The organism is Pseudomonas sp. ESBL9, from assembly GCF_036668715.1.
Classification (GTDB): domain Bacteria; phylum Pseudomonadota; class Gammaproteobacteria; order Pseudomonadales; family Pseudomonadaceae; genus Aquipseudomonas; species Aquipseudomonas lundensis.
On record NZ_JAZEVV010000006.1, the window covers coordinates 114,342 to 229,684 of the forward strand.

Here is a 115,343-nt window from a genome sequence, read left to right on the forward strand (position 1 = left end):
AAGGGTTGCAGTTCGGCCCAGGCTTTCTGTGCGTGCAGGTAATCGGCCCGTGCGGTGTCGAGTGTTTCCTTGCCCTGGCAATAGGCCAATGCACTGACGGCCAGTTGACGGTCGGCGTCTACCCAGCGGCTGTAGGTGGGCAGGATTACCTGTTTGGCGATCGCAGCCGAGGTAACCGCTTGCGGGTCCTGGGGGGCGCACGCGCCCAGGGCTAGCGCGGCAAGGCTGGTGAACAACAACTTGGGTCGAAACATGTCGGGGTCCCCGATCGTGTAGGCGTTTAAAGAGAATTCAGGAACGCCAGCAACGCAGCGCGCTGCTCGGCATTGAACTGTAAAACGTTCTGGCGCGCCGGCTCGGCTTCGCCGCCATGCCACAGCACGGCTTCGAGCAGATTGCGGGCGCGACCGTCATGCAAAAACTGGGTATGGCCGCTAACGTTTTGGGTCAAGCCGATCCCCCACAGCGGCGGCGTACGCCACTCGCGACCACTGGCGGTAAACTCGGTCCGGTGGTCGGCCAGGCCCTCGCCCATGTCGTGGAGCAGCAAGTCGCTGTAGGGGTGAATCACCTGATTGGCCAGTTCGGGCTCGGCGGCGTCGGGTGCGGTGGTAAAGGTGGACGTATGGCACGCCACGCACCCGGCCTTGTAGAACAGGTTTTTCCCGGCCAGTACCTCGGGCGCCCCGACATCACGGCGTGCCGGCACGGCGAGGTTGCGGGTATAGAACTCCACGAGGCGCAAAATGTTGTCGCTGACTTCGGGTTCGCCGTCCGCGCCGTTGCCATTGGGCGCTTCAAGGCATGCCGTTTGGGCTTGGGTGCAATCATCGAAGGGTCTCAAAGACGTGGTGAGCCCCATATCACCAGAAAAGGCGTGAACATTTTGTTGATTGAGGTTCGGTTGACCGGCTTTCCAGCCAAATCGGCCCAACACCGTTTTTTGTTGCGCGTCATCCCAGACCCAATTGGGGCGCCCGGACACCCCGCCTGCGTTGTCGTCTTTGGCGTTGGCCAGGATCGCGGCTTCGGGGATGGCTTCGAGCAGCCCGAGGCCGATCATGGGCGGGGCAATGCGTGCCGAAAAACGGGTGTCCGGGTGCATCGGGCCATAGCCCAACTGGGTGATCTGCAAGGCTGGTTTGCGCAGCTCGACTTCGGTGCCGTCCTTGAACCGGACGGAAACCGGCTCGTAGTCGACGCGCACTTTGCCTTCCGGGACGACGCCGGGCACCGACATGTCCTGCAACTGGCCGCCATAGGTAGGCTCGGGAACAATACCGGCTTGCTCGATCAGGGTGGCAAACGTCGGGTCATCCGGGATCGACAGGCGTACCAGCATCGACACCGAGTTTTTCGCAGTGGGAGCGGGCGGATGGCCGCGACCGTCCTTGATATGGCAGTTCTGGCAGGCATTGGTATTGAACAGCGGGCCGAGGCCGTCGCGCGCGGTGGTGGTCGAGGGCGCGATCACCCATGGGCTGCGGAAGAAGCTGTTACCGACACTGAAATCCAGACGCCGGCTGGGTGCCAGATTGGCAGACGGCAAAGAAAAGGCGTTCTGGTCGGTTTTGCGCACCGTGGTGGCTCCCCCGGAGCGGGCTTCGCCAGGCTCGGGTTTGGTAAAGCGCGGGGCATCGTCACAACCGCCCAGGCCCAAGGCCACGAGCAGCAGCGACAGGCGAAGAGGCAACGAAGGCATCAGCGTCCAGTTCTACGAGCAAAATCGAGGGCACAAAGTCTAGCAGGGAAGGAGAATTGAAATAAGAGGAATTAGCGTTTGGTTTGACTTACGGCAGTCAAGGCGTCTCATCACGTGAAAAGGCGACCCGCAGGTCGCCTTTTGTCATGCGCACAGACGCAGCGAATCAGAAATCGTGATCGGCGTTGTCCGGGTTCAGGTCGCTGATGCCCAGCTTGCCGGCGGCCTGTTCGATGGCGCCGGTCTGCTTGACCAGTGCGGCGATGGCATCACGCACCACCTGATTGCCCGATTCGTTACCTGCGGCGATCAGTTGGTCGTAGTGCTCGCCCTTGGCAGCGCGATCCACCATGACCTGAATCTTGGCTTCGGTGTCGGCCAGGTCGGATTTCAGCGTCGCGTCAGCCGCCGGGTCAACCACCACCACCAGCGAGGACAGGCTAGGGCCGGTCATCTTGGTGCCGTCGGCACGCAGGTACTCACCCAGGTAGACGTTACGGATGCCTTTGGCGTCGTAGAAGTGCGAGTAGTGGGTGTTGTCGCTGAAGCAGTCTTGCTCGTCTTCAGGGGAGTTGGCTTCCAGCGACACTTTCATGCGCTCGCCCGCCAGTTCGCCCAACGACAGGCTGCCCATGCCGAACAGCATTTTGCGCAGACCGTTCTGTACCGGCTCGGCTTCCAGCGAGGCGCGGTAGTTGTCCGGCACGTTGGGCGCCCAGTTGCCGACCATTTCGTCCAGGTCGTTGACCAGCAGTTGGGTCACGGCTTTGAGGTACGCGCGACGACGGTCGTTGTGGCCGCCGGTGGCGCCTTGGCCTTCCAGGTAGTCAGAGGCCGGACGGTTGCCCGCGCCAGGGCCGGTGCCGTTCAGGTCCTGGCCCCACAGCAGGAATTCAATGGCGTGGTAGCCGGTGGCCACGTTGGCTTCCGAGCCGCCCAGTTCATTCAGGCTGGCCAGGACTTCAGGGGTGATTTCGGTGACGTCGACTTTGTCTTCGCCCACCTGGATCTGGGTATTGGCGATGATGTTGGCGTTGGCGCCCGGGTTGCCCAGTGCGTGAGCGTAGCTGGCGTCAACGTAGTCGATCAGGCCTTCGTCCAGAGGCCAGGCGTTCACCTGACCTTCCCAGTCGTCAATGATGGTGTTGCCGAAGCGGAATACTTCGCTCTGCAGGTACGGCACACGCGCTTCAACCCAGGCGGCCTTGGCGGCTTTCAGGGTGTCGTCATTGGGGGTGGCGAGGAAGGCATCGATGGCGGTTTGCAGTTTTTTCGCGGTGCTTTGCGCGTCGCTGTACACGGCGTGAACCATGTCGGCGTAATGGGCTACCACGGCTTTGGCGGCGGCTTCGTCGATTTTCACCGCGCTGATGTCAGCCGCCGGCGTTGCCTGAGTCGTTGCGGCGGCAGGGGCTGGAGCTGCTGTGTTTTTTTCTTGGTCTTTGTCGCCACAACCGGCGAGTGAAATAGCAATGGCCAGCAAACTGGCGGAGGCCAGAGGCAAACGAATCATGGCGAACATCCTGCTTCGAGAGGTGGGACACGTGTGCGAGTGCACAAAACGATGGCGACATGATGCGAAAGATTTGCATTTTGTGTAAAGGGTTAGCGTTGTAAATATTTCCTATTTACGTCCCTCTCACCCGGATACACCGCAAACCTTGAAACACGGATTTACATAATGGCGGCATTGTTGCGCTGGCCCTGCTTCAGAAAAACGCTCAACTCGCGCGCTGGCAACGGTTTGCTGTACAGGTAACCCTGGCCTTCGTGGCAGCCCTCGTTGATGACATACGTTTCCTGCTCAAGGGTTTCGACACCTTCGGCAATCACCTGCATGCCCAGGCTTCTGCCGAGCTGAATGATGGCCCGCACGATGGTGGCATCGTCGTCGTCGTCGATCAGGTCTTGCACAAAGCTCTTGTCGATCTTGATCTTGTCCAGCGGCAGGCTCTTGAGGTAGCTGAGCGATGAATACCCGGTACCGAAGTCATCAATGGCGATCAGGGCACCGGAGCGGCGCAGGCTGAGCAGGTGTTGCGCGGCCGTGCTGATGTCTTCCATCAGGCCGGTTTCAGTGACTTCCAGTTCAAGGCTGCGGGGTGGCAAACGGTAGATTTGCAACAGGTTGTTGACCATTCGCGGCAAGTCCGCGTGGTGCAATTGCACGGTCGACAGATTGACCGCCATGCGCAGTTCGGTGAAACCCTGATCGTGCCATTCGCGCAATTGGCGGCAGGACTGATCCAGTACCCATTCCCCGATAGCAATAATGCTGCCGTTTTGCTCGGCCAGCGGGATAAACAAATCAGGCGGCACCATGCCGTGAACGGGATGCTGCCAACGCAAGAGCGCCTCGACACCCACCACCTCATGGTCGCTGTAGCGGATCTGCGGCTGGTACACCATGTACAACTGATTGCTCAGCAGGGCGTCGCGCAAGTCTTTTTCCAGCTCACGCCGACGGCGCATCTCGGTGTCGACACTGGCGATGTAGAACTGATAACGGCTGCGCGAGCGTGACTTGGCCAAGGTCATGGTCTGTTCGGCTTTTTGCAGCAGTTTTTCGCTGGTGTCACCGTCTTCCGGGAACAGGGTAATGCCGACGGTGGCCCTCAGCCGGATGGATTGTTCGGCCAGCAGGAACGGGGTTTCCAGGTCGTCGAGAATGCACTGCGCCAACTCCGCGACCTGATAAGGCTGATCGATATCGGCCTGCACCAGCGCAAACTGATCACCCCCCAGGCGGGCAAGTGCCCCCAGCCGACCGCTGTGCGAGCGCAGGCGGTCAGCCACGGCTATCAGCAGTTGGTCGCCGGTTTGATAACCGTGCTGTTCGTTGATGCTTTTGAAATCGTCCAGCCCCACGCACAACACCCCCACCCGGCGCTGCAAGCGACCGGCATCGAACAGGATCTTGGCGAGCTGGGTTTGCAATTGCTGGCGATTGGGCAACCCGGTCAGAAAGTCGTACTGGGCCATGCGCAGCAGAGTGTTTTCAGCCTCATGGCGCAGGTGGGTATTGCGCTCGATGGAGGTCAGTAACTGGTTGGCCGTGTTGATCCAGATGCCCAGTTCGTTTTTTTCGTGGCCCCTTAGCAAAGGCAGCAAATGCTGGCTGGGGCGGTCCGGGTTGATGGTGCTCAGGTGCTCGATCATGCGTGACAGGGGCTTGGTCAGCAGCCAGTGGTAGATCAGGTACAGCACCAGCCCCATCAACAAGGCGCGCAAGACGCCTGAGATGAAAATAATCCCCGAATTGATCAAAAAACCGTCGCCATAGTTGGCGGTATCAAGGGTGATGGTCAGGTCGCCGTAGTACTCGCTATAAGGCCCGCGGCCCACCAGCGGGGTGACGAATGTCCGTTCCTTGTCCAGAAATACATCCGTCAGCCAGCGACTGGTGGCTTCTCGCAATGGCCTGGATTTTTCAGCCAGCGTGGTTTCTTTGGGATGGCCGATGGAGGCCTGACGCACCGCATCGTCCTGAAACAGGCCTTCGATGACCTGCATCGCCATCTCTCGGTCCAGGCTGTAGACGGCCTGAGTGGAGGGATCGCGGAACATGTCGAGAATACGCTCGGCGTCGCTGTTGATCGACTGCCGGGTCTTGTAGGCGTCGAACACAATCTGCGCGCAGCTCAACACCACCCCGACGATCAGTGCCGACAGCAGCACGATCCGGAGCAACTTGACTGACAAGCTGTTTTTGAGTTCCAGCTTCAAAGAGCGCTTCCTTGTTTCTGGCGGATGATATCAAGTAGCCATGACTGTGGGTAATCCCTCGCGGACACTCTTCGCCTTTAAAACTTTAATACGGTAACGCTGTGCACACTGTGTCGGTCTGGCCTGTGCTGAACTTGAGCACCAAGCGAAGAAAATTTCTGTGGTGTGAGTCTAGCTCGCGTGAGCTTCGGGGCCAGCGACGTCGCAACTTTCGCGTGGCCAAAAAAAACCCGGCAATGCCGGGTTTTTTGTCTGGCGCCGTACTTAAGCGGTGAAGGTTTTGCCTTCGAACTGCTCAGCCACGAATGTCCAGTTAACGAGGTTCCAGAACGCTTCAACATACTTTGGACGTACGTTGCGGTAGTCGATGTAGTAAGCGTGTTCCCAAACGTCGCAGGTCAGCAGCGGGGTGTCGCCGCTGGTCAGCGGGTTGCCGGCGCCGATGGTGCTGGCCAGGGCCAGGGAACCGTCTGCTTTTTTCACCAGCCAGCCCCAGCCGGAACCGAAGGTGCCGATGGAGGTTTTGCTGAATTCTTCTTTGAACTTGTCGAACGAGCCGAACGAAGCGTTGATCGCGTCAGCCAGTGCGCCGGTTGGCTGGCCGCCACCGTTTGGCGTCATGCAGTTCCAGTAGAACGTGTGGTTCCACACTTGAGCTGCGTTGTTGAAGATGCCGCCCGAAGAGGTCTTGACGATCTCTTCCAGGGTTTTACCTTCGAATTCTGTACCTGGTACCAGGTTGTTCAGGTTCACGACGTAGGTGTTGTGGTGCTTGTCGTGGTGATATTCCAGGGTTTCTTTGGAGATGTGCGGCTGCAGGGCATCGTGTGCGTACGGCAGTGGCGGCAATTCGAAAGCCATGGTGATTCTCCTAATCAGGTCAGTTGCGATGAGCGCAAGGCCGATCACGGGCGGCCAAACACGCGCCGATGAGTTTTTACTCTTTGCGGCGCAGGGGCAAGATCATAGCACCGGGGTGGCGGCTTAACCACGCAACAACTGTGTGGAATAGAGGTTCCAGCGCGATTGATGGAAAAAGTCGATGCGTTTCGTCTGGCAAGTATTTCCCGGTATTTCATCACCCGGCGACGATCAATTGCACCGCCACGGTGTACATCATCACCGCCACCAGCAAATCGAGCAGGCGCCAGGTGCCGGGACGTGCGAGCCACGGCGCCAGCCATGCAGCGCCGAGGGCCAGGGTGAAGAACCACAGCAGCGAAGCGCTGGCGGCCCCGATCACATAAGCACCCGGCACACTTTGTTGCGCGCCCAGCGAACCGATCAGCAGCACGGTATCGAGGTAGACGTGGGGGTTGAGCAGCGTAACCGCCAGTGCGCTGAGCATCACGGCTTTTAGCGAACGGGCGGTCTGGCCTGCCGATTGTTCAAGGCTTGAGTTGGCGAATGCACGGCGCAAGGCCTGCGTGCCGTACCACAGCAAAAACACCGCGCCCCCCCAGCGGGCAACGCTGAGCAGCACCGGGTTCTGCGCCAGGATCGTGGCCAGCCCAAACACCCCGGCCGCTACCAGCAGGGCATCACAGACCACACAAAAGGCGGCCACCGGCAAGTGGTGTTCACGGCGCAGGCTTTGCGCCAGCACGAATGCATTTTGGGTGCCGATGGCCATAATCAGGCCGAACGCGACCAACAGACCGTTCAGGTAGCTTTGCCACATAAGAAGTACTCGTTGAACTACAGCGGGAGGAGAGGTGTGCTGCTGGCTATTCTCGGGGTGTTAGCGGTATAAGAAAAACCAATATTGCTGATCGCTCATTAGGAAAACTGATGTTCGACTATAAATTACTCTCCGCCCTGGCGGCCGTGGTGGAACAAGCGGGATTTGAGCGTGCGGCGCAGGTGCTCGGGCTGTCACAATCGGCGATTTCGCAACGCATCAAGTTGCTGGAGGCGCGCATCGGCCAGCCTGTGCTGGTGCGTGCCACACCGCCCAGCCCGACCGAGATCGGCCGCCGCTTGTTGAACCATGTGCAACAGGTGCGTTTACTGGAGCGCGATCTGCAAAGCGCAGTGCCTGCACTGGACGACGAGGGGCTGCCGGAACGTCTGCGCATCGCCTTGAATGCCGACAGCCTGGCGACCTGGTGGGCACCGGCCGTGGGGGATTTTTGCGCGGAGCACCATCTGCTGCTGGACTTGGTGGTAGAGGATCAGACCGTGGGCCTCAAACGCATGCGCGCCGGTGAAGTGGCCGCCTGTTTATGTGCCAGCGAACGGCCGGTGGCGGGGGCGCGCAGCGTGTTGCTGGGCGCCATGCGCTACCGGGCGCTGGCCAGCCCGGCATTCATTGCCCGGCACTTTGCCAGCGGTGTGAGCGCGGCATTATTGCCCAAGGCCCCGGCGCTGGTGTTTGGCCCGGACGATTTCCTGCAACATCGCTACCTGGCTTCGCTGGGAGTGGACGGTGTTTTTGAACACCACTTGTGCCCGTCTTCCGAAGGTTTTATCCGCCTGACCGAAGCAGGGCTGGGTTGGGGACTGGTGCCTGAATTGCAGGTACGCGAGCAACTTGAAAACGCAACACTGGTGGAGCTTGTGCCAGATAAACCCATCGACGTGCCACTGTACTGGCATCATTGGCGTAACGGTGGACAACTGCTGGGGCAACTGACCGAGCATTTATCGCGGTCAGCGTCACGCTGGTTAGTGCCTTTGGCCTGACATCAGACGTTTAAACAGCAGGCAGCACGCATAGAGTATTTGGAGCGATTGATGAAGATTCTGGTCACCGGCGCAAGCGGTTTCATTGGCGGACGCTTTGCGCGTTTTGCCCTGGAGCAGGGCTTTGACGTACGGGTCAGCGGGCGTCGTGCCGACGGTGTTGAACACCTTGTACGACGCGGGGCTGAGTTTATCCCGGGTGATTTGACCGATGGCTTGCTGGTGCGTGACCTGTGCGTCGATATCGACGCCGTGGTGCATTGCGCGGGCGCTGTCAGTGCCTGGGCGCGCGCGCAAGAGTTACAGCGCGACAATGTGCTGGTCACGGAAAACGTGGTCGAAGCCTGTTTGAAACAGCGGGTGCGCCGCTTGGTGCACCTGTCCTCTGGGTCGCTGTATTTTGACGGCCGTTCACACGTGGGCCTGACAGAAGAACAGGTGCCCAAGCGCTTTAGCCACACGTATGCCGCGACCAAACACCTGGCCGAGCAAAAAGTCTTTGGTGCGCAGGAGTTCGGACTGGAAGTGATTGCCCTGCGCGCGCGCATGGTCACCGGCGCTGGCGACATGAGCCTGTTCCCGCGTCTGCTGCAACAACAGCGTAAAGGGCGTCTGGCGATCATAGGCAACGGCCTGAACAAAGTTGACTTCACCAGCGTGCAAAACCTCAACGAAGCGTTGCTCAGTGGTTTGTTGGCCACCGGCTCGGCCTTGGGCAAGGCCTACAACATCAGTAACGGCACGCCGATACCCTTCTGGGACGTGGTCAATTACGTGATGCGGCAAATGAACGTGGCTCAGGTCACGCGTTATCGGGGCTACGCCTCGGCCTACAGCATGAGTGCGCTCAGTGAAGTGGCCTGTACACTGTGGCCCGGTCAGCCCGAGCCAACTCGCACGCGCCTGCGCACCCAGGAAATGAGCAAAGACTTCACCCTCGACATCAGCCGCGCCCGGCATTATCTGGACTACGACCCCAAAGTCTCGCTATGGGCGGCGCTCGATGAATTCTGCGGCTGGTGGAAAGCCCAGGAATCGCCTTACCGTTAACCCCCGTAATACCGATGAGCCTGACGAAGGTTCAAGGACGATCAGGGTGCGAGTCCGAGGTTTATACTCGCGCCATACAGCTTTCACTCAGGTTTTAAATAAGGTTTGCCATGCGTAACGATGCCCGCGACGACTTCGATGATGTCCCGACCCTACGAGCCACGGTCGATGACCATGATGAACAGCCCCTAGGCGCAGCAGCCCGCGAGCGCACCACGGTGTATTCGCGCGCCACGCCTGTGATCAAGGTCAAAGCACCCACCACCGGCCCGTTATGGGCCTTGCTCGGCGCCGTGCTGCTGGCGTTTGCCGGGTTGGCGTGGTGGAGCTTCCAGCAGCTGTCGATGATGGAACAGCAACTGGTGGCGACCCAGGAAAGTTTCGCCCGCATCAGCGAAGAAGCGGCAGGCCGGTTACAGGCTATTTCCGGCAAGGTGGTGGCCAGCGAGTCCACGATCAACAGCGGCAGCGAAGCCTTGAAGTTGCAGATCAAGCAACTGGAAGAAAAACTCCTTGAGCAACACCAGCAACAGCAAGGCGCGGTGGCCGGTCAGCAAGGTGAGTTGGACAAGCGCTTCGAGCAAATCAACGCGGCCCTGGTGGCCCAGGTCTCGGCGCAGCAGGCGAGCAACACCCAGTTAAGTACTGAGGTGAAAGCGTTGGGTACGGAACTGGCGACCCTCAAAGCCAGCGTGGCCGAGCAGGGCAAACTGGACGCGCAGCTCAAAAGCGTGAGCGCCGACGTGGCCACGCTGAAAAAGCAGGGCAATCCGGCCGCCGCCCTCCAGCGTCTGGAGCAGGATTTACTGGTGCTTAAAAGTGAACTGGAAACCCGCCCCGCAGCCGCCCCGGCCCAAGGCAGCACCGCGGAGTTTGACCTGTTCCGCGGGCAGGTAACGCGCAACATCAACACGTTGCAAAGTCAGATCCAGAACCTGCAAAAGCAGATCAGCGCCAAATAATCCAAAGGCTGGCGGTGCTACGTGGCCTTGTCTTCACGCCCGCGTAGCACCTGATTAGGCATTGCCAGCGCCGCGCCGAGCCCCAGCAACGACAACGCGGCGCTGATGCTCAGCAGGTGGCGGAAGGTGATTTGCAGCTCGGCCCGCAGGTTATCCAGTGCCGGGCCTTGCACCGCGTTCAGGCCATCGAGCAGCACATTCCCCGTACTGCCTTCACCCAGCAATGGGCGCCCCATGACCGGGGTGCTCAGCGAGTCGTGCAGTAACGCCAACAGCAGCGCCGACATCAAGGCCACGCCCACGGCGCCCCCCAGCGAACGAAACAGGTTGGTGGTGCTGGTGGCCACGTCGATATCGCGTTGCGCCACCGAATTTTGCGCGCCCACCAATGACGTGGGAAATTGCATGCCCGAAGCGATTCCGCTCAACAGCATGAACGCCCCGCTCAAGAATTCCGCGCCCGGCGGGCTGTAGGCCATGCCCAAAATGGCGAGCGGCATCAGCGCGGCGCCGCCCAGAATCATCGGCTTGTAATACCCGGTCACCGACGTCATGCGCCCGGCCACATACGCGCCGATGGGCAAGCCCATTGCCAGCGGCAACAAGTGCAGGGCCGCGCTGTCTGCCCCGGCACCGGTGATGCTTTGGTAACGCAATGGCATCAACACCACCAGCGAGATGGCCTGAAAGCTGGTGAAAAATACCGTGCACCAGCACAACACGGCATTGCGATTGGCAAACAAGTGCATCGGCAGCAGTGGCTCGCGCGCCCGATGCTCGTGCCACACAAACAGCAGCAGGGCGAACACTGCCGCGCCCAGCAGCATCAGCACCTGATCGCTGCGCCAGCTGTGGCCCTGACCGATAAAGGTGATGCCCAGCAGCAGCGAGGTCAGGCCGACGATCATCAAGACCGTGCCCAGGTAATCAATGATCGGCGTGCGCTGCGCAATCGGCAGGCCCACCAGCGTGCGACTGGCAATCCACCATGACACCAGCCCCAGCGGCAGGTTGATCCAAAACACCCAGCGCCACGACAGGTATTGCGTCATGAAACCGCCCAACACGGGCCCGGCGACACTGGCCAACGCGTACATGCCGCTGAAGTAGCCCTGATAACGGCCGCGTTCGCGCGGTGGCACGATGTCGCCGATGATCGCCTGACTCACCGAGATCATGCCGCCAGCGCCAATGCCCTGAATGATCCGCGCCAGCACCAGTTGCTCCATGTTTTGCGCCACCCCGCAAAACAACGACGCCAGGGTGAACAGGCCCATGCCAAACAGCATCAAGCGGCGCCTGCCGTACAAATCACCGAGCTTGCCGTAAATCGGCACGGCCACGGTCATGGCCACCATGTAGCCGGAAATCACCCACGCCAGTTGGCTGACATCCTTGAACTGTGCCGAGATGGCAGGCATGGAGACGGCAACGATGGTTTGATCCAGCGCACCCAGGAAAATGGCCAGCATCAAGGCCACGAGGATACTGCGAATGGCGGGTTTGGACGGGGCGGATTGATTCAGGCTGGTCATCAGTACACCTGTAGGCGCAAAGGCACAGGCGCGGTGGCCTGTGGCGGAATGCCGCCCAGTGTACTGGATAGCTCGCTAACGAACAGGCGTAAAAAAAGGCGCAGTCGTCACTCCATCAACGGCTGCACCGATTGTTTATCTCAACGCGCTGAATGCGGCATTCAACGAATTGCAATGCTCGCCCTGGCAACTGGCGGTAAATCGAGGGGAGAGGCGCGTTTGCTCGGCGCGGTAACACGCGCTGGCAAACAGTACAGCGGCAGCAAACACAACAAACGCGGTCATGCATCTGGTTTTTGTTTTCGTGGTCATGGCAGTCATCTCCTGATACCTAGACGTCACACTTTTGAGGCTAGTTCAGACCCTCGGACTTGCCACGCCAGTTGTACGACTGCTCCTGTAAGCCTTCATCCCTCAAATGGACTAGGCCTTACAAACCTTTGTCCCACGCAGGCTCCGGGGTGAAGCGTTGCGCCAGAAAGTCCAGCATGCTGCGCAACGCGGCGGGCATGTGTTTGCGCGAGGCGTAGACCGCATAAATATTCATGACCCGGGGTTCGGCGTCAGGCAACAAACGCACCAGGTCCCCGCGCTGCACATGCCCCCCGGCCTGGTAGCTGGGCAGGAGAGAAACCCCCGCGCCAGACAGCGTGGCGCTGAGCAGCGTGCTGGCTTCGTTGGCGCTGATATTGCCCTGCACCGGCACCGACAGTTCTTCGCCCTCACAGGTGAAATGCCACAGGCTTTTGCCGAAATAGGAGTGGGTCAGGCAGTTGTGCTGGCTCAAGTCATCCACTTGCTGAGGGGCCGGGTGCTCGCGCAGATACGCGGGCGAGGCACACAGCACCGAGCGACAAACGGTCAGTTGGCGTGCAATCAGGCTGGGGTCAAGCTCCCGGCTGGTGCGAATAGCAAGGTCAATGCGTTCATCCACCAAATTCACCGTGCGGTCGAGCATTTGCAGGTCAATGGTCACGCCGGGGTTGAGGCGCACATAGTCGGTCACGGCTGCTGCCAGTTGCGATTGCCCGAATGACGTACTGACGCTGATGCGCAGCAGGCCCCGTGGCGTATCCCCGGCCGAGCCCACGGCGGCCTGCATGTCCTCGGACAGCTCCAGCATCTGCCGACAACGCGGCAGCGTTTCATTGCCGGCGGCAGTCAGGCTCAGTTTGCGCGTGGTGCGATGCAGCAGCCGCGCGCCCACCCACGCTTCAAGCTCGGCCAGGTAGCGCGACACCACCGGCCGCGACAGGTCCAGATGATCGGCCGCCGCTGACTGGCTGCCGAGATCGACGACGGTGACGAATACCCGCATTGCATTAAGACGGTCCATGATCTGCCCGATTTCTGAAACAAACTATGTCGCAGCATCGCATTTTTTAACGCTGATCGGGCGACTAAGCTGTGTTCATCGCCACTCACGGCCTTTTGATTCAGGACACCGCCCATGACCGTATTTTCAACCTTGCGTCGTTTGTTCCTCGGTGCCGTTGCGCTGGGCTTTGCCGCACAGGCTGGCGCCGCGCCCGCGCCCCTCACGCTGGACGTGTACAACCCCGGCGCTGCGGCGATTTTCCCGGTGTCGTCGGTGCTGGTGAGCGGTGACAAGGACGCCATTCTGATCGATGCCCAATTTGGCAAAGCTCAGGCCCAACACGTCGTGGACAAGATCCGCGCCAGCGGTAAGCACCTGACCACCATCTACATCAGCCACGGCGACCCGGATTACTACTTCGGCCTGCAAACCCTGACCGACGCGTTCCCCGACGCCCAGGTGCTGGCCTCCGCGCCGACGGTTGAGCACATCACTAAGACCAAGGACGCCAAGCTGGCATTCTGGGGCCCGCAAATGGGCGTGGATGTTCCGAGCACACTGATTGTGCCGCACGTGCTCAAAGGCAACAGCTTGCAACTCGAAGGCCGCGATCTGGAAGTGATCGGGCTCAACGGCAAACAGCCGGACCGCAGTTTTGTGTGGATTCCTTCGCTCAAAGCCGTGGTGGGCGGGGTGGTCGTGGCCGATAACATTCACGTGTGGATGGCCGACACGCAAACGCCTCAGTCACACAAGCAATGGTTGTCTACGCTCAAGCGCATCGACAGCCTGCAACCCGAAGTGGTGGTGCCCGGGCATTACGTGGGTGAGAACGACCGCTCAGTCAGCGCGGTGCACTTTACCCGCGATTACATCAAGGCGTTCGATGAAGAAACCCTCAAGGCCAAGGATTCGTCCGAGCTGATTGCCGCGATGAAAAAACGCTACCCGGATCTGGGCGAAGCCTCTTCGCTGGAACTGAGCGCCAAAGTGGCCAAAGGCGAAATGAAGTGGTGATTCAAGCGTTTAGTGAAAACTGTCTATTCAACAGGAGACCCTCATGAGCACGATTGCAATTATCGGTGCCACCGGACGTGCAGGCAGCCAACTGCTGGAAGAAGCCCTGCGCCGCGGTCATAGCGTGATCGCCATTGCGCGTCATGCCTCAAAAATCGGCCACCGTGAGCACGTGGTCACCAAGGACGTGGACGTCCACGATGCCCAGGCACTGCAAGAGGCCGTGGCAGGCAGCGACGTGGTGTTGAGTGCCGCGCATTTCTCGACGTTGCCCGTGGAAGCCATTATCGAACCGGTGAAAAAAGCAGGAGTGAAACGCTTGCTGTTTGTCGGCGGCGCCGGTTCGTTGTTGCTGCCCGATGGCACCAAAGTCATCGACAGCGAGGGTTTCCCGGACGAGTACAAACCAGAAGCTACAGCGGGTGGGCAGTACCTGGAGACATTGCGCAAAAAACAGGACCTGGACTGGACCTTCCTGTCGCCATCGGCCGAATTTGTCGAAGGCGAGCGCACCGGTAAGTTCCGTTTGGGCAAGGACCACCTGCTGTTCGGCGCCGACGGCAACAGCTGGATCACCTTCGCTGACTTCGCCATCGCTCTGCTGGATGAAGTCGAGCACCCGGCGCATTCACGCCAGCGCTTTACCGTCGGCTACTGATCCTGAACCCTGGCCAGGCCCCGCGCAGCAGTCGCCGGGCCTATAAACCCATCCGCAGGCGCGCCAGGTCCCGCACCGGAGGTGCGCCAAACTGGCGGCTGTACTCACGGCTGAACTGCGACGGGCTTTCGTACCCCACCCGATACCCTGCCGCCGACGCATCTAGCCCTTCGCTGAGCATCAGGCGTCGCGCCTCGTTGAGGCGCAGTTGTTTCTGGTATTGCAGCGGGCTCATGGCGGTCATGGCCTTGAAACGATGGTGCAGGGTCGACACGCTCAGGTTGGCTTCGCGGGCCAAGTCATCAATGCGCAACGGTTGTTGGAAATGACCGTTGAGCCACGAGATCGCACGACTCACACGGTGGGTTTGACTGTTCTCGGTCGCAATTTCATACAGCCGGTAGCCCAAGGGGCTGCGCAGCAAGCGGTACAAAATCTCGCGTCGAATCAGTGGGGCGAGCATGGCGATGTCCCGTGGCGTGTCCAACAGGCGGGTCAGGCGCAGAAGGGCATCGAGCATGACCTGATCGATGGGTTCGACATACACCCCGCGCCCCGCAGGCCGCGACGGTACGCCAATCGGTCCGGCTTCGCTGATCAGGGTGGTGATGTCCATCGGATCAATATCCAGGCGCAACGCCAGTACCGGGTGTTGCGGGGAGATTTCCACCACCCGGCCACTGATCGGCATCGATACCGACACCACCAGATAATTAAGCGGATCGTAGGCGAAGTACTCATCGGCCAGGCGCACTTCCTTGCGGCCCTGGGCGAGGATGCACAGCGCCGGTTGCGGCAAGCTGGGGGAAAAGTCGCTGGATTGGCTGTAACGCGACATGAACAGCGCGTCGACCCCGGTGGCGCAGGTGCCGTCTTCGTGGGTGTGGCGATAAATGAGGTCGGCCAGTTCGATGCGTTTTTCTTCCAGCGCGGCATCAAGTTCGGTCATGGGCGGTTGTAGCGTTGACATGGGAGGCGCGTCCTCATGGGTGCGACGAAGTCTTCATAGCTTAGGTTTGTGCAAGCCCGAGGGGTAGCCGATTTCTGCCGCAGCCTTGCCTGATCCTGTCAGGGTGCCTGCGAGGAACGATCAAATTCGCGTCGTACCGGCGCCTGCTTGCTTGAAATCGCGCTTTTTGGGGACCGTGGGGCGGCTGGTGGCGTGGTGGGTCGTTGCGAGACGGTATGCAGGATTGTGCAAGGGAAGGGCAGGAATCGACTAACGGCTGTGCGCGGCTGCACCTTACGCTTTGAACCTCCCCTCACGCCCCCAAGATTTGTGGAGGTCTTCATGCCCCAGTCCACTGTTGCCATTCATACGACCCGGGTCCTTGCCCGCGCCGGCTGTTCGGGCCAGGTCGAGGCCTGCCTGAGCCCACTGATTGAACCGACGTTACAGATGCAAGGCTGCCTGCACTTCGTGTTGCAGCAATCGCGCAATGAGCCACTGCTGTGGCATGTCGTGGGGTATTGGCAGGATCAGGCGTCGATGCTGGCGTACTTTGAGTCCCCGCTGATGCAGGTCTACAGCGTGCTCATGCACAGCCACGTGGTCGATCATCTGGATTTTCAGAGCGACTGCGACGCGGCCGTTAGCGGCTTGCAGAAACGCGCCGGGTAAGCGGGTAGAATGCCGCCTTTTCACAGGCCGGAATCAGAACCATGGCGCGCAAAGAATTCGAGAAGTTTGAAGCGGTATCGGCAGTCGTCCCTGTAAAACCTGGGACTTACCACGCAGCGATTGCCGTCAAAGCGTTGTATGAAGGCGGAGCACCGCGTTTTCACACGATCTTGCCGGAGCAGACCTTTGCCACAGCGACAGCGGCCGATGCTGCTGCCGAGCAACAACTGGCCGCCCTGCAAGGCGTCAATGCAGACGCCGAGCTGGTCTGGTAATCAGGTTGGGCGGTGCATTTTGAACAGGGCTTCGGGCCCTAACTGGAAGTAATCCGCCGGGCCGCCACCGCGCAAAATCGGTTCGGCGGCCGCCGTGTCGTACACCCCGTCTTTAAGCAGGTGTTTGGCGATATGCACCGCCACCACCTCGCCGAGAATCAGCCAGCTCGGCACTAACTGCTGGTCGGCGCGTTGCAGTTGCACGATCTGCGTCACTTTGCATTCAAACGACACTGGCGTCTGCGCCACGCGCGGCACACTCACCACCCTCGAAGGTGCGGTGGTCAGGCCTGCCAATTCAAACTCATTGACCTCGGGGCCGACCATGGCACAGCTCTGATTCATGGCTTCAGCCAGCGGGCGCGTGGCCAGGTTCCAGACGAACTCGCCGGTTTGCTCAATGTTGTTGAGGCTGTCTTTGCGCCCCACGCTGCAAAACCCAATGATCGGCGGAATGTAATTGAACGCATTGAAAAAGCTGTAAGGCGCCAGGTTGAGGTGGCCTTGGGCATCCTGCGATGAAATCCAGCCGATCGGACGCGGCCCGACAATGGCATTGAACGGATCGTGGGGCAGGCCATGGCCTTGGGAAGGTTCGTAGAAATGGATATCGTCAGGCATCACAAGCATCCGCAAACGGCTGATTTAGAAGGGCCCTATAGTGCAAGGCATTGCCCTGAAAGACAAAGTTTGTCTCCTGGTTCTGCAATCCCTGTCGCAGCCTGAGCCTGCGTTCGCCCAGCCCTGAAACGTTGTTGCGCGTCAATACACTCACCCGCCCATCGCTCACAGCCTTGCCGCCGAACGCAGCCTTGCGAGGCTCGTCAGCGGCGGGAGTGGGCATGTGGTCAATTAGCTGAAACGTGCGCCTTGTGTGCGGTCGTAGCCATTTTCGGCAAATGTGGCGGAGTGAGTGCGGTCGTAGCCATCTTCGGCGAATGTGGCGGAATGCGTGTGGTCGAAGCCATCTTCAGCAAACGTGGCCGAGTGAGTGCGGTCATAGCCATCCGCGGCAAAGGTGGCCGACCCGGTGCGGCTGTAGCCGTCTTCAGCAAAGCTCGAAGAATGGGTGCGGTCATAACCGTCTGCTGCAAACGCATTCAAAGCCAGTACAGAGAGGGCGGTGGCGAGGATCATTCGGGTTTTCATGGTCGTGCTCCTTGTTGCGTGTTGGGGATGTTGTGTCTCGATGGGTTCAGATTACGCCGATCAAATAGATTAAAAAGCGCAAAAAATGGCGCTTAAATATCGTTTTATTCGATATATAGAGGCAAGCCTCTCTATAGGCCGCAGGCAACATCTGGGCGATTAACCCTGAAGGCTTCGGTCATCGGAATAGCGCTGAATGTGAAGCAGAGTGTGCAGGAGGCGAATTAACTGACAATTAATTCAGGTAATTCTTGCGGGGTAGGCGGGCTCGACTGACTCGCCGTCTTTGCGACGGGCACTCCGGGCGACAGTCAGGGAAAAAGCGAGGCGGGATGATGCCTGGAAAACCGACAACCGGCCGCCGGTGGCCGAGTTGTCGTGATCTGCCCCCCCCCGTGCAGGCGCTCACGGGCGCCTGCACGGGGTAATAGCGCTTAGTCGGTCTCGATGCGCGAGTGTTTACGGGTGTCTTTCATGGTGGCGTAAACGAACAGCGAGCAAGCGATACAGGCGGTTACGTACCAGTAATAGCCGGTTTCCATGCCCGCACTTTTGAACCACAGCGCGATGTATTCAGCGGTGCCGCCAAAGATCGACACGGTCAGTGCGTACGGCAGGCCGACGCCCAGTGCACGAATTTCAGTCGGGAACAGTTCGGCTTTGACCACGGCGTTGATCGAGGTGTAGCCACTGACGATGATCAGCGCTGCCATGATCAGGAAGAACGCGCCCCACCACGTGGTGATGGTGTGCAGCGTGGTCAGGATCGGCACGGTAAACAGGGTGCCCAGCACGCCGAAGGCAATCAGGATCGGACGCCGCCCGACCTTATCCGACAGCCCGCCCACCAGCGGTTGCAGGCACATGAACAGGAACAGCGTCGCGGCCGAAATGGTGGTGGAATCGGAGATGCTCATGCCCACCGTGTTCACCAGGTATTTCTGCATGTACGTGGTGTAGGTGTAGAACGCCAGCGTGCCGCCCATGGTCAGGCCGACCACGGTCATCAGCTCTTTGGGATGACGCAGCAAAGTGCGCATGGCGCTTTCTTTTGGCTTGACCTTGACCTTGTTGAACGACTCGGTCTCTTCCATGCCGCGACGCAAAAACAGCGCCACCACCGCGCACAAGGCGCCGATCACGAACGGGATGCGCCAGCCCCAGCTGTACAGCTGCTCTTCGGTGAGGGTCTGTTGCAGCACGATCAACACGCCGAGCGCGATGAGCTGGCCCGAGATCAGGGTCACGTACTGGAAGCTGGAGAAGAAGCCGCGACGCTCCTTGGTGGCCATTTCGCTGAGGTAGGTGGCCGAGGTGCCGTATTCGCCACCCACGGACAACCCTTGCAGCAAGCGGGCGAACACCAACAGGATCGGCGCGCCGACGCCGATGGTTTCATAGCCCGGCGACAGGGCGATGATCAGCGAGCCGAAACACATCAGCAGCACCGAGGCCATCAACGCAGCTTTACGGCCTTTGCGGTCAGCGTACAGGCCCATCAGCCAGCCGCCGATGGGGCGCATCAGGAAGCCCACGGCGAAAATCGCGGCGGTGTTGAGCAATTGAGCCGTGGTGTCGCCCTTCGGGAAAAAGGCCTTGGCGAAATACAGCGAGAAAGCGGCGTAGACGTACCAGTCGTACCACTCGACCATGTTGCCGACGGAACCGCTGAAAATGGATTTGATACGGCTGGAGGTGGTCTTTTCTTTCGGGGTCGCAGGGACCGACCCGGCAGGCAGGGTGCTGGAGTTATCCATTAACTGGATCCTTCTTTTTTTGGTTTTGTTATAGCGCGTTAAAACGCGTGCTTACCGGGACATAGCAGGAGTTGTGCCAAGACGTAAATGCCCGGTTTACAAGGTCGTAACTTAAGAGGGTGAGCGGAATCTCGCTCAAACCCCTTAAGTGATAAGCGGAAATCCGCCTATCACTGCGGGCTGGGGCGCTGGCGGTGGGGTCGGCAGGTGTCGCGTTCTAGTCAGTGTTCAAGAACGTTTCGCGCACCAGCCCGTGACGCTGCATTTTTTCGTTCAGGGTGCGGCGTGGCAGTTGCAGCTCGGCCATCACCGCTTTGATATCGCCTTTGTGGCGGCTCAGGGCGGCGCGCAGGCATTGCGCTTCAAAGGCTTCCTGCTGGGCCACCAAGGACTGACCGATGTCGGGGTCATCCCATTGCGGTTCGCCCAGCCCCAATACCCGTCGTTCCGCCACGTTGGCCAGCTCGCGCACGTTCCCCGGCCAGTCGTGGCTCAGCAGGTGGGTTAACTGCGCGCCACTGAGTGGCTGCACACTGCGGCCCAGACGCTCGCCAGCGCTGTGGGAAAAGAACTCGTACAACAGCGGGATGTCCTCACGGCGTTCGCGCAACGGAGGCAGGCGCAACTCGGCCACCGTCAGGCGATAGGCCAAATCCTCGCGAAAGCGCCCGGCGCGGGCTTCGTCCAGCAGGTCAGGTTTGGTGGCGGCGATGATGCGCAAATCCACCGCGATGCTGAAGTTGGAACCCAGGCGTTCCAGTTTTTGCTCTTGCAGCACCCGCAGCAATTTGGCTTGTTGGGCCAGCGGCATGCTTTCGATTTCATCCAGGAACAGGGTGCCGCCGTCGGCGTATTCCAGCTTGCCGATGCGTTTGCCCTGAGCACCGGTAAAGGCACCGCTTTCGTGGCCAAACAACTCGGCTTCAAACAGGTGTTCGGGGATGGCGGCACAGTTGAGCGCCACGAAGGGCTGGTCGGCACGCGGCCCGAAATCATGCAGGCAGCGCGCCACCAGCTCTTTACCGCTACCGGTTTCTCCACGGATCAGTACGTTGACCGGCAACGGTGCCAAGTCGATCACCTGCCGGCGCAACGTCTGCAAGCTGCGCGATACACCCAGCAACCGGCCGTCGAGCTGTTCACGCACATCGACCTGTTCATGCAGGCGGCGGTTTTCCAGGACCAGCCTACGTTTCTCCAGCGCGCGGCGCAGGCTGCTGAGCAGGGCCTCGGGGCTGAAGGGTTTTTCCAGGAAGTCATAAGCGCCTTCGCGCATGGCCTCCACCGCCATGGGCACATCGCCATGCCCGGTCAGCAGGATCACCGGCAAGTCCGGGTCCAGTTGTTGCAAACGGGTCAGCAGGGCCAGACCGCCCATGCCGGGCATGCGCACGTCACTTACAATCACCCCGGCAAAATGCGCGGGCAGGTGGCTGAGGCAGTCTTCGGCGCAACTGTACAGCTGCACGTCAAAGCCGCTGAGGCTCAGCCATTGCTCAACGGCGGTTCGAATGCTGGCCTCGTCATCGACCACGATTACCGAATCAAGCATGTTTCAAGCGTCCTGTGCGATGGGCAGCGTCAATGTGAACAGTGCGCCATCGGCGTGGTTACAGGCAGTCAGGCGACCGCCGAGTTCATGAACGATTGCATACGACACCGCCAGCCCCAAGCCCAAACCGTCGCCCACCGGTTTGGTGGTGAAAAAGGGGTCGAAGACCTTGCCCAAGTGTTCGTCACTGATGCCGCCACCGCTGTCGCTGACGGTCAAATGCCAAAGCTGCTGATCGGCTTCGATGCAAATTTCCAACTGCTTGCGCGGTGTGTCGTGCATGGCGTCCAGGGCATTGCGCAGCAGGTTGATCATGACCTGCTCCAGACGAATCGCATCGCCGCGCACCCAGGCCGGGCGCACCAGCCGGGTGTGCAGCTCAACCCCTTCTTCCTTGAGCCGCGGCTCCACCAACTGTAAGGCTTGGTCCACCACACTGGCCAGATCCAGGCGCTCGCGCAGGCCGCTGGGGCTTTGCCGGGCGTAGGTTTTCAGATGCCCGGTGAGTGCCGCCATGCGCGTCAACATATGTTCCAGCGGCGTAAGGGCTTTATAGGCGTCTTCGATGCGACCGTGGTCAAGCAACAGGCGCAGGGTGGCCAGTTGCATGCGCTGGGCGGTGAGCGGCTGATTGATTTCGTGGGCCAGCGCCGCCGACATCTGCCCCAGTGCCGCGAGTTTGGCCGATTGCACCAGGCCATCTTGCGCGGTGCGCAGGTCACGGGTGCGGGCTTCGACCAGTTGTTCAAGTTCTTCACGGTTGCGTTGGCGCATGCGGCCAATGCGCCAGCGTTGAAACAAAAACAGCCCCAGAAACACCAGCGTCAGCCATAAACCAACGGCTGCCAGCGCGGCATTGCGACCGTCTTCACTGGCGGTGGGCGGTTTGCGCAGCAAGTGCAGGGTCCAGCCTTCGGCTTTGAGTGGCAACGACCCCCACAAATAATCCGTCGGGCCGTCCGGGCCATCCACCTGGGTCAGGAAGCTCTGGTCATCAAACACGCGCAGGGTGCGAGTCGGCATCAGGGTCAACGGCTGTTTGTCGTATTGGCGGGTCACCGTGATGTTGTCGCGGTCGCTGTCATTGAGCGGGCGCAGGTGGCGATAGCGCCAGCCGGGTTGATTGGCGATAAACACGATATCGCGCGCATCGCTGACCAGCAGGGTGTCGCTGCCCTGGCTCCATTCGCGCTCCAGCTCCGGGAACTCAAGCTTGACCACAATGGCGCCCAGAAAGCGCCCGGCGCTATCGTGGACGGCGCTGGACAAAAAGTAGCCCGGGATCCCGCTGGTCACGCCCACGGCATAAAACCGCCCGGTGCCCTGACTGCGGGTCTGGCTGAAATATGGGCGAAACCCGTAGTTATGGCCCACGTAACTGTTGGAGGTGTTCCAGTTACTGGCGGCCACGGCCAGCCCGGTGCTGTCGAGCAGCTCCAGCGTGGACGATTGCGCGGCCCCGTTGATGCGCTCCAGTTTGCGATTGAGCTGGGCCTGAACCTCGGGGGTGACGTGCCCGGCCAGCGCAGCGATCAGTTCCGGGTCTTGTGCCAGCACGGCGGGCAGGGCGCGGTAGCGTTCGATCAGCGTGTGCAGCGAATTGGCATACAGGCTCAGTTGCTCGGGCCCGCGCCGGGCGCTTTCTTCCAGCGCATGGTGCTTGGCCTGTTGCATGGCCCAGCCGCCAGCAATCACAGCCCCGACCAAAATCAACACGGTGTACAGCGTCAAACGCAGATAGCGGGACGTCACGGGCATAGTGGCAATACGCTCGATTATGGGGCGCAAACCATAGCATGCGGGGCTGTCGGGCCAATAACGGCGTTTGCGCCAAGCGCTATAAAGCATGACGCAGATCTATGTCATGGGCTGGTGAAGCGTTTGCGCACATCAAGGGAGCGGCCAGGCGTACGCTCCGGGCGGGGTTTTGACCGGTATAGCTATCTACCGCTTGGCGCGGTTGGTTCCTGTTTAGGGTGTTGCCTTTAGCCTCAGGAACATGGCCCATGACCGATTTTTCTCTCAACCACCCAGATCGTGCGCCCGTGCTGTTATCAGCCAGGCAATGGGCGCAGCACGACGCTTTCACGTTTATGACCGCCAACATGAAGGCTAACTTTTCGGGTTTTGATGATGCCCTGATAAAAAAATACGTCGATTTACAGCGCCAGGCACTGGCAAGCGTGCAAGCCCTTGAGAACGAAAGCCTGCGCTTTCGAGAAACCTTTAAAACCACTCACCTGTCGTTACTCAAGCGCGAGCTGAAAGACCTGACCGGGGATGATATTGACCCTGAACGCGCCTGGCTCTACACCCGTTATCGTGAATTCAAGGAGCAGCGCACACCGCTGGATGTACTGAGCGGATGGATCAATCCAGAACCTGTCGCTGCGGGGCAAACAGTTAGAGCCGACCGTGCGCTGGATGAGTCCAAGTACGTTGACCACGTGTATTCCATCAGCCTGTGGGACGCTGCGTGTGCGAACTTCGGTTTCACCACTGACTCGATCTTCCTCAAGCCTTTCAGTTTTGTGGAGGCGAGCTTTATCCGATATGGGCAGACGAACAAGGCGGTGGATGTCAGGGCGTTCATTTCTATCGTTCGACGTCTGGATTTTGGGACCTCCCTTTCGCGCAGTCTCTTGCAGGCCATGGCCCCTGATGGCCCCTTGAAAACCATGATTTCGGCCTCCGCCAAGGCTTGTTTTGCATTTGACCTGTTGGAGGCTTATCGAAACTCGGCGGTCAGCGGTGTCACCCAAGCGGGGTATGAGCAGGTTCTCAAGGCTTTTAATGGCGAGGGCAAATACCACGCGCACTCGCTGACGATGGCCCGTTCTGTTCACCCAATCGCCGATCACATACCGATCCCTCTGTTGTTCCTGCATTTTCCGGGTTCGCAGGGCGGGTACACCTACTGCCCGAACAGGCCGGGAAGTGCGCTTCAGTATCACGCGCAAGTCCAGGACTACGCTGATCATTTTCGTGCGCAGCTCAAGCAGTCTCATCGCGATGGCCAGTTAGGATGGTTTGCTTCGCAATTACCCTTGTCGCGGCTTCGTCACTTTCAAAACGTGCTTAACGGTCAACCCCGACCGCGCGGTCTGAGCTGGATGGCAGGTGTGTTGTATGACGGTTTTCATGCCGCGTTTCCCGAGTCGTCTCTGGACAATATGACCATTTATGAAGAGCCAGCGCCGTACAAAGATCCTTCCTTGACCGACATGCTGAGCCTTTACCCCGAGTACCGCTTCAATTCAGACCTGAGTCTGTTGGCCACAACCCGTTCCGAAAGCGATTGGCAGGCGTTGAAGGAAGCGATGCTGGCCATCGGGCAAGAAATCTTGAGCTTGCTGACGACGCCGGTGCCTGGAGGGGTGACAGGCCTGATCCGGGTGATGCAGTTCGCAGTCTTCGGTTCCTTGGGTTATGGCATTGCCAAAGGCTTTTTGGAGGCCAGCAAAGGTGTGACCAATGAGTTCGCCGCTGCATTGGCCGATACGGCCGATATGCTGCTCAGCGGTTGGTTGATCGGCGTAGGCAGCAAGATTCATCGTGCGCGCATGAGTACGCTCTGGAATCAACTGGGGCGTCCGCGCAAGGTCGTGTTTGCCGATGGCAAGACCCATTTGTGGCGGCCAGGTCTGAATCAGTATTCGCAGCTCGATGCCAGCACGCTCGACAGTTTGACGCCCACCGTGCAAGGCATTTATGAAATCAATGACGCGTTATACGCCAAGGTCTACGACGGCGAAGTGCATCGCGCTGTCGAAATCATGTACGACGTCCAGAGCAAGCACTATGTCATGAACACCCAGAGTGCTACTGCCTATCGGCCTGTGGTGAAGTTTGATGTGGCGTATCAGGTGTGGCGACTGGCGCTGGATGATATCGACCACTTGAGTGACCCGCAGTTGGTACAACGCATGCTGCCTTTCGATGCCTCACGCGTGGCACTGAACGACATCGCGTTGATGTTGCGCATTACAGCGACAACACGCGGGCAACTGGAACATACGTGGCAGGGGCATCCCATACCGGGGGCGCTGGCTGACGGGGTTCGGCGGTTGCGGGTAGAGCAGATGATCAAGCAGATCATTGCTGACGTACCCTTGCGTGGAGAAATGCCCGCCAATGCCGATTCCGCTGTGTTCGCCTTGCTCACGCAGTTGCCCAACTGGCCCGCCGATACCGTACTGGATGTCTACGACCAGTCTGCAGTGAAGGTGGAGTCATACGGGAAGGATCCCCAACCTGGAGTGGATCAACGACCGATTGAAATCAAACGGCTGGACTATGGCCGCTATGTCGCCAGGGACGATGTGACCCAAGGCGCTGCGGGCGTTGAGCAGTTGTTTACCTTGATTGTCGATCAGCTACCCGAGTCGTCCGTGCTGGGGCGTGAAGGACGACCCGCAGCGAGCAAGACGAGCCGAATTGCCTCGATTCGCGAGCAAATTGCAGGGTTGGCAAAAACCGACAGCACGCTGTTGTTTCAGGCCTTAACGGCCCTGGAAGGCCGTCAACGGGTTGACGCGCTGGCCAATCGCAGCCCGGCCCGCAAGTTCCTCCCGTTGGTGTATCCGCCCTTGTCCGCCACCACAACGCCCTTGATTGCCAAGTTGCATGCACTCAACCCGCCGTTATCCGTCGAGTGCCTGGAGCAATTGCTGGTGGAATTTCCTTTCACGGCCCATCAGGTATCGCAAGCACTGGAACATGACCGTCAACCCATTGCTTTTTCGCAGGCGGCCGATCGCCTGAACATTCAGTTGCGCATTGATCTCACGCTGGATGGCATCTATCACACGCGCAGTTTCAGCCCCGATACCGATCAGTGGACACGTGAGTTTGCCCGAGGGTTGCTGAGCGAGAAGCTGGATCGTGCGCTGGTCGTCACTGAATATGCTGATCCCCTCAACATAACGCCTTATGTCCCCAGCGGCCCTGACGACAGTGCTGTGGTGTTACGTCATTACGGAAACGGCATTTATCAGGCTTACGATTTCCGTACCGATATCGTGGTGCCGGTTGCGCGTTCCGCTGACAGCTTTTATCTGGCGATTGGCTCGATCCTGCAAATCCATGAGCGTATTCCCTTGGGCATGCAGACGGCGACCGATGCCGCGGGCCTGCGTAAAACCTTGGGGGACATGATGTCGGCCATGCGTCAGCCCAATGGCGAGGTCAGGCTCTGGGAAAACGCCCCCGGCCAATTCGTCCAGGACGTTCGTCTGCCGCAGGGTGCGATGCCGGATGAGTTGGGCTTGTATGAATTGAACGGGGGAAAATACGTGCCACTGCACGGCGCCGTTTTCCAGGTTGAATGGGTGAGGGACCGTCACCAGTGGCGCTTGAAACACCCCCGCAACGTCGGTGTCGATGGGCCGGCTCTGGAGCATAACCATGAGGGGGCGTGGCGGCTCACCACCGAAAACCCATTGGAGTGGGACAGCCTTACCTTGCTGCGTCGACTGCGAACGGTGCCTGTTTCGTTTGACGATGAGGCAGGCAAACAGGTCATGCAGATCAGCCAGACGGACGCCGCTGTGTTACGTCAGGTGCACCTGAATAACCGGCCTGCACCTGCCGTGCTAATGGACACCTGGAAGCGTTTTAATATCGAAGCTGAAATCAAGCAATTTGTGAATTCCATGCAGGAACACTATGCCTTGCGTACAGCCCGTGCGGACATTCAGTTACTGCTGTTGCAAAGCTTGCCGGGCTGGCCTCGCGATAAGGTGCTGCGCGTGGTGGATACGCAGGGCAATACCCTTGCCGAGTACGGTGCCAATTTAAGCCGTGAGGTGCCCAGGGTCCGAATCTCCCGTGAAGACGCCAGCAATGGCAGCCTGTTGCGCGCGCTGCTCATGCGCCTGGACAGGGACGATACAGTGGCGCTTTTAGGCCACTATGACCCGGTCATTGAGCAACGCATGCTGAGCCTGGGCAAACGGATCGCCGCGCATGCGTTGGGCCGTAAGGCGGACCTGTTCAAGTCGCTCTATGAAAAAGAAGAATTGAGCAGTGACCCGTATGTTCAATTGATTAAAAAACAACCGGTCAAGCTGCCGGTCAGCGTCATAAAAAGCCTCTTGCGCCACACGACAAGTCACGAAAAAGCCCACTATCTAGACCATCAGCTCATTCCTCCCCGCGTGTCTGAACAGATCCCCTGGTCAGCTCGGGAAGTGCGCCTGGCACGTGCCTACGAAGGGTTGTTTCTGGATGCGGTAGCCACACCGGACAGCGAAAAGCTTACGTTACATATGCTGCAGGCCTTGCCAGGCTGGCCGGCACAGGTGGCGATCGAGGTGCGAAGCAATACCTTAGAGGGCGATGTGCTCGACAGTATCGGCAGCGCCCAGGCAGGCGCTCGCCGTTTACTGGTTAAGTATGAGCATCAATACCTCGCCTACGAGAGCGATGGCCAGGCGCTCAATACCCTGCCTGAAACGGGTAACAACCTGCTGTCTTCAATCTTGCACCTGTTGACCGAGGACGAACGCAATGCCCTGGGTATTCAGGATGTCGAGGACAGCCGAACGCTGGCGGCGAAAATCAGTGAACGGGCGTTTGCGGATCGGGCGAGGATTAAAAGGCTGTTGGGGCTCGACAGCGATAAACCCTGGCGCGTACCACCGATGGCGCTGGATGTGTCGATCACGGCCTACCCGTTGTTTACGCGACGTGGAGGGGGCATCCATTCAAACACCCTTATCGCGAAGGCTGTCAGGCTGTATCCGAGCCTGACAGCGGATGAGATCAACGTGTTTTTGAATACCTTGGCAAGCAATGAAGCGAGCCGGCTGATTGAGCTCGACAGGCTGCGGGTCGAGTACGAAACCATGAAGCGGCAGTTGGACGTGTGGACACACCTGTTATTTCGCTCCGTGTCTGAGGGGTATGTGTTGCCGGTTTCACGAGATGCTCGGCGCCAGATTGCTCAACGAATATTGAGCGCATGGCGCAAAGAAACCCCCAGGATTTACGCCCATGACGGTCATTTTATTGGCCATAAACTGGATTTATCGGACTTGGTGGCCGGGGATCTTCCTGCGTTGGTGGGTGATTTCAGCCACATAGGATCGTTGGTGATGGACAACATGTCGCTGTACAGCGGTTCGTCTGAGTTCCTGAACTGTTTTACCAACCTGCGCTGGCTCTCGATGGCCAACAACTTGCTGCCCGTCATCCCCGCTTCGGTCTTGAGAATGACAGGCTTGACGCGCCTTGTTTTAAACAATAATCACATCGTTCTTACGACGGAAACTGTGCAACGGCTGCGCAACCTCAGGCTGCTGAAACTACTCAATCTCAAATATAACCTGCTGGGGCTTGCGCCCGATGTCACCCTGATGACAGACCTTCGAGGGCTCTACCTTAGGCATTCAATGATTTCTACCTGGCCCGTTGGCTTACTCGGGCTGACTCATATCGAGCGTGCCGACCTGAGCAACAATTACATAACAACCATCCCGCAGGCGGTGTTCGAGGGGCCCGATGACAGCCCTGTCAATCGCAATGTGGTGCTGCATGACAACCCGTTGAGTGCCGAGAGCCTGAATCGGCTGAGCGCTTATCAGCAGCGCACAGGCCTGAATATGGGGGTATACGTTCAGCGTGAACATCTCGCATTGCCTGAGCCCGCAGTGCGTGAGCTGGAGGCCTGGCTCAGCGAAGACTTATCGGAAAGTGAAATAGCGAACAGAACCGCGCAATGGGATTTGCTCAAGCGTGAAGGGCAGGTGGCTGAAGAGTTTCTCGGGCTGCTCAACGACATGACCAGCGCCAAGGACTACACAGGGGAGGTCACCCAACGCGCGCTCAAGGAACGTGTCTGGGCGTTGATCACACAGATGCTTGAATCAACGGATGTAAGGACGGGAATTTTTCATGAAATTAACCACGTCCGTACGTGCGCGGATGGGGTCATGCTCATCTTCGATAACCTTGAAGTGTTTACGCTTGTGCACAAAGCGCATCAGTTCGACTCGCAAACGCAAACGGCTGCTTACTTGCTGACACTGGCTAAAAGCATGTTTCGCCTGCGCCAAGTCGATCAGGCCGCCAATGAGGATATTGCCGAACGCTACCGGGCGGGCGGGCAACCGGATGATGCGCAGATACAGCTGTTTTACCGCATTAATCTTGCTCAGGACCTCAAACTGCCCATACAAACCCGAAGCATGCACTTTACTGTGATTGCTGCGGTGACTCACGCACAGCTTAATCAGCTTAAAACTCGCGTCTTGAACATGGACGATACGCCTGAGTTGCAGTACTCCATCACCTCAGAAAAATTTTGGCGTGATTTTTTGCAGCGCGTCTATGCGGATCGTTTTCAGGCCATCGAAGATGAATTTAAAACCACCTACGACTCGCTGGCCGAGCAGAGTGAAACGTTGGGCGCAACCGAATACGAAAGGTTGGGGCAGGAGGCCGTGACCCATAAGGATCAGGCGATCGAAGCCTTGTATGAGGCGCTGACCCGGCAAGAGCAAGCGGCGACCGCCGGGGTTGAGGTTAACCTCTTCTAAGCGGTTGCAAGGTTGTCTGCACGCTGTCTTTCAGGCCCTGAAGCGTGTGCATCAGGGCCTTTTTGAGCAGGGGATTGACGCCTGAGACCGCTGCGGTGACTGCGGTGTGGTGCCTTCGCTCCGTTAGCCATGGATAAATAACTACCGCATTTGCCGGATTGTTCCTGTTTAGGGTGTTTTTTTCCCTTCACTGGATGACTTGACATGACCCTCTCTTCAGATGGACCGCAGCGCCCACCGGCCCTGCTAACGGCCAAGCTGATTGCCCAGCAGGAGGCGCTGGCCTTTATGGCGGCCAACATGCGTGCCCGATTTGCCGACTTCGACAATGACCTGATCAAGCGCTACATCGACTTGCAGCGCGCGGCCCAGAGCAGCATGAAAGAAGCCGAAACAGAAACCACACGGTTCAGGGAAGCCTTCAAAGCCACGCACTTGACCCGGCTCAAGCAGGAGCTGGAAGCCTTGACGGGGGAGGACGTTGATCCTGAGCAAACCCGTATTTACACCCGTTATCTTGAGTTCAAGGAAGGCCGTACACCGCTGGATCTGTTGAGCGAGTGGTTCAACCCAAGGGCCAATGGCGAAGAAAAGCCGGTCAGGCTGCGACGGGCGCTGGATGAGTCAAAAACCGTCGAACACGTGCGCTCCATGACGTTGTGGGAGGCTGCATGCGCCAATTTTGGCTTCAGCACCGACTCTATCTTCCTCAAACCGTTCAGTTTCGTTGAAGCCAGCTTCATTCACTATGGCCCGGCCAGTAAAGCGATGGATGTGCGGGGGTTTATCGCCATCGTTCGAAGGCTGGACATGGGGGGCGCACTGGCCCAGGACCTGGTTCAGGCGACGGCCCCTGACGGCATCCTGAACAAGCTGATTGGTAAAGCCACCCGAGCCAGCTTTGAGTTTGACCTGCTGGAGGCGTATCGCAACGCCGCCGTCAGTGGCATCAAACGCCAGGACTACCAACGCTTGCTCAAGGTGTTCAATGACCCCCATGCGTGCAATGTGCGCCCGGTGTCGGTCTATCGTTCGGCGCGTGCGATATTTGACGATCCCATGGAGACGTCGCTGGTTGTCCTTGAATTCGAGGATGTAAAAGGGGTGTACAGCTACTTTCCGAACCGGCCCGGCGGCGCGCTGTTGTATCACCCGCCACGCACGAGCTTCACAGAGCATTTCAGGCGGCAATTGAAACGCTCCCATCGCGAGCAGAACCTGGGCTGGTTCGCCGCTCAATTATCCCTGCCTGCCCTGAGCCAATTTCAGCAGTTGCTCAGTGATGAGCCGCGCCCACCGGGTTTGAGCTGGCTGGCCGGGAAGCTGTATGACGGCTTCCATCTGGCGTTTCCGGAGCCGACACTCGACTCCCTGAAGTTTAGGGTGGAGCCGGTTGGCTATCCGCGTCGAAAGCTGGTCGATGTGTTGAGCAGGCGCCAGATCAAACGTTACAAAACCAACCTCTCACTGATGGCGTCTTCGCGTTCTGCCGCAGACTGGCAAGCGCTCAAGGACGCCATGCTGGCCATTGGCAATGAACTACTGAGCCTGCTGATGACCCCGGTTCCTGGCGGCGTGACGGGGCTCACCCGGGTGATGCAAATCGTGGTGTTCGGTTCGCTTGGCTATAGCTTTGCCAAAGGCGTCATCGGGGCCAGCCGCGGGGAGCCCGATGAGTTTGCCAGTGCCTTGGCCGACACGGCTGATCTGCTGCTCACCGGATGGTTGATCGGGGTGGGCGGGCGGGTGCATGACAAACGGATGAATGCATTGTGGAGCCGGTTAAGGGAACCGCGAAAAGTCACCCTCGGGGATGCAAGCTCAGCGCTGTGGCGACCAGACCTGAACCAGTACTCCCTTGTGGAGGCCAGCACACTGGACAGCCTGACGCCTGACATTCAGGGCCTTTATGACATCAACAACAAACTCTACGTCAAGGTGTACGACGGGGATGCCGTACGCGCTGGCGAGGTGGTCTACGACCCGAAAGACAAGCGCTACGTCCTCAACTCCCCGGATCCGCACGCGTATCGCCCGCCCGTGAAGTTCGATCCTGCCAAGCAGATGTGGCATGTGGTGCTGGACGATGTCAGCAACCTGAGTGATGGGCAATTGTTGCAACGCATGTTGCCCTTTGATTCGAAGCGAGTCGCCATCAAGGACATCGAGTTGATGTTGCGCACCACCGCCACCCCGCGTGCGCAACTGGAACAGGTCTGGCAGGGGGGGCCATTGCCGGGGCCATTGGCCGACGGGGTTCGTCGGTTGAGGGTGGAACAACACATCACCCGGATCATTGATGACCTGCCTTTGCGCGGTGAGATGCCGGCCAATGCCGATCAGGCCGTGTTCGCCTTGCTCACCCAGTTACCGCACTGGCCTGCCGATACCGTCCTGAATGTGTTTGATCGCCAGGGTGTGCGGATCGAATCTTATGGGCCCGATCCACGACCGGGCGTCGAGCCGCACAGCATTGACATTAAACGGCTGGACACCGGCCGCTACGTGGCCAGAGAGGATGTGACGCAAGGTCCCGCCAGCGTCGAGCAACTGTTTACGCTAATTGTGGATCAACTGCCTGAAGGCTCTGTGCTGGGGCGTGACGACAATCAGACGGCCAGTAAAACCAGCCGCATTGCCACGCTGCGTGAACAAATCGCCCAACTGGCCCAAACCGAACGGGCGCTGTTGTTTCAGGCCCTGACGGTGCTGGAGGGGCATCAGCGCTCTGACCCGGTGGCCAGCCGCAACCCGGCCCGCAAGTTCTTGCCGCGGGTGTATCCACCGTTTTCCAGCCGAACGTCGGCTTTGATCGCCAAACTGCATGCGCTGAACTCGTCGTTGTCGGTGGCGTGCCTCGAACAATTGCTGGCGCAGCACCCGTTCAGTGGGAATCAGGCCCGTGATGCGTTGCAGCACAATCGTCAGCCGATTCCGTTTTCTGAAGCAGCGGATCGCCTGAAAATCCAGCTACGTATCGATCAGGCGCTCGATGGCATTTATTACACCCGGGCCTATAACCCGGACATTGACCAGTGGACACGCGAGTTTGCCAAAGGCCTGCTGAGTGACAAGTTGGACCGTTACCTGGCGATTACCGAGCATGACGCCCCGTACCTAGTGCGCACCGGGCCCGACGACAATGCTGTAGAACTGCGGCATTACGGCAACGGCATTTACAAGGCCTACGACGTTAAAAACAGCAGCGTCATTCCGGTCCCCGAGACCAGTGACAGTTTTTATCTGGCGATTGTCTCGGTGCTACAACCCCGCGAGCGCACGCTTCTGGGCATGCAGCACCCGACCGACAGCCAGGGGTTTCGCACCGCATTGGGTGATGCCATGTCGGCCATGCGCCAGCCGAGCGGGGAGGTTCGGCTCTGGGACAACTCGGCGAGCCAATACAGGCAGAACCTGCGTCTTCCCCGCGACCTTAAACCCGATGAATTGGGGCTTTACCACCTCAACGGCAAACAATACGTGCCGTTGTACGGTTGGGTGTTTCAAGTGGAATACGACAAAGTCACCGCCCACTGGCGACTCAAGCACCCCTCCAGCGTGGGGGTCGATGCGCCAGTGCTGGAGCACAACTATGAAGGTGCATGGCGCGTCAGCACTGAAAACCCCTTGCAGTGGCAGGGTCTTACCCTGCTGCGCCGACTGCGCGCGACGTCCTTTTCGTTTGAAGATTCAGTGGGCAAGCAGATCATGCAAGTCAGCCATACCGATGAAGGTACCCTGCGCCATGTGCACGTGAACAACCGTGCGGCTCCCCCCCTGCTGATGGACACCTGGAAACGCTTTGATATCGAGGCAGAGATTCACCGCTTTGTGAATGCCATGCAGGAGCACTACTCCCTGCGTACGGCCCGCGCCGACATCCAGTTGCTGTTGCTGCAAAGTCTGCCGGGGTGGCCCCGCGATAAAGTGCTGCAAGTGGTGGACGAGCAGGGCAATACCTTGGCCGAATACGGGGCTGACTTGAGCAGTGCAACTCCCAGGGTCAAGTTGTCACGAGAGGACGCCAGCAATGGCAGCTTGTTACGTGCCGTGCTCATGCGTCTGGATAAGGCCGATACGCTGCAACTGTTGGGCGACTACGAGCCGGTGATTGAACTGCGCATGCTGGCACTTGGCAAAAAGCTGGGCGAGCACGCCCTTGCGCGCATGCCGGACGTGTTCAAGTCGCTTTACGAAAAAGAAGAGAAAAGCGCCAACCCGCACGTGCAACTGATCCAGAAAGATCCGACTCAGCTGCCTTTGAGTGTGATCCGTACTCTGCTACAGCGCGCCACGGCGCATGAAAAGTCCGAGTATCTGGACAAGGGCGACATTGCGCCTCGACTGGCAGAACAAATGCGCCTTACCGCCAGAGAAGTACGCCTGACCCGCGCCTATGAAGGGTTGTACCTGAAGGCCACGGCCACCCCTGACAGTGAAAAACTCATGTTGCATCTGTTGCAGGCCTTGCCGGGCTGGCCGGCGCAGGTGGCGATTGAAGTGCGCAGTCAGACGCCGGACGGGCCTGTGCTCGACAGTATCGGTACAGCCGAACCGGGCCATTACCGGCGGTTGGTCAAGCAGGAGCATCAGTACCTGGCGTATTCGAGCGATGGCTCGGCCCTGAATACACTGCCCGAAGCGGGCAATAACTTGCTGTCGTCCATCTTGCATGTGCTCAGTGAAGATGAACGCGCGGCCATCGGCCTGCAGGGCGTGGAGGATAGCCAGACCCTGGGGGCGAAAATCAGCGACCTGGCCTTGGCCCACCGGACGAATATCCGCACCTTGCTGGGGCTGGAGACCGAAAAGCCCTGGATCGAACCGGTAATCAGGATGGATACCTCGATTATTGCTTACCCCTTGTACCCGCCAACGGGGGCGGGGGCGCACCCCAATGACCTGATACGCAAAGCCGTTCTCCTGTACCCGAGCCTGACGGGCGAGCAGATCAACCATTGGCTCAATCGCCTGGGCAATGACGAAGCCTCCCGTTACAGAGCCGTGGAGCAGCGGCGGGTGGAGTTTGAAAGCCACAAACAACAGTTGGAGGCATGGGCGGCCCGGGACGTGGTGTCGGCCGGCTCCGATCAAGCAGCGCCTAATCCCGCTAGGCACGAGGCTGTGCAGCGGATGTTGAGTGCCTGGCGTACAGAAACCGAGGCCCTGTATTCACCCGACGGCCAGTTCATCGGGTACACCTTGGACCTGTCCAATCTGGCTGTTGGAGACCTACCGGCGCTCACCTCGAATTTCAGTCACATCGGATCATTGGTTATGGAGGGTATGGGGCTGTATAACGACCCCAGCCATTTCCTGAGCCGTTTCACGGGCTTGCGCCACCTTGCGATCACTAACAATCGGCTGGCAGCCGTACCGCAGCACGTCTCCCAAATGACGGGGCTGACACGCCTCGACTTGAGCGGTAATCGTATCGTGCTCACGCCTGAAAGTGCTCAAGGCTTGAGCGCATTGACGTCACTGCGCGTATTGAACCTCAACTTCAACCTCATCGGTTCTGACAGGTGGCGTCAGGGAGCGTCTGCCGTGCCCGATGTCACCCACATGACAGAACTGCGAGAGCTGCATTTACGTGGCAACCAGCTCCTGCAATGGCCATCCGGGCTGGTTGGCCTGACGCACCTCGAAACGGTGCGCATGGACTTCAATCATCTGTTCAACATTCCACAGGCCATTTTGGAGCTGCCTGCCGACAGCACGGTGGCGCGCAGTATCCGCTTGTCTGGCAATCCACTACTTCCTGAGGTTATGGAGCAACTGGAGGTGTATCACCAGCGCACGGGGTGGAGTTTTGGCATCATCCTGCCCGACAGGACGGTGCCGGAGCATGACCATAAACGGCTGGTGGCCATGTGGTTCCCGCCGGGCCTGGCAAGAGGCGAGAAAGCCCGCAGAACCCGTCAATGGGATTTGCTCAGGCGAGAGGGACGGGTGGCGGAAGACTTTTTCCGGGTCCTCCGGGACATGACCGGTTCCAGGGAGTACGAAACGTCGTCCACCCGCCAGCCGCTTCAGGAACGGGTGTGGGAGTTGATTGACCTGATGCTGGAATCCACCGTGCTGCGCCAGACGGTCTTTCATGAGATCAATTTTGTGGCGACCTGCGCTGACGGTGTCATGGTGATATTCGGCAACCTTGAAGTGACTGCGCAGGTGCATAAAATCGAGCGCATGAGCACTGAGCAAACCATCGCCGCGGACTTGTTGACGTTCGCAAAAAGCCTGTTCAGGCTGCGTCAGGTGGATGACATTGCGAACAGGGACATCCGGGAGCGCTATCAGGCTGGCACCCATCCCGACGACGCTGAAATTCAGCTGTATTACCGGGTTTATCTGGCCGAAGAGCTGGGTCTGCCCCTTAAAACCCGCAGCATGCAGCATGAACAAATAGCCGGGGTTACCCCGCAGAAGCTTAACGATGCCAAGGCCCACGTGTTGAGTCTGGACAGAAGCCCGGCGCTGCACTACTCGATCACCCGTGAAAAGTTCTGGCGCCGGTTCCTCAAGCGCAAATACGAGGCGCGCTTCAAGGCGGTCAGGGAGGATTACGATAAAAAGCGCGAGCAACTCGCCAGCCACAGCGAAACCCTGGAGGAAGCCCTCTATATCCAGCAGGGGGAGGAAGCGGCTGCCAGCCACAAACAGGCCAGAGAGGCGCTGTTTGATGAGCTGACCCGTTTTGAGCAAGCAGCGGCGGGCCTTGCAGGATAAACCGGGGCGGTGCAGGCAACCTGGCGTTGCCCAATGATGAAGTGAGCCCTGAAGCGATGGCTTCAGGGCTTTTTATCAGGCTGCGATGGCCACCAGGCTCAAGAGCTGCCCTTCATGCACGGCAAACTGCCCTTCGATTTCCTTGCCGTGGTGCCACTCGGTCGACAGGTCGGTAAGCAGACGCAGGCGCACGTGGCCGTCTTTCGACCAGCTCAGCACTTCGGCGTGTTCAAAGTAGAAGCGTTGGCCTACGAGGGGGAACAACGCCTTGAACAGGCTCTCCTTGATTGAAAAGGTCAGGGTGACGACCAGCGCCACATCCTCAGGGCAGCCATCGGCCATGCGCGATTGCTCAGCCGGCGTGAGGATTTCTTTGACCAGACGCCGGGCGCGCTCGTCGCTGAGGAGGTTTTCGAGGTCGATGCCCAGCCCTTGCCACTCACTTTTGAGCGCTACCACGGCGCCCGCCCGGCCGTTGCTGTGGGTGATGGCACCCGCGATGTGGGCGGGCCATACGGGGGCACGGTCTTCACCGATGGCGGGCGTGGCGCAGGTGCCATCCAGGTGCAGCAAGGCGGCGCGCGCGCACAGGCGTCCGGCCAGAAATTCGGCTTGGCGTTTGGCCACTGAGCGTTGAATACTGGCGGGCATTTCGATTGCGCTGCGGGCAAAGTCGTCAGCCAGCAAGTGCGCAGGCGTGAAGTCGGTACTGCGCCAGACGCTGCCCGGCAGCGGTTGAGGCAAAGGCCAGTCGGCACGCAACGGGGTACAGCAGGCGGGCAAGGCAGGGAATCGAGTCATGCCGCGCATTTTGCCGGGTCCGCGCCGCGCTGGGTAGTCGCTTGCGGCGGTTGGGCTATCGTTCAGAGTGCGTTCAGGGCCGTAACGTTACAGTGGCCACGTGTTTTACGCCTATGGAGGCGCGATCAGGCTTGGGAGAGCGCGATGAAACTGCTGGTGGTAGAAGACGAGGCGCTGTTGCGCCATCACTTGCAAACCCGCCTCAGGGAAGGGGGGCATGTGGTCGAGGCCGTGGCCAATGCTGAAGAAGCGCTGTACCAGGCCGGGCAGTTCAACTACGACCTGGCGATGATTGACTTGGGCCTGCCCGGGCTTGGCGGGCTTGAGCTCATTGGTGAGTTGCGCCAGCGTGGCAAGACGTTCCCGATCCTGATTCTGACCGCGCGCGGCAACTGGCAAGACAAGGTCGAAGGGCTGGCAGCGGGCGCTGACGACTATGTGGTCAAGCCGTTCCAGTTCGAAGAACTTGAAGCGCGTTTGAATGCCTTGTTGCGCCGCTCCAGCGGTTTTACCCAGCCCACCATTGTGGCTGGCGAACTGGTGCTCGACATCAATCGCAAGCAGGCGGTGCTGGAGGGTGAGCCGCTGGCGCTGACGGCCTATGAATACCGGATTCTGGAATACCTGATGCGTCATCACCAGCAGGTGGTGGCCAAGGACCGACTGATGGAACAGCTGTACCCGGATGACGAGGAACGTGATCCGAATGTGATCGAGGTGCTGGTCGGGCGCTTGCGACGCAAGTTGGAGGGGGCAAACGGCTTTAAGCCAATCGATACGGTGCGCGGCATGGGGTATTTGTTTACTGAGCGCTGCCGATGATTCGTTCGCTGCGCGTTCGACTGATGCTTGCGGCCACCTTGCTGGCCGTGCTGTTCATGCTGGCGCTGTTACCGGCCATGCAAGGGGCATTCAGTCTGGCGCTCAAGGGCGCCATCGAGCAGCGTTTGGCATCGGATGTAAACACCCTGATTTCCGCGGCACGGGTCGAAAAGAATCACCTGAAAATGCCGGTCCTGTTGCCGGATGAACAATTCAACCTGCCGGACAGTCGCCTGCTCGGCTACATCTATGACCGCGAGGGCCATCTGGTCTGGCGCTCGCGGGCCACGCAAGAAGAATCCATCAACTACAAGCCGCGCTATGACGGGCGCGGCAACGAGTTCGCAAGTATTCGTGAGGACAGCGGCGAAGAGTTCTTCGTCTATGACGTGGAGGTCAAGCTGCTGGGCGGCAAAAGCGCGGCCTTCAGCTTCGTGGCGTTGCAGCCCATGCGCGAATACAACATGACCCTCGCCGGGCTGCGTGAAAATCTTTACCTGGGATTTGGCGCTGCATTGTGTGTGTTGCTGGCGCTGCTATGGATTGGATTGACGTGGGGGTTGCGTGCCTTGCGACGTTTAAGTCAGGAACTGGACCAGATCGAAACCGGCGAGCGCGACAGCCTCAGCGAGCAGCACCCGCGTGAATTGCTGCGCTTGACCGGCTCCTTGAACCGCTTGCTGCAAAGCGAGCGTGAACAGCGCACCCGCTACCGCGACTCGCTGGATGACCTGGCCCACAGCCTGAAAACCCCGCTGGCGGTGTTGCAGGGCGTCAGCGAAAGCATGGCCCAGCGCCCGGAAGACCGCGAACAGGCGTGGGTACTGCAAACCCAGATCGAACGCATGAACCAGCAAATCAGCTACCAGTTGCAACGCGCCAGCCTGCGCAAAAGTGGCCTGGTGCGCCATCAGGTCGAGCTGATCCCGGTGGTTGAAAGCCTGTGTAACACCCTGGAGAAGGTCTACCGCGACAAGCGGGTCAAGGTCAGTTTGGACATTGCGCCCCTCAGCCATGTGCCGATCGAGCAAAACGCGTTGCTGGAGCTGCTCGGCAACCTGCTCGAAAACGCCTACCGCCTGTGTTTGAGTCAGGTGCGCATCAGCCTGCATCGTACGGCGGCAGGGATTGACGTGTGCGTGGAAGACGACGGGCCCGGCGTGCCCGCCGATCAGCGGGCGCGCATTCTGCAACGTGGCGAACGTCTTGATCGCCAGCATCCGGGGCAGGGGATCGGCCTGGCGGTGGTCAAGGACATCATCGAAAGCTACGACGCGCAGTTGACTCTCGATGATTCCTCCTTGGGCGGCGCGGCATTTCGCATACGCTTCGCGGTGGTGTGAAGCAGGCGGAAATCCGCCATTTCCTCCTCTCGTTCACAGTCAATGGGCGGAAACCCGCCAAAGTTGTCCTACAAGAATTGTCTGTAATTTCCTACAAGGCTAGGTGCCGTCGGGCTTTGGGCGTGTTTTGCCAACGTTGGCCCGTGGCTTGCAATAAGTGCGAGAGGTCTGCCGACAGAGCAGCTCGACACAACAAATCCCTCCAAGTACAGGAGGGTTCGCGCTTTAGGCGTTGCCGGTCTCAGATGGAATGATGGCCGAGTGATGCACTTGAGGAACTTTGCAATGACGACTCGTCAGCCACTGTACAAATCCCTGTATGTGCAAGTAATCGTAGCGATCACGATCGGCATTTTGCTGGGCCACTACTACCCGGAAACCGGTGTAGCGCTCAAACCCTTGGGTGATGGCTTTATCAAACTGATCAAGATGGTCATTGCCCCGATCATTTTCTGTACGGTGGTGAGTGGTATCGCCGGGATGCAGAGCATGAAATCGGTCGGCAAGACCGGCGGTTATGCACTGCTCTACTTCGAAATCGTATCGACCATTGCCCTGTTGATCGGTCTAGTCGTGGTTAACGTGGTGCAGCCGGGCGCCGGCATGCACATTGACGTCTCCACGCTGGATGCCTCCAAAGTCGCGGCCTATGTGACCGCTGGCGCAGACCAAAGCATCGTGGGCTTCATCCTCAACGTGATCCCCTCCACCATCGTCGGCGCCTTCGCCAACGGTGACATCCTGCAAGTGCTGATGTTCTCGGTGCTGTTCGGTTTTGCCCTGCATCGCCTGGGGGCTTACGGCAAGCCGATCCTGGACTTCATCGACCGTTTCGCCCACGTGATGTTCAACATCATCAACATGATCATGAAGCTTGCCCCGCTGGGCGCGCTGGGTGCCATGGCGTTCACCATCGGCGCCTACGGCGTGGGTTCGCTGGTGCAGTTGGGCCAATTGATGCTGTGCTTCTACATCACCTGCGTGCTGTTCGTGCTGGTGGTATTGGGCGGTATCGCGCGCGCTCATGGTTTCAGCGTGATCAAGCTGATTCGCTACATCCGTGAAGAGCTGCTGATCGTACTGGGCACGTCCTCGTCCGAGTCCGCGCTGCCACGCATGCTGGTGAAAATGGAACGTCTGGGCGCCAAGAAGTCGGTGGTTGGCCTGGTGATCCCGACCGGTTACTCGTTCAACCTCGACGGCACGTCGATCTACCTGACCATGGCCGCCGTGTTTATCGCGCAAGCCACCGACACGCACATGGACATCACGCACCAGATCACCCTGTTGCTGGTGCTGCTGCTGTCGTCCAAAGGCGCTGCGGGCGTGACCGGTAGCGGCTTTATCGTACTGGCCGCGACCTTGTCGGCGGTGGGCCACCTGCCGGTTGCCGGCCTGGCGCTGATTCTGGGTATCGACCGCTTCATGTCCGAAGCCCGCGCCCTCACCAACCTCGTAGGTAACGCGGTGGCCACTTTGGTGGTTGCCAAGTGGGTCAAAGAGCTGGACGAAGACAAGCTGCAGGTTGAACTGGCCTCCGGCGGTCGCCCGCTGGAAGAAACCCGGCCGCAAGACGATCTGGGTGTGGCTGAAGGCCCGACGCCTTCGCTGATGAAGTAAACCGCAAACGATTAAAAAACCCATCTTCGGATGGGTTTTTTTATGGTTGTCTGCGATGTGTAAAACCCCCACCTCAAGGTACTCGATACCTTTCTCAGCGTGTCCCTCCTGATCGTGTTTGGTCATCTTCACGTACGCGTGGTCCACCAGCGCCTGGATGTATTGCTGCGGGAAACTTAGCTGTTCGTACAGCCATGCCCACCAAAGCGCAGATGTCGTAAAGACCGAATGCTCGCCGTTCGCAATAGGTTCGTACGCATTGACCTCACCTCAGTTGATCTGAGGTTGTTGGTCCATGATTTCGCGAAGGCTGAGGTGCAGTGCGCTTTGCTTGATTTCTGCTCGCGTTTTCGCGCCTTAAGTTAACAACGCAGTAGTAAGGAATGGCGAGGGTAACAACCTTTTAAAACAGGGCAAATTTGCGCTCTGACGGACGTTCGAAATGGCCTCAAGTCCAACTTCAAAAAAACACCAACTGCGCAAGAAGTTGCGCACTCAAATGTGGATAACTGTGTGGATACATGGCCACAGTACATATAAACCGTGAGCTGTAGACGAGTGCGCAAGAAGTTGCACAGTACTGCGCAACTTCTTGCGCACTTTTTAAAGGTTTTTGTTTAAAAAATAACCAGCAAAATTCCTTACTTCGCGTAACGCCTTGTTTTTAAATGACTTGATAAAAGCTGGCACGATCTTTGGTTACTCCATTCAGCACTTGAGTGGCATTTGCGCCTTTCAAGTCCTCATTTTTGAGCAAGGAGAGCATCAATGGCGACGCCAGCTTACATGTCCATCACCGGCACCAAACAGGGTCTGATTACAGCCGGTGCATTCACCGCGGATTCGGTGGGCAACACCTATCAGGAAGGTCATGAAGACCAGGTCATGGTGCAGGGTTTTAGCCACGAAGTGATCATCCCTCGCGACCCGCAATCAGGCCAACCGACCGGCCAGCGCGTTCACAAGCCGGTGAAGATCACCAAGGTGTTCGACAAGTCCTCGCCGCTGCTGCTGGCCGCACTGACCTCGGGCGAGCGCCTGACCGAAATCGAAATCCAGTGGTTCCGCACCTCGGCTGCCGGCACGCAAGAGCATTACTTCACCACCAAACTTGAAGACGCCATCATCGTCGACATCAAGGACTACATGCACAACTGCCAGGACCCGTCGAATTCGCACTTCACGCACCTGGAAGACGTGGAATTCACCTACCGAAAAATCACCTGGACCCACGAAGTGTCGGGCACTTCCGGTTCCGATGACTGGCGCTCGCCGGTGGCTGGCTAAGGCTGGCTGAGTGTTTCTGCGCACGGGCGCCTTGTGGGTCGGTGCGCAGGTTTAACCCCGGAATGATGTGTTTTCGTCGCCTCTTTTTTGGCGACGCGCGCCTGCAGCACTGCATGAGGAGTCAGGATGTTTTCACCGGCGGATCAACCCCATTTCACGCTCACCCTTGCGGGTGCGGACGTTCAGGTCGTGGCTTTCAAGGGCCGCGAGGCCTTGAGCAGGCCGTTTGTTTTTGATCTGGAGCTGGTCAGCCTGCTGACGGGTGAGATGCTTCCATGACCACTGAAAATACGGCTGTAGAAAAACGCGGCCCGCAGGTCGCCATCGTTCCGCTCAGTGCCATCGACGTCAAAGACGTGGCCAGTGGCGCCGCCGTGTTCGATGCCTGGTTACAGGAGATGAGTGGCGGGATCGTCACCCTCGAACGGATTCAGGGGGTGGCCGGGGCTTTGCCCGTGGTCGGTAACATCATGGCGCTGGTGGACGCGTTGGGCGACGTCGTCACGCTGAGCAAGACTGAAAAACGCGACCTGTTGCTGTGGGCGAGCCTGGCGATTAACCTGATTGGCGTCTTGCCCTTGCCACCGACCATGGCCGCTGCGCGCATGACCCTGCGCCCGACCTTGCACCTGGTGCGTCAGGAGATGCGCTCTACCACCAAACTGATGCTCAGTGCCTCGGTCATCGAGATTCTGGTGGGCCACCTGAACGCGTCCATCGTCGGCAGTCTCGATGACTTCGTCGAGCAAGCCCGGGCCAAGCTGCCGCAGATCCTCGCCGACGCCGGCAAGCTCGGCGAAGACATGCTCAACGAAATCGCCAAGGGGCTGGAAGCCGCCGTCAACGGCACCCTCGATGCCGGTGGGGATCTGGAGGCAGCAAGTGCGCAGATCAGTGCGGCGGGCGATCAGTTGCTGCATGACCCCAAAGCGGCCATCAGCAACATCTTCGGCGGCTTGTTCAGCGCCTACAAAGCCGCTGGCAAAGGCATGGCCAACAGCGCCTCGCAGCACCTGCTGCCCGACGACATCAAACGTTCCGTCACCGCCCACGCGGCTCAACTGCGGGCGATGGGGCCAGAGCTGCGCACGCAACTGAGCGCGCTCACCGCCGAAGACGTTGAGTACTCGATTGGCTGGTTGTTGCTGATCCTGTCCAGCGCCACGGCCTTGTGGCGCAAGCGCAATGTCCATGGGCAAAGCACCAACGTCAAACCCACGGAAACCAACAAGGCCAAGCAAACGGCGGCTGAGGGACAGATCGACTCCACCGGTAAACAAGCGTCTGCAACAGGGATGGCCAATCCCGCAAAAAACTGCGCCTGTGACCGTACACCGCGCAGCATAAATTTCGCGCTGGGCTCCGAATCCCTGAGCCACACCGACTTCAGCTTGCCCGGCCCGTTCCCGATTGACTGGACACGCACCTACTACTCACGCCTGAGTGCCTATGATCAAGGCGCCCTGGGCGCGCGCTGGATCACCGAATTCACCACCCGCTTTGACCTGCACGACAAGGGGCTGGTGTTCCACGATTCTGACGGCCGTGAGCATAAATACGCACTCAAACCCGTCGGCAAAGCTCACTACGACGCCATCGAAAACCTGACGCTGGTGCGCGTCACTGAAAATTCCTTACTCCTCTGCCGCGGCTTCGAACGCAGGGAAACCTATGTGCGTCACGGCGACCGCTTCCTGCTCGCGCAAATCGAACTGCGCAACGGCGCAGGCATCATGCTGCACCACGAATACCGTCACGCTGACCAGCCGGTGTTGTCCGACCTCATCACCTACCAGGGCGACCTCGACAACGTCCATTTACATCTGGGCACGATGATGGACGAACACGGGCGCCTCACAGGCCTGTGGGAAATCCGCGACAGCGCGCCGGTGCGCCAACTGGCGGCCTACTACTACGATGCCCACGGCGACCTGATCAACGCCCAGGACGAAAACGGCGCCGCCTGGACGTACCAATACCAGCACCACCTGATCACCCGCTACACCGACCGCACGAATCGCGGCATGAACTTGCAATGGCAAGGCACCGGCCCCGACGCGAAAGCAGTCCGTGAATGGGCCGACGACGGCAGCTTCGACACGCGGCTGGAGTGGGACGAAAACATCCGCCTGACCTACGTCACCGACGCCCACGGCCACGAGACCTGGCACTACTACGACATCCTCGGCTACACCTACCGCATCCGCCATGCCGACGGGCGTTCAGAATGGCTGTTCCGCGACGACGCGAAAAACATCGTGCGCCACGTGCATCCCGACGGCAGCACCGACCGCTACGCGTACGACGATCGCAGCAACCTGCTCGAACATACCCGCGCCGACCACAGCGTCATGCACTACGCCTACGACGATCACGATCAACTGATCAAAATCAGCGACGCCGAAGGTGGCCTGTGGCTGCGTGACTACGACGATCAGGGCAACCTGATCGAAGCCGTCGACCCGTTGGGTAACACCACCGAATACGCCTACACCGCAGCGGGCTTGCCGAGCGCCATCAAAGACGCCAACGGCAACGAAAAGACCCTTGCTTACAACGATGCCGGGCAACTTATCGAGTACACCGACTGCTCCGGCAAAACCAGCGTTTGGGAGTACAACGACCTCGGTCAGATGGTCTGCTTCACCGATGCGGCGGGCAACACAACCGAGTACCTCTACAAAGCCGGTCAACTGATCCATATCAAGCACCCCGATAACACCGAAGAACGCTTCAGCCGCGACGCCGAAGGCCGACTGCTGGCCCACACCGATGGCCTCAACCGCTGCACCACCTGGAGCTACACCGCCGCCGGTTTGATCGACGAACGTATCGACGCCGCCGAACAGACCCTGCGCTACCGCTGGGACCGCCTCGGGCAACTGCTCGCGCTGGAAAACGAAAACCGGCAACAGGCGACTTTTCATTACGACCCGGTTGGTCGCTTGCTCAAAGAGACCGGGTTTGACGGACGCAGCACCCTGTACGCGTACGACGAATCAACCGGGCGCCTGGCCAGCACCGTCGACGGCCAGCGCACCACCCAGGTCGAGTTCGACCCCACCGGCCGCCTCATCGAACGCAGCGCACGCCTGAACAACACCTCGCAAACCGAAACCTTCGCCTACGACGGCAACGGCAATTTGGTCATGGCCAGCAACGCCGACAGCCGCCTGCAATGGTTCCACGACCCGGCGGGCAACCTGCTGCGCGAACACCAGCACTACCTGAGTTTGCAAACCCCGGTGGTTGCCGTGTGGCAGCACGAATACGACGTGCTCAACCAACGCATCGCCACCACCCGCCCGGACGGCCACAGAGTGAGCTGGCTGACCTACGGCAGCGGCCACCTGCTGGGCCTGCGCCTCGACGAACACGAACTGATCGGCTACGAACGCGACGACCTGCACCGCGAAGTCGCCCGTCATCAGGGCAACCACCTGCTGCAGACCCAACAATGGGACCCGGCCGGGCGCCTGCAAGAACAGCTTTTAGGCCGCAGCGACGACAAAACCACCCTGCTCAAACGCACCTATCAGTACGACGCAGCCAGCCAACTGACCGACATCCACGACAGCCGCCGTGGGCCGCTGTCCTACCGCTACGACCCGGTTGGCCGACTGCTTGAAGCCACCAGTCGCCTGGGGGTGGAAACCTTCGCCTTCGACCCGGCCAGCAACCTGCTCGACGAACAAAATCAACAGGTGCAACGACCGCTGGAGCAAAACCCCAAACGCAACAAACTCATGGACAACCTGCTGCGCGAATACGCCGGCAGCCACTACGACTACGACGAACGCGGCAACCAGATCCGCCGCTGGCACAACGGCCAGCAAAGCCGCCTGCACTGGGACCTGTTCGACCGCCTGGTGCGCTTTGAAAACAGCCAACTGCGCGTCGACTACGCCTACGACCCGCTGGGAAGACGTCTCTACAAACACTCCAACGCCCACCACCTAAACCGAAGCGAAGCCGGCTCGCAGTGGAACCGTAACGAACAGGCCCGCAAACAGCGGGAACTGGGGTGCGGCTTCACGTTATTCGGCTGGGACGGCGACACCCTCGCTTGGGAAAGCAGCCCCGCGCAGGCCGATGGCGCGAGCGGCAAAACCGTCCACTACCTCTACGAACCCGGCAGCTTCGTCCCCGTGGCCCAGGCCCTGCGCCACCAACCGATGCGCCTGCTGGCCCAACCGAGTTACACCGGCGCCTACGACATCGACCAAGACCCGCTGTGGACCCACACCCCGCAAGCGCTGCCGATTGACGTGTTGGCGTGGTACCAGTGCGACCACCTCGGCACGCCACAAGAACTGACCGACCACACCGGCCAAATCGCCTGGAGCGCACAGTACAAAGCGTGGGGCGAAGTCAAAGAACAACGCACGGAATGGGCACAACGCCAAGGCCTGACCAACCCGATCAGGTTTCAGGGGCAGTACCACGATCACGAAACAGGGCTGCACTACAATCGGTATAGGTACTATGATCCACGGGTCGGACGGTTTGTTAGCAAAGACCCGATCAGCTATGCGGGTGGGTTGAACCTGTATGCGTATGCGCCTAATCCGGTGGAGTGGATTGATGCGTTGGGACTTTGGAAAGGGCAGCCGAGAAAGCCTAACGGAACCTTCGGGCCGGGAGCCAATCCAGCCAGACGCTGCCCGGATGCACCAGATCCGACTAAAAAGGTTCATGGGAATGATTTGGATAGTGATGCGCCGGCTATTGGTTACTCTTTAAGAGATAAAAACACTCTTGAAGTTATGAAGTATGGCGAAACTACAATGATTAAAAAACGCTATCCTGATAAATATTTGAAATCTGAAGGAGTGGTAGTTGAGCCTGAGGCTGTAGGTACTAAACGTGAGATGCATCAATGGCAGCACGAGAAAATTTTAGAGTACAAGATCAGTCATGATGGTCAACGCCCACGTCTTAATAAAAATGACTATTGAGGAGTTACTGATGGAGTTTTTTATGTCGGCTGAAAGAGAAGCGGGAGTAGCAGAGGGGGAGCGCTCAGCGAGAAAAACAATAGAGCCGCTCATGATAGAGTTACTGAGCGGCATTGAATTGGAATCAGCTTTTAAAAGCTGGAGCTTTATACCTGTAATTATGTCTGGTAGATTTGCTTTTGAATTTCCAGAATTCATTAAAATAAGAAGAAATGAGAAGGGGCTTGATTGTAGGCTGCATATTGACTTTGAGGAATTTAAGGAGGCGGATGAGCGCAAGCAAATTGTTATGATGCTGAACACTATGGTGCGCTCAATAGACATGATGGCTAAGCACAAAGTAACTAAAAATGATCAGGAGGTACTGAAAGGTGTTGTGAATGAGGTACGTAAAAAATTGTTGAGTTCAGATAAGTAGTGTTTGTGTGGAGTATGGTATGTGCGGTCTTGAGTTTTTATGGGCTGCAGGCATGTGAGAGTATGGATAAGTGACTGCCACCCAAGGTGGCGTATTTATTATGCAAAAGTACGTAAAATGGGAAATTAATTATCAGCAAGAGCCCCCCCCCCCCCCCGCGGTGCAGAGTTGGTTCCAAAATTTAATAAGTGGCCTGGATCGTGCGGTAAAAAGCCTAGTGCGAAGTCACAGAACAGCGCTCGGACTGGGCAAATCCTATTAGGTTTCAGGGCCAGTACCACGATCACGAAACGGGGCTGCACTACAACCGTCATCGGTACTATGACCCACTTGTTTTGGTACCTGCCGATAATGTAAAGGGTCAAATATCCTTGATATTGAATGCCATTGAAAGGGCGACAGAAATTATGAGCAAGTTAAAAATTCGCTAACAGCGACATAGAAAAACTTAGAAATGCAGTTGCCGAAACAAAAAAACATTTACCTTCCTCATTCGATGTATAGATAACAACAAGTGGCACTTTGTATTTGCAAGAACTGCACCGGCGTTCTTTAACAATTAACCTTGATGTACTGGTACCCAGCAATGCATATCGATTGGTACAGCCGCCTACAGTGGCGGCCTGTTCGACCGCCTGGTGCGCTTTGAAAACAGCCAACTGCGCGTCGACTACGCCTACGACCCGCTGGGAAGACGTCTCTACAAACACTCCAACGCCCACCACCTAAACCGAAGCGAAGCCGGCTCGCAGTGGAACCGCAACGAACAGGCGCGCAAACAGCGCGAACTGGGGTGCGGCTTCACGTTATTCGGCTGGGACGGCGACACCCTGGCCTGGGAAAGCAGCCCCGCGCAGGCCGATGGCGCCAGTGGCAAAACCGTCCACTACCTCTACGAACCCGGCACCTTCGTCCCCGTGGCTCAGGCCTTGCACCACCAACCGATGCGCCTGCTGGCCCAACCGAGTTACGAAGGTGCCTACGACATCGACCAGAACCCGCTGTGGACCCACACCCCGCAAGCGCTGCCGATCGACGTACTGGCAGTTACGCGGCGATGGTTTCGCTGGCCTGTACTAGGCGGTGTTTACGACATTACTTTTCGTACAGAACGGTTTGTGCTGTTTTTGAATCAACACCTCTCCAGCCTTGGTTCACTTCTTGTGTTATCCAATATTCGGAGATGCGTCGGTGAACCTTCCCCCCATGTTTTGTACCCGTTTATTCAATTCGGGTCTGGCCCGTGAACAGCAGCGTGTTCCGGCATTTGCGGCACAGGTAGCGGCGGCCTTTGTTGACCAGCCCGTGGCGTTGGGCGGTGAACGGGAAGTCGCTGTCCGGGCAGGGGCAGCGATAGATGTAACGGGTCACGCTGCGGCGTTTGATGTCATACGTATGGCAACGATTGGGCGGCAGTTCGTACACCCCGCGCATGATTAGTTGCCACTCTTCACCATGGGCCGCGATGCGGTCGCCAAACAGTTGATGGGCGATCAGGTGCGCGACTTCGTGGGCCACGGTTTGTTTGAGGAAGTCGTCGCGGTTTTCGCGGTACAGCTGTGGATTGAAGCGCAACAGGTTTTCATGCAGGTGCGCCACACCGGCCTTCTGGCCGCGCAGCTTGAAGCTGACCACGGGGCGCTTGAAAGGGCGCTTGAAAAACGCTTCGGCAAGGTTGAAACAGTCTTCGACGCGGGAATTGAGCAGCTCGGGCATGCGGTTCGGTTCTCCAGAGCCCGCGATTATGCCGCAAGCCTGAAGCGGGCGAAGGGTCAAAGTGCCGAGCGGTTCACCCGGCTGTTAATCCTGTAGCCGCTAGCGCAGGAGGCGGCTACAGGATGCCCCCGTCAGTTGGTGTAGACCGGGCCGACGCCCAACCCCCATACGATCACGGTAAACGCCATGATCGCGACCAGCACCACCAAACCGACGGCCAGCACCGAACTCGAAAACAGAAACCCTTCATCGGGGTCGATGTTCATGAAGGTCGGCAGGCCGACATACAGCAAATACACGGTGTAGCAAATCGCCGCCGTGCCCACGGCCATGCCCAGCCACATGTGCGGGTACAGCGCCGCCAACCCGCCAATAAACAGCGGCGTGGCGGTGTACGTGGCGAACGCGACACACCGCGCCAAGCTGGGTTGGGCATCGTAGGTGCGTGCCATCCAGTGAATGAATGCGCCCATCACCCCGACCCCCACCAGCATCGACAGGTAGGACATGACCGTCATCCACAGGGCGCTTTCTGTGGTGAGCATGACCGGTGCCCGGCTGCCAATGACCCAGCCGACCTGGGTGGTGCCAATAAACGCGGAAATGGCCGGGATCGCGGCCAGGATCAGGGTATGGGTGAGGTACATGTGGCTGATGCTTTCTTCGGCATCGCCGCGTATTTGCCGCCACTCTTGATCGGGGTGGGTAAAGAGGCCCACAACGTGATGGATCATGGCTGTCGCTCCTGTAATAAAACGCATCGCCCCCAGTGGGACGCGTGCCGGTCGCGCAGCCAGATAATGTGAGGTTCAAGCAGGGCTTGCGGCCTTATGTCGCAGTATAGGAAACCCCGTGGTTAATGACGCCGGGGCGTTAGAGCATATTGTGCTGTCAGCCCCTGGCGTAATTGCCGAGACGTCTTAAGGGCGGCCACAGGGGGTTCGTGTGCGGGCGCTTTAAGGGTAAAATCGCCGCCTTTTTGTCTTAACTCGCGGAATTGAAGCGCTATGGGCACTCTCTCGGTCTCTCAAATTAAACTCCAGAAACGCCTGCGCCGATTGACCGGTGAGGCCGTTGCCGATTTCAACATGATTGAAGATGGCGACAAGGTGATGGTCTGCCTGTCGGGCGGCAAAGACAGTTACACCCTGCTCGACGTGCTGTTGCACTTGCAGAAAGTGGCGCCGATCAGCTTTGAAATCGTTGCCGTGAACATGGACCAGAAGCAGCCGGGCTTCCCGGAAGAGGTGTTGCCGGCCTACCTCAAGGCCCTGGGCGTTGAGTACCACATCGTTGAGAAAGACACCTATTCGGTGGTCAAGGAACTGATCCCGGAAGGCAAGACCACCTGTTCCCTGTGCTCGCGCTTGCGGCGCGGCACGCTCTACACCTTTGCCGATGAAATCGGTGCGACCAAGATGGCATTGGGGCATCACCGCGACGACATCGTCGAGACGTTCTTCCTCAATATGTTCTTCAACGGCACCCTCAAGGCGATGCCGCCCAAGCTGCTGTCCGACGACGGGCGCAACGTGGTGATCCGTCCGCTGGCGTACTGCAACGAGAAAGACATCCAGGCGTACGCCGATTTGCAGCAGTTCCCGATCATCCCGTGCAACCTGTGCGGCTCGCAGGAAAACCTGCAACGTCAAGTGGTCAAGGACATGCTTCAGGAATGGGACCGCAAGACGCCGGGGCGCACCGAGAGCATCTTCCGCAGCTTGCAGAATGTGATCCCGTCACAGTTGGCCGATCGCAACCTGTTCGACTTCGCCAGCCTGACAATCGACGAAACGGCCACGCCGCGCTTTGTTAATTTGCTGAACCTCTAGGCCTGGGCAGGGCTCAGATCCCCCAGTGACACCCTATTTGCCAAGAGGAGAGGGCATGCGCGATTACAAATGGCTGCACGAATATTGCTTGAACCGCTTTGGTTCGGCAGCCGCGCTCGAAGCCCGGTTGCCCGTGCCGCGAACGGCCGCGCAATTGCGGGCGATCCCCGATGACCGTTATCTCTCGACCCTAGCCCTGCGGGTCTTTCGCGCCGGGCTCAAGCACAGCGTGGTCGACGCAAAGTGGCCGGTGTTTGAAGAGGTGTTTTTCGGTTTCGACCCGGAAAAAGTGGTGCTCATGGGCGCCGAACACCTGGAGCGGCTGATGCAGGATGCGCGGATCATTCGCCATTTGGGCAAGCTCAAAAGCGTGCCGCGCAATGCGCAAATGGTGCTCGACATCGCTCACGAACACGGCAGTTTCGGTGCCTTCATTGCTGATTGGCCGGTGACCGACATTGTCGGGCTGTGGAAGTACCTGGCCAAACACGGGCATCAGTTGGGCGGCCTTTCGGCACCACGGTTTTTGCGGATGGTCGGTAAAGACACGTTCGTGCCCAGCGATGATGTGGTAGCCGCATTGAATGCGCAGAAGCTGGTGGACAAGGCGCCCACCAGCCTGCGGGATCTGGCGATTGTGCAAAATACGTTCAATCAGTGGCACGCCGAGAGCGGGCGGCCGATGTGCCAGCTGTCACAGATGCTGGCACTGACCGTCAATCATTGACCACCATCGGCCGGATCGACGCACGGTGGCGGATTATTCTCCCGCCAGTCGTCGATCCAGCTGATGGCGCCAGCGCACAAACAGCATCGCACTGACAAACACCGCCACGCTCCCGGCGATTTCCAGCAATCCGAACACTTGCCGATTGGGGTCGAACGCCGCCAGGGCGCCTTTGATCAGGTACAGGTTGATCACATAACAGGTGAAGGAATGGCCGCGCGGATTGCCGATCAGCATGCCCGGCACCAGGAACATCAGCGGCACCAGCTCGATCAGCAAAATCACCCACGGGCGTGCGCCGTGCAAGTCGGCGAACATCAGGTAATACACGCACAGCAAGCCGATAAACCCGAAGAAACACACCAGGCTCAAGAGGCGCATCAAGCGCACGCGAGGCTGTAGCCATTCGATGGAGGGCAACACTTTGGGCTTTTTAGCCACGGGGCGTCTCCAGTTTCAATGCGATGCTGGCCAGGCGCTGGCCGAGGGCGCGGCACAGGGCGATTTCGTGTTCGTCCAGCCCGCGTTTGCCGTCGGCCCCGGCGTGGTGGCTAGGCCCGTAGGGCGTGCCGCCTGCGGTTGTCTGCAACAACGCCGACTCGCTGTAAGGCAGGCCGGTGACCAGCATGCCGTGGTGCATCAGCGGCAGCAGCATCGACAGCAGGGTGGTTTCCTGACCGCCGTGCAGGCTGGCGGTGGAGGTGAACACGCCGGCAGGCTTGCCCACCAGTGCGCCGGTCAGCCACAAATTGCTGGTGCCATCGAGAAAGTACTTCAGGGGCGCGGCCATGTTGCCGAAGCGGGTCGGGCTGCCCAGCGCCAGCCCTGAGCAGTGCTTGAGGTCATCGAGGCTGGCGTACATCGCGCCTTCAGCCGGAATCGCCGGGGCAACGGCTTCGCACTCGGTGGAGATGGCTGGCACCGTGCGCAAGCGCGCTTCCATGCCGCCTTGTTCTATCCCGCGCGCGATATGCCGCGCCATGTCGCTTGTCGAGCCGTTACGGCTGTAATACAGAACCAAAATGTAAGGGGTGCTCACGGCAGGATCTCCAGCACGTTTTCAGGCGGTCGCCCGATGATTGCGCGGTCGCCCGCCACCAGAATCGGGCGTTCGATCAGCTTGGGGTGCGCGGCCATGGCATCGATCAACTGCGCGTCGCTGAGGCTGCTGTCGGCCAGATTCAGGGTTTTGTATTCGTCTTCGCCGGTGCGCAACAGCTGGCGCGCGCTGATTTTCAGTTTGGCCAGCAGGTCGGTCAGTTGGGCGGCGGTGGGCGGTGTTTCGAGGTAGCGCACCACGCTGGGCGACAGGCCACGGGCTTCGAGGAGTTCGAGCGCACCGCGCGATTTCGAGCAGCGCGGGTTGTGATAAAGCGTCAGATCGGTCATGTGCGGGTCGCATCTTGGGTAAGGTGGCGGCTATTCTACCCGCCTGACGGCCGCGCCTGAACCGTGTGCGGTAATTGGCCGCCGTCCCCCGATTGTTTGTGTGTCTTTATCGAGAAGGATCAACGCATGTTTAAGCGACTCATGGCGCTCGCAGCCCTCACTGCCACCTTAGCGCTGGCAGGGTGCGGCAATGATTACGGGGTTGACCAGCACGGCCAGAAAGTGGCGTCCGAGCGCCTGGACAAACAGTGGAAAGTCATCAACTACTGGGCCGAATGGTGCGGGCCGTGCCGTGTGGAGATCCCGGAACTCAATGCGCTGGAAAAACAGCTGCAAGGGCAGTCCGTGGGGGTGTTCGGGGTGAATTTCGACGGTTTGCAAGGCAAGGAGCTGAGCGATGCGGCGACTGCGCTGGGGATCACCTTCACCGTGCTGGCTCAGGACCCGGCTGACGTCTTTGATCTGCCGCGCAGTGAAGCGCTGCCGGTGACCTACATCCTCGACGAGAAGGGCAAGGTGCAGGCGCAGTTGATGGGTGAACAGACAGCCGCAGGGGTGATGGCCAAGATCAAGGAACTGCGCGGTCATTAAACGCGGTAGCCGCCGCCCCGGGCTGCGGCTACTGGTGACGCGAGATCAGCTTTCTTCGGGCCACAGGCGCAACGGCTTGCCTTCAGCAGGCCAGAAGCGCACTTGCTCAATGGGAGAGATATCCCAGCGTTCCACGGTTTGCAGCGCTTCAAAGAAGCGGTGCTCCTGTTCCATCAGCGCGGGCGCGCACGCCTTGCGGGTGCTGCCGACGCCGCCGAAAGTCAGGCGTTGGCCGTCCAGCGTGTACGGTGCGAACCAGTGGTTGCAGCCGCCGCTGCCATAGGCACGACCGGCATCGTCCAGGGTGACGGTCAGGTGGCTGTTGTCGATCAGCGGACGTTCGCCGATCCACTCCAGCACGTACGTGTGGTTCTGTTGCAATTTCACCGGGTCACCCGCGCAGCCCATCAGGCTGGCGCCCAGCAGGGCCATCAGGGTCAAACGCTTCATGCCGCTTCCTTTTGTTGGCAGGTTGGGCACAGGTGCTTGCTGCCTTCGGTGCGCCAGCCCAATTCGGCAATGCGCGCGCTGGCGGCCGGTTTTTGCGCCTTGGCGCCCAACTTCGCGTCGACGGCGAATTCGAACTTCAGTTCTTTGGCGCAGCCGTCGCAGTTGACCTGCCACGCGTGAATCGACAACTCGCCAAACACCGGGCCTTTGGCGACGGCCACCCACTGGCCGCGAGGGTTGATCAGGTGACGGACTTTTTCGACGGTCAGGCGCATGGCCAAGTCTTTGCTGCCCTTGAGGGTGACCACCAGCACGTCACCGTTCTGAATCGAGCCACCGTTGCCGGTGACTTGATAAAGGCCGGCCGCCAAGGAGCGGCATTCGATCAGGGTGTGCTGCGGGCTAAGCAGGTTGTAGCGGAAATCGTGTTCGACCATGGGTCCTCCAAATAGGCCGCTATGCTAGCACGCAGACACCAATCCACGAGGCGTGGCCGCTTAACCTTCGATCAGGTTGTGGGGCGATCCGGCTTTCCAGGCCGCGATGTTCTCCAATGTGGTGCCGGCAATCGCGCTGAGGGCTTCGTGGGTCAGGAACGCCTGATGCGCCGTGATGATGACGTTGGGAAACGTCAGCAGGCGTGCCAGCACATCGTCTTGCAAGGGCAGGTCGGAACGGTCTTCGAAGAACAGTTGGGCTTCTTCTTCATACACGTCCAGCCCCAAGTACCCCAGTTGCCCGTTTTTCAGTGCTTCGATCAGGGAGGGCGTGTGCACCAGCGCACCGCGCCCGGTGTTGATCAGCATGGCGCCGTGTTGCAGGGTGGCCAGGCTTTGGCTGTTGATCATGTGCTTGTTTTCGGCGGTCAGCGGGCAGTGCAGGCTGATGATGTGCGAGCCCGCGATCAGCTCGGGCAGGCTGACGTATTCGGCGCCCAGCGCCAGCAGGGCCGGGTTGGGGTAAGGGTCGAAACACAGCAGTTTGCAACCGAAGCCCGCCATGATTTTGCCGAAGGTGGCGCCGATCTGCCCGGTGCCAACCACCCCGACAGTCTTGCCCACCACATCAAACCCGGTCAGGCCGTGCAGGGTGAAATCGCCTTCACGGGTGCGGTTGTAGGCGCGGTGCAGGCGACGGTTGAGCGCCAGAATCAGCGCCACGGCGTGCTCGGCCACGGCATGGGGCGAGTACGCCGGTACGCGCACCACGCTCAGGCCCAGGCGCCGGGCGGCGGGCAAGTCGACATGGTTGTAACCGGCCGAACGCAGGGCAATCAGGCGTGTTTTGCCAAGGGCCAGTTGCTCCAGCACCGGGGCGCTCAAGTCGTCATTAATGAAGGGGCAGACCACCTCGTAGTCATGGGCCAGGGCCACGGTGTCGAGGCTCAGGCGCGCGGGCTGGAAGTGCAGCTCAAGGTCGTCGTGTTGCGCGGCAGCGGTGAAGCTGTCGCGGTCGTAGGTCTGGCTGCTGAACAGAAGGATGCGCATGGGAGTCTTCCTTGGTTAAGTGCAGAAAGTGTCAAGCGGCGCTTCGGGCTTCAGCGCCAAGGCGGACGATGGCGTGATCGAGCTCGTCCAGTGCGGCGTACGCGTTGGGGCTCTCCTGCTTGAGCAGCGTCTCGGTACGCTGGCAGGCGGCGCGCAATTGCGGTACGCCGCAGTAGCGGGTGGCGCCGTGCAAGCGGTGAACCCGTTCGATCAGGGCGCTGTTGTCCCGAGCTTCGCGGGCCTGACGAATCGCTTCGCGGTCGGATTCCAGCGAGGCCAGCAGCATGGCCAGCATGTCTGCGGCCAGATCCTGTTTACCGGCCGCCAGCCGCAAGCCCTCCTCGTGATCCAGCACGGGGAGTTGCGTGTCAGGGGTCGGCGGTTCCTGTTGGCTATCGTTGACCTGGTTGATCAGCGCCAACCCGGTCCACTTCAACACCACTTGGCCCAACTGGCGTTCGCTGATGGGCTTGGTCAGGTAGTCGTCCATACCGCTTTGCAGCAGGGCGCGTTTCTCGTTGGCCATGGCGTGGGCGGTGAGGGCCACAATGGGCAACGGGGTGGACTGGCGCTCGCTTTCCCACTGGCGAATCAGCTCTGTGGTTTCGCGGCCGTCCATGCCGGGCATTTGCACGTCCATCAGCACCAGATCGAAGGCGTGGGCCTTGACCGCATCAATCGCCGCATAGCCGCTGTCCACGGCCGTGACGTGGGCGCCCATGTCTTCGAGCAGGGTTTGCACCAGCAGCAGGTTGGCCGGGTTGTCGTCGACACACAGGATTCGCGGGGCGCGGCTGGCCAGTAACTCGCCGCGCTCGCTACGGGTGTGACGCGGCTGGACCAGATCCGCCAGCGTGCGGCGTAACTTGCGGGTGCAGGCGGGTTTGGACTGTAACTGCTCATGGGAGTTGGGCACGGCGGCGGCGAACAGTTGCTGTTCAGTGGTGGGGCACAGCACCAGCACCTTGCAGCCCATGCGGTCGAGGTCCCAGATGGGCTGATTCAGCCGTTCCGGCGGCAGGTCCGAGGCGGTGACGCCAAACACCGCCAGATCGAAAGCCTGGTCGGTGTGATGGGCACTGGTCACGCCATTGCACAGGGTTTCGAGGGTGTTGAACGGCGTGACCACCAGCCCGCAGTCTTCGAGCTGGTGCTGCAAGGCCTGACACGCCAGGTCGTGTTTTTCCAGCAAGGCCACCCGACGGCCCAGCAGCGGCACGCCCGGCAGGTCTTCCACGTCATCCCGTGCCTTGGGCAGCTTGACGCTGATCCAGAACACCGAGCCTTCGCCGGGGGTACTCTCGACCCCGATTTCACCGCCCATCTGTTCCACCAGACGCTTGGAAATCACCAGTCCCAAACCTGTTCCGCCGGGTTGGCGTGATAGCGAGTTATCTGCCTGGCTAAAGGCCTGAAACAACGCCCGCACATCCTGACTGGTCAGCCCGATGCCGGTGTCCTGAACGCTGATGCGCAGTTGCACGCTGCCGTCGTCCTCATCCTCGTCTTCGAGCATAGCGCGCACGGCGATGGTGCCTTCGCGGGTGAACTTGATCGCGTTGTTGACCAGGTTGGTGAGGATCTGCTTGAGTCGCAGCGGGTCGCCAATCAGCGACAACGGCGTGTCGCGGTACACCAGGCTGACCAGCTCCAGGCCTTTCTCGTGGGCGGACGGGGCGAGAATGGTCAGCGTGTCTTGCAGCAAGTCGCGCAGGTTGAACGGGACGCTGTCGAGCACCAGTTTGCCGGCTTCGATTTTCGAGAAGTCGAGGATCTCGTTAATGATGCCCAGCAGGTTGTCGGCCGACTTTTCGATGGTGTGCAGGTAATCGAACTGACGTGGGGTCAGCTCGCTTTTTTGCAGCAAATGAGTGAAGCCCAGAATGCCGTTGAGCGGGGTACGGATTTCGTGGCTCATGTTGGCCAGAAACTCTGACTTGATGCGGCTGGCTTCAAGGGCTTCCTTGCGCGCCAGGTCCAGCTCAAGGTTCTGGATTTCGATGGTTTCGAGGTTCTGGCGCACGTCTTCGGTGGCCTGATCGACGCTGTTTTGCAGTTCTTCCTGCGCGTTCTGCAAGGTCTCGGCCATGCGGTTGATGCCCGACGCCAGTTCGTCCAGCTCATGGCTGCCCAACGGTGGCAGGCGGGTTTCAAGTCGCCCGTCCTTGAGTTGGGCCACGGCTTGCTTGATCTGGCCCAGCGGTGCATTGATCGTGCGGCTCATGCGCAACGCCAGCAAGGCGGTGAACACCAGCCCGCTGGCAATCAACAGCAAGCTGGCAAACAAGCTGCGATAACCGCGCAGCAACATGTTGCTGTGGGACAGTTCAAGCTCGACCCAGCCCAGCAGGCGATGGGCTTCGTTGGGAATGATGTCGCCCGCCAGGTTGCGATGACGGCCAAAGACCGGGAGTAAATAGCGCGTGGCGTCGTTATCAGTGCGTTGCAGCAACTGCGTGCTATTGCCCAGCGGTGCCTGATTGAGCATGACCGGGCCCGCGTGGGCGAGGGTTTCGTGATTGGCGTCGAGGAACGACACGGCCCGCACGTCCTGTTGCTCCAGGGACTCGGTGGCGATGCGTGCCAGCAGGGCGGTGTCGTGCCGCCCGAGCGCGGGCGCGACCAGTGGTGCGAGCTGTTCGGCAATCATTTCACCGCGCTGCAACAGCTGGGACTGCAACTCGGACTGTTGCACCCAGGTGAAGTAGCCACCCAGCACCATGGCCATCAAGGTGACGGGCAGTAACGTGAGCAGCAATACGCGGCCTTTGATTCCCAGATTTTTAATCACGCAATTCTCCAGCTCCACGTTTTTCTGATCTTGCCCCGCGCATCCGGCGCAGGTTTGCTGGCAGTGTAGCGATTTGCCCCGCGCCCGACTTGCAGAAATTTGCCCTGCGGGTCGCGGCATTGATCGCCATCAATCGACAGCTCCTGCCGTGGCGGTTGCCCGCGTCGGTTCAATCTTGAATAATCGCCGATTGAGAATGACTTGCAGACGCTAATGAATCCCGCCGTGAACAACCCCTACCGCCTGTTGGCCATCGAAGACGACCCCGTGCTGGGCGCTTACCTGCAAGCGCAGTTGCAGCGCGCCGGGTTTGAGGTGCGCTGGTGCCAAAACGGTCAGGACGGTTTGAACCTGGCGCAACAGCAGCCCTTTGACGTGGTGTTGATGGACATTCTGCTGCCCGGCATGAATGGCTTGCAGGTGCTTACGCAACTGCGCCAGACCCATGCATTACCCGTCATTTTGATGTCGGCCCTGGGCGCCGAAGCCGACCGCATCAACGGTTTTCAGCTGGGCGCCGATGACTACCTGCCCAAACCGTTCAGCATGGCTGAACTGCAAGTGCGCATCGAGGCCATCCTGCGGCGGGTGGCGCTGGACCGCACGCCCCGTGCCAGCGCCGTGTCGCTGCCTGTCGGCCAGGAAAGCGGGTTGGTCTTCGACGACGCCGCCAGCGACGTGCGCCATGGCGCGCAGTACGCGGGCCTGACCCGCAGCGAATTCCGTCTGCTCGACACCCTTTACCGCAATGCCGATGAAGTGTTGAGCAAGGCGTTTCTGTACCAGCACGTGCTGCAACGCGGCTACGCGCCCCACGATCGCAGCCTCGACATGCACATCAGCCAGATCCGCCGTAAGCTCAAGAGCATCGGTTATCACGCGCGGGAAGTGCGCACGGTGTGGGGCAAGGGTTACGTGCTGAGTGCCAGCGATGCCTTATAAGGTCCCCGGCAAACACTCGGTGTTCTGGAAACTGGCCTGCCTGCTGGTCGCTTTTTGTTTACTCATGATCTGGCTGAGCTGGTCGTGGGGTCGCTACATGGACAAACGCACCGGTTTTCTCTCCCATGAGGCCCGCAGCACGCTGATGCGTTACGCCGGTGAGGCAGAAACCGCTTGGGAGCAGGCAGGGCAAGCGGGTGTCGATCAGTGGTTGCAGGCGCTGGGGCACGTCGAAAGCGGCTGGGTCGGCGTCATCGGTCAGGATTTGCAGTCGCTGAGCAGCTACCCGCTCAATGAACGTGAAAGCCAGCGCCTGACCTTCCTGCGCGGGGTGGACTGGCCCATCAGTCATTTGAAAAACGCCCGCCCGTGGATGAAAGTGCCGTTCCCGCGCGACTCGTCCATCGGCTATCTGGTCATTGAGCTGCCACAGCGCTTTATGCCGGGGTATTCGCAGTGGGTCTGGCGCATCATCACCAATGGCGTGATCCCCGGCCTGTTCACCTTATTGCTGTGTGTCGGCCTTTATCGCCTGCTGATCGTGCCGCTCAATCAACTGCGCGAGCAGGCTCACGCCTGGCGCGCCGACCAATTGGGCGCGCGGGTGTCGAGCCAGACCACCAGCCGTCAGGATGAGTTGGGCGATCTGGGGCGCGCGTTCGATCAAATGTCGGAGCGCTTGCAAAGCACCGTCAGCCAACAGCAGCAGTTGCTGCGTGACTTGTCCCACGAGCTGCGTACGCCTTTAAGCCGTTTGCGCGTGGCCTGCGACAGCGAGCAGGGCGAAGCCGCGTTGCGCGAGCGATTGAGCCGCGAGGTCGATGGCATGCAGCGTCTGGTGGAAGACACCCTGCAACTGGCCTGGCTCGACGCCGAGCGAGGGCCGCTGCCGGTGGAAGCGATTCAGGTGCAGGCGCTGTGGGAAATGATCAGCGAAAACGCCCGCTTTGAAAGCGGCTGGCCCGAATCGCGTCTGCCGTGTTTTGTGGGCGCTGAGTGTTGGGTGCAAGGGCATCTCAACAGCTTGGCGCAAGCGCTGGAAAACATCCTGCGCAACGCCATTCGGCATTCCCCGCCCGCCGGGGTCGTCAGTCTTAGCGGCCAGCGTGAAGGCGACCAGTGGCATTTATGGCTCGACGATCAGGGCGGCGGTGTCGCGCCGCACGAACTGGAGCGTATCTTTGCGCCGTTCACCCGACTCGATGGCTCACGGCCCGGTGATGGCGGCTTTGGCCTGGGCTTGAGCATCGCGCGCAATGCCTTGCGGCTGCAAGGCGGCAGCCTGTGGGCAGAAAACACCCCTCAAGGGTTACGGGTACACCTGCGATTGCCGTGCTATTTGCCCCCGCATCTGTAAACGGCTGCCCGACAGCGATGACACAGTCTTCGAGGGCCGGGCTTATAGCCTTTCGCCATAAGCTCCGCACTTTGCGTGATATGGCCAATGGGCGTTTGTCGGTATGATGTGCGACCCCGCAGTCCGGATTGCGAATACGCCATGACTTTGCAGTACCCCACTATCGCCGACTGCGTCGGCAACACGCCGCTGGTGCGCTTGCAGCGCCTGGCCGGCGACACCACCAATACGTTATTGCTCAAGCTCGAAGGGAATAACCCGGCGGGCTCGGTCAAAGACCGCCCGGCGCTGTCGATGATTGCCCGCGCCGAAGCGCGCGGTCAGATCCAGCCCGGCGACACCCTGATTGAAGCCACGTCCGGCAACACCGGCATCGCACTGGCCATGGCCGCTGCGATCAAAGGCTACAAGATGATCCTGATCATGCCTGACAACTCCAGTGCCGAGCGCAAGGCGGCCATGACCGCCTATGGCGCCGAGCTGATTCTGGTGTCCCAGGAAGAGGGCATGGAAGGCGCGCGCGATCTGGCCGACAAGCTGCAGGCTGAAGGTCACGGCAAGGTGCTCGACCAGTTTGCCAACGGTGACAACCCCGAAGCGCACTACACCAGCACCGGCCCGGAGATCTGGCGTCAGACCCAGGGCAGCGTCACCCACTTTGTCAGCTCGATGGGTACCACCGGCACCATCATGGGCGTGTCGCGCTATTTGAAAGAACAAAACCCCAACGTCCAGATCATCGGCCTGCAGCCGATGGAAGGCGCCGCCATCCCCGGCATTCGCCGCTGGCCAACCGAATACCTGCCAAAGATTTATCAGGCTGACCGGGTGGACCGGATCGTCGACATGGCCCAGCGCGAAGCTGAAGACGTGATGCGTCGACTGGCCCGCGAAGAAGGCATCTTCTGTGGCGTCTCTTCGGGCGGTGCAGTGGCCGCGATGCTGCGGTTGTCCCGGGAAGTGGAAAACGCGGTGATCGTCGCGATCATTTGTGACCGTGGCGACCGTTACTTGTCGACCGGCATTTACGATGCGCCGAACTGATGGCTAAGCAAGCAAGAGGCCTGCGGTTTCAGCCGGCTGGCGGCACCAAGGCCCCGCAGGTGCCCACGGGCAAAAAACAGCGTTTGCGCATCGAGCGTCTGGCCAATGATGGCCGCGGCATTGCCTTCCTTGACGGCCGGACCTGGTTTGTCAGCGGTGCGCTGGCCGGTGAAGACGTGGAGGCCAGGGTGCTGGGTGCCCACGGCAAAATCGTTGAGGCCCGCACTGAGCGCGTCTTTACAGCCAGTGAAGTGCGCCGCGTCGCCCCGTGTGCCCATGCCGGGCGCTGTGGCGGCTGCAGCGTGCAGCACCTGCCCCACGACGAGCAGCTTGCACTTAAACAGCGCATGCTGGCCGAGCAGTTGTCGCGGGTAGCGGCTGTCGAACCTGAGGAGTGGGCCGCGCCGTTGACCGGGCCCGAGTTCGGCTACCGCCGCCGCGCCCGCATTGCGGTGCGTTGGGATGCGCGTGCCAAACAGCTGGAAGTCGGTTTCCGCGCGGCTGGCAGTCAGGACATTGTGGCCATCGATCACTGTTTGGTTCTGGTACAGGCTTTGCAACCTATCATGGCCGGGCTGCCCGCTCTGTTGCGTCAGTTGAGCAACCCGAGGGCGCTGGGCCATGTCGAGTTGTTCAGTGGGTCGGCGATTGCCGTGCTGTTGCGCCACATGGCGCCGCTCAGCGAAGTAGACATGCAGCTGTTGCAGGGGTTTTGCCTCACCCACGGTGCCCAATTGTGGTTGCATGGCGAAGGTGAACCGCAGCCTGTCGATTTGACTCAAACGTTGGGCTACCTTTTAGAACAATGGAGTTTGCAACTGGCCTATCGCCCCGGCGACTTTGTTCAGGTCAATGCAGGGGTCAACGAGGCCATGGTGGCTCAGGCGCTGGAATGGCTGGCGCCCCAAGCCGACGAGCGGGTTCTTGACTTGTTTTGCGGGCTGGGTAACTTCGCGTTGCCGCTGGCCAAACAGGTCCGCGAGGTGGTGGCGGTTGAGGGGGTTGCGACGATGGTCGAACGCGCTGCGCTAAACGCGGTCAGTAACAACCTGCATAATGCAGCGTTTTTTCAGGCCGACCTGTCGCAGCCGCTGGCGCAAGCAGCATGGGCCAAAGACGGTTTTTCTGCCGTGCTGCTGGACCCGCCCCGTGATGGCGCTTATGAAGTGGTACGCAAGCTGTCTGCCCTTGGGGCCAAACGCTTGGTGTATGTGTCGTGCAACCCGGCCACGCTGGCGCGCGACACGGTTGAACTGATGAAGCAGGGTTATCGGTTAAAACGTGCCGGAATCCTCGATATGTTTCCGCAAACCGCGCATGTCGAGGCAATGGCGTTATTTGAAGCAGACTAGGACGGTCTGTCTATTTCTACGGGCCCGCAGTTCCACGCGACTTGGCCCTGTGGCGTGGAATCGGGATTCGGGCCGGTGATTTCGGCGCACGGAATGTGCGCCGTAGGGAAGGTAAGCAAGATGGTACAGGTCAGAGCACACCAGCCGATCAACACCGACGGCAGTCTCAACCTCGACGCATGGCTTGATCATGCCGTGAGTGTGGATGTCGCGCTGGACCGTGAAGCCTTGAAAGAAGCCTGTGAGTTTGCACGCGAGGCCGAACAGCAAGCCAATGCCGCGAAAAACCTGTGGACCGAAGGCACATCGAGCTTTCGTACCGGGCTTGAAATCGCTGAAATCCTCGCGGATTTGAAGCTGGATCAGGACTCGCTGGTCGCGGCGATTCTCTATCGCGGCGTACGTGAAGGCCAGATTCAACTGCCCGCCGTTACCCAGCGCTTCGGCCAGGTGGTGGCCAAGCTGATTGATGGCGTGCTGCGCATGGCCGCGATCAGCGCCAGCCTGAGCCCGCGCCAGTCGATGGTGTTGGGCACTCAGGGTCAGGTCGAGAACCTGCGCAAAATGCTGGTGGCCATGGTCGATGATGTGCGCGTCGCGCTTATCAAGCTGGCCGAGCGCACCTGCGCCATTCGCGCCGTCAAGAATGCCCCGGACGAAAAACGCAACCGCGTGGCCCGCGAGGTGTTCGATATTTATGCGCCCTTGGCGCACCGTCTCGGCATCGGTCATATCAAGTGGGAGCTGGAGGACTTGTCCTTCCGTTACCTTGAGCCTGAGCAGTACAAGCAGATCGCGACCTTGCTCCATGAGCGTCGCCTGGATCGCGAGCGTTTCATCTCCGATGTCATGAATCAGTTGCGTACGGAGCTGGAAGCCACCGGCGTTGACGCGGACATCAGCGGCCGGGCCAAACACATCTATTCCATCTGGCGCAAAATGCAGCGCAAAGGTCTGGCCTTCAGCCAGATCTATGACGTGCGAGCCGTGCGGGTGCTGGTGCCCGAGATGCGCGATTGCTACACCGCGCTGGGCATCGTCCATACGCTGTGGCGCCATATCCCGAAAGAATTCGACGATTACATCGCCAACCCGAAAGAGAACGGCTATCGCTCGCTGCACACCGCCGTGATCGGGCCGGAGGGCAAGGTACTTGAGGTGCAGATCCGCACCCACGCCATGCACGAAGAGGCCGAACTCGGGGTATGCGCGCACTGGCGGTACAAGGGCACTGACGTCAAGGCCGGTTCCAATCAGTACGAAGAGAAAATCTCGTGGCTGCGCCAAGTGCTGGAATGGCACGAAGAACTGGGCGATATCGGTGGTCTGGCCGAGCAACTGCGGGTCGATATCGAACCGGACCGGGTCTATATCTTCACCCCGGACGGGCACGCCATCGACTTGCCCAAAGGCGCGACACCGCTGGACTTCGCGTATCGGGTGCACACCGAAATCGGCCATAACTGCCGGGGCGCGAAGATCAACGGGCGAATTGTGCCGCTCAACTACAGCCTGCAAACCGGTGAGCAGGTCGAGATCATCACCAGCAAACATGGCACGCCGAGCCGTGACTGGCTGAACCCGAACCTGGGTTACATCACCACGTCGCGGGCCCGGGCCAAGATTGTGCATTGGTTCAAGTTGCAGGCGCGTGACCAGAACGTGGCCGCGGGTAAAACCCTGCTTGAGCGCGAACTCGGCCGTCTGGGCCTGCCTGCGGTGGATTACGAAAAGTTGGCCGACAAGGCCAACATGAAAACCGCCGAAGACATGTACGCGGCACTGGGCGCGGGTGACTTGCGTCTGGCGCAGTTGATCAACCTTGCGCAGCAAATGGTCGAGCCCGAACGGGGCAACGAGCAGATGGAGCTGATCCCGCGCAAGGCCACCGGCTACAAACCGGGCAAGCGCGGCGACATCCAGATCGAAGGCGTGGGCAACCTGCTCACACAAATGGCCGGTTGCTGCCAGCCGCTGCCGGGCGATGCCATCGTCGGTTACATCACCCAGGGGCGTGGCGTGAGCATTCACCGCCAGGATTGCGCCTCGGTGCTGCAACTGGGCAGCCGCGAGCCTGAGCGGATGATTCAAGTCAACTGGGGGCCGATCCCGGTTTCCACCTACCCGGTGGATATCGAGATTCGGGCGTACGACCGTTCCGGGCTGCTGCGTGACGTGTCGCAAGTGCTGCTCAACGAGCGGATCAACGTATTGGCGGTCAACACCCGCTCGAACAAAGAGGACAACACCGCGCTGATGTCCTTGACCATCGAGATTCCGGGGCTCGATTCGCTGGGGCGTCTGTTGGGAAAAATCTCGCAACTGCCCAACATCATTGAAACCCGGCGTATCGGGCGCAGTGAGCCGCGATAAGGTCTGAGGAACCCCGCTTTCAGCCACTGGAGGCGGGTAACTGGCGTTGCGTGCGGCCCTGCTCATAGCGTTTTGTAGAAGAGATCCGTGATGTACAACCTCGACGATTTGCTCCACCTCATGGCCCGGCTGCGTGATCCGCAGTACGGCTGCCCGTGGGACATCAAGCAAACCTGGACCTCCCTCGTGCCTTACACCCTTGAGGAAGCGTATGAAGTCGCTGATGCCATCGAGCAGGGCGACTTTGAGCACGTACAGGGCGAGTTGGGCGACTTGTTGTTTCAGGTGGTTTATTACAGCCAGTTGGCCCGTGAAGAAGGCCGCTTTGAATTTGCCGGGGTGATCGACAGCATCACCCGCAAGCTCATCCGCCGCCATCCCCATGTGTTCCCGACGGGCGATCTGTACGCGCCGCTGGACGTGCCGCGCCTGAGCGAAGAACAGGTCAAGCAGCGTTGGGATGAAATCAAGGCGCAAGAACGGGCTGAAAAAGCGTCGGCGCCCCATCAGTTGTCTTTGCTCGATGACGTGCCCGTGGCGTTGCCCGCCTTATCGCGGGCCGCCAAATTGCAGAAGCGCGCCGCTCAGGTAGGCTTCGACTGGCCTGCGGCCCTGCCGGTGCTGGACAAAGTGCGTGAAGAACTCGACGAAGTGCTGGAAGCCATGGCGGACAACGACTCGACTGCCATCCATGACGAGGTCGGTGACCTGCTGTTTTCCGTGGTGAATCTGGCGCGACACCTGAAAGTTGACCCTGAAACGGCCTTGCGTGGGGCAAATGCCAAATTTGACAGGCGTTTCAGGTTTATCGAGCAGGCATTGCGCGATACCCTGCGACCCATTGAAGATTGCACCCTTGAAGACCTGGACGCCCTCTGGGGTAAAGCCAAGCGCCAGGAAAAGAATTTACCCAGCTGCGGCTGAGTTTGCCTAAGTGAGTAAGTAGATGAGCATTTCCCTACGCGACCAGTTGCTCAAAGCCGGACTGGTTAACGAGAAGCAGGCCAAACAGGCCGGTAAAGAAAAGCAGAAGCAGCAGCGTCTGGCCCATAAAGGCCAGATCGAGCTTGATGACACTCAGCAGCGCCTGGCGGCCGAAGCCAAGGCCGAGAAGATCAAGCGCGACCAGGAGCTGAACCGTCAGCAGCAGGAGAAGGCCGAACAAAAGGCCCGCGCCGCTCAAATCAAGCAATTGATTGAAGTCTCGCGCCTGCCCAAGCTCAGCACTGAGGACTACTACAACTTCGTTGACGACAAGAAGGTCAAGCGCCTGTCGGTCAACACGCTGATGCGCAATAAGCTGGCCAATGGTTCGCTGGCGATCGTGCAGCATCAGGGTGGTTACGAAGTCATCCCGCGCGAAGCCGCTCTGAAGATTCAGGAACGCGACCCGCGCCGGATCGTGCAGCTCAACATTCTGGTTGAGCCCAAAACACCTGAAGAAGACGATCCGTACGCGGCGTACCAGATTCCGGATGACCTGATGTGGTAAACACGCATTCATGACGGTCAACACAAACCCCGCTTCGGCGGGGTTTGTTTTTGGACTTCACTCGTCGTCGGAGCAAGCTCGAGCCATACGAGCGCCTCTAATATGCTCTGCTGATCGTGTACTCAGCGATCACTGAAGCGCTTCGCGCCGGGTTGCGAGTTGGCTTTCCTTGAGCAATGCCACCATTGGAAAAGTTGACGGAAGGTATGCGATGGCGAATTTTGATCAAATAATCGCATCGCTTCCACGACCTGCACACACTGCTTGGCGAGACGGAGCTTTATAGCCGTTGCAAGTGAGCCGATATTAGGGCGAAATCAATATGTGTTCGCCCTGCGCTCACGTTGCGACACTGCTTAATCCTGATGACGATATTTAGAGGGGCAGAGAAGAGACGTCACGCTCTTGACTGATCAAGTTGAGGTATTCTTGGTAAAACTGATTGGGTATTAACTTAGTGTCGGGAAAACCATCGCTTCGGCTCATGTTGGGTGGGAACGCAGCCTGTATGGAGGAAGACACATACAAAGGCGATCCACCCAACGGCATCGTTACCGTTAATGAAGGGTTTTAGCGCGGGAAAGAGAATGTCGTATCCGTGTTTCGCAATGCTCATGTGGAATGATCCAAAAAAAATAGTGAAGGATAAGCATATAAGGAACCATCTCCATTTAAATTGTTCACCCGAAAATTTTCTGGACAGGAAATATAAAAAAGACAAGATCGTCAAAGATAGAGCGAGGTAGGTGATTGAAATGATAATGCTATTTGTCATTGTCTTTATACTCCCGGTACATTGATCTGCCTGTCACGCTATCGCTAATGCCTTCGAATATAAGGGCGCTGCTACCCATGGTTTTATAGGATCTGATGTAATCAGCGTGGATGTACCTAAATAGGCGCCAGGCATCGGGCTTTAATACCATCCTCCCTACACCATAGGCAGAAAGCCCTAAATCAACCGTACCATATGCCATGTTTCCATGAGATGCGTCGCCGCCGAGTAGTGTTGAGCCCTCTTGATAAAGCTTTCTGACAGGGCCTTGGGTGTCAGAACGATTTTCTAAGAGGTTACGACCACTCTCATAAAGATTATTAGCACCATGGGCCATCATGGGCGCTCCTGCCAATGCGCACAGTACACCTGCTGAGGCGTAACAGATTCCGGCCCCTGCGGCGATTTGAAATGCCCCGGCAATTGCTCCCACCCCTTTCTGAGCAATTTCAATTGACTGGTTCAGTAGGCTGCGTTGTTCGTTTTCGATGTCCAGCAAGCCCTGCTCAGGGCTTTTTTTGCCCAGCGAGACATCATCAACAATACGTTTGGCATAATAAGCGACTTCACGGTTGAACTGGAATCGCAGTGTGCCGTCTTTAATATGTCTTACACCCAATGTGCTGGCTTGGCTTCCAAGTTTTCCGGCTGCGGAACTGACCATCCAATAGTCGCAGCTACCAGGCATGCAACTTTCTTTAGTGGGCTTCATTCGTTATTTTCCCATGAGCTATATCCGCGGGTACCCGAAAAATGGTGGGTCCGCGTGATATCTCGATTACGGATGGCGACATGTTCTTGCGGTTGTGCGTCGTGTAGCAAAATGGCGTGAGGTATTTCAAGTGTCAGGTCATCAAAGATTTCATCATTGATCGAGCTAGAATAAAGTTTCTCCGGTTTGTCAAAAGACGATAGGCGGTAAAAACTGATGATGCAGTTTATTTCTTCTCTAATTGAGAGCGCTTGAGCCAGCAGTGGTGAAGATTTGTTAACGTTTTTAGTGGTGGGGATGGGGTGGTGTGTTTGTTTATTGATATTTCCGACATTGGTCATGTTGTAGCTGTAGGGCGGCACCATGATTTCGTCAGTATGCGTTGTCTGATACGTGTTACCGATTGACTCTTGGGTTGAACAACCTGCTGAAATCACTCCTTGAGCGTTGCCGGTGATCGTCCTGTAACCCTGGTTAACCATACGTGCAACTCTTTGTAATTTTCGAGCATCCTAGTGCAAGGGTTAAAGGCAGGTTGTAGGGGGTTTCTGAAAAGTTTTATCTTCGCCGGGATTTCAAAGTCGAAAAAAAACCTCGCTGGAGCGAGGTTTTAGTCGGTGCTGTCAGTCGCGGATCATTTGCCTTTGACTGTCTTGCCGTCCACCGTGCCGTCGAGCAGCATGATGTTGTATTCCTTGCCGTCTTTTTCAACCTGGCGCAAGGCAACCAGCAAACCATCCCACTGTTTGGCGAACCACATCTCGGTGATGCGCTTGTTCTGGGCCGGGTCGCGGACGCGCTCGACTTTGATGGCGTTGATTTTGCCGGCCTTGGTGCTGACCACTTCAGGGCCGATGACGCGGAAGTCGTAAGTGTCCACTTCGTCACCATCAACCACTTGGTAGCTCATCGACTTTTTGCCGGCCAGGACGTCGCGCTGCAGGGCCAGTTGATAGGTCGACTTGTCGAGCATGCCGGTTAGCAGTTTTACCGTCACCGGCGTCTTGTTGTCGGTGCCGGTAACCGTCATGTCCTTCCAGTTGAAGTTCAGGTCGATGTTTTTGGCTTTACCCAGGCCACCCCGTTCGAAGTGATAGCTCAGGGGCACCGGCTGGTCTTTTTCCAGCTTGAGTGTGCTTTCTTCGTTCAGGCTCGCGATCAGCATCGAGGCCTTGAAGTTCAAGGTCCAGACGTTGTCTGCGCCTTTGGTCAGGCTGCGTTCTGCGGAGCCGCTCATCGGCAACTGTTTCCAGTCGGCGGTGTAGCTGGCCTTGAAAGGCTGAAGATCGGCCGCTTGCACTGCTGGGATGGCTAGCAGGCTAAGGGCAAGGAGCAGGGCACGACGCATAAAATCTCCTAGATTTGTATCTGGTGGCCGCTGGCCGGGAGTAATTGACCGTCCAATAATGCACCTTGTTCGTCGAGAGACAAGCGATCCTCGGCAAACCAGCGCACTGCAAGCGGGTAGATCCGGTGTTCCTGGGCATGCACCCGTTGCGCCAGACTGCTTGGCGTGTCTTCAGACTCGACCGGTATCACTGCCTGTACGACCAGAGGGCCGCCATCGAGTTCCTCGGTCACGAAGTGCACGCTGCAACCGTGCTCACGATCTTGCGCTTCCAGTGCGCGCTGATGCGTGTGCAGGCCTTTGTATTTGGGCAGTAAAGACGGGTGGATATTCAGCAGGCGCCCCTGATAGTGGCGCACGAAGTCAGCGCTGAGTATGCGCATGAAGCCGGCCAGTACCACCAGGTGCGGATTGAAAGTGTCGATGATGTCGATCAGTGCAGCATCGAAGGCCTCGCGGCCTTCGAATGCTGTGTGATCCAGTACACGGGTGTCGATCCCCGCGTTCTTGGCGCGTTGCAGGCCCGGGGCGTCGGCGCGGTTGGAAATCACCGCGCGCAGGGTGGCCGGGCTTGCCTTGACGTCATCGCTGTCGATCAAGGCCTGCAAGTTGCTGCCGGTGCCGGAAAGCAGCACCACTACATCACAGGTGTCAGGCATCAGTGCGCCTTGAGGTTTTGCAGCTCGACTTGCGCAGCGCCTTCGGCGGCGGTTGCGATCTGGCCGATGACCCAAGGCTGTTCACCGGCTTCACGCAGCACGTTCAGGGCGGTTTCTACATCAGCCTGGGCCACGCAGATCACCATGCCAACGCCGCAGTTCAGGACGCGGTGCATTTCGGTTTCGGCCACGTTGCCCTGTTCCTGCAACCAGTCGAATACCGCAGGACGCTGCCAGCTGGCCACGTCCACTACAGCCTGGGCGCCTTTAGGCAGCACGCGCGGAATGTTGTCCAGCAGGCCGCCGCCGGTGATGTGCGCCATGGCCTTGACCACGCCGGTTTCCTTGATCAGCTTGAGCAGCGGCTTGACGTAGATGCGGGTCGGGGCCATCAGCAGGTCGGTCAGCGGCTTGCCGTCGAGCTGGATGTTTTCGATGTCTGCACCGGACACTTCGATGATCTTGCGGATCAGCGAGTAACCGTTGGAGTGCGGGCCTGAAGACGGCAGGGCGAGCAGGGCGTCACCGGCAGCCACTTTGGAACCGTCGATGATTTCGGATTTTTCGACCACGCCGACGCAGAAACCTGCCAGGTCGTAGTCTTCGCCTTCGTACATGCCTGGCATTTCAGCGGTTTCGCCGCCTACCAGCGAGCAGCCGGAGAGTTCGCAACCTGCGCCGATACCGGTCACCACCTGGGTCGCGGTCTCAACGTTGAGTTTGCCGGTGGCGTAGTAGTCGAGGAAGAACAGTGGCTCGGCGCCGCAGACGATCAGGTCGTTCACGCACATGGCCACCAGGTCGATGCCGATGCTGTCGTGCTTGTTCAGGTTCAGCGCCAGACGCAGCTTGGTGCCCACGCCGTCGGTCCCGGAGACCAGAACAGGCTGCTTGTAACCGGCAGGAATTTCGCAGAGGGCGCCAAAACCGCCGAGGCCGCCCATCACTTCCGGGCGTGCAGTGCGCTTGGCCACGCTCTTGATGCGTTCGACCAATGCTTCACCGGCGTCGATGTCTACACCGGCGTCTTTGTAGCTCAGGGATGGTTGCTTGCTCATAATCCAGGCCTTTAGGGGGGATTCGGGGAGGTCGACCGATCTCAGAGGGCCCGCTGGCAAGTGCTCATCGCTGTGAATGAAACATTTGCCGGGTGCCCGGCTGTCGCCGGTCTGCGAAGGCGCGCGATTTTATCAGGCTTGAAGGGCAGCGGCCATCCTCGGGCCGACGGGCAGGGTTATATAGCGCGAAAAAAACCTTATTTAGTCTTACTGGCCGCTGCGGGCAGGCCTGTATAAGGTATACGGGTTCACTTTTGATTTTTTATGACCGGGTGAAAACGCTGCCGTCGCGCTGAATGATTTGGCTTGCGCCCTGTCTGAAGCCTGTGCAGTGGGTTTATCGGGTCTTTCAAGACTGCTTTTTTGTCGTCAGGAATATTTCATGCGTTTTCATCATCTTTTAGCCGCGGGCTGTTTGTCCTTTTTCAGCCTGGCGAGTCATGCCGAAATTCTGACCAATTTGTATCAAGTGCGTGAGCCGGTGAGCAGCCAGTCGCCTGAAGAGCGCACGCAAGCCACGCAAAAAGCATTGCAGACACTGGTCATCCGCCTGACCGGCGATGCCAAGGCGCTGCAAAACCCCGCTCTTGAGCCGGTGCGCAAGGACCCGCAGCAGATCATTCGTCAGTACGGGTATGACGCCGGGCCGCCCGAAAGCCTGCAGGTGGACTTCGATCCTGTGAGCACCGAGCGCGCGTTGCGTCAGGCGGGCCTGTCGTTGTGGGGCAGCAACCGTCCGGCGTTGCTGAGTTGGTGGCTGGCCGACTCGGTGGAAGGTTCAAGCCTGGTCGGTGACGGGCAGTCGGCGGCCGAACCGCTGCGCCGTGCAGCGCAACACCGGGGGCTGCCATTGCGCTTGCCGTTGGCGGACTTGAGCGAACAACTGGTTGGCACGGTCGACAATATTGAAGGCGCCAACCCTGCGCCGTTGCGTGAAGCGTCCGAGCGGTACGGTGCCGATGCGTTGCTGGCGGTGCATGCCCGAGAAGAGGGCGGCCAGTGGCAAGCCAAATGGCGGATGTGGCTGGGCGATCAGCAGGAGCAGGGCAGTGCGCAGGCGGCCGATCAGGCAGCGTTGGCCGATGCGGTGATGCTGGCCGTGAGTGAGCGTCTGGCGCCGCGTTATGTGGTCAAGCCGGGCATTTCTACAGAGCAGTTGCTGGAAGTCCACGGCATGACCCTTGAACGTTATGCCTCGCTGGGGCGTTTGCTTGAGCCGTTTGGCGGGCAGCTTGTGCGAATAGACGGCGACCGTAGCGTGTATCAGGTCAATGGCAGTGCCGAGCAGTTGCGCGCTCAACTGGGGCTGGCGCATTTGCAGGAAATCCCGGCGAGTGAGGGCGCGCCGGTGACTGAGGCGGGTCAGACGCCCGCCGCTACGCCCGCCGCACAGCTACGCTTTCGCTGGTAGGTTTTTTCTTCTTTATAAAGGATGGACGCTTGATGACGGATTCGCGGCGATGGGTATGGTGGGGCGTGGCGCTGGTGTTCGCCCTGTTTGTGTATTTCTTGCATCCGATACTCACGCCGTTTCTGGTCGCTATCGTTCTGGCGTACATGTTCGATCCCGTAGTGGACCGTCTGGAGAGGCTCGGCTTGTCCAGAACCTGGGGGGTTGTGACCGTGTTTACGCTGTTCACCGTGATTGTGACGGCGCTGGTGCTGGTGTTGGTGCCGTTGCTGGCCAAGCAGTTGATGAAACTGTACCAACTGGCGCCACAAGTGCTGGACTGGTTGCAACATACGGCGATGCCATGGGCGCAAAGCAAGTTCGGCCTGAGCGACGGCTTCTGGAAGTTCGACAAGATCAAGGCGGCGATCACTGAGCATATGGGGGAGGCGTCCGATGTCGTCGGGGTGGTGCTGTCGCAGGCCACGGCGTCGAGCCTGGCGCTGATCGGGTTTTTGGCCAACCTGGTATTGATCCCGGTGGTGGCTTTTTACCTGTTGCGTGACTGGGACATCATGCTGGCCAAGATCCGGGGCTTGCTGCCGCGTGACCGTGAAGAACAAATCGTTTCGCTGGCCAAAGAGTGTCATGACGTGCTCGGTGCGTTTGTCCGTGGGCAGTTGCTGGTGATGCTCGCGCTCGGGGTGATTTATTCCGCGGGGCTGATGCTGGTCGGGCTTGAACTGGGCCTGCTGATTGGTTTGATGGCGGGCATTGCGGCCATTGTGCCGTACATGGGGTTCATCATCGGCATTGGGGCGGCATTGATTGCCGGGCTCTTCCAGTTTGGCGGTGACCTGTACCCGATGCTCGGAATCGTCGCAGTGTTTATGGTGGGGCAGGCGCTGGAAGGTACGGTGCTCACGCCATTGCTGGTAGGTGACAAAATCGGCATGCACCCGGTAGCGGTGATCTTTGCGATTTTGGCCGGGGGTGAACTGTTCGGTTTTACCGGGGTGCTGCTGGCCTTGCCGGTGGCCGCCGTGATCATGGTGCTGATTCGCCATGTGCAGGACATGTACAAGGAGTCGCACGTGTATAAAGGTGAAGAAGACCCCGAGCTGTAGGTCTCCTCATGTTGAAAAAGGCAGGCCGCTGGTTTCGCGGGCCTGCCTTTTTTATGGCGCGGCTGGAGCTTGAGCGTTGGCAAAAACTCAAATAATCCAAGGTCTTAACGCAAACCTTTGATTTTGCTCGTGGTCTGTTACATTGTGCGCCCGGCTACAACGGGTATAAACTTTGCAAACTTTACACAGAGGCCACTAACGGTTCGTTTGAACTGTTCAGTCAGCATGAAACCGATTCAGCTGCCCCTAGGTGTGCGTCTGCGTGATGACGCTACCTTCATAAACTACTATCCAGGCGCCAATGCCGCTGCACTCGGCTATGTCGAGCGTCTATGCGAAGCCGACGCCGGCTGGACAGAAAGTCTGATCTACCTTTGGGGCAAGCATGGCGTCGGGCGTACGCACCTGTTGCAGGCAGCCTGCCTGCGTTTTGAACAGATGGGTGAGCCCGCTGTGTACCTGCCGTTGGGCGAGCTGATGGATCGCGGCATCGAAATCCTCGATAACCTCGAACAGTACGAGCTGGTGTGTCTGGATGACCTTCAGGCCGTCGCCGGACGCGCGGACTGGGAAGAAGCGCTGTTCCACCTGTTCAACCGTTTGCGCGACAGCGGGCGACGGCTGTTGATCGCGGCCTCGGCATCACCGCGAGAATTGCCGATCAAGCTGGCTGACCTCAAATCCCGCCTGACACTCGCGTTGATCTTCCAGATGCGACCGCTGTCTGACGAAGACAAGCTGCGAGCCTTGCAGTTGCGCGCCTCGCGCCGTGGCCTGCACCTGACCGACGAAGTCGGGCACTTCATCCTCACCCGTGGTACCCGCAGCATGAGCGCGCTGTTTGATCTGCTGGAGCAGCTCGATCAGGCGTCTTTGCAAGCCCAGCGCAAGCTGACCATCCCTTTTCTGAAAGAAACCTTGGGCTGGTAATCCCTCGTTTTATAGCCGGTATGGCAAATGGCAGGCGCCAGAAAAACCGCGCGCCAGCAGGGTGGCGAACGCAGATTCTATCGTCAGGGGTGTAAAACCTTAGATGTCATGAGAAAACTGCCGAGTCACATTTAGATCGATTGAATTTGCAAATGAGGATCATAGTTGGCATAGTCGCGGCTACTTTTCCTACAAGCCACGGTCGTGCCCATGCTAAATCGCTTCGCACCCCTCGTGCCCCTCGCACTCGTTACCCTGTTATTTGGTTGCGCTGCGCACTCGCCAGTGTCTCAGCAAGTAGTCGACCAGCAGGTTCAAAAGTCATCTGTGTCCCAGGATTCCGCTCTTTATCAGGAAGAACTGGCGACCGAAAAAGAACTGGCTCAATTCTCCGAAAACAGCAAGCCTTATGAGCTGCCAGCATTGGCGGACAGCATTCTTGAGCGCGGCATGTCCTTGATCGGTACCCGTTACCGTTTTGGCGGCACCTCGGAAGCAGGCTTCGACTGCAGCGGTTTCATCGGTTATCTGTTCCGCGAAGAAGCCGGCATGCAATTGCCGCGTTCCACGCGCGAAATGATCAACGTTGATGCGCCGCTGGTGGCGCGTAACAAGCTCAAGCCGGGTGACCTGCTGTTCTTCAGCACCAACGGTCGCGGGCGTGTCAGCCATGCCGGGATCTACTTGGGGGACGACCAATTCATCCACTCCAGCAGCCGTCGCAGTGGCGGGGTGCGTATCGACAAGTTGGGCGATACCTACTGGAGCAAAACCTTCATTGAAGCCAAGCGCGCACTGGCCATGGCGCCAACGAGCGTCATAGCCCGCAAGTAAAGTTAAAGCTTCACTTGAAGTTTGGCCTCTAAGGGCTAGAATTCAGTCGCATTGTTAAATTCCTGAGCCGCGAAGGTAGTCCCTGTCGCGGTTTCAGGTTTCGCGGCCGAGTTGCCGTATCCAGAATCAGGAACGTTCTGTTTATGTCAATCATGGCCCGCCTCTCAGTTTTGACTCTAGCAGCCTTGCTCAGTGCTTGCGCCAGCAACCCGCCGCCCGCCCCCGTGGCCAAAAAGCCGGTGGTATTTGCCAACCCCTCTGATGACTTCTCGCCCGTCGCCGCCGATGTGTTGTTCCGTGCGCTAGGGCTGGTGGGCACGCCTTATCGGTGGGGCGGTAATACTCCGGACTCGGGCTTTGATTGCAGTGGTCTGATCAAATACGTCTATAACGATGCCGCTGGCATTTCGTTGCCGCGCTCGACCCGCGAGATGATCGTGATGAGTGCGCCGAATGTGGGTAAAGACAAGCTGCAAACCGGCGACCTGCTGTTCTTCGCCACCAGTGGCGGGACGCAGGTCAGTCATGCGGGGATTTACGTGGGAGAAGGGCGCTTCGTTCATGCGCCGGCCACGGGCGGTACGGTCAAGCTCGACAGCCTGTCCAAAGCCTACTGGCAAAAAGCCTATCTGAATGCCAAGCGTGTACTGCCTACCGAGCAGCACCTGGCCCGCAATCCATAAGCGGCACTGTTGAATAAAAGAGAGGCTGTGATTGCACAGCCTCTCTTTTTTTTATCGGGGCAGCCAGACAGCCCCTTACTTGGCAGACACGCGCCAGACTTTGTTGCCGACATCATCGGCCACCAGCAGATCACCCTGTTTGTCGATCACCACGCCCACCGGCCGGCCCATCGCTTTTTCATCCGCGTTGAGGAACCCGGTCAAGACATCCATCGGCATGCCGGTTGGTTTGCCATCGGCGAACGGCACGAAAATCACTTTGTAACCGCTGTGGGGTTTGCGATTCCAAGAGCCATGCTGGCCGATAAACGCCCCTTCGGTGAAGTTTGGCAGCTTGCTGCCATCGGCAAAGCTCAACCCCAATGACGCTGTGTGCGGGCCGACGGCAAAGTCAGGGGCAATGGCCTTGGCCACCAATTCAGGGTTTTGCGGGTCGACCCTGACGTCGACGTGTTGGCCGTAATAGCTGTAGGGCCAGCCATAGAAACCGCCGTCTTTAACCGAAGTGATGTAGTCCGGTACAAGGTCGCTGCCGATCTCGTCGCGTTCATTGACGGCGGTCCAGAGCTTGCCGGTGGCCGGTTCCCAGTCCATGCCATTGGGGTTGCGCAAGCCCGACGCGAAAATCCGGTGGCTGCCGGTGGCCGGGTCCACTTCCCAGATCGCCGCGCGGCCTTCTTCTTTATCCATGCCGTTCTCGCCCACGTTGCTGTTGGAGCCAACGGTCACGTAGAGCTTTTTGCCATCGGGGCTGGCAATCACGTTTTTGGTCCAGTGATGGTTCAGTGGGCCGCCCGGCAGGTCGACCACTTTGGTCGGCTGGGCGCTGATGCTGTCGGCACCGGCCTGATAGGGAAAGCGCAGCAGCTTGTCCGAGTCGGCCACGTACAGATCGTTGCCGACCAGCGCCATGCCGAACGGCGAATTCAGGTTCTGCAAAAACACGCTGCGGGTTTCAGCGATGCCGTCGTGATTGGCATCGCGCAACAGGGTGATCCGATTTGCGCTCGGCACGCCCGCGCCCGCTTTGCCCATGACCTTTTCCATCACCCAGCCGCGAATCCCCTTGCTGTCGTCCGGTTTGGGCGGGGCATTGGTTTCTGCCACCAGCACATCACCGTTGGGCAGTACATACAGCCAGCGCGGGTGGTCGAGGTCCTCGGCGAAGGCGCTGACCTGCAACCCTTCGGCGGCAATCGGCTTGGCGCCCTGAGACCATCCCACGGCGGGTGCGATATTGACCGTCGGAATCAGCGTCTTGTTGGGCTCAGGCAGCTTGGGCGAGGGGCCGGTGCCATCCGCCACTTGCAAGGTCGAACTCTCACCACAGGCGGCTAACCCTGCTGCAAGTACGATGACAACAGCGTGCTGGCGCTTAAGCATGTGAATCTCCATGAGTGGGGTGTAAGTGATAGAGAAGCCTAGTCGTGCAAAGGTTCAGGGCAATGCCGTTTTGAAGTGGAGGTCAGCGCTTCCTTTAATTGACGCTCCACCCCCAACCCTCTAACCTTCGCCGCTTGTTTCAGGTGCTCTGCAGCCATGGGCTGGCAGGGTGAAACAGGGAAGCCGGTGAGGGGCAGGGCGCAGTGCGCCAGGTTCACGATTCCGGCGCTGCCCCCGCAACGGTAAATGAGTCAACACCGCGCTGAGTGCCACTGTGTCTGCACACGGGAAGGCGCGCGGTCAGGGTTGCTGCCAGGCAGGCGGCCCGCTCATGAGCCCGGAGACCGGCCTGATCCATCCAGCACCTCGCGGCGGGCGACGGTGTGTCGCTGTTGTGAAATCTCCCCCCGCCTCCCGTTTGCTTTTTTCAGCCCCAACGGAGAGCTGCCATGAATGAATCCCCCGAACGCGACGAACGTCATCAGGCGCGCATGCTGCGCAAAAAAGCCGTCATGGACGAGCGCATCGCCAGCGCACCCAATGAATGTGGTCTGCTGCTGGTCTTGACCGGCAATGGCAAAGGCAAGAGCAGCTCGGCTTTCGGCATGCTGGCCCGCGCCATGGGCCACGGCATGCAGTGCGGCGTGGTGCAGTTCATCAAGGGCCGCAACAGCACCGGTGAAGAGCGCTTCTTCCGCCGCTTTCCGGAGCAAGTGCGCTATCACGTGATGGGCGAGGGCTTCACCTGGGAAACCCAGGACCGCCAGCGCGACATCGCGGCGGCCGAGGCTGCCTGGGAAGTGTCCCGCGACATGCTGCGCGATCCGTCCATCGGGCTGGTGGTGCTCGATGAGCTGAACATTGCACTCAAGCACGGCTACCTCGACCTGGATCAGGTGCTGACAGACCTGCAAGCCCGCCCGCCGATGCAGCATGTGCTGGTCACCGGGCGCGGTGCAAAACCTGAACTGATTGACCTGGCCGACACCGTGACGGAAATGAACGTGGTCAAACACGCGTTCCAGGCCGGTATCAAAGCCCAGAAAGGCATCGAATTGTGAGTGTTCAAGCATGAGAGAGTCGCGTCATTGCCCGGCGGTGTTGATCGCCGCGCCGGCTTCCGGTCAGGGCAAGACCACCGTTACCGCCGCGTTGGCCCGTTTGCATCGCAATCAGGGGCGCAAGGTGCGGGTGTTTAAATGTGGTCCGGATTTCCTCGACCCGATGATTCTGGAGCGCGCCAGCGGTGCGCCGGTGTATCAGGTCGATTTGTGGATGGTGGGCGCAGAGGAAAGCAGGCGCTTGCTGTGGGAGGCCGCTGGCGAAGCTGACCTGATCCTGATTGAAGGGGTCATGGGGCTGTTTGATGGCACGCCGTCCAGCGCAGATCTGGCCCGTCATTTCGGGGTGCCGGTGCTGGGTGTCATCGATGGCACGGCCATGGCCCAGACCTTTGGTGCCCTGGCCCTGGGGCTTGCGCGGTACCAGCCGGACTTGCCCTTTGCCGGGGTGCTGGCCAACCGGGTGGGCACGGTGCGTCACGCGCAATTGCTGGAAGGCAGCCTGACCGAAGGCTTGCGCTGGTATGGCGCGTTGTCCCGGGAAACCGGCATCGAGTTGCCGAGCCGTCACTTGGGGCTAGTGCAAGCCAGCGAGTTGAATGACCTGGACGCCCGCCTGGATGCCGCAGCCGACGCGCTGGCCAGCACCTGCGAGGTAGCGCTGCCACCCGCTGTTGAATTCGCCGCGCCGACGCCGGTGGCGGTCGAGCCGTTGCTGGCGGGTGTACGGATTGCCGTGGCCCGGGATGAAGCGTTCGCCTTTACCTACGGCGCGAGCCTGGCCTTGCTGCGGGACATGGGCGCGGAGCTGGCGTTCTTTTCACCGATCCGTGACACGCAGCTTCCCGTTGCGCACAGCCTGTATTTACCGGGTGGCTACCCCGAACTGCATCACCTTGCGCTGTCGCGTAACCACGCGATGCTTGATGCGATCCGTGCTCATCATGCCGCAGGCAAACCGTTGCTGGCGGAATGTGGCGGCATGTTGTACCTGCTCGATGCCTTGACCGATGTCGACGGCCAGCGCGCCGAGCTGGTGGGGGTGCTGGCGGGTGAGGCAACCATGCAAAAGCGTCTGGCGGCCTTGGCGTTGCAAACCGTGGACTTGCCTGAAGGCCAACTGCGCGGTCATACCTATCACCATTCACTGACCCGTACCGAGCTGCAACCCATTGCCCGGGGCCTGAGCCCCAATGGTGGACGCGGTGCCGAAGCGGTGTATCGCGAAGGCCGCCTGACAGCGTCCTATGTGCACTTTTACTTTCCGTCCAATCCCAAGGCCGTGGCTGCGCTGTTCGCGCCGTGTGCTGTGAAGGTGCCATGAGCGACAACGCATTCAGTCCCCAAGAGCGCGCAGCGGTGTACCGCGCCATCGCCGAGCGCCGCGATATGCGCCATTTCAGCGGCGGCGCCGTTGCGCCCGAACTGTTAGCGCGCCTGCTCGAAGCGGCGCATCAGGCCCCTAGCGTGGGTTTGATGCAACCGTGGCGGTTTATCCGCATCACCTGCCGTGAGCTGCGCGGCAAGATTCAAGCGTTGGTGGAGGAGGAACGGGTGCGCACCGCCGAGGCGCTGGGCGAGCGTTCCGATGAATTCATGACCCTTAAGGTCGAAGGCATCCAGGACTGCGCCGAAGTGCTGGTGGCCGCGTTGATGGACGATCGCGAGAAGCATATTTTCGGTCGGCGCACGCTGCCGGAAATGGACATGGCGTCATTGTCTTGCGCCATTCAGAACCTGTGGCTGGCCGCCCGGGTTGAAGGCCTGGGCATGGGCTGGGTGTCGTTGTTCGAGCCGCAAGCGCTGGCGGACCTGCTGGGCTTGCCCGTCGGGGCCAAGCCGCTGGCGGTGCTGTGCCTGGGGCCGGTCGAAGCGTTTTACCCGGCGCCTATGCTGGTGCTGGAAGGGTGGGCGCAGGCGCGTCCGCTCAATGAATTGGTGTACGAGAACTATTGGGGAGTGAGCCCATGAGTGTGGCGTTGCTGTGCGTCGCCGGGGTGGCGCTGGACGCACTGTTGGGCGAGCCCAGGCGCTGGCATCCGCTGGTCGCGTTTGGCCGTATGGCGGACCGTATCGAACAGCGTTTCAATTCCGGTGGACGCGGCTGGCGCAGTCACGGGGTCACGGCCTGGGTGCTGGCGGTCATTCCGTTGACGATTCTGGCCACGGCGTTGTCATGGCTGCCTTACCTCGGTTGGCTGGTGGACATTCTGGCCTTGTATTGCGCGCTGGGCATGCGCAGCTTGGGCGAACACGTGCAACCGGTGGCTGATGCGTTGCGCCGTCAGGACCTGGATGAGGCCCGCACCCGTGTCGGTTATCTGGTCAGTCGACAAACCAGCGAACTGGACGCGACCGACGTGGCGCGAGCCGCCACTGAGTCGGTGCTGGAAAACGGTAGCGATGCTGTGTTCGCGGCGATTTTCTGGTTTGCCGTGGCCGGAGCTCCCGGCGTGGTGCTCTATCGTCTGAGCAATACCCTCGACGCGATGTGGGGCTATCGCAATGAGCGGTTCGAGCGTTTCGGCTGGGCCGCTGCCCGTATCGACGATGTACTTAACTATATTCCCGCGCGTCTGGTGGCCCTGACCTACGCAGTGTTGGGTAAAACCCGAGCTGCGCTGCGCTGCTGGCGACAACAGGCGCCACACTGGGACAGCCCCAACGCAGGCCCGGTCATGGCTGCCGGTGCAGGCGCACTGGGTGTAGCGTTGGGAGGTCCGGCGATTTACCACGGTGAGTTGCACGAGCGCCCGCAGTTGGGGGAAGGCCTGCCTGCCGACGCCGATTCCATCGGTCGCGGCTGGCAACTGGTGCAGCGTGGCGTGTGGCTGTGGCTGCTGATTTTGTGTGTCGGGAGTGAATTCTATGCTTGAGCACGGTGGACGTTTGCGTCAGGCCGCCCTGCGCTACGGGATTGCCGAAGCTGACTGGCTGGACCTGTCCAGCGGTCTGGCGCCCTGGCCCTTTGCAATCGGGCACATACCCGAGCGCGCCTGGGCTCGATTGCCCGAGACCGATGACGGCCTTGAACAGGCCGCGTGCAGCTATTACGGCGCCCCGAACGTGCTACCTGTGCCGGGGTCGCAATGCGCCATCCAGTTGCTGCCACGTCTGCGCCGCAGTGGCAAGGTCGGGGTATTGTCACCGTGCTATGCCGAACACGCCGAAGCCTGGCGCCGCAACGGGCACATCGTGCGCGAAATCCTGGAGCAGGAAGTCGATTTCTACCTCGATAAGCTGGACGTGCTGGTGGTGGTCAATCCCAACAACCCGACGGGCCTGAGCCTGTCGCCCGAGCGCTTGCTGGACTGGCATGCGCGTCTGGTGCAGCGCGGGGGCTGGCTGGTGGTCGACGAAGCGTTCATGGACAACACGCCGACGATGAGCCTGGCGCCGCAAAGCCAGCGCACCGGCCTGATCGTCCTGCGCTCGTTCGGCAAGTTTTTCGGGCTGGCGGGGGTGCGCCTGGGCTTTGTACTGGCGGAACTCAAGCTGCTCAAGTTGCTCGCTGAGCAAGTCGGCCCGTGGGCGGTCAGCGGGCCGACGCGGGTGTTGGGACAGGCGTGCCTGCTCGACACCGAGGCGCACGCCCGGCAACGCCAGCGCAGCGAACAGGCCAGCCAGCGGCTGGTGGCGATGCTCAGCCAGTACGGGTTGCCCGCTCAGGGGGGCTGCGCGCTGTTTCAGTGGCTGATGACCCCGCACGCCGAGTACCTGTACGACTTCATGGCCCGGCGCGGCATTCTCCTGCGCCTGTTTACTCATAACAGCAGCGTGCGTTTCGGCCTTCCCGCCGATGAGGCGCACTGGCTCAAGCTTGAACAGGCTTTGCAGGCTTACACCAAGGAAACCCCATGAGCACGTTGATGGTGCAAGGCACCACGTCCGATGCGGGCAAAAGTACATTGGTGACAGCGTTGTGCCGCTGGTTGACCCGTCAGGGCGTGCGCGTGGTGCCGTTCAAGCCGCAGAACATGGCGCTCAACAGCGCGGTGACGGCCGAGGGCGGCGAAATCGGTCGCGCGCAGGCTGTGCAGGCGCAGGCTGCCGGGTTAGCGCCGCACACCGACATGAACCCGGTGTTGCTCAAGCCCAACAGCGACACCGGCTCGCAAGTGATCATTCACGGGCGAGCCGTGACCAGCATGAACGCCGTGGCCTATCACGATTACAAGGCCATCGCGATGCAGGCCGTACTGGCCTCCCATGACCGCCTGAGCGCGGCCTACCCGGTGGTGATGGTCGAAGGTGCCGGGTCTCCGGCCGAGATCAACCTGCGCGCCGGCGACATTGCCAACATGGGCTTTGCCGAGGCCGTGGACTGCCCGGTCATTCTGATTGCCGACATCAATCGCGGTGGCGTCTTCGCGCACTTGGTAGGCACTCTGGAACTGCTGTCCGAGAGCGAAAAGGCGCGGGTTCAGGGTTTTATCATCAACCGTTTTCGTGGCGATATTGCCCTGCTGCAACCGGGGCTCGACTGGCTGGAGCAGCGGACCGGCAAACCGGTGATCGGCGTGCTCCCGTATGTCATGGACCTGCACCTGGAAGCTGAGGACGGCATCGACCAGCGCCAGATCAACAAGGCCGACCGGGTGCTTAACGTCGTGGTGCCGGTGCTGCCGCGCATCAGCAACCACACCGATTTCGATCCGCTGCGCCTGCACCCTCAGGTGAATGTGCAATTTGTAGGGCCGGGTCAGCCGATTCCCCCCGCCGACCTGATTATCCTGCCTGGCTCCAAAAGCGTTCGCAGCGACTTGGCCTACCTGCGCGCCAATGGCTGGGACACGGCCATTGAGCGGCATTTGCGCTACGGCGGCCGGGTGTTGGGGATTTGCGGCGGCTTGCAGATGCTGGGCGAGCAGGTCCACGACCCGCTGGGGCTGGAAGGCGCGCCGGGCTCCAGTGACGGGCTGGGCCTGCTGGCGTTCACCACGCAGCTTGAGGCTGAAAAACAACTGCGTAATGTGCGCGGGCGCTTGGCGCTGGAAAACGCCGAGGTCAGCGGTTATGAAATTCACGCCGGTGTAACCCGCGGCAGCGCCCTTGAGCGGCCTGCCGTGCAGCTTGAAGACGGCCGTTGCGAGGGTGCTTGCAGCGCCGACGGGCAGATTATCGGGACTTACCTGCATGGTCTGTTCGAGTCGCCGGCAGCCTGCAGCGCCCTGTTGCGCTGGGCCGGGTTGCCTAGCGTTCAGGCAGTGGACTACCACGCGCTGCGCGAGCGGGACATTGAGCGCTTGGCCGATCTGGTGGAAAACCATTTGGACACGGCCCGTCTGCGGCAACTGTGTGGGCTGCAATAGCGGTGTGATCGATGCCACGGGCTGTTTTGTCTTGAGAGGTGCATGAACATGCTGCAACTGATTTTGGGCGGTGCCCGCTCGGGTAAAAGCCGTCTGGCCGAAAAGCTGGCAGCCGAGTCCGGTTACGCAGTGACGTACATTGCAACCAGCCAGCCGCAGGACGGCGAGATGAGCGAGCGGGTACGGCATCATCGCGAGCGTCGGCCTGCGCAATGGGGGCTGATTGAAGAGCCGTTGGCGCTGGCCCGCGTGCTGCGCGAAAACGCCCGCGCCGATACCTGCCTGCTGGTGGACTGCCTGACGCTGTGGATGACCAACCTGTTGATGCTGGACGACGCGCAACGCCTGACGGCTGAACGCGACGCCCTGTTGGCGTGCCTGGCAGGGTTGCCGGGTGAAATTCTGTTTGTCAGCAACGAAACCGGGATGGGTGTCGTGCCGCTGGGCGAATTGACTCGCCGCTATGTCGATGAAGCTGGTTGGCTGCATCAAGCCTTGGCCGAGCGCTGTCAGCGTGTTGTGTTGACCGTGGCAGGCCTGCCCCTGACGTTGAAAGGAACTGTCTTATGAATACGCCGTGGTGGCTGCGTCCGTGTAAATCCCCGGACCGTGACGCGCAAAAGGCTGCGGCCGAGCGTCAGCAGCAACTGACCAAGCCCGCAGGTTCGCTGGGGCAGCTCGAAACACTGGCGATTCAACTGGCCGGGTTACAAGGGCGGGTCAAGCCGCGTGTCGATCACTTATGGATTGCCCTCTTCGCCGGGGATCATGGCGTGGTCGCCGAAGGTGTTTCGGCTTATCCGCAAGCCGTTACCGGTCAAATGTTGCACAACTTTGTCAGTGGCGGCGCAGCCATCAGCGTGCTTGCCCGGCAACTGGGCGCGCAACTGGATGTGGTGGACCTGGGCACGGTCACGCCGATGCTCAATCTGGCGGGTGTTCGTCACCTGCAACTGGGCGCCGGCACGGCGAACTTCGCCACAGGCCCGGCCATGACGGATGCCCAAGGTTTGAAGGCGTTGCAGGCAGGGCGCGACAGTGTCTTGCGCGCTCGCGAACAGGGCAGCGAGCTGTTCATTGGTGGTGAAATGGGCATCGGTAACACGGCGTCGGCCAGTGCCGTGGCCAGCGCGTTGCTTGAATGCCCTGCGGCCTTGCTGACCGGGCCCGGCACTGGCCTGGACGCAGCGGGCGTTAGCCATAAAGCGCGGGTGATTGAGCAAGCGCTGGACTTCCATGCGGGCCTGCTGGACGACCCGTTGCAAACGTTATTCCGCTTGGGTGGTTTTGAGATTGCCGCGCTGGCGGGTGCGTATGTGGCCTGTGCTCAAGAGGGCATGGTGGCGTTGGTGGATGGCTTTATCTGCACGGTCGCGGCGATGGTCGCGGTGCGGTTGAACCCCGAATGCCGTCCATGGCTGATGTTCAGCCATCGGGGTGCCGAACACGGGCACCGCCATGTGCTCGAAAGCCTCGAGGCCGCGCCCTTGCTTGACCTCGGCCTGCGACTGGGCGAAGGCAGCGGGGCGGCGCTGGCCGTGCCGTTGCTGCGCCTGGCCTGCGACCTGCACGGGCAAATGGCAACGTTTGCCGAAGCGGCCGTGGCGGATCGTCCGGCATGAGTGTGCGCCTGGACCTGCTGCGCCACGGCGAAACCGAACTGGGCGGCGGCTTGCGCGGCAGTCTGGACGATGCACTGACTGAACTGGGCTGGGCGCAAATGCATGAGGCGGTTCAGGGGCAGGGGCCGTGGGACCGGATTGTCAGCTCGCCCTTGCAGCGCTGCCGCCTGTTTGCGCAAGCGCTGGCTGCGTCGCTGGAGGTGCCGTTGACCCTCGACGCGGATTTGCAAGAGCTGCATTTCGGCGTGTGGGAAGGGCAAAGCGCGGCGGCCTTGATGCAAACCGATGCCGAGGCTTTGGGCTTGTTCTGGTCTGACCCCTATGCCTTTACGCCGCCCGAAGGGGAGCCGGTACTGGACTTTGCCGAACGCGTGTTAGCGGCGGTTTTGCGCCTGCAACAGCGTTACGCGGGTCAAAAAGTGCTGGTGGTTTGCCACGGCGGTGTGATCAAACGGTTATTGGCACAGGCGCGCGGCTTGCCCCGTGAACAGCTGCTGAGCGTCGCGGTGCCCCACGGCGCCTTGTTGCACGTGCAGGTCAGCGCTGAGGGTGAGTTGCGGGAGGTGAGTGCGTGAAGGGACCGTTCTGGATTGCCCTGCAATTTCTGAGCAGTTTGCCGGTGCGGCTACCCGGCATGCCGTCGCCGGGGGAAACAGGCCGTTCGCTGCTGTATTACCCGCTGGTGGGCCTGGTGTTGGGCGTAGTTTTGTACGGCGCCAATGCGGTGTTGTCGGGTGCGCCGCTTATGCTGCATGCCGCTTTGCTGCTAACGGTGTGGGTGCTGTTCAGTGGCGGGTTGCACCTGGACGGCCTGGCGGACAGCGCTGATGCGTGGCTGGGCGGGTTTGGTGATCGCGAGCGCACGCTGACCATCATGAAAGACCCGCGCAGTGGGCCGATTGCCGTGGTGGTGTTAGTGCTGGTGCTGCTGCTCAAGTTCTGTGCCTTGTTGGCGGTGATCGAGCAGCAACAGTTCGCGGCGTTGTTGATCGTGCCGCTGATCGGGCGCAGTGCGTTGCTGGCTGTTTTTCTGACCACACCTTATGTGCGTGCAGGAGGGCTGGGGCAGGCGCTGGCCGATCATGTGCCGCGCACCGCAGGCTGGTGGGTGTTGGGTTTCAGTGGGCTGGGATGTGTACTGGTGGCGGGCATGGGTGGCGTGTGGTCGCTGGTGTTGGGCGTCATCGGGTTTGCCTGGTTGCGCCGAATCATGATGCGTCGATTGGGCGGCACCACCGGCGATACCGCTGGCGCGCTGCTGGAGTTGCTTGAGGTGGGGGTGTTGGTGGGGCTGGCCCTGATCGGCTAGCCCTCGTGTTGAGCGGGCCCGAGCAATGGGGTCAGCCACTGTGTGCTTCAAATCAGCTCAGGCGTTGGCAGCCGCTACGGTTTTATTCTTGTCACTCTTTTATTACGGGTATATACATACAAAATGTTACCGACCCAGTGTTTATGCACCAACCTGCGGCGCGCCGCCCGTGGCGTCAGCAGGCATTACGACGGCGCCCTGGATGGCTTCGGCATCAACGTTGCCCAGTATTCGCTGCTCAGCAATCTCAAGCGTCTCGATCGGCCGAGCATCTCCAGCCTCGCTGAAGCGATGGGGCTGGACCGCAGCACGCTGGGCCGCAATTTGCGGGTGCTTGAGGGCATGGGGCTGGTGAAACTGTCGGAAGGCGCTGATCAGCGTAACCGTCTGGTGTGCCTGACCGAGGCGGGTAACGAGCGTCTTGCGGCAGCCTTGCCCGCCTGGGAGAAGGCCCAGCAACGCTTGATGGACCGGTTGGGTGAGGCACGACGTGCCCAACTTTTAGAACTGTTGAATGAACTGGCAGGCCCTGACTGAGCGTCGGCCGCGTCTCTACAAAAGGGTTTTTACCCGCTCCCGGAGAATAACAATGACAACGGTGTGGCGTAACAGCGGTTGGGTCTTGTTGGGCAGTGCGCTGATCTTGGCGCTGTCCTTGGGGGTGAGGCATGGTTTCGGGTTGTTTCTGCCGCCCATGAGTGCGCAGTTCGGCTGGGGGCGCGAAGTGTTTGCTTTTGCTATCGCCCTGCAAAACTTGATGTGGGGGCTGGCGCAGCCCTTCACCGGGGCGCTGGCAGACCGCTTTGGCGCGGCCCGGGTGGTGATCGTCGGCGGCGTGTTGTACGCGGTGGGCCTGGTCATGATGGGGATGTCCGATTCGCCGCTGTCGCTGTCGTTGAGCGCAGGGCTGCTGATCGGGGTTGGCCTGTCGGGCACTTCGTTTTCAGTGATTCTCGGTGTTGTAGGGCGTGCCTTGCCGCCCGAAAAGCGCAGCCTGGGCATGGGGATCGCCAGCGCAGCAGGTTCCTTCGGGCAGTTCGCCATGCTGCCGGGCACGCTGGGGCTGATCGGTTGGCTCGGTTGGTCAAGTGCCTTGTTGGTGTTGGGCCTGTTGGTCGCGCTAATCGTCCCGCTGGTGAGCATGCTCAAGGATCGGCCCATGCCAACGCTGGGCGGCGAACAGACTCTCAAGCAAGCGTTGCAAGAGGCGTGCAGCCACTCCGGATTCTGGCTATTGGCCTTTGGTTTTTTTGTCTGCGGTTTTCAGGTGGTCTTTATCGGCATTCATTTGCCGGCCTACCTGGTGGATCAGCATCTGCCGGCGACGGTCGGTACGTCGGTGCTGGCGCTGATCGGGTTGTTCAATATCTTTGGCACCTACACGGCGGGATGGCTGGGCGGGCGGATGTCCAAACCGCGCCTGTTGACCGGCCTCTATCTGGCGCGGGCGGTGGTCATCGCGCTGTTCTTGTGGGCGCCGGTCACGACGTTCAGCGCCTACGTGTTCGGCATGGCCATGGGTTTCTTGTGGCTCTCGACAGTGCCTCTGACCAACGGAACGGTGGCGACGCTGTTTGGTGTGCGTAACCTGTCGATGCTGGGCGGTATCGTCTTTCTGTTCCACCAATTGGGGGCCTTTCTGGGTGGATGGCTCGGTGGCGTGGTCTACGATAAAACCGGTAGCTATGACCTGATTTGGCACGTTTCGATTGGCTTGAGCCTGTTAGCGGCTGCCCTTAACGTGCCGGTACGCGAGCGGCCTGTTGCGCGCTTGCAGTTGCAGGAGGGTGCGTTGTGAATTCGACCTTGATCTGGTTGGGCGGCGTGGGGGCCGGACTGGCCCTTATTGCGCTGGCGTGGTGGGGTTGGCATCAGAGTGGACTGGCCTTGCTGCAACTGGGTATGGCGACTTGCTAGTTGATGGCCTTGGCGCGTAAGTTCAGGGTCTGCATTTTTTAAAAGGACACCGATGATGCTCAAGCGCTGGATGGCGATGCCCGTACTGTTGTTGGCGTGTGCTGGACCTGTTTGGGCGGCTCAATGCCCGCCGCTGCTGGAAGGTTCGCTGCCCAAGTTGCGCTCAAAAGAGTCCATCGACTTGTGCCAGCGTTTTGCCGGAAAACCGCTGGTGATTGTCAATACCGCGAGTTTTTGCGGGTTCGCGCCTCAATTTAAAGGGCTCGAAGCGTTGAATCAACGTTACAAGGATCAGGGGCTTGAGCTGATCGGCGTGCCATCGGATGACTTCAAACAAGAGGCCAAGGATGGCGAAGAGACCGCGAAGGTGTGTTACGTGAACTACGGCGTGACGTTCACCATGACCAACCCGCAAAAGGTTCGCGGGACCGACGCGGTTCATCTGTTCAAAGTGCTGGCTGAGCAAAGCAGTGCGCCGAAGTGGAATTTTTATAAGTACGTGGTGGACCGTCAGGGCAATGTGATTGCCAACTTTTCCAGCCTGACCAAACCTGACAGCCCGGAGCTGATTGAGGCGATCGAAAAGGCGATCGCTTCAAAACCCTGATTGACGGTCAATAAAAATCCCCGCGCTCGTCACCGAGGCGGGGATTTTTTAATTCAGCAGATAAACCCTGAGGTTCGTCGCGAATTAGAACTTGTAGGTTGCACCCACTGCGAAGCCGTTCGCGCTGTTTTCATACTTGGCGCTGTAACGGTTGATGCCTTTGGCATCGTTCACTTTGACTGCCTCTTCTTTCAGGTAAGAGTACGCCACGTCGATAGTCAGATCGTCAGTCACAGCATAACCAGCACCCATGCTGAAGATGGTCCGGTCGCCGGTAGGAATACGTGGCGAGCGGTTAGTATTGTTGGTAGGCGATTGATCCCATGTTAGACCGGTGCGCAGTATCCACTGTTTGTTCAATTGGTATGAGGTACCGATGGCGTAAGCCCAGGTGTCATGCCAGTTTTGTTCTTCTTTGATGGTGGTGAAGGCCTGTGCGCCCCCTGGGCCTGCGTTAGCTACAGTAACGCCTTCGTTCTTGACGGTAATGTCCTTCAGGCGGCTCCAGCGAGTCCAGGTAGAACCCGCGTAGACTTTCCAGGCATCAGAGATATCTTGTGTGACGGACAGGTCCCAGGATTCGGGGGTGTCGATCGACAGCGAAGCGTCATAGCGATTGCTTTTCAGCAATTGGGGCGGAGTGCCTGGACCAGCTTCCACATCAGTGTGGCCCTTGAGCTTGTAGCTGACTTTTGAGTGGTAGGTCAGGCCAACGCGGGTAGTGTCAGTGGCTTGTACCAAAATACCAGCGTTGAAGCCCAAAGCGGTGTCATCACCTTTGATCTTCACGTGGGCTTCCGGTGTTCCGGGCACCAGTGCAAGATCGGACTCCAGCTTGCCAGCAATACGGTTGATGGTTGGACCAAAACCGATCGATACCTTGTCGTTGAACGCATAGCTGACGGTCGGCTGGAAGGTGACAACAGCAACGTCGCTGGTGCTGCCGAATGCGCGACCCTGGAAACTTTTTTCGTATTCAGTGGCGAGGCCAAAAGGCGCATAAACACCGAAGCCTACAGCCCATTGATCATTGATTCTGTTGGTATAAAAACCCATTGGCACGCCGGTGAATGGGACCATGTCACCTTTGTTGGTGCCTTTGGCGTTGCCCCTTGCATCTTTGATATCGGTTTTAGCGTCAATGACTGCAACGCCACCGGTCACTTGTTGACCTTGTAGGCGGGACATACCGGCAGGGTTACCAAATACGGTACTTGCATCATCAGCTTGAGACGAACGACCTGCGAAACCGGTCCCCATACCGCTAACGCTTTGTTCGTTGAGGGCGAAGCCACTGGCGAAAATCTGGCTGGAAGCCAAAGTGACGGCGAGGCTAAGTGTGGTCTTGAGCATTACTTTTTTCATTATTAGAACTCCTTTTGATCACCGGGAGGAAAGCTACCAACATTTTTGTTTAAGCGCTATAGGCCAAATCGCAGGAGATAGCGATGTTTTGTAGGACAATCCTACCGGTTTTGGATCTTTTTCTGATTGTTGAGGTGGTTGAAAATCTTAGGCCACCTGGTTGAGAGGTGTAACGCAGATGCGCCAAGCCTGAGCGAAGTCACGTAAACGTCCTTGTGGCTCAAAGACTTGGCGCCAAACTTTGGCCATGCCCACGACATCGTTAGTTTTCGGGATGATGGCTTTTTGCTCTTCAATCAACATCCACGCAATTGCCGTGGCGTAACGCAAATTTACAGTTAGCTCCAGATGAGGGCTGCATAAAAACGCGTGCTGGCTGGCGAGCCCCCTTACAAGGCTTGCCAGATCCGGGTCATGGGCGAGGTAGTCATCCCACAGTGCGGCGTGTCGAGGTTCGCGAATACTGTAAAGACCATGTCCGCGTCGGTCGTGGAGTGCTGAGCCCAGATTTGACTGACTTGCAGCAATGCCCAGCAACAACGCCTCTGCATCAGTATTGTTCATGCCTAAATACAGAAGCGTCGGGCGGATTACGTAAAGTCTCAACTCCCTGGCAGCAATACCCATGGCAACCTCGACGCCTGAAATTGGCCGGCTACACCCAGGCGCTTGGCAGCGATGAGTCGGTAGGGTTCGCCGGAAGCGGAATGAACCGCTTGAGTTGAAGTGTAGTGTCATATCTATGCTGTAACGGACTGTTTTTAAAACATTTGCAGCATCTAGGTTGTGGCTATATACCCGCAAGTAATTAAACAATGCGGCATATTTCTTAAATTCAGGACAACAAAAAGCCCTGCTATTGGAGCAGGGCTTGTTGTATAGACGCTGGGCGCGTTGTCAGGCGATCAAGGCCTGACGTGTCCGGTCAATCACAGCTTGCAGGGGTTCTGCGCTGGAGTATTGATCGGGATACAGGCGTTCGCTGTGACGTGCGATACCGTGTTCGTTGACCAGTGTGAAGCTAAAGCAGCCTTTGCGAGCGGCCATAATCAGGCAGTTCATAGGAGCGAAGGCGTTGGTTAGGGTGCGAATGGCATCCTGAGTATGGATTTGAGTAGACATAGTTATTAGGTGTTCCTACAAATGACACGGATATGATCCGTGCAACGTTAAAACGTTCCAGTGACGTCGAGCCATCTTTGGCGTGACGAAGAACCTGACTGGAACAAAGCCGCCAGTTGGAGCGCATTTAAGTATGTGGCGCTTGGGCTGGCAGGTAGGTACTTAGGAGGGCAGGCAATCACAACAAGAGCTAAGGTTCCGTGCTCGGGGTGAAGTTCCTGATCAATTTGCAGGTTGGTTCGGTCAGAGTAAGAGTGCTTGGCGATACCCTTTGTGTTTGTTCAAAGGCCGTATCGTCGCAAGATTTACCTGGAAACCATCGAGGGGGTCGATCCCGTGTGTATCAGCGTGACTTCTCTTTAGGGAAGGTGGCTGGGGGATTTGTTCGGCCCAATTGACTTTCAGCTTGGTACTAACGCTGCGGATACTAACGGCTTGAAAAAATAAACGCAACTGTGCTAGCAAAAATACTTTCTGTACGGGGCGAAGGATGGCAGCAAACCGTTAGTCGGTTTTTGCTAAAACGCCAGTCGATTGGGCAGGGGGGCGAGGGTAAACGCCGGCTCTGATTACACGCCCCTTGGGAGCGCACAGTCCTACAGATTTCATTACGTTTTGGGCCGATTCCTGCTGATGAGTATGGACTTGTGCACATTTGCAGTGCGTCATATAAACGCATGGCAGGGCGCAAGCCACACAGCCGCTTAGCCTGTTTCGCAAATTTAAGTCAATGAAAAACATCGTTTTTTTGAATTGGTGAAAAAATCGTCAGTTTGACCTCGGCCCCCGTCCTGTGGGGGTTTGGCGGGGGCAAAAGGGGGTTGTCCACTGACTTATCCACAGGATCTGTGGATTGTCCCGCGCCGTTGCTCTAGATCGGGGTTGTAGACCTTTTTCGACTTTACCCAAACGAAAAAAGGAGTAGAGTGGCGCGCCTTCTGTTCTGCCCCACAGTGTTTTATGAAGTTTCGTACAAACTCTTCCTCTGTTACGCCCTCCGGATCACCTGCCGAAGCACCCAAAAAACGGTTTTCTTTGCGCGTAGCGATCTGGCTGTTGGACAACCCGCGGCTGGGGACCAATCCGAGCATCAAACATGTTGCGGGCCATCTGCTCAAGCAACCTGCCCGTCAGGGCGTGGTGCTGGCGCAAAGTCGTCTGGGTCAACTGATGTGCCGCGATTGCGGGAGCAAGCGCGACCAGCGCATTGGTCAGGCCTTATTGCGCAATGCTGCGCGTGCCGGCGATGAGTCAGCGCAGCAGGAACTCAACAAGATCGAAGACTGAGCTGTCTTCGACTCCGCAGCTTGGTTAACCTTGCTCTTTTACCGTGTGCGGAGGGGTTATGGCCCTGGACTTGAACAGCATTCTGCTGGGCCTGGCGGTGGCGGGCGTGCCGCTGCTGGCTTTTATCTGGCAACTGCAGCGCCGGGCCAGCGCGCATCACGCTGAGCTGGCCTTGCTCGAAGAGCGCCTGAATATGGCGCAATTGGCGCAGGAAGGTCTTAATGCGCAACTCGATGCCAGCCGTGACGAGATCAGTGATCTGGGGCAGGCCAATGCCGCCAAGCAGGCAGAGCTGGCGGCCCTGAGCCGTGAAGTGGAGTTGTTGCAGGTGGAACGCGACAATGCCCGGGATGCCGCCCATGCCTGGAGTCTGGAACGCGCCCAGAAAGAAACTGAATTGCGCAGGCTGGACGCTCAGTCCGCCGCTCAGGCCGCTGAATTGCGCGAGCAGCAGGAAAACCATCAGCAACGACTCAACGACCTGCAGGGTTCGCGCGATGAGTTGCGGGCGCAGTTTGCAGAGTTGGCTGGCAAAATATTCGACGAACGCGAGCAACGGTTTGCGCAGACCAGCAATGAACGGCTGGGACAGTTGCTGGACCCGCTCAAAGAGCGCATTCAGTCGTTTGAAAAGCGCGTCGAGGAAACCTATCAGCAAGAAGCCCGCGAGCGTTTCTCCCTTGGCAAAGAACTGGAGCGCCTCCAGCAGCTCAACCTGCGTTTGAGTGACGAGGCCACTAACCTTACCCGGGCCCTCAAGGGGCAGAAAACCCAAGGCAACTGGGGGGAGCTGATTCTGGAGCGGGTGCTGGAGCATGCGGGGCTGGAGAAGGGCCGCGAATACCAGACCCAAGTCAGTCTCAAAGGGCCGGATGGCGAACGCTTCCAGCCGGACGTCCTGATCATGCTGCCTGGCGACAAGCAGGTGGTGGTCGATTCCAAGGTCAGCCTGACCGCTTATCAGCAGTTTGTGGCCGCGGATGATCAGGTCATCGGGCAGGCGGCGCTCAAGCAGCACGTGCTGTCGTTGCGTAATCACGTCAAAGGCTTGGCAGGCAAGGACTATAAGCGGCTGGAGGGCTTGCACAGCCTGGACTTCGTTTTGTTGTTCGTGCCCATTGAAGCGGCTTTTTCCGCAGCATTGCAGGCCGAGCCCAATCTGTTTCAGGAAGCGTTCGACCGCAACATTGTGATTGTCAGCCCAACGACCTTGTTGGCCACGTTGCGGGTGATCGACAGTTTGTGGAAGCAAGAGCGCCAAAGTCAGAACGCCCGGGAAATTGCTGAGCGCGCCGGGTGGCTGTACGACAAGTTCGTGCTCTTTATTCAAGACCTGGATGAGGTGGGCAATCGCTTGCAGCAGTTGGACAAAGCGTATGCCGCGGCGCGCAACAAGTTGACCGAGGGGCGTGGCAACCTGGTGAGCCGCAGCGAGCAACTCAAGCTGCTGGGCGCGCGCGCCAGTAAAAGCTTGTCGCCGGATCTGCTGGAGCGCGCCATGACCGACGTGAACGGTGTGGCGCACCCCGCAGAGTGACATGTGTGTGGCGGAGTGAATCGCTCTGCCGCACGGTTAAAGCGGGACGTGCCGACTAACCAGTGCCCGCAGCACGGCGGGCTTTACCGGCTTGGCTAGATATTCCAGGCCCGCCGCATGCACCTGCGCAATCATCTCCGGGCGACCGTCCGCACTGATGACCACGCCCGGGACTGGCTCGCCCAGTTCGGCCCGTAACCAGCGCATCAGCTCAGTGCCGACTTCGCCGTTATCGAGGTGGTAATCCACCAGCACCAGTTGTGGGCGTACCCCTTCATTGAGCAGGGCCGCACATTCTTCGCGATTGCGCGCTGTCCAGACGCGACATCCCCAGCGGGTCAACAAACTTTGCATGCCGATCAGAATGCTGTCTTCGTTGTCGATGCACAGTACTTGGGCGCCGGTCACGGGTTGGCCATTTTGCTCTGCGACGACCGGTTGCGGGGCAACCTGACTCTGAGCCAGCGGCACGCTGACGCTGAATACGCTGCCTTTGCCCGGCCATGAACGGACTTGCAAGGTGTGCCCCAGCACGCGGCACAACCCGTCAGCAATCGCCAGGCCCAGCCCGAGGCCTTTTTCGGCGCGGGTCTGATGACTGTCCAGGCGTTTGAACTCTTCAAAAATGACCTGCAACTTGTCTTCCGGAATGCCCGGGCCGCGGTCCCACACTTCAAGGCACAACGCATTGCCACGACGCCGCACGCCTAGCAGGACCGGGCCTTTGGCATAGCGAAAGGCGTTGGTCAGAAAGTTCTGCAAAATCCGGCGCAGCAGTTTGATATCACTGCTCACCCGCAATCGACTGCCACGCACACGGAAAGTCAGTCCTTGTTCCTGGGCCTGCGCCTTGAACTCATTGCCCAGCGTGTCGAACAGGTCATTGAGGGCAAACGGTTTGATATCGGGGGTGAATTTTCCGTTTTCGAGCCGGGAAATATCCAGCAAATCGCTGATCAGGTCTTCGGCAGAACGTAAGGAGCTGTCCAGATGCTGCACCAGTTTCTGGGCTTCCGGGCTAAGTCCTTCCTCCTGGTGGGAAAGGGCAGAGGAGAACAGCCGCGCGGCGTTCATGGGTTGCATCAAGTCATGGCTGACGGCAGCCAGAAAACGGGTTTTCGATTGGTTGGCGGCTTCCGCGACGCCCTTGGCTTCGATCAGCGCCTTGTTCAGCTCGGACAGTTCGCGGGTCCGCTCGGCCACTCGTTGTTCCAGGCCCTCATTGGCTTCTGTCAGCGCCTGCTCTGCTTCGCGGAAGGCCGTAATGTCGGTAAAACTCATGACGAACCCGCCGCCCGGCATCGGGTTGCCGATCAGCTCAATCACCCGGCCATTGGGGAATAACCGTTCAGAGGTGTGGGCGCGACCCTGCCGCATCCAGTGCAGGCGGCGGGCCACATGCACTTCGGCTTCGCCGGGGCCGCACAGGCCGCGCTCGGCATTGTGGCGGATGATGTCTGCTATCGGTCTGCCCACGCTGATCAGGCCTTCGGGGTAGTCGAACAGCTCAAGGTAACGGCGGTTCCAGGCCACCAGCCGCAAGGACTGATCGACCACGCTGATGCCTTGGGTGATGTTCTCAATGGCGCCTTGCAGCAGGGCGCGGTTGAACTGCAAGACTTCTGACGCTTCGTCGGCAATGCGCACGACGTCTTCGAGCTGCATTTCCCGGCCTTCGATGGCCGCTTTCACCACCGCCCGCGTCGAAGAAGCACCCAGTACGCCTGCCAGCAGGCGTTCGGTATGGGCAATCCATTCGCCATCGGCATTCTGGTTTGGGTTGAAGCCTTTGCCCTGCCGGTAAGCGAAACGGATAAAGCTCTGGCGCGCGCGTTCTTCGCCGACAAAACGTGCGGCCAGCGTCAACAGGTCATTGATCTGTACCGCCAGCATGGAGCGGCCATTCGGGTGGCTGATTTCCTGGCCGATGAAGCGCCCGGCTTGCCAGTGTTCCGAGACGCGGGTGCGCGACAACACCGAGACCCACGCAAAGACGGTGAAGTTGCCGGCCAGTGACAGCACAACGCCTTGTGTCAGCGGTGTAATCGGCAGCCCCAGTGGGTTGCCGTGCAGCCAGGCCAAGCCGGGGAAGTGGCTTAATTGCCAGCCGAGGCTGTGAGCAATCAGGGGCAGCACCAGCGTGTAAAACCAGATAAAGGTGCCGGTCGCCAAACCGGCGAAGACGCCGCGACGGTTGGCTTGTTTCCAGTACAGCGCGCCGATCATGGCGGGCGCCAGTTGCGTCACGGCGGCGAAAGAAATCTGCCCGATGGTGGCCAGACTGGCCGTCGAGCCCAGCAGGCGATAGCTGACGTAAGCCAGCAGCAGGATGACCACAATCGATACGCGGCGCACCGACAGCATCCAGTAGCGGAATACTTCGAAGGGGCGCTCGGCGTTTTTGTGCCGTAACAGCCACGGCAACAGCATGTCGTTGGAAACCATGGTCGACAGGGCGACGCTGGCCACGATCACCATGCCGGTGGCCGCCGATGCGCCGCCGATAAAGGCCAGCAACGCCAGTGCCGGGTGGGCCTGGGCCAATGGCAGGCTGATGACGAAAGAGTCGGGCAAGACGGAGCTGGGCAACATCATTTGCCCGGCCAGCGCGATCGGGACGACGAACAGGGCGGCGAGGATCAAATAGGCCGGGAACACCCATTTGGCCAGTCGCAAATCCTGCGGCTCGATGTTTTCCACCACCGTGACGTGGAATTGGCGAGGCAAACAAATGATGGCCATCATGGCCACGCCGGTTTGCACCACCATCGAAGGCCAATTGACGGTCTCTTTCCAGTATTGCTCCAGGCGCGGTGCGAGCATGGCCTGATTGAACAAATCGTCGAAGCCGTCATACAGGCCGAAGGTCACGAACGCGCCAACGGCGAGAAACGCGAACAGCTTGACCAGCGACTCGAACGCAATGGCCAGCACCATGCCCCGGTGGTGTTCGGTGGAGTCGAGGTTGCGGGTGCCGAAGACGATGGTAAATAGCGCCAGTACCAGCGACACAATCAGGGCCGTGTCTTGTGCGCGGGTGCCCGTGGCGTCGGCACCAGCACCGATCAACAGATTCACGCCGAGCACGATGCCTTTGAGTTGCAAGGCGATATAAGGCAATACGCCCACCAGGCAGATCAGGGCCACGACAATGGCCAGCGACTGGGATTTGCCATACCGCGCGGCGATGAAGTCGGCAATGGAGGTGATGTTCTCCTGTTTGCTGATCATCACCATTTTTTGCAGCACCCAGGGTGCAAACACCAACAACAGCACTGGGCCCAGGTAGATGGGTAAAAAAGACCACAGTTGCTCGGCGGCCTGGCCGACGGCGCCAAAGAACGTCCAGCTGGTGCAGTACACCGCCAGCGACAAACTATAGACCCATGCGCGAACCCGTGGCGGCAGCGGGGTGCTGCGCCGGTCACCATAAAAGGCAATGGCAAACATGACGGCCATATAGGCCAGGGCAACGGCGGCGATCAGCCCGCTGGACAACGACATGGTGACTCCTGGAGGTATAAGGTCGCAGCAATCCGGCTGCTGCGGGCTAGTCTCGCATGATGTTCAGGCGCCGTCAGTGTCGACGATGGTCGCAGCGCGGCCAGGTGTCGCAGCGCTTGAAAGGCGCGCATATCGTACATATTTGTAAAGTCGATAACAGTTAGAGAAATTACCCGTTATATAGATATTCGATTCAGTTCTACTCTTGCACTACCTCGCACGAGGATCAGGAGGAACCCATGATTTGCCCTAACACGACCAACACCACTTTACGGCCCTTGAGCGCCTTGCAGCACCCGCGTGAGGTGATTCGTCAATTCACCCCGAACTGGTTTGCCGCCACCATGGGCACCGGCGTGCTGGCATTGGCACTGGCTTCCTTGCCGGTGAACATTCCTGGCCTGCACGCTGTCGCTGAAGGGCTATGGCTGTTCAATATCGGATTGTTCATTCTATTCAGCGTGCTCTACGGCGCCCGCTGGGTGCTGTATTTCGATGAGGCACGGCGGATTTTTGGCCACTCAACTGTCTCGATGTTCTTCGGCACGATCCCCATGGGGCTGGCGACCATCATCAATGGTTTTCTCCTGTTTGGCGTCGCCCGCTGGGGCAGCGGCATGGTGCAGGTGGCCGAGGTGCTGTGGTGGCTGGACGTGGCGATGTCGCTGGCGTTCGGTGTGCTGATTCCTTACATGATGTTCACCCGTCAGGAGCACAGCATTGATCAGATGACCGCTGTCTGGTTGTTGCCGGTGGTGGCGGCTGAAGTGGCGGCTGCCAGCGGTGGCCAGTTGGCGCCGCACCTGTCGGATTCGCTGGCACAGTTCCACGTACTGATCACCAGCTACGTCCTGTGGGCCTTTTCGGTGCCGCTGGCGTTCAGCATCCTGACCATCCTGATGCTGCGCATGGCGCTGCATAAATTGCCTCACGAAAGCATGGCGGCCTCGAGCTGGCTGGCCTTGGGGCCGATTGGTACGGGAGCGCTCGGCTTGTTGCTGTTGGGCGCGAACTCGCCTGCGATCTTTGCCGCCAATGGATTTGCCGGTATCGGTGACGTGGCCAACGGCATGGGCCTGATTGCAGGGGTTGCCCTGTGGGGCTTCGGGTTGTGGTGGATTGTGATGGCGATACTGATTACCCATCGCTACTACCGCGACGGTATCCCGTTCAATTTGGGGTGGTGGGGGTTCACGTTCCCGCTGGGTGTGTATTCGCTGGCCACCTTGCGTCTGGGTAGCGTGCTGCACCTGACGTTCTTCGAGATTGCGGGCTGTGCGCTGGTGGCTTTGCTGGCGATGATGTGGCTGATCGTGGGGCGTAAAACCCTGATCGGCGCTTACCGGGGCGAGTTGTTTGTTTCGCCCTGCATCGCGGGTTTGAAGAAGTAAGAGTTTGCCTCGGGTTTTGTACGAATGCGCTGAGACTGGTGGCATCCGTTACATAACCTGAGGCAAGGTTGTGTCTCGGGTGTTACAACAGCCCTCCAATGAGAAAGCCTCTGGCGCAACTTGAGAACATGGATGATGAGTCACCCCTCGCAGTTCAGCTTGCTAAGGAAGCGCCGCTTCCTGCCCTTCTTTGTGACCCAGTCGCTGGGCGCGCTAAACGACAACCTGTTCAAACAATCGTTGATTCTGGCCATCCTTTATAAGCTCGCCATCGAGGGGGACCGAGGGATTTGGGTCAATCTGTGTGCGCTGCTGTTTATCGTGCCGTTCTTTCTGTTTTCAGCCCTGGCGGGCCAGTTTGGCGAGAAGTACGACAAGGATCGCCTGATCCGTCTGATCAAGCTCGGTGAAATCGCGATCATGCTGGTCGGAGCGGCGGGGTTTGCGTTCGATCACTTGGCGTTGATGCTGGTCGCGCTGTTTGCGATGGGCACCCATTCGGCGTTGTTCGGACCGGTCAAATACTCAATCCTGCCGCAAACATTGCATGAGGATGAGCTGGTCGGGGGTAACGGTCTGGTAGAAATGGGGACTTTCCTGTCGATTCTGGCCGGTACGATCGGCGCGGGAATCATGCTGTCTTCGAGCAATTACGCAGGGGTGGTGTCGGTGGTGATCGTTTCCGTGGCGGCCCTGGGGTATCTGGCCAGCCGGGCGATCCCCAGCGCACCGGCCGATACGCCTGAATTACGGCTGAACTGGAACATCTTCAGCGAGTCCTGGGCCACCTTGAAAATGGGCCTGAACCAGACGCCAGCAGTGTCGCGTTCCGTCGTGGGCAATTCGTGGTTCTGGTTTGTCGGTGCGATTTACCTGACACAAATTCCGGCCTACGCCAAAGAGTGGCTGTATGGCGATGAGACCGTGGTGACGTTGATCCTGACGGTGTTTTCGGTGGGCATCGCGTTGGGGTCGATGCTGTGCGAAAAGCTGTCGGGTCACAAAGTCGAAATCGGCCTGGTACCCTTTGGCTCATTCGGCTTGACCGTGTTCGGCCTGTTGCTGTGGTGGCATTCCGGGCAGATGCCGTCGACCCTTCAGCCTAACGACTGGCTGGCCGTATTGGGGTTCAGCCAGGCGTGGTGGGTGCTGTTCGATATTCTTGGTCTGGGCGTGTTTGGCGGTTTTTACATTGTGCCGCTGTATGCCTTGATCCAGTCGCGCACCGCAGAAAACGAGCGTGCGCGGGTGATTGCGGCCAACAACATCTTGAATGCGCTGTTTATGGTGGTCTCGGCCCTCGTCACCATCCTGTTGCTCAGCGTGGCGAATCTGACGATTCCTGAGCTGTTCCTCGTGGTTTCACTGCTGAACATCGCGGTCAATACCTACATCTTCAAGATTGTTCCCGAATTCAGCATGCGCTTCATGATCTGGCTGCTGAGCCATTCCATGTATCGGGTGCAACATAAAAACCTGCAAGCGATCCCGGATGAGGGCGCGGCTTTGCTGGTGTGCAATCACGTGTCTTTTGTGGATGCATTGCTGATAGGTGGAGCAGTGCGTCGGCCGATTCGGTTTGTGATGTATTACAAAATCTACAATTTGCCGGTGCTCAACTTCATCTTTCGCACAGCAGGGACGATTCCTATCGCCGGGCGCGCTGAAGATGAAGCGATCTACGAGCGGGCGTTCAAGAAAATTGCCGAATACCTGAACGACGGCGAGCTGGTGTGCATCTTTCCGGAGGGTAAGCTCACCACCGATGGCCAGATCAACGAGTTCAAGGCAGGCGTCACACGGATTCTGGAACAAACGCCGGTGCCGGTCATTCCGATGGCGTTGCAAGGGCTATGGGGGAGCTTCTTTAGTCGTGATCCCAATAAGGGGTTCTTGCGCAGGCTGTGGTCGCGAGTAACGCTGGTAGCAGGCGAGCCGATAGCAGCGAGTGAAGCGACGCAAAAAAGGCTGCGCGAGCAGGTGACGGCGCTACGTGGGCAGACACTCTAGAGCCATTGTTGGCAGGGGGGGCGCGGTCTGGCCAGCGACTACAGAGTGGGTGGGGCTGTAGTCGCTGGCGAGTGAGGGTTCAGGCGCTGATTTTCAGGCCAACCAGGCCGGCAATGATCAGCGCCACGCTGGCCAAGCGGAACAAGGCCATGGATTCGCCAAACAGGATGATCCCGGCGATGACCGTGCCCACTGCTCCCACGCCTGTCCAGATGGCGTAGGCCGTGCCCAATGGCAATTCTTTCATCGCAAGGCCCAGCAAGCCGAGGCTTACCGCCATGGCGGCGATGGTCAATGCGGTGGGGAGGGGGCGGCTGAAGCCGTCAGTGTATTTCAGGCCTACAGCCCAGCCGACTTCAAACAGGCCGGCGAAAAACAGAATAATCCAGGACATGCTTACCTCCATCAATTGATGGGGTCGTCCCCAGAAAATCACTCGATGAGTCGCGAGGTCGTCCTCGCTGTGCGCAGTATATTGCCCATGAATAATCTGACAGGCAACTCTGAATTTTCAGAAGCGTAGTTTTATTAACGCGCTTTCTATATAGGAAGCAGCCGACCGGTGATCGTGCATCACCGGTCAGGCGTGCTTCCTGAACAGGCGTTATTCGATGCCTTGAGGGATTTCTTCACCGCCCAGCGCTTCAAACAACTGCGGCAAGAATTCGCCGAACGTCAGCATCATCAGGGTAAAGCTGGCGTCCTGTTGGCCCAGATCGTCATCACCGCCGTTCTGTTCGGCTTCGTCTTGCAGCAGGTCTTCAAACTTCAAGCGTTTGACCACCAGTTTGTCGTCCAGCACGAACGACAGTTTGTCCTGCCAGGCCAGTGACAGCTGAGTCACGACTTTGCCGGTGCTCAGGTGCAACTGGATTTCGTCGCTGGTCAGATCCTGACGCTTGCAGCGAATGATGCCACCGTCTTCATGGGTGTCGCGCAGCTCGCATTCGTCGAGGACAAAGAAGTTCTCGGCGGCTTTTTGAGTCTTGACCCATTCGGTCATGGTCGCGCTTGGCGCCACTTTGACAGCCAATGGACGCACCGGCAGCGAACCCACCACTTCACGCAAGGTGGAGAGCAGGTCTTCGGCGCGTTTCGGGCTGGAGGCGTTAACCAGAATCAGACCCTGTTTAGGTGCGATGGCGGCGAAGGTGGCCGAGCGACGAATAAAGGCACGGGGCAAGAAGGCCTGGATGATTTCATCCTTGAGCTGGTCGCGTTCCTTTTTGTAGACCTTGCGCATTTGCTCGGCTTCGATCTCTTCGACCTTTTCCTTGAGTGCGTCACGCACCACGCTGCCGGGCAGGATGCGTTCTTCTTTGCGGGCGGCGATCAGCAGGAAGTCCTGGCTGACGTGAACCAGGGGAGCGTCTTCGCCTTTGCCGAAAGGGGCGACGAAACCGTAAGTGGCTAATTCCTGACTTGAACAGGCGCGGGCCAGTTTGGTGGCCAGTGCAGTTTCCAGCACCTGCGCATCAAAAGGCAGATCTTGGGTCAGGCGATAGATAAGCAGGTTTTTGAACCACATGGGGTTAATCACTCCTTTATACAAAGACGGCATTATTCGCCTCATGGGCGCATAGGCCAACCCTGCGCTAAGCCTTTGTCGTGCATAAGAAAATTATTTTAAAAAGTGCTTGCCAGACTTCAGGTCGCTCCGTAGAATGCGCGCCACACCGAGAGTGAAAGGGTGATTAGCTCAGCTGGGAGAGCATCTGCCTTACAAGCAGAGGGTCGGCGGTTCGATCCCGTCATCACCCACCATTCACTTGCAGTGTTACGCGCAGCGGTAGTTCAGTCGGTTAGAATACCGGCCTGTCACGCCGGGGGTCGCGGGTTCGAGTCCCGTCCGCTGCGCCATATTTTGATCACAAGCCCCTTGAACGCTTGTGATCTGGGGAAGCCCCGCTCAACGCGGGGTTTTTCTTGAAAGGCTTAGATTCAACAGCTTGCTGAGGAATCCAAGAGCAGGGCGCTGGAAAAGGTCGTTTTTGACAGTTTTTTAAAAAAACTGAATAAAAACAACCACTTACACAATAAGTGTGAGAGAATGCGCCCCGCAACGAGAGTGAAGCAAGGGTGATTAGCTCAGCTGGGAGAGCATCTGCCTTACAAGCAGAGGGTCGGCGGTTCGATCCCGTCATCACCCACCATTCGCTTTCAATGTTACGCGCAGCGGTAGTTCAGTCGGTTAGAATACCGGCCTGTCACGCCGGGGGTCGCGGGTTCGAGTCCCGTCCGCTGCGCCATATTCGGAACACAAGCCCCTTGAACGCTTGTGATCAACAAGAAGCCTGCCACGTGCAGGCTTTTTTGTGCGCGTGTGTTTTGTGTAAGGTTTTCCCGGCTAGGGCTACGGCAACGGCAGCAGTCGAGGCCGGGTGCGGCGGTGAAGCCGTCGCCAGGTCTGTGACCACCCTCATCCTTGCGCCGCAAACTCAAACCAATAAAAGCTTGGCAGGCGCTCGCGTCCCGATAAGTGGCCACAGGCGGCGATTGTGATGTTAAAAGTCCCAGCGCGTTGTCACCATGACATTGCGCGGATCGCCGTAATACGATGAGTTATAAAACCCGATGTTGGTGTAATACGATTTGTCGAAGACGTTGTTCAGGTTCACCGTGGCTGACACATGCTCCGTCAGCTGATACTTGGCCATCACATCAACAAGCCAGTACGCTTCTTGCGAAAACTTCTCCTGCGCGCCGCCTTTGTTGTAGTTGGTCAGCACTTGCCAGCCTGTGCCTTGCCAGCGAACGCCGCCGCCCACGGTCAATTTGTCGAGGTTGCCACTCAATTTATAGCGGGTGTACAGGTTGATTTGATCTTCCGGTTCCCAGGTCGACACTTTCTTTCCGCTCTGATCGCGGCTGACTTTGTGCGTGTAGCCTGCCTGTAACTGCCAACCTGGCATCACTTCACCCGATATTTCCGCCTCGTAGCCTTTTGTGGTGGCCTTGATGCCTTTGTAGGCGTAGTCAATGTCAGGGTTGGTCGGGTGGGCGTTGTAGGCGGTGTCCGCTTCGGGCCGGTTATCTTGATGCACTTCAAAGTACGCCAGGCTTGAGTTCAATTGCCCGTCGAAGAATTCGCCTTTCAGGCCGATCTCATAGTTGCTGCCTTCGTCTGGCTCAAGCATTTTGTTGTCGCGATTGCGGTAGTAAGACTGGGGCAAGAATATTTCGGTGTAGCTGGCATAGGCCGAAACAGAGTCGTTGATGTCGTAGATCAGGCCTGCGTAAGGCAGTACTTTGCCGGTGTCCTTGGCCTGGCTGGTGCCTGTTAGCGAGTAGTTGGCAACGCGGGTGCCCAACATGAGGGTCAAGTCATCGGTCAGGCTGAAACGCCCCGTCACATAAGTGCCGGTCTGGCGTGTGATTTCATCGTTTTTGGAGGTGACATTGCCCCAGTCGGGTTCCGGTGCATCGCCGTCCCAGTGGTAATAGTCATAGGCGTTATTGACCATGAGCGCGTTCGTGTAGTCCTTGCCCGTCCAGTGAGAGCGAGAAACCGAGCCGCCGACGACCAGTTGATGTTCGCGGCCCAGCAGGCTGAAAGGCCCCGTAGCGTAAAGGTCTGCGCTATCACTGACGTACTCGCCGGTGTATTTGCGCGCCAGGATTTTTGCCTTGCCGGTGTTCACATCTGGATCAAGCAGTGCTCCCAGCGGGGCGTCGTAGCCATTGATCTGATGGTTGTACTGACCTTTGGTCACCCAGCCATTGGCGAAGTCATGCTCCAGCGTGGCGAAGACAGTCCGGGTGTATTGCTCCCAACTGCTCCATTTCGCGCCATTGTTGAACGAACGTGGGTTATCGATCCGATCGCCCGCAGAGTTGAACAGCGATGCACTGCCCGACCAGCTCGAGCCGGTGGGGTGGTTGTCCTGATAGTCGGCCCCCAGGGTGAGCAAGGTGTCCGGGGTTAAGTCGACCTCAAGAATGCCGTAGTACACCTCGCTGTCGCGCTTGTAATGGTCCATGAATGAGTGCTTGTCCTGATAAGCCGCGACCGCCCGGCCTCGTACATGGCCGCTGTCGCTCAGGGGGCCGCTGACGTCCACTTCCGAGCGGTAGTTGTCCCATGATCCGGCGCCCAGATCGATGTGGGCCCTGAAGTCACGGGTAGGCTTTTTGCGCACCATGTTGATGGTCCCGCCCGGCCCGCCAGCGCCAGTGAGCAGCCCGGTGGCGCCTTTGAGTATCTCGACGCGGTCATAGATCGCCGTATCGGTGAGTGTGTGACCCGCCGAGTACTGCGGGTCCTGCAAGATGGGAATGCCGTCGTATTGGAAGTTTTTTATGGCAAAGCCGCGCGAGTAGTAACTGGTGCGGTCGCTGTCATAGGTGGCCACGGTGATGCCGGGCGTGTGGCGCATGACGTCGTCGATCGAGTTCAGGCCGAAATCATCCATCGCCTGTCGGGTCACGACGGAGATCGACTGTGGGGTTTGGCGGGGTGTGAGCACCATGCGTGTGGCTGTGGCGATGCTTCCGGGCGTGTAGGAGCCAGTCCCTTCGGTGATGGTGCCGAGCTGGTTGGCGCTGACCTCGGTGGCGCCCAGTTCTAGAGCGCCGTCTGGTTGGGGAGTGGCTTGCAGCAAATAGCCGTTCTGGCCTTTGACCACGCTGAACCCGCTGCCGCGCAGCAGCGTGTCGAAACCGTCCATCTCGCTGTAGCTGCCCTGTAAGCCTTGAGTTGTCGCGCCGTCAACGTCACGGGGCTGGAACGCAATCGCGACCCCGGCTTGTTGAGCGAGGCGGTTCAATGCATCGCCCAGCGGCCCGGCAGGAATGTTGTAGACCTGCACCGAGGCACTGCTTTGCGCCTGCGCAGCGGTGCTGACCAGCATTGCGGCGGTACAGGCAACCACCAAATGGATGGCCAGTGACAGCGGTGCATAAGCCTTCGCACGCAAGCGGTCGCGGGTTTTGGGTGAAGTCAGCATGGTAGGCGCAGTCCTTTAGAGTCTATGTACCTACCTTGACGAGCGACCTTTAAAAAGCGGAAGCAATGCGAATCATTATTTTTTAGTCTGCGTGTCACGGTCCACGCGTATCAGCCATGCCGTGAAGTGACGGACGCTGATCGGCAGTGTTTCAGCTATCAGGTTCAATGCGCGCTCCGGATCGTCCATCGGTAAAACGGCTGACACCCGCAGGTCCGCCAGCGCCGCGCGGTCGAAAGTCAAAAGGCCGTATCGCTGGCGGGCAATCTCTTCAAGCACGTCACTCAACGGCAGGTCCTGAACCACCAGTTGATGGCGTTTCCAGGCATGATCGATTCGCTGCGGATCAATGTGGCCCAGCCTGCGGATGGCGTCAGTCTCAATCAGTGCCTGTTCACCCGCATCCACCTCCAGCGCGTGTTGCCGGTTTTCACTGTGCGCCGCGACGCGCGATTGCAACATGGTCAGGATCGTCGTGTCCCCCGTGCGCTTGACCACGAAGCGTGTCCCCAGTGCGCGCAGGGTGCCCTGGGCGGTCTGCACCACAAACGGGCGTGTGGCGTCATGGGCCACGTCCACCAGTATCTCGCCTTGCAGCAGTTCGATTCGTCGCTGCTGCTTATCGAAATGCACATTCACGGCGCTGGCGCCGCTGAGGGTCAGGGATGACTCGTCCGGCAGGTGCAGTGTTTTCCATTCGGCGGGCGCTGTGTGGGTATCGGCCAGCCAGCGCGCGGGGTACTGGCTGCGCAGTAACACAGTGGCCGGAATAATCAGGCAACCCGCCAGGACCAAGGCCCGAACGATCGGTTTGCGTGTGGATGTTTTGCGCGGCGAGGGGAATGCTGCGTTCAGCGCCGCTTTGGCTGGCGCAGCCTGAGTGCGTAATGACTGCAGCTGTGAAATGACCTCCTGCATGCGCTCGGCCGCTGCGCCGTGTTGCGGGCTTTGACGCTTCCAGTGCTCAAAGGCGAGCCTCAACTCGTCAGACAAATCCCCTTCATGCAAGCGAATCATCCATTCGGCTGCTTGTTCATCGATCTGCTGGGGCGTGCAGTGCATCGGCTTGCTCATGGTGTGAGGCTATGACTGCAATGCAGCAGCGCCTGAATCAAATACTTGCGAACGGTGCGATCAGACAAGCCGAGTTGGCGACCGATGTCGGCCTGGTTGAGGCCGTCGAGGTAATACAGCACAAACGCCTGGCGGGTCTTTTCAGGCAGCCCTTCGAGCATAAAGGCGATGTGTTCAAGGGCTTCAAGGGTGGTCAGGATGGCCTCGGGTGAGTGGTGGCCTTCCAGTGCTTGGGTGGTCAGCGCACGTTCTTGCAAATAAGCCTGTTCGATCTTCTTGCGCCGTGCCTGATCGATGATCAGACGCCGGGCCGTGGTGCTCAGAAACGCTCGCGGCTCGCGCAGGCTGGCGATCGATTCGCGTGCATTAAGGATTCGGGCAAAGGTGTCCTGAGTCAGGTCGGCAGCATTCTGCGCACACCCCAGCTTTCTGCGCAGCCAGCCAAGTAGCCAGCCGTGATGTTCGCAGTACAGGTCTGTAATCGCGGATTGAAACGGAGGTTCACCCGAAGACATAGAACTAGGCTCAAACGCTATTGAGAATAATTGCTAATTCTGTGCTCAAGTCTTCGGTAAACGCAAGGCAGGCCTCATACGCTGAGACACGGCGCGAGGCTGCGTGCTTGCAGCCTCGTTCCCCTTATTCATTGCAGGCGAGGCGGATCAGGTCTTGGCGATCAAGTTGCCAGCATGCAGGCCGCATTCTTTTTGTGTGGCTTCTTCCCACCACCAGCGACCTTCACGCTCGTGCTGGTTAGGCAGCACGGGACGGGTGCAGGGCTCGCAGCCGATGCTGATAAAGCCGCGTTCGTGCAGGCTGTTATAGGGCAACTCCAGCATGCGGATGTAACCCCAGACTTCCTCGCTGGTCATTTGCGCCAGCGGGTTGAATTTGTACAGCGTTCGTTCCGGGGTCGAGAAGGCGCCGTCGATTTCCAACGCGGCAACCTGGCTGCGGGTGCCCGGGCTTTGGTCGCGACGCTGGCCCGTGGCCCAGGCGGTGACGGTCGCCAGTTTGCGGCGCAACGGTTGGATTTTGCGCACACCGCAGCATTCGCCATGGCCGTCTTTGTAAAAGCTGAACAAGCCTTTTTCTTTGACGAAGGGCTCAAGTTGGTGCTGGTCTGGTGAAATCAGCTCGATCGGGATGTTGTAGTGCTCGCGCACCTTCTCGATGAAACGATAGGTTTCGGGGTGCAGGCGCCCGGTGTCGAGGCTGAACACCTTGACGTTTTTATTGAGCTTCCAGGCCATGTCCACCAGCACCACATCTTCGGCGCCGCTGAATGAAATCCAGAGCTCGTCGCCAAAGTGCTGAAACGCGAGTTTGAGAATGTCCTGCGGGGATTTGCTGGCGTATGTCGCGGCGAGTTCAGCGACGTCGAACGGATGGCTCATCAGGCGGCTTCCTACAGTAAATGGCGCTGGGCGCTCTCTAGTGGCGCGATGTTAGCAAATACCGCGCGCTACAGGGTTTGCAGCGTATCGAGCAGCACCTTCACTTTCGTGATGGATTCCTGGTATTCGGCTTCCCAGTCCGAGTCCGCGACAATGCCGCCTCCGCCCCAGCAACTGACCCGCCCGTCTTTGATTAACAGGCTGCGAATGGCGATAGAGCTATCCATCTCGCCGCGAACGTCGAGGTACAGCAGCGAACCGCAGTAAATGCTGCGGCGGGTGGGTTCCAGCTCGTCGATGATTTGCATGGCGCGGATCTTCGGTGCGCCGGTGATCGAGCCGCCCGGAAAACTGTCGCCGATCAGGTCCAGCGCGTCTTTATCCGCCGCCAGCTCGCCCGTGACACTGCTCACCAGGTGATGCACGTTGGGGTAGCTTTCGAGGCTGAACAGCTCCGGAACGCGGACCGAACCTGTGCGGCAGGTGCGGCCGAGGTCGTTGCGCAGCAGGTCGACAATCATCAGGTTCTCAGCGCGATCTTTTGGGCTGGCAAGCAATTGGGCGGCGTTGGCGGCATCTTCTGCGTTGTCTTTGCCCCGTGGACGGGTGCCTTTGATCGGACGGGTTTCGACCTGGCGCTTGCTGACCCGCACAAAGCGCTCTGGCGAGAGGCTGACAATCGCGCCCTCTGCGGGCAGTGTCATGAAACCTGAAAACGGGGTCGGGCAAGCCGCACGCAGCGCGCAGTACGCGGTCCATGCATCGCCGTGGCAGTGGGCGCTGAAGCGCTGAGTGTAATTGACCTGATAGCAGTCGCCAGCCTGAATGTACTGCTGCACCTGCGCCAGGGCCTGCGCGTACTGCTGGGCGCTGATATCCGGCTGCATCGGTTGTTTCAGGCTGAAAGGTGCCGCGGTTGCGGGCTCAAGCGCACTGAACAGCTCAATCAGGCGCATGCGTTCGCGGGTTTCCAGGGTGGGATGAAACACCAATTGACTGGTTGCGCGTTGGTGATCGCTGATCAGCGCCCACGGGTACAGGCCCAGGCGTGCATCCGGCAGATGCAAGTCGTCCTGCGCCTGCGCGGGGAGCTGTTCGAGCTGGCGGCCGAAGTCGTAGCTCAAGTAACCGATCAGTCCGCCGGCAAACGGCAGCTCGTACTGCGCCGGCAGCTGCGCCTGGCCCAGCGCCTGAAGCTGTTTGCGCAAACGCTGCAAAAACGCGCGCCCCGGTTCTTCTGGCTGGCGTTGCAATGTGTGCAAGGGCCAGGCGCTCATGATGTCGTAACGGCCACGGTCAGCGTCGGGTCGGCCGCTGTCCAGCAGTACTGCGCCGGGAGCGTGGCGCAAGGCGGCAAAGTAATCGGCCGGGTTGGCGAGGTAAGGCAGTGGATGAACGGAGCAGGTCAACATGCGCAGCAAATCAGCCATCGAAGCGGGGAGAGGATTGTAGGCCTGTGTCGGCGGGTAAATCCATGAAACCGTTCAGGAGCGAGCAGGCCTTGGGTGGCCAACTCGCTCCTGCGGGTCAGGCGTTAAGGGGGATGTGCCCGAACATTTCCTGAGCAAAACGGACCCGCTCTTCAACGGTTTCCTTGATGCCTTTTGCGGCCAGCGCTTCAACGTGCGCTTCGACGGCGTGGGTGCGCAGGGTCAGGCCGCAGTCGTTGGCGATCTGGATGTTCAGGCCCGGACGGGCGTTCAGCTCCAGGATCAAGGGGCCCTTGTCCTGGTCCAGCACCATGTCCACGCCGATATACCCCAGGCCGCACAATTCATAGCAGCCCGCGGCGAGCTTCATGAAACCGTCCCAGTAGGGTAGTTGCACCCCGTCCACCGCGTTGGTGGTGTCGGGGTGTTTGCTGATGATGTTGTTCAGCCAGGTGCCGCGCAAGGTCAGGCCGGTTGCCAGGTCGACACCGACGCCGATAGCGCCCTGGTGAAGGTTGGCCTTGCCGCCGGATTGACGGGTCGGCAAACGCAGCATCGCCATCACCGGGTAGCCCATCAGCACAATGATGCGGATGTCCGGCACGCCTTCGTAGCTGATGCTTTTGAAGATCTGGTCGGGGGTGACGCGGTATTCGATCAGGGCACGGTCGCGGTGCCCGCCGAGGGAATACAGGCCGGTCAGAATGCTGGAGATCTGATGCTCGATTTCTTCATGGCTGATGATCTTGCCCGAAACGGTGCGAAAGCGGTCTTCGAAGCGGTCGGCGATCACCAGAATGCCATCACCGCCCGCGCCTTGCGCGGGCTTGATCACGAAGTCGCTGCGCCCGCCGATGATCTCGTCGAGCTTTTCGATTTCTTTCTCGGTGGAAATCACGCCATACATCTCCGGCACGTGAATGCCGGCCTTGATGGCGCGTTCCTTGGTGATGATCTTGTCATCCACGATCGGATACAGGCTGCGTTTGTTGTACTTGAGTACGTAGTCCGCATTACGCCGATTGATGCCCATGATGCCCCTGGCTTCCAGGGCCTTCCAGGTCTTCCAGAAGCCAAACATCAGGAATCTGCCTTCAAAAAGGCTTTGAAACGGACCAGTTCAGTCAGGCGATAGCCGCGATAGCGACCCATGGCCAGCATGAAGCCCACGAGAATCAGCAGGACTGCAGGGAAAGTGAACACGAAGTACACCAGCTCCGGAATGCTCATCACCAAGTACGCCAGGGTCGCCGCGAACAGGGTGCCGATGGCGACCTTCATCGCATGCCCGGCGCCTCGCTCCTCCCAAGTGATCGACAGGCGTTCGATGGTCATGGTCAGAATCACCATCGGGAACAGGGCCACCGAGAGTCCGCGTTCAAGGCCCAGCTTGTGGCTGAACAGGCTGATGGCGGCAATCAGTATCACCACGAACGTCAGTACCACGGACAGGCGCGGCAGCATCTGCAGCTTCAAGTGCTCTAAATAGGAGCGCAACATCAGCCCGAGCGCGGTTATCACCGTGAACAGGATGATGCCGAACCCCAATTGTGTTTCACGGAAGGCCAGTGCAATCAGTACCGGGGTGAACGTGCCCAGTGTTTGCAGGCCGATCAGGTTGCGCAACACCAGAATCACCAGCACGCCAATCGGGATCATCACCATGATCATGAAGGTTTGCTGGGTTTGCAGCGGCAGACCGTACAGCGAGTATTCGAGGAAGTTGGCGTCAGTGTTTTCGTCGGTCAGTTTGGCCAGACGAATGGCGTTCATTTCGCTGTTGTTGAGGCTGAACGTGACGTTGGCTTTTTTACCGCCATCGACGCTGATCATCGGCTCGTCGCCGGTCCACCACAGCAGACGGTCGGACGGCAGGCCCTGTTCGCCGGTTTCGGGGTTGAAGTACAGCCAGTCGTTACCGTTGAAGCTGCGCAACCACAGCTCCGGGGTTTGTGGCAGGTCGGCCGCCAGGCGGATGGTGTGGACTTTTTCCAGCGGCACGTGGGCAATCGACAGCAAAAGCTCGATGATTTGTGCCTTGTGCGGCGTCGACGGATCGCCTGCCAGCAGCAGTTTGACGTTGTCATCGTTAGGGTTGTTCACCCGCTTGATGGTTTCGCTGATGAAGGTTTCAACGTCGGCCGAGTGCTGGCGAATCGGGGCCAGCAAGGCTTCGGCGGCGATTTTTTCGGGCCCTTCGACCGCGATGCTGTCACGGAATACCGGGCCTTTGGCCTTGGTTTTGTCGCCGGTGTAGCGCTTGGTCAAGACCAGACGGTAGTAAAGGGTTTGCTTGCCGCTGACGCGACGGGCTGACCAGGTGACTTTACGGTTGCCGTCTACCCGGTTGACGCTCACCCCGTAATTGTTGGAGATGAAGCTTTCATTGAGGCTGACGTAGTCGCGGTTCAATGGCGGTACGAACATCTGGATCTTGACCGGATCCTTGGAGCTGGCGACGAATTCGACTTTTGCGTCGATGTTCCACAGGTCATCCGTTGCGTCTTCGGTCACCGGGATACCGATGACGAAAATCTGATAGGCCGTAATCGAAATGCCCAGCACCACAAGGATGGTAATCAAGACTTTCAGGTGAAAGGTAAGAGCGCGCATTTCAATTACTCTGCGGTTTGAGCGATGGCGGCGCAGGCAGGTTTGCCAGCAGCGTATTTAAGGCTTGGGTCGACCAGCGCATCGAAACGCTTGAGCGCTTCGGAGCCAATCAACAGCGGGTATTGGAACGCACTTCGGTCGGTCAAGTTCACTTCGATGGTGCGTAAAGCTTTACCCATACAGATTTCCAGGGAAATAACCGGGCGCAATGTGTAGTTCTTGTCCGACTCGGGGTCGTAATCCCCGGAGCGACGCTTGATCTTGCTGACCCGTGCCAGCGGACGCTCGATGGGGTGCGAGTGGGCATCGTCAATGGCCAGATAAAAGCGTACCCAGCTCTCGCCGTCGCGCTTGAAGCGTTTGATATCGCGGGCACTCAGCGAGGCGGTTTTGGCGCCGGTGTCGAGTTTGGCGGCCACTTGCAGGTTGATACCTGCCAGCTCAGCGTACTCATTAAGGCCGTAAACGGTTTTTTCGGCACCCAGGCTCAGGCCCGGCAAGGCCAGCAGGCAAAGACATATAAAGAAGGAGGGAAATTTCATAAATCCGGGGGCAGTCTCTTGCAATCTTCAGTTCAAGGCGACTGGCAATACAGCGCAAGCGTCCTCGTGCGGCTGCCCTGTTAATTGGGCAAGGCTGATGCGGTCGGCATTCTAGCATGATGGTTTTATGACGCCAGCGCCCAGACCGTTCCGATCATGGCCTGCGTCTGTCGATTCAACCAAGGTCGTATCCGGTGATTGTCGACAATCCCTATTTATCCTTTGACTGTAAGGCCTGAAATGGCTAGTTTTGGCACTATTGATTTTCAAGGTGTCGACAATATGCTGGATTCGCTCGAAGGTGCCGTGCTGGCTCAAGATGACTCGGAAACCCTGTCCGAGAACGTCTTCAGGCGTATTCAAGCCGCCATCGTCAAAGGCGATATCGCGCCGGGCAGCAAAATCTCTGAGCCGGAACTGGCGCGCACCTACGGCATCAGCCGCGGGCCGCTGCGCGAGGCGATCCACCGCCTTGAAGGCCAGCGCCTGCTGGTGCGGGTGCCGCATGTCGGGGCGCGGGTCGTGTCCTTGAGCCATGCCGAGCTGATTGAACTCTACGAAATTCGCGAGTCCCTTGAAGGCATGGCCTGCCGTCTGGCGGCTGAACGCATGAGCGATGAGGACATCGCGGAGCTGCGTCGGGTGCTCGAAACCCACGAGCGCGATGCCGCGTTCCAGGCGGGCGTGGGCTATTACCAGCAGGAAGGCGACTTCGATTTTCATTACAAAATTATTCAGGGCAGCGGCAATCGCACCCTGACCCAGATGCTCTGCGGTGAGTTGTATCAGCTGGTGCGCATGTACCGCATCCAGTTCTCCACCACCCCGAATCGCCCGCACCAGGCATTCGCCGAGCACCACCGGATTCTCGATGCCATTGCCGATCGCGACGGCGAACTGGCCGAGTTATTGATGCGTCGCCACATCGGCGCGTCCAAACGCAATATTGCGCGTCACTACCAAGACAGCGCCCAGCAGACAGCCACTCCACGAGGTGAGTCATGAGCAATAAAAACAGTCCAGGCCAACGTTTCCGTGATGCAGTCGCCAGTGAACACCCACTGCAAGTGGTGGGCGCCATTAACGCCAACCACGCTTTGCTGGCCAAGCGCGCCGGGTTCAAGGCGATCTACTTGTCCGGTGGCGGGGTGGCGGCGGGTTCGCTGGGCGTGCCAGACCTGGGCATCACCGGCCTGGATGACGTACTGACCGATGTGCGCCGCATCACGGACGTCTGCGACCTGCCACTGCTGGTGGATGTCGACACGGGCTTCGGTTCTTCGGCGTTCAACGTGGCGCGTACCGTCAAGTCGATGATCAAGTTTGG

At 59.2% G+C, this 115,343-nt stretch carries 97 protein-coding genes, 4 tRNA genes, 1 pseudogene and 1 riboswitch (2 of these 103 cut by a window edge); of the genes and pseudogenes, 57 read left to right on the plus strand and 45 right to left on the minus strand.

Features of this window, described 5'->3' with window-relative positions:
• The 6 genes from V6F78_RS17545 to V6F78_RS17570 form a co-directional block, all read right to left on the minus strand.
• Positions 1–254: the 5' portion of an imelysin family protein gene (locus tag V6F78_RS17545; protein WP_047274198.1), read on the minus strand. Its footprint begins 811 nt before the window's first position; 254 of the gene's 1,065 nt are visible here — the first part of the coding sequence; it begins with the start codon at positions 252–254; the stop codon falls past the left edge of the window.
• Positions 255–280: 26 nt separating this feature from the next.
• Positions 281–1,702: a di-heme oxidoreductase family protein gene (locus V6F78_RS17550; protein ID WP_047292578.1), complete on the minus strand. Its 1,422-nt coding sequence runs from the start codon at positions 1,700–1,702 to the stop codon at positions 281–283.
• 166 nt (positions 1,703–1,868) lie between these two features.
• Positions 1,869–3,215: an imelysin family protein gene (locus V6F78_RS17555; protein WP_047292580.1), complete on the minus strand. Its 1,347-nt coding sequence runs from the start codon at positions 3,213–3,215 to the stop codon at positions 1,869–1,871.
• A 161-nt stretch (positions 3,216–3,376) separates the two neighbouring features.
• Positions 3,377–5,428, minus strand: coding sequence for a putative bifunctional diguanylate cyclase/phosphodiesterase (locus tag V6F78_RS17560; RefSeq protein WP_047292582.1), 2,052 nt, complete (start codon positions 5,426–5,428; stop codon positions 3,377–3,379).
• Positions 5,429–5,692: 264 nt separating this feature from the next.
• The gene (locus tag V6F78_RS17565; RefSeq protein ID WP_047274206.1) at positions 5,693–6,289 is read right to left on the minus strand and encodes a superoxide dismutase; all 597 of its coding nucleotides are present in this window, start codon (positions 6,287–6,289) and stop codon (positions 5,693–5,695) included.
• 217 nt (positions 6,290–6,506) lie between these two features.
• The gene (locus tag V6F78_RS17570) at positions 6,507–7,109 is read right to left on the minus strand and encodes a LysE/ArgO family amino acid transporter (RefSeq protein WP_047281151.1); all 603 of its coding nucleotides are present in this window, start codon (positions 7,107–7,109) and stop codon (positions 6,507–6,509) included.
• A 110-nt stretch (positions 7,110–7,219) separates the two neighbouring features.
• On the opposite strand from V6F78_RS17570, the gene V6F78_RS17575 reads away from it, so the two are divergent.
• The 3 genes from V6F78_RS17575 to V6F78_RS17585 all read left to right on the plus strand — a co-directional run bounded on the left by V6F78_RS17575 (position 7,220) and on the right by V6F78_RS17585 (position 10,125).
• The gene (locus tag V6F78_RS17575; RefSeq protein WP_047274210.1) at positions 7,220–8,113 is read left to right on the plus strand and encodes a LysR family transcriptional regulator ArgP; all 894 of its coding nucleotides are present in this window, start codon (positions 7,220–7,222) and stop codon (positions 8,111–8,113) included.
• 51 nt (positions 8,114–8,164) lie between these two features.
• Entirely contained in the window at positions 8,165–9,163 is a 999-nt protein-coding gene (locus tag V6F78_RS17580) for an NAD-dependent epimerase/dehydratase family protein (RefSeq protein ID WP_047292585.1), read from the plus strand.
• Positions 9,164–9,273: 110 nt separating this feature from the next.
• Positions 9,274–10,125 carry a hypothetical protein gene (locus V6F78_RS17585; protein WP_047292587.1) on the plus strand — a complete coding sequence of 284 codons (852 nt, stop codon included), beginning with the start codon at positions 9,274–9,276 and terminating at the stop codon, positions 10,123–10,125.
• Positions 10,126–10,142: 17 nt separating this feature from the next.
• Here V6F78_RS17585 and V6F78_RS17590 read toward each other — a convergent pair whose 3' ends face one another.
• The 3 genes from V6F78_RS17590 to V6F78_RS17600 form a co-directional block, all read right to left on the minus strand.
• Positions 10,143–11,660 (minus strand): MDR family MFS transporter, encoded by a 1,518-nt coding sequence (locus tag V6F78_RS17590; RefSeq protein ID WP_332727966.1) that lies wholly within the window; start codon positions 11,658–11,660, stop codon positions 10,143–10,145.
• A gap of 135 nt (positions 11,661–11,795) precedes the next feature.
• On the minus strand, positions 11,796–11,972 hold the full coding sequence (locus tag V6F78_RS17595) for a hypothetical protein (protein WP_156425770.1): 177 nt from the start codon (positions 11,970–11,972) through the stop codon (positions 11,796–11,798).
• A gap of 118 nt (positions 11,973–12,090) precedes the next feature.
• Entirely contained in the window at positions 12,091–12,996 is a 906-nt protein-coding gene (locus V6F78_RS17600; protein WP_332727967.1) for a LysR family transcriptional regulator, read from the minus strand.
• 114 nt (positions 12,997–13,110) lie between these two features.
• Here V6F78_RS17600 and V6F78_RS17605 point away from each other — a divergent pair, with 114 nt between their 5' ends.
• Both V6F78_RS17605 and V6F78_RS17610 read left to right on the plus strand, forming a co-directional pair.
• Entirely contained in the window at positions 13,111–13,995 is an 885-nt protein-coding gene (locus V6F78_RS17605) for an MBL fold metallo-hydrolase (RefSeq protein ID WP_094991281.1), read from the plus strand.
• 43 nt (positions 13,996–14,038) lie between these two features.
• On the plus strand, positions 14,039–14,653 hold the full coding sequence (locus tag V6F78_RS17610; RefSeq protein WP_047292594.1) for an NAD(P)-dependent oxidoreductase: 615 nt from the start codon (positions 14,039–14,041) through the stop codon (positions 14,651–14,653).
• A 40-nt stretch (positions 14,654–14,693) separates the two neighbouring features.
• Here the strand turns inward: V6F78_RS17610 and V6F78_RS17615 are convergent, their stop codons facing one another.
• Positions 14,694–15,623 (minus strand): AraC family transcriptional regulator, encoded by a 930-nt coding sequence (locus V6F78_RS17615; RefSeq protein WP_047292595.1) that lies wholly within the window; start codon positions 15,621–15,623, stop codon positions 14,694–14,696.
• 321 nt (positions 15,624–15,944) lie between these two features.
• Between V6F78_RS17615 and V6F78_RS17620 the strand changes: the two genes are divergently transcribed.
• The gene (locus tag V6F78_RS17620) at positions 15,945–16,274 is read left to right on the plus strand and encodes a putative quinol monooxygenase (protein ID WP_047292598.1); all 330 of its coding nucleotides are present in this window, start codon (positions 15,945–15,947) and stop codon (positions 16,272–16,274) included.
• A gap of 41 nt (positions 16,275–16,315) precedes the next feature.
• Positions 16,316–16,549, plus strand: a complete 234-nt coding sequence (locus tag V6F78_RS17625; protein ID WP_047274225.1) for a hypothetical protein — start codon at positions 16,316–16,318, stop codon at positions 16,547–16,549.
• Here V6F78_RS17625 and V6F78_RS17630 read toward each other — a convergent pair whose 3' ends face one another.
• The 5 genes from V6F78_RS17630 to V6F78_RS17650 form a co-directional block, all read right to left on the minus strand.
• On the minus strand, positions 16,550–17,170 hold the full coding sequence (locus V6F78_RS17630; protein WP_047282322.1) for a flavin reductase family protein: 621 nt from the start codon (positions 17,168–17,170) through the stop codon (positions 16,550–16,552). It lies immediately after the preceding gene.
• A 231-nt stretch (positions 17,171–17,401) separates the two neighbouring features.
• Positions 17,402–17,698 carry a hypothetical protein gene (locus V6F78_RS17635; protein WP_047282324.1) on the minus strand — a complete coding sequence of 99 codons (297 nt, stop codon included), beginning with the start codon at positions 17,696–17,698 and terminating at the stop codon, positions 17,402–17,404.
• A gap of 434 nt (positions 17,699–18,132) precedes the next feature.
• Positions 18,133–19,455: an MFS transporter gene (locus tag V6F78_RS17640; RefSeq protein WP_047274233.1), complete on the minus strand. Its 1,323-nt coding sequence runs from the start codon at positions 19,453–19,455 to the stop codon at positions 18,133–18,135.
• A 217-nt stretch (positions 19,456–19,672) separates the two neighbouring features.
• Entirely contained in the window at positions 19,673–21,007 is a 1,335-nt protein-coding gene (locus tag V6F78_RS17645; protein WP_332727968.1) for a sigma-54-dependent transcriptional regulator, read from the minus strand.
• Between the two features lie 3 nt (positions 21,008–21,010).
• Positions 21,011–22,765 (minus strand): ATP-binding protein, encoded by a 1,755-nt coding sequence (locus tag V6F78_RS17650; RefSeq protein ID WP_047292631.1) that lies wholly within the window; start codon positions 22,763–22,765, stop codon positions 21,011–21,013.
• 248 nt (positions 22,766–23,013) lie between these two features.
• Here V6F78_RS17650 and V6F78_RS17655 point away from each other — a divergent pair, with 248 nt between their 5' ends.
• Both V6F78_RS17655 and V6F78_RS17660 read left to right on the plus strand, forming a co-directional pair.
• A complete protein-coding gene (locus V6F78_RS17655) occupies positions 23,014–29,547 on the plus strand; it encodes an NEL-type E3 ubiquitin ligase domain-containing protein (RefSeq protein ID WP_332727969.1) in 6,534 nt (2,177 codons plus the stop codon).
• Positions 29,548–29,751: 204 nt separating this feature from the next.
• Positions 29,752–36,279: an NEL-type E3 ubiquitin ligase domain-containing protein gene (locus V6F78_RS17660; protein WP_332727970.1), complete on the plus strand. Its 6,528-nt coding sequence runs from the start codon at positions 29,752–29,754 to the stop codon at positions 36,277–36,279.
• Positions 36,280–36,354: 75 nt separating this feature from the next.
• Here the strand turns inward: V6F78_RS17660 and V6F78_RS17665 are convergent, their stop codons facing one another.
• On the minus strand, positions 36,355–37,080 hold the full coding sequence (locus V6F78_RS17665; RefSeq protein ID WP_047292633.1) for a 4'-phosphopantetheinyl transferase family protein: 726 nt from the start codon (positions 37,078–37,080) through the stop codon (positions 36,355–36,357).
• Between the two features lie 144 nt (positions 37,081–37,224).
• Here V6F78_RS17665 and V6F78_RS17670 point away from each other — a divergent pair, with 144 nt between their 5' ends.
• The 9 genes and pseudogenes from V6F78_RS17670 (at position 37,225) to V6F78_RS17705 (ending at position 48,775) form a co-directional block, all read left to right on the plus strand.
• Complete coding sequence (locus V6F78_RS17670; protein ID WP_047274242.1) at positions 37,225–37,902, plus strand: response regulator; 678 nt, start codon at positions 37,225–37,227, stop codon at positions 37,900–37,902.
• Complete coding sequence (locus V6F78_RS17675) at positions 37,899–39,245, plus strand: ATP-binding protein (protein ID WP_047292608.1); 1,347 nt, start codon at positions 37,899–37,901, stop codon at positions 39,243–39,245. The genes V6F78_RS17670 and V6F78_RS17675 overlap by 4 nt, the downstream gene beginning before the upstream one ends.
• A gap of 285 nt (positions 39,246–39,530) precedes the next feature.
• Positions 39,531–40,865 carry a dicarboxylate/amino acid:cation symporter gene (locus tag V6F78_RS17680; protein WP_048374730.1) on the plus strand — a complete coding sequence of 445 codons (1,335 nt, stop codon included), beginning with the start codon at positions 39,531–39,533 and terminating at the stop codon, positions 40,863–40,865.
• A gap of 768 nt (positions 40,866–41,633) precedes the next feature.
• Positions 41,634–42,152: an Hcp family type VI secretion system effector gene (locus V6F78_RS17685; protein ID WP_047274249.1), complete on the plus strand. Its 519-nt coding sequence runs from the start codon at positions 41,634–41,636 to the stop codon at positions 42,150–42,152.
• A 126-nt stretch (positions 42,153–42,278) separates the two neighbouring features.
• Positions 42,279–42,431, plus strand: a complete 153-nt coding sequence (locus tag V6F78_RS17690) for a hypothetical protein (RefSeq protein WP_157315129.1) — start codon at positions 42,279–42,281, stop codon at positions 42,429–42,431.
• Positions 42,428–47,110: an RHS repeat-associated core domain-containing protein gene (locus tag V6F78_RS17695; protein ID WP_332727971.1), complete on the plus strand. Its 4,683-nt coding sequence runs from the start codon at positions 42,428–42,430 to the stop codon at positions 47,108–47,110. Before V6F78_RS17690 ends, V6F78_RS17695 begins: the two co-directional genes overlap by 4 nt.
• A 10-nt stretch (positions 47,111–47,120) precedes the next feature.
• Positions 47,121–47,528: an Imm44 family immunity protein gene (locus V6F78_RS17700; protein WP_047296779.1), complete on the plus strand. Its 408-nt coding sequence runs from the start codon at positions 47,121–47,123 to the stop codon at positions 47,526–47,528.
• Between the two features lie 221 nt (positions 47,529–47,749).
• Positions 47,750–47,857: pseudogene (locus V6F78_RS22480) on the plus strand (RHS repeat-associated core domain-containing protein); the annotation flags it as partial.
• Between the two features lie 309 nt (positions 47,858–48,166).
• Positions 48,167–48,775 carry a hypothetical protein gene (locus V6F78_RS17705; RefSeq protein WP_332727972.1) on the plus strand — a complete coding sequence of 203 codons (609 nt, stop codon included), beginning with the start codon at positions 48,167–48,169 and terminating at the stop codon, positions 48,773–48,775.
• Here the strand turns inward: V6F78_RS17705 and V6F78_RS17710 are convergent.
• Together V6F78_RS17710 and V6F78_RS17715 are read right to left on the minus strand one after the other, a co-directional pair.
• Positions 48,750–49,244, minus strand: a complete 495-nt coding sequence (locus V6F78_RS17710) for a SprT family zinc-dependent metalloprotease (protein ID WP_047277434.1) — start codon at positions 49,242–49,244, stop codon at positions 48,750–48,752. The two genes, V6F78_RS17705 and V6F78_RS17710, sit on opposite strands and share 26 nt — an antisense overlap.
• Positions 49,245–49,375: 131 nt before the next feature.
• Positions 49,376–49,978: a Yip1 family protein gene (locus V6F78_RS17715; RefSeq protein WP_047276433.1), complete on the minus strand. Its 603-nt coding sequence runs from the start codon at positions 49,976–49,978 to the stop codon at positions 49,376–49,378.
• A gap of 273 nt (positions 49,979–50,251) precedes the next feature.
• Here V6F78_RS17715 and ttcA point away from each other — a divergent pair, with 273 nt between their 5' ends.
• Positions 50,252–51,076, plus strand: a complete 825-nt coding sequence (gene ttcA / locus V6F78_RS17720; protein ID WP_047294871.1) for a tRNA 2-thiocytidine(32) synthetase TtcA — start codon at positions 50,252–50,254, stop codon at positions 51,074–51,076.
• A 55-nt stretch (positions 51,077–51,131) separates the two neighbouring features.
• Complete coding sequence (locus tag V6F78_RS17725) at positions 51,132–51,803, plus strand: DNA-3-methyladenine glycosylase I (RefSeq protein ID WP_047294869.1); 672 nt, start codon at positions 51,132–51,134, stop codon at positions 51,801–51,803.
• A 33-nt stretch (positions 51,804–51,836) separates the two neighbouring features.
• Here V6F78_RS17725 and V6F78_RS17730 read toward each other — a convergent pair whose 3' ends face one another.
• Genes V6F78_RS17730 through arsC form a run of 3 tightly spaced genes read right to left on the minus strand, consistent with a single transcriptional unit; the run spans position 51,837 to position 53,192 of the window.
• On the minus strand, positions 51,837–52,244 hold the full coding sequence (locus V6F78_RS17730; RefSeq protein ID WP_047276427.1) for a DUF2069 domain-containing protein: 408 nt from the start codon (positions 52,242–52,244) through the stop codon (positions 51,837–51,839).
• Positions 52,237–52,842, minus strand: a complete 606-nt coding sequence (wrbA, locus tag V6F78_RS17735) for an NAD(P)H:quinone oxidoreductase (RefSeq protein WP_047276425.1) — start codon at positions 52,840–52,842, stop codon at positions 52,237–52,239. Before wrbA ends, V6F78_RS17730 begins: the two co-directional genes overlap by 8 nt.
• Positions 52,839–53,192 (minus strand): arsenate reductase (glutaredoxin), encoded by a 354-nt coding sequence (gene arsC, locus V6F78_RS17740; protein WP_094991261.1) that lies wholly within the window; start codon positions 53,190–53,192, stop codon positions 52,839–52,841. The genes wrbA and arsC overlap by 4 nt, the downstream gene beginning before the upstream one ends.
• 126 nt (positions 53,193–53,318) lie before the next feature.
• Here arsC and V6F78_RS17745 point away from each other — a divergent pair, with 126 nt between their 5' ends.
• On the plus strand, positions 53,319–53,783 hold the full coding sequence (locus V6F78_RS17745) for a TlpA family protein disulfide reductase (protein ID WP_047277426.1): 465 nt from the start codon (positions 53,319–53,321) through the stop codon (positions 53,781–53,783).
• Between the two features lie 45 nt (positions 53,784–53,828).
• Here V6F78_RS17745 and V6F78_RS17750 read toward each other — a convergent pair whose 3' ends face one another.
• The 4 genes from V6F78_RS17750 to V6F78_RS17765 are packed head-to-tail and all read right to left on the minus strand — an operon-like array spanning position 53,829 to position 58,511.
• Complete coding sequence (locus tag V6F78_RS17750) at positions 53,829–54,233, minus strand: META domain-containing protein (RefSeq protein WP_047276419.1); 405 nt, start codon at positions 54,231–54,233, stop codon at positions 53,829–53,831.
• On the minus strand, positions 54,230–54,670 hold the full coding sequence (locus V6F78_RS17755; RefSeq protein ID WP_047276417.1) for a hypothetical protein: 441 nt from the start codon (positions 54,668–54,670) through the stop codon (positions 54,230–54,232). Before V6F78_RS17755 ends, V6F78_RS17750 begins: the two co-directional genes overlap by 4 nt.
• Before the next feature lie 60 nt (positions 54,671–54,730).
• Positions 54,731–55,720, minus strand: coding sequence for a 2-hydroxyacid dehydrogenase (locus tag V6F78_RS17760; RefSeq protein ID WP_203305625.1), 990 nt, complete (start codon positions 55,718–55,720; stop codon positions 54,731–54,733).
• Between the two features lie 31 nt (positions 55,721–55,751).
• Positions 55,752–58,511 carry a response regulator gene (locus tag V6F78_RS17765; protein WP_332727973.1) on the minus strand — a complete coding sequence of 920 codons (2,760 nt, stop codon included), beginning with the start codon at positions 58,509–58,511 and terminating at the stop codon, positions 55,752–55,754.
• 213 nt (positions 58,512–58,724) lie between these two features.
• Between V6F78_RS17765 and V6F78_RS17770 the strand changes: the two genes are divergently transcribed.
• The 7 genes from V6F78_RS17770 to V6F78_RS17800 all read left to right on the plus strand — a co-directional run bounded on the left by V6F78_RS17770 (position 58,725) and on the right by V6F78_RS17800 (position 67,071).
• Entirely contained in the window at positions 58,725–59,453 is a 729-nt protein-coding gene (locus tag V6F78_RS17770) for a response regulator transcription factor (protein ID WP_070413698.1), read from the plus strand.
• On the plus strand, positions 59,443–60,810 hold the full coding sequence (locus V6F78_RS17775; protein WP_047294855.1) for a sensor histidine kinase: 1,368 nt from the start codon (positions 59,443–59,445) through the stop codon (positions 60,808–60,810). Before V6F78_RS17770 ends, V6F78_RS17775 begins: the two co-directional genes overlap by 11 nt.
• Positions 60,811–60,951: 141 nt before the next feature.
• The gene (cysM, locus tag V6F78_RS17780) at positions 60,952–61,854 is read left to right on the plus strand and encodes a cysteine synthase CysM (protein WP_332727974.1); all 903 of its coding nucleotides are present in this window, start codon (positions 60,952–60,954) and stop codon (positions 61,852–61,854) included.
• Complete coding sequence (gene rlmD / locus V6F78_RS17785; protein WP_332727975.1) at positions 61,854–63,206, plus strand: 23S rRNA (uracil(1939)-C(5))-methyltransferase RlmD; 1,353 nt, start codon at positions 61,854–61,856, stop codon at positions 63,204–63,206. The genes cysM and rlmD overlap by 1 nt, the downstream gene beginning before the upstream one ends.
• Before the next feature lie 120 nt (positions 63,207–63,326).
• The gene (relA, locus tag V6F78_RS17790) at positions 63,327–65,579 is read left to right on the plus strand and encodes a GTP diphosphokinase (protein ID WP_047276403.1); all 2,253 of its coding nucleotides are present in this window, start codon (positions 63,327–63,329) and stop codon (positions 65,577–65,579) included.
• Between the two features lie 90 nt (positions 65,580–65,669).
• Positions 65,670–66,503 carry a nucleoside triphosphate pyrophosphohydrolase gene (mazG, locus tag V6F78_RS17795; RefSeq protein ID WP_332727976.1) on the plus strand — a complete coding sequence of 278 codons (834 nt, stop codon included), beginning with the start codon at positions 65,670–65,672 and terminating at the stop codon, positions 66,501–66,503.
• A 22-nt stretch (positions 66,504–66,525) separates the two neighbouring features.
• The gene (locus V6F78_RS17800; protein ID WP_047276399.1) at positions 66,526–67,071 is read left to right on the plus strand and encodes a DUF2058 domain-containing protein; all 546 of its coding nucleotides are present in this window, start codon (positions 66,526–66,528) and stop codon (positions 67,069–67,071) included.
• Positions 67,072–67,835: 764 nt separating this feature from the next.
• On the opposite strand, the gene V6F78_RS17805 is transcribed toward V6F78_RS17800, so the two are convergent.
• The 5 genes from V6F78_RS17805 to purM all read right to left on the minus strand — a co-directional run bounded on the left by V6F78_RS17805 (position 67,836) and on the right by purM (position 71,623).
• Positions 67,836–68,558, minus strand: a complete 723-nt coding sequence (locus tag V6F78_RS17805; RefSeq protein WP_332727977.1) for a DUF4225 domain-containing protein — start codon at positions 68,556–68,558, stop codon at positions 67,836–67,838.
• Positions 68,555–69,040 (minus strand): type VI secretion system tube protein TssD, encoded by a 486-nt coding sequence (gene tssD / locus V6F78_RS17810; RefSeq protein ID WP_169839775.1) that lies wholly within the window; start codon positions 69,038–69,040, stop codon positions 68,555–68,557. The genes V6F78_RS17805 and tssD overlap by 4 nt, the downstream gene beginning before the upstream one ends.
• A 152-nt stretch (positions 69,041–69,192) precedes the next feature.
• Positions 69,193–69,906: a DUF3108 domain-containing protein gene (locus V6F78_RS17815; RefSeq protein WP_094991267.1), complete on the minus strand. Its 714-nt coding sequence runs from the start codon at positions 69,904–69,906 to the stop codon at positions 69,193–69,195.
• An 8-nt stretch (positions 69,907–69,914) separates the two neighbouring features.
• Positions 69,915–70,565, minus strand: a complete 651-nt coding sequence (purN, locus tag V6F78_RS17820) for a phosphoribosylglycinamide formyltransferase (protein WP_332727978.1) — start codon at positions 70,563–70,565, stop codon at positions 69,915–69,917.
• Complete coding sequence (gene purM, locus V6F78_RS17825; protein ID WP_047276389.1) at positions 70,565–71,623, minus strand: phosphoribosylformylglycinamidine cyclo-ligase; 1,059 nt, start codon at positions 71,621–71,623, stop codon at positions 70,565–70,567. Before purM ends, purN begins: the two co-directional genes overlap by 1 nt.
• Before the next feature lie 382 nt (positions 71,624–72,005).
• Here purM and V6F78_RS17830 point away from each other — a divergent pair, with 382 nt between their 5' ends.
• From V6F78_RS17830 to V6F78_RS17850, 5 genes are all read left to right on the plus strand, one after another.
• Positions 72,006–73,034 (plus strand): DUF2066 domain-containing protein, encoded by a 1,029-nt coding sequence (locus V6F78_RS17830; RefSeq protein WP_094991268.1) that lies wholly within the window; start codon positions 72,006–72,008, stop codon positions 73,032–73,034.
• A gap of 32 nt (positions 73,035–73,066) precedes the next feature.
• Positions 73,067–74,140 (plus strand): AI-2E family transporter, encoded by a 1,074-nt coding sequence (locus V6F78_RS17835; protein ID WP_047294835.1) that lies wholly within the window; start codon positions 73,067–73,069, stop codon positions 74,138–74,140.
• A gap of 225 nt (positions 74,141–74,365) precedes the next feature.
• Complete coding sequence (gene hda / locus V6F78_RS17840; RefSeq protein WP_047276383.1) at positions 74,366–75,070, plus strand: DnaA regulatory inactivator Hda; 705 nt, start codon at positions 74,366–74,368, stop codon at positions 75,068–75,070.
• 210 nt (positions 75,071–75,280) lie between these two features.
• Complete coding sequence (locus V6F78_RS17845) at positions 75,281–75,904, plus strand: C40 family peptidase (protein WP_047277405.1); 624 nt, start codon at positions 75,281–75,283, stop codon at positions 75,902–75,904.
• Positions 75,905–76,047: 143 nt separating this feature from the next.
• The gene (locus tag V6F78_RS17850; RefSeq protein ID WP_047276378.1) at positions 76,048–76,587 is read left to right on the plus strand and encodes a C40 family peptidase; all 540 of its coding nucleotides are present in this window, start codon (positions 76,048–76,050) and stop codon (positions 76,585–76,587) included.
• 75 nt (positions 76,588–76,662) lie between these two features.
• Here the strand turns inward: V6F78_RS17850 and V6F78_RS17855 are convergent, their stop codons facing one another.
• Positions 76,663–77,970, minus strand: a complete 1,308-nt coding sequence (locus V6F78_RS17855) for a PQQ-dependent sugar dehydrogenase (RefSeq protein WP_047277401.1) — start codon at positions 77,968–77,970, stop codon at positions 76,663–76,665.
• 124 nt (positions 77,971–78,094) lie between these two features.
• Positions 78,095–78,337: riboswitch (cobalamin riboswitch) on the plus strand.
• Between the two features lie 82 nt (positions 78,338–78,419).
• Between V6F78_RS17855 and cobO the strand changes: the two genes are divergently transcribed.
• The 14 genes from cobO to V6F78_RS17925 all read left to right on the plus strand — a co-directional run bounded on the left by cobO (position 78,420) and on the right by V6F78_RS17925 (position 89,798).
• Positions 78,420–79,031, plus strand: coding sequence for a cob(I)yrinic acid a,c-diamide adenosyltransferase (cobO, locus tag V6F78_RS17860; protein ID WP_047276374.1), 612 nt, complete (start codon positions 78,420–78,422; stop codon positions 79,029–79,031).
• A gap of 10 nt (positions 79,032–79,041) precedes the next feature.
• Positions 79,042–80,355 (plus strand): cobyrinate a,c-diamide synthase, encoded by a 1,314-nt coding sequence (locus tag V6F78_RS17865; protein ID WP_047294829.1) that lies wholly within the window; start codon positions 79,042–79,044, stop codon positions 80,353–80,355.
• Positions 80,352–81,002: a 5,6-dimethylbenzimidazole synthase gene (bluB, locus tag V6F78_RS17870; protein ID WP_048376526.1), complete on the plus strand. Its 651-nt coding sequence runs from the start codon at positions 80,352–80,354 to the stop codon at positions 81,000–81,002. The genes V6F78_RS17865 and bluB overlap by 4 nt, the downstream gene beginning before the upstream one ends.
• The gene (gene cbiB, locus V6F78_RS17875) at positions 80,999–81,907 is read left to right on the plus strand and encodes an adenosylcobinamide-phosphate synthase CbiB (protein ID WP_070413689.1); all 909 of its coding nucleotides are present in this window, start codon (positions 80,999–81,001) and stop codon (positions 81,905–81,907) included. The genes bluB and cbiB overlap by 4 nt, the downstream gene beginning before the upstream one ends.
• A complete protein-coding gene (gene cobD, locus V6F78_RS17880) occupies positions 81,900–82,892 on the plus strand; it encodes a threonine-phosphate decarboxylase CobD (protein WP_047294824.1) in 993 nt (330 codons plus the stop codon). The genes cbiB and cobD overlap by 8 nt, the downstream gene beginning before the upstream one ends.
• Entirely contained in the window at positions 82,889–84,343 is a 1,455-nt protein-coding gene (locus tag V6F78_RS17885) for a cobyric acid synthase (RefSeq protein ID WP_169839779.1), read from the plus strand. Before cobD ends, V6F78_RS17885 begins: the two co-directional genes overlap by 4 nt.
• Positions 84,344–84,391: 48 nt before the next feature.
• Complete coding sequence (gene cobU / locus V6F78_RS17890) at positions 84,392–84,913, plus strand: bifunctional adenosylcobinamide kinase/adenosylcobinamide-phosphate guanylyltransferase (protein WP_047294892.1); 522 nt, start codon at positions 84,392–84,394, stop codon at positions 84,911–84,913.
• Positions 84,910–85,965 (plus strand): nicotinate-nucleotide--dimethylbenzimidazole phosphoribosyltransferase, encoded by a 1,056-nt coding sequence (gene cobT / locus V6F78_RS17895; RefSeq protein ID WP_332727979.1) that lies wholly within the window; start codon positions 84,910–84,912, stop codon positions 85,963–85,965. Before cobU ends, cobT begins: the two co-directional genes overlap by 4 nt.
• Entirely contained in the window at positions 85,962–86,540 is a 579-nt protein-coding gene (gene cobC, locus V6F78_RS17900; protein WP_047277390.1) for an alpha-ribazole phosphatase family protein, read from the plus strand. Before cobT ends, cobC begins: the two co-directional genes overlap by 4 nt.
• Entirely contained in the window at positions 86,537–87,274 is a 738-nt protein-coding gene (locus V6F78_RS17905; protein ID WP_083285169.1) for an adenosylcobinamide-GDP ribazoletransferase, read from the plus strand. The genes cobC and V6F78_RS17905 overlap by 4 nt, the downstream gene beginning before the upstream one ends.
• 123 nt (positions 87,275–87,397) lie before the next feature.
• Complete coding sequence (locus V6F78_RS17910) at positions 87,398–87,811, plus strand: MarR family winged helix-turn-helix transcriptional regulator (protein WP_047277388.1); 414 nt, start codon at positions 87,398–87,400, stop codon at positions 87,809–87,811.
• Between the two features lie 52 nt (positions 87,812–87,863).
• Positions 87,864–89,072 (plus strand): MFS transporter, encoded by a 1,209-nt coding sequence (locus V6F78_RS17915; protein WP_095008476.1) that lies wholly within the window; start codon positions 87,864–87,866, stop codon positions 89,070–89,072.
• On the plus strand, positions 89,069–89,191 hold the full coding sequence (locus V6F78_RS17920; protein WP_255164190.1) for a hypothetical protein: 123 nt from the start codon (positions 89,069–89,071) through the stop codon (positions 89,189–89,191). Before V6F78_RS17915 ends, V6F78_RS17920 begins: the two co-directional genes overlap by 4 nt.
• 55 nt (positions 89,192–89,246) lie before the next feature.
• The gene (locus V6F78_RS17925) at positions 89,247–89,798 is read left to right on the plus strand and encodes a glutathione peroxidase (protein WP_332727980.1); all 552 of its coding nucleotides are present in this window, start codon (positions 89,247–89,249) and stop codon (positions 89,796–89,798) included.
• Between the two features lie 84 nt (positions 89,799–89,882).
• Here V6F78_RS17925 and V6F78_RS17930 read toward each other — a convergent pair whose 3' ends face one another.
• The 3 genes from V6F78_RS17930 to V6F78_RS17940 all read right to left on the minus strand — a co-directional run bounded on the left by V6F78_RS17930 (position 89,883) and on the right by V6F78_RS17940 (position 92,285).
• Positions 89,883–91,163 carry an OmpP1/FadL family transporter gene (locus V6F78_RS17930; RefSeq protein WP_047294814.1) on the minus strand — a complete coding sequence of 427 codons (1,281 nt, stop codon included), beginning with the start codon at positions 91,161–91,163 and terminating at the stop codon, positions 89,883–89,885.
• Between the two features lie 147 nt (positions 91,164–91,310).
• Positions 91,311–91,790: a hypothetical protein gene (locus tag V6F78_RS17935; RefSeq protein WP_332727981.1), complete on the minus strand. Its 480-nt coding sequence runs from the start codon at positions 91,788–91,790 to the stop codon at positions 91,311–91,313.
• A gap of 270 nt (positions 91,791–92,060) precedes the next feature.
• Positions 92,061–92,285, minus strand: coding sequence for a hypothetical protein (locus V6F78_RS17940; protein WP_034156218.1), 225 nt, complete (start codon positions 92,283–92,285; stop codon positions 92,061–92,063).
• A 960-nt stretch (positions 92,286–93,245) separates the two neighbouring features.
• Here V6F78_RS17940 and V6F78_RS17945 point away from each other — a divergent pair.
• Both V6F78_RS17945 and rmuC read left to right on the plus strand, forming a co-directional pair.
• The gene (locus V6F78_RS17945; protein ID WP_047276347.1) at positions 93,246–93,572 is read left to right on the plus strand and encodes a hypothetical protein; all 327 of its coding nucleotides are present in this window, start codon (positions 93,246–93,248) and stop codon (positions 93,570–93,572) included.
• Positions 93,573–93,744: 172 nt separating this feature from the next.
• Complete coding sequence (gene rmuC / locus V6F78_RS17950) at positions 93,745–95,109, plus strand: DNA recombination protein RmuC (RefSeq protein ID WP_169862832.1); 1,365 nt, start codon at positions 93,745–93,747, stop codon at positions 95,107–95,109.
• Positions 95,110–95,145: 36 nt separating this feature from the next.
• Here rmuC and V6F78_RS17955 read toward each other — a convergent pair whose 3' ends face one another.
• A complete protein-coding gene (locus tag V6F78_RS17955; protein WP_047276343.1) occupies positions 95,146–98,613 on the minus strand; it encodes a hybrid sensor histidine kinase/response regulator in 3,468 nt (1,155 codons plus the stop codon).
• A 239-nt stretch (positions 98,614–98,852) separates the two neighbouring features.
• Between V6F78_RS17955 and V6F78_RS17960 the strand changes: the two genes are divergently transcribed.
• A complete protein-coding gene (locus V6F78_RS17960; protein ID WP_094991275.1) occupies positions 98,853–100,004 on the plus strand; it encodes a TDT family transporter in 1,152 nt (383 codons plus the stop codon).
• A 135-nt stretch (positions 100,005–100,139) separates the two neighbouring features.
• The gene (locus V6F78_RS17965) at positions 100,140–102,014 is read left to right on the plus strand and encodes an MFS transporter (RefSeq protein ID WP_048376576.1); all 1,875 of its coding nucleotides are present in this window, start codon (positions 100,140–100,142) and stop codon (positions 102,012–102,014) included.
• 79 nt (positions 102,015–102,093) lie between these two features.
• Here V6F78_RS17965 and sugE read toward each other — a convergent pair whose 3' ends face one another.
• Entirely contained in the window at positions 102,094–102,408 is a 315-nt protein-coding gene (gene sugE / locus V6F78_RS17970) for a quaternary ammonium compound efflux SMR transporter SugE (RefSeq protein ID WP_047276339.1), read from the minus strand.
• A gap of 210 nt (positions 102,409–102,618) precedes the next feature.
• On the minus strand, positions 102,619–103,542 hold the full coding sequence (rdgC, locus tag V6F78_RS17975) for a recombination-associated protein RdgC (protein WP_047276336.1): 924 nt from the start codon (positions 103,540–103,542) through the stop codon (positions 102,619–102,621).
• 160 nt (positions 103,543–103,702) lie between these two features.
• On the opposite strand from rdgC, the gene V6F78_RS17980 reads away from it, so the two are divergent.
• The 4 genes from V6F78_RS17980 (at position 103,703) to V6F78_RS17995 (ending at position 104,263) form a co-directional block, all read left to right on the plus strand.
• A tRNA-Val gene (locus tag V6F78_RS17980) sits at positions 103,703–103,778 on the plus strand.
• Between the two features lie 19 nt (positions 103,779–103,797).
• A tRNA-Asp gene (locus V6F78_RS17985) sits at positions 103,798–103,874 on the plus strand.
• Between the two features lie 217 nt (positions 103,875–104,091).
• Positions 104,092–104,167, plus strand: a tRNA-Val gene (locus V6F78_RS17990).
• A 19-nt stretch (positions 104,168–104,186) separates the two neighbouring features.
• Positions 104,187–104,263 (plus strand) — tRNA-Asp (locus V6F78_RS17995).
• A 255-nt stretch (positions 104,264–104,518) separates the two neighbouring features.
• On the opposite strand, the gene V6F78_RS18000 is transcribed toward V6F78_RS17995, so the two are convergent.
• From V6F78_RS18000 to rloA, 8 genes are all read right to left on the minus strand, one after another.
• Positions 104,519–106,960 (minus strand): TonB-dependent siderophore receptor, encoded by a 2,442-nt coding sequence (locus V6F78_RS18000; protein WP_332727982.1) that lies wholly within the window; start codon positions 106,958–106,960, stop codon positions 104,519–104,521.
• A gap of 75 nt (positions 106,961–107,035) precedes the next feature.
• On the minus strand, positions 107,036–108,034 hold the full coding sequence (locus V6F78_RS18005; protein ID WP_047294800.1) for a FecR family protein: 999 nt from the start codon (positions 108,032–108,034) through the stop codon (positions 107,036–107,038).
• On the minus strand, positions 108,031–108,549 hold the full coding sequence (locus V6F78_RS18010; RefSeq protein ID WP_047294798.1) for a sigma-70 family RNA polymerase sigma factor: 519 nt from the start codon (positions 108,547–108,549) through the stop codon (positions 108,031–108,033). The genes V6F78_RS18005 and V6F78_RS18010 overlap by 4 nt, the downstream gene beginning before the upstream one ends.
• Positions 108,550–108,696: 147 nt before the next feature.
• Positions 108,697–109,431, minus strand: coding sequence for a phosphoadenylyl-sulfate reductase (locus V6F78_RS18015; protein WP_169839786.1), 735 nt, complete (start codon positions 109,429–109,431; stop codon positions 108,697–108,699).
• A gap of 68 nt (positions 109,432–109,499) precedes the next feature.
• Complete coding sequence (pabB, locus tag V6F78_RS18020; RefSeq protein WP_047294886.1) at positions 109,500–110,843, minus strand: aminodeoxychorismate synthase component I; 1,344 nt, start codon at positions 110,841–110,843, stop codon at positions 109,500–109,502.
• A gap of 115 nt (positions 110,844–110,958) precedes the next feature.
• Positions 110,959–111,942 carry an alpha-L-glutamate ligase-like protein gene (locus V6F78_RS18025; protein WP_047276327.1) on the minus strand — a complete coding sequence of 328 codons (984 nt, stop codon included), beginning with the start codon at positions 111,940–111,942 and terminating at the stop codon, positions 110,959–110,961.
• Complete coding sequence (rloB, locus tag V6F78_RS18030) at positions 111,942–113,474, minus strand: osmotic stress tolerance membrane protein RloB (protein WP_047294796.1); 1,533 nt, start codon at positions 113,472–113,474, stop codon at positions 111,942–111,944. The genes V6F78_RS18025 and rloB overlap by 1 nt, the downstream gene beginning before the upstream one ends.
• Before the next feature lie 5 nt (positions 113,475–113,479).
• The gene (gene rloA / locus V6F78_RS18035) at positions 113,480–114,016 is read right to left on the minus strand and encodes a retropepsin-like aspartic peptidase RloA (RefSeq protein WP_047277367.1); all 537 of its coding nucleotides are present in this window, start codon (positions 114,014–114,016) and stop codon (positions 113,480–113,482) included.
• 282 nt (positions 114,017–114,298) lie between these two features.
• Here rloA and V6F78_RS18040 point away from each other — a divergent pair, with 282 nt between their 5' ends.
• Positions 114,299–115,021: a GntR family transcriptional regulator gene (locus V6F78_RS18040; protein WP_047276322.1), complete on the plus strand. Its 723-nt coding sequence runs from the start codon at positions 114,299–114,301 to the stop codon at positions 115,019–115,021.
• Positions 115,018–115,343 carry the 5' portion of a methylisocitrate lyase gene (gene prpB / locus V6F78_RS18045; RefSeq protein ID WP_047294794.1) on the plus strand. 562 nt of this gene lie beyond the right edge of the window, so 326 of the gene's 888 nt are visible here — the first part of the coding sequence; the start codon lies at positions 115,018–115,020; the stop codon falls past the right edge of the window. Before V6F78_RS18040 ends, prpB begins: the two co-directional genes overlap by 4 nt.

Excerpts from the sequence above, each read along its gene's own strand:
- V6F78_RS17550 (WP_047292578.1), bottom strand. The coding sequence starts at position 1,702 with ATGCCTTCGTTGCCTCTTCGCCTGTCGCTGCTGCTCGTGGCCTTGGGC.
- V6F78_RS17555 (WP_047292580.1), bottom strand. The coding sequence starts at position 3,215 with ATGATTCGTTTGCCTCTGGCCTCCGCCAGTTTGCTGGCCATTGCTATT.
- V6F78_RS17565 (WP_047274206.1), bottom strand. The coding sequence starts at position 6,289 with ATGGCTTTCGAATTGCCGCCACTGCCGTACGCACACGATGCCCTGCAG.
- V6F78_RS17570 (WP_047281151.1), bottom strand. The coding sequence starts at position 7,109 with ATGTGGCAAAGCTACCTGAACGGTCTGTTGGTCGCGTTCGGCCTGATT.
- V6F78_RS17575 (WP_047274210.1), top strand. The coding sequence starts at position 7,220 with ATGTTCGACTATAAATTACTCTCCGCCCTGGCGGCCGTGGTGGAACAA.
- V6F78_RS17580 (WP_047292585.1), top strand. The coding sequence starts at position 8,165 with ATGAAGATTCTGGTCACCGGCGCAAGCGGTTTCATTGGCGGACGCTTT.
- V6F78_RS17585 (WP_047292587.1), top strand. The coding sequence starts at position 9,274 with ATGCGTAACGATGCCCGCGACGACTTCGATGATGTCCCGACCCTACGA.
- V6F78_RS17590 (WP_332727966.1), bottom strand. The coding sequence starts at position 11,660 with ATGACCAGCCTGAATCAATCCGCCCCGTCCAAACCCGCCATTCGCAGT.
- V6F78_RS17595 (WP_156425770.1), bottom strand. The coding sequence starts at position 11,972 with ATGACCACGAAAACAAAAACCAGATGCATGACCGCGTTTGTTGTGTTT.
- V6F78_RS17600 (WP_332727967.1), bottom strand. The coding sequence starts at position 12,996 with ATGGACCGTCTTAATGCAATGCGGGTATTCGTCACCGTCGTCGATCTC.
- V6F78_RS17605 (WP_094991281.1), top strand. The coding sequence starts at position 13,111 with ATGACCGTATTTTCAACCTTGCGTCGTTTGTTCCTCGGTGCCGTTGCG.
- V6F78_RS17610 (WP_047292594.1), top strand. The coding sequence starts at position 14,039 with ATGAGCACGATTGCAATTATCGGTGCCACCGGACGTGCAGGCAGCCAA.
- V6F78_RS17615 (WP_047292595.1), bottom strand. The coding sequence starts at position 15,623 with ATGTCAACGCTACAACCGCCCATGACCGAACTTGATGCCGCGCTGGAA.
- V6F78_RS17620 (WP_047292598.1), top strand. The coding sequence starts at position 15,945 with ATGCCCCAGTCCACTGTTGCCATTCATACGACCCGGGTCCTTGCCCGC.
- V6F78_RS17625 (WP_047274225.1), top strand. The coding sequence starts at position 16,316 with ATGGCGCGCAAAGAATTCGAGAAGTTTGAAGCGGTATCGGCAGTCGTC.
- V6F78_RS17630 (WP_047282322.1), bottom strand. The coding sequence starts at position 17,170 with ATGCCTGACGATATCCATTTCTACGAACCTTCCCAAGGCCATGGCCTG.
- V6F78_RS17635 (WP_047282324.1), bottom strand. The coding sequence starts at position 17,698 with ATGAAAACCCGAATGATCCTCGCCACCGCCCTCTCTGTACTGGCTTTG.
- V6F78_RS17640 (WP_047274233.1), bottom strand. The coding sequence starts at position 19,455 with ATGGATAACTCCAGCACCCTGCCTGCCGGGTCGGTCCCTGCGACCCCG.
- V6F78_RS17645 (WP_332727968.1), bottom strand. The coding sequence starts at position 21,007 with ATGCTTGATTCGGTAATCGTGGTCGATGACGAGGCCAGCATTCGAACC.
- V6F78_RS17650 (WP_047292631.1), bottom strand. The coding sequence starts at position 22,765 with ATGCCCGTGACGTCCCGCTATCTGCGTTTGACGCTGTACACCGTGTTG.
- V6F78_RS17655 (WP_332727969.1), top strand. The coding sequence starts at position 23,014 with ATGACCGATTTTTCTCTCAACCACCCAGATCGTGCGCCCGTGCTGTTA.
- V6F78_RS17660 (WP_332727970.1), top strand. The coding sequence starts at position 29,752 with ATGACCCTCTCTTCAGATGGACCGCAGCGCCCACCGGCCCTGCTAACG.
- V6F78_RS17665 (WP_047292633.1), bottom strand. The coding sequence starts at position 37,080 with ATGACTCGATTCCCTGCCTTGCCCGCCTGCTGTACCCCGTTGCGTGCC.
- V6F78_RS17670 (WP_047274242.1), top strand. The coding sequence starts at position 37,225 with ATGAAACTGCTGGTGGTAGAAGACGAGGCGCTGTTGCGCCATCACTTG.
- V6F78_RS17675 (WP_047292608.1), top strand. The coding sequence starts at position 37,899 with ATGATTCGTTCGCTGCGCGTTCGACTGATGCTTGCGGCCACCTTGCTG.
- V6F78_RS17680 (WP_048374730.1), top strand. The coding sequence starts at position 39,531 with ATGACGACTCGTCAGCCACTGTACAAATCCCTGTATGTGCAAGTAATC.
- V6F78_RS17685 (WP_047274249.1), top strand. The coding sequence starts at position 41,634 with ATGGCGACGCCAGCTTACATGTCCATCACCGGCACCAAACAGGGTCTG.
- V6F78_RS17690 (WP_157315129.1), top strand. The coding sequence starts at position 42,279 with ATGTTTTCACCGGCGGATCAACCCCATTTCACGCTCACCCTTGCGGGT.
- V6F78_RS17695 (WP_332727971.1), top strand. The coding sequence starts at position 42,428 with ATGACCACTGAAAATACGGCTGTAGAAAAACGCGGCCCGCAGGTCGCC.
- V6F78_RS17700 (WP_047296779.1), top strand. The coding sequence starts at position 47,121 with ATGGAGTTTTTTATGTCGGCTGAAAGAGAAGCGGGAGTAGCAGAGGGG.
- V6F78_RS17710 (WP_047277434.1), bottom strand. The coding sequence starts at position 49,244 with ATGCCCGAGCTGCTCAATTCCCGCGTCGAAGACTGTTTCAACCTTGCC.
- V6F78_RS17715 (WP_047276433.1), bottom strand. The coding sequence starts at position 49,978 with ATGATCCATCACGTTGTGGGCCTCTTTACCCACCCCGATCAAGAGTGG.
- ttcA (WP_047294871.1), top strand. The coding sequence starts at position 50,252 with ATGGGCACTCTCTCGGTCTCTCAAATTAAACTCCAGAAACGCCTGCGC.
- V6F78_RS17725 (WP_047294869.1), top strand. The coding sequence starts at position 51,132 with ATGCGCGATTACAAATGGCTGCACGAATATTGCTTGAACCGCTTTGGT.
- arsC (WP_094991261.1), bottom strand. The coding sequence starts at position 53,192 with ATGACCGATCTGACGCTTTATCACAACCCGCGCTGCTCGAAATCGCGC.
- V6F78_RS17745 (WP_047277426.1), top strand. The coding sequence starts at position 53,319 with ATGTTTAAGCGACTCATGGCGCTCGCAGCCCTCACTGCCACCTTAGCG.
- V6F78_RS17750 (WP_047276419.1), bottom strand. The coding sequence starts at position 54,233 with ATGAAGCGTTTGACCCTGATGGCCCTGCTGGGCGCCAGCCTGATGGGC.
- V6F78_RS17755 (WP_047276417.1), bottom strand. The coding sequence starts at position 54,670 with ATGGTCGAACACGATTTCCGCTACAACCTGCTTAGCCCGCAGCACACC.
- V6F78_RS17760 (WP_203305625.1), bottom strand. The coding sequence starts at position 55,720 with ATGCGCATCCTTCTGTTCAGCAGCCAGACCTACGACCGCGACAGCTTC.
- V6F78_RS17770 (WP_070413698.1), top strand. The coding sequence starts at position 58,725 with ATGAATCCCGCCGTGAACAACCCCTACCGCCTGTTGGCCATCGAAGAC.
- V6F78_RS17775 (WP_047294855.1), top strand. The coding sequence starts at position 59,443 with ATGCCTTATAAGGTCCCCGGCAAACACTCGGTGTTCTGGAAACTGGCC.
- cysM (WP_332727974.1), top strand. The coding sequence starts at position 60,952 with ATGACTTTGCAGTACCCCACTATCGCCGACTGCGTCGGCAACACGCCG.
- rlmD (WP_332727975.1), top strand. The coding sequence starts at position 61,854 with ATGGCTAAGCAAGCAAGAGGCCTGCGGTTTCAGCCGGCTGGCGGCACC.
- relA (WP_047276403.1), top strand. The coding sequence starts at position 63,327 with ATGGTACAGGTCAGAGCACACCAGCCGATCAACACCGACGGCAGTCTC.
- mazG (WP_332727976.1), top strand. The coding sequence starts at position 65,670 with ATGTACAACCTCGACGATTTGCTCCACCTCATGGCCCGGCTGCGTGAT.
- V6F78_RS17800 (WP_047276399.1), top strand. The coding sequence starts at position 66,526 with ATGAGCATTTCCCTACGCGACCAGTTGCTCAAAGCCGGACTGGTTAAC.
- V6F78_RS17805 (WP_332727977.1), bottom strand. The coding sequence starts at position 68,558 with ATGAAGCCCACTAAAGAAAGTTGCATGCCTGGTAGCTGCGACTATTGG.
- tssD (WP_169839775.1), bottom strand. The coding sequence starts at position 69,040 with ATGGTTAACCAGGGTTACAGGACGATCACCGGCAACGCTCAAGGAGTG.
- V6F78_RS17815 (WP_094991267.1), bottom strand. The coding sequence starts at position 69,906 with ATGCGTCGTGCCCTGCTCCTTGCCCTTAGCCTGCTAGCCATCCCAGCA.
- purN (WP_332727978.1), bottom strand. The coding sequence starts at position 70,565 with ATGCCTGACACCTGTGATGTAGTGGTGCTGCTTTCCGGCACCGGCAGC.
- purM (WP_047276389.1), bottom strand. The coding sequence starts at position 71,623 with ATGAGCAAGCAACCATCCCTGAGCTACAAAGACGCCGGTGTAGACATC.
- V6F78_RS17830 (WP_094991268.1), top strand. The coding sequence starts at position 72,006 with ATGCGTTTTCATCATCTTTTAGCCGCGGGCTGTTTGTCCTTTTTCAGC.
- V6F78_RS17835 (WP_047294835.1), top strand. The coding sequence starts at position 73,067 with ATGACGGATTCGCGGCGATGGGTATGGTGGGGCGTGGCGCTGGTGTTC.
- hda (WP_047276383.1), top strand. The coding sequence starts at position 74,366 with ATGAAACCGATTCAGCTGCCCCTAGGTGTGCGTCTGCGTGATGACGCT.
- V6F78_RS17845 (WP_047277405.1), top strand. The coding sequence starts at position 75,281 with ATGCTAAATCGCTTCGCACCCCTCGTGCCCCTCGCACTCGTTACCCTG.
- V6F78_RS17850 (WP_047276378.1), top strand. The coding sequence starts at position 76,048 with ATGTCAATCATGGCCCGCCTCTCAGTTTTGACTCTAGCAGCCTTGCTC.
- V6F78_RS17855 (WP_047277401.1), bottom strand. The coding sequence starts at position 77,970 with ATGCTTAAGCGCCAGCACGCTGTTGTCATCGTACTTGCAGCAGGGTTA.
- cobO (WP_047276374.1), top strand. The coding sequence starts at position 78,420 with ATGAATGAATCCCCCGAACGCGACGAACGTCATCAGGCGCGCATGCTG.
- V6F78_RS17865 (WP_047294829.1), top strand. The coding sequence starts at position 79,042 with ATGAGAGAGTCGCGTCATTGCCCGGCGGTGTTGATCGCCGCGCCGGCT.
- bluB (WP_048376526.1), top strand. The coding sequence starts at position 80,352 with ATGAGCGACAACGCATTCAGTCCCCAAGAGCGCGCAGCGGTGTACCGC.
- cbiB (WP_070413689.1), top strand. The coding sequence starts at position 80,999 with ATGAGTGTGGCGTTGCTGTGCGTCGCCGGGGTGGCGCTGGACGCACTG.
- cobD (WP_047294824.1), top strand. The coding sequence starts at position 81,900 with ATGCTTGAGCACGGTGGACGTTTGCGTCAGGCCGCCCTGCGCTACGGG.
- V6F78_RS17885 (WP_169839779.1), top strand. The coding sequence starts at position 82,889 with ATGAGCACGTTGATGGTGCAAGGCACCACGTCCGATGCGGGCAAAAGT.
- cobU (WP_047294892.1), top strand. The coding sequence starts at position 84,392 with ATGCTGCAACTGATTTTGGGCGGTGCCCGCTCGGGTAAAAGCCGTCTG.
- cobT (WP_332727979.1), top strand. The coding sequence starts at position 84,910 with ATGAATACGCCGTGGTGGCTGCGTCCGTGTAAATCCCCGGACCGTGAC.
- cobC (WP_047277390.1), top strand. The coding sequence starts at position 85,962 with ATGAGTGTGCGCCTGGACCTGCTGCGCCACGGCGAAACCGAACTGGGC.
- V6F78_RS17910 (WP_047277388.1), top strand. The coding sequence starts at position 87,398 with ATGTTACCGACCCAGTGTTTATGCACCAACCTGCGGCGCGCCGCCCGT.
- V6F78_RS17915 (WP_095008476.1), top strand. The coding sequence starts at position 87,864 with ATGACAACGGTGTGGCGTAACAGCGGTTGGGTCTTGTTGGGCAGTGCG.
- V6F78_RS17925 (WP_332727980.1), top strand. The coding sequence starts at position 89,247 with ATGCTCAAGCGCTGGATGGCGATGCCCGTACTGTTGTTGGCGTGTGCT.
- V6F78_RS17930 (WP_047294814.1), bottom strand. The coding sequence starts at position 91,163 with ATGAAAAAAGTAATGCTCAAGACCACACTTAGCCTCGCCGTCACTTTG.
- V6F78_RS17935 (WP_332727981.1), bottom strand. The coding sequence starts at position 91,790 with ATGGGTATTGCTGCCAGGGAGTTGAGACTTTACGTAATCCGCCCGACG.
- V6F78_RS17940 (WP_034156218.1), bottom strand. The coding sequence starts at position 92,285 with ATGTCTACTCAAATCCATACTCAGGATGCCATTCGCACCCTAACCAAC.
- V6F78_RS17945 (WP_047276347.1), top strand. The coding sequence starts at position 93,246 with ATGAAGTTTCGTACAAACTCTTCCTCTGTTACGCCCTCCGGATCACCT.
- V6F78_RS17955 (WP_047276343.1), bottom strand. The coding sequence starts at position 98,613 with ATGTCGTTGTCCAGCGGGCTGATCGCCGCCGTTGCCCTGGCCTATATG.
- V6F78_RS17960 (WP_094991275.1), top strand. The coding sequence starts at position 98,853 with ATGATTTGCCCTAACACGACCAACACCACTTTACGGCCCTTGAGCGCC.
- V6F78_RS17965 (WP_048376576.1), top strand. The coding sequence starts at position 100,140 with ATGAGTCACCCCTCGCAGTTCAGCTTGCTAAGGAAGCGCCGCTTCCTG.
- sugE (WP_047276339.1), bottom strand. The coding sequence starts at position 102,408 with ATGTCCTGGATTATTCTGTTTTTCGCCGGCCTGTTTGAAGTCGGCTGG.
- rdgC (WP_047276336.1), bottom strand. The coding sequence starts at position 103,542 with ATGTGGTTCAAAAACCTGCTTATCTATCGCCTGACCCAAGATCTGCCT.
- V6F78_RS18000 (WP_332727982.1), bottom strand. The coding sequence starts at position 106,960 with ATGCTGACTTCACCCAAAACCCGCGACCGCTTGCGTGCGAAGGCTTAT.
- V6F78_RS18005 (WP_047294800.1), bottom strand. The coding sequence starts at position 108,034 with ATGAGCAAGCCGATGCACTGCACGCCCCAGCAGATCGATGAACAAGCA.
- V6F78_RS18010 (WP_047294798.1), bottom strand. The coding sequence starts at position 108,549 with ATGTCTTCGGGTGAACCTCCGTTTCAATCCGCGATTACAGACCTGTAC.
- V6F78_RS18015 (WP_169839786.1), bottom strand. The coding sequence starts at position 109,431 with ATGAGCCATCCGTTCGACGTCGCTGAACTCGCCGCGACATACGCCAGC.
- pabB (WP_047294886.1), bottom strand. The coding sequence starts at position 110,843 with ATGTTGACCTGCTCCGTTCATCCACTGCCTTACCTCGCCAACCCGGCC.
- V6F78_RS18025 (WP_047276327.1), bottom strand. The coding sequence starts at position 111,942 with ATGTTTGGCTTCTGGAAGACCTGGAAGGCCCTGGAAGCCAGGGGCATC.
- rloB (WP_047294796.1), bottom strand. The coding sequence starts at position 113,474 with ATGCGCGCTCTTACCTTTCACCTGAAAGTCTTGATTACCATCCTTGTG.
- rloA (WP_047277367.1), bottom strand. The coding sequence starts at position 114,016 with ATGAAATTTCCCTCCTTCTTTATATGTCTTTGCCTGCTGGCCTTGCCG.
- V6F78_RS18040 (WP_047276322.1), top strand. The coding sequence starts at position 114,299 with ATGCTGGATTCGCTCGAAGGTGCCGTGCTGGCTCAAGATGACTCGGAA.